Below are 91,009 nucleotides of genomic sequence, written 5' to 3' on the forward strand. Positions count from 1 at the left end.
CGGTGATGGATGGAATTAGTGCCGTACGTGAGATCATGGCTAATAATCCAACGCCAATTCTAATGTTTTCATCGCTGACTCATGATGGTGCCAAAGCGACACTGGATGCGTTAGATGCTGGCGCTTTAGACTTTTTGCCGAAAAAATTTGAAGATATAGCCCGCAATCGAGAAGATGCAGTCACTTTATTGCAGCAACGAGTGTTACAAATTGCGGCGAAACGCAATTTTATGCGTCGTCCGGTGGTCACCAGTAGTGTCACGTCCTCGAACCTTGCCTCGCGCTCGTCATCTGACTCATCAGCGTCAGCTCAGGGACGTGTGGCAACTGCACCTTCAGCATTATCACGCTTTAAAGCAACCGGTAAAAAGTACCAATTAACCGCGATTGGTACGTCAACCGGAGGCCCCGTTGCGCTACAGAAAATCTTAACTAAATTGCCGGCTAATTATCCTCATCCGATCATTTTGATCCAACATATGCCAGCCACCTTCACTGGTGCTTTTGCAAGTCGCCTGAACTCTTTGTGTAAAATTCAGGTGAAAGAAGCCGAAGATGGTGATGTTCTTAAACCGGGTACCGCTTATCTCGCCCCTGGCGGTAAACAGATGATGTTAGATGGTCGCCCAGGAGCGGCCAGATTACGCATTATTGATGGCGGAGAACGGATGAACTACAAACCGTGTGTTGATGTGACATTTGGTTCTGCCTCTAAGATTTTCGGGGATAAAGTCTTATCGATGATCCTCACAGGGATGGGGGCTGATGGTCGTGAGGGTGCTCGTATGTTGCAATCTGCTGGCGCAACAGTTTGGGCGCAAGATGAAGAGAGTTGCGTTGTTTATGGCATGCCGCAAGCGGTTTCCAAAGCGGGAATCTCATCTGAAGATTTGCCCTTGGATCGCATCGCAGAACGTATGCTGATTGAAGTTGGCTTGAGTTAAGGAAACGTTAATGATTGTTTGGAGTGTGGCAAACCAGAAAGGAGGCGTAGGTAAAACTACTACGACCATTACCCTTGCTGGCTTATTAAGCCAACAAGGTAAGCGCGTTTTGCTGGTCGATACCGATCCCCATGCATCATTAACGACTTATTTAGGCTATGATTCTGATGCCGTGCCAACGAGCCTTTTTGATCTATTTCAGTTACGCGAGTTTAATGAACAAAATGTCGAGCCATTAATCTTACGTACCGATATTGAAAATATGGATCTGATCCCTGCTCATATGTCATTAGCTACCTTAGATCGAGTTATGGGTAATCGCAGTGGTATGGGATTAATACTTAAACGTTCATTGCTTGCTCTACGCCATCGTTATGACTACGTATTAATTGACTGCCCTCCGATTCTTGGGGTGATGATGGTGAATGCGTTGGCGGCGAGTGACCGTATTTTAATCCCAGTGCAAACTGAATTCTTGGCAATGAAAGGATTAGAACGCATGGTCCGTACATTAGCGATCATGCAAAAGTCACGCAATCGCGAGTTTAAAGTCACCATTGTGCCTACGATGTACGACAAACGAACTCGTGCGTCATTACAAACTTTGACTCAGCTAAAGAAAGATTACCCTGAACAGGTATGGGCATCTGCCGTTCCCATTGATACTAAATTCCGTGACGCAAGTTTGAAGCGTCTACCCGCTTCTCATTTTGCAGAAGGAAGCCGAGGAGTGTTTGCTTACAAACAGCTGTTACTCTTCTTAGAGAGGTTGGCTATCGATGAGTAACTCCTTACTATCTAGCGAACAAGCACTGGATGATTACTTCGCGGCTCTACTAGAGGAAGAGCTGGATGAGCCGAATTGGCAAGATGGTCCTTTTTCGACCACGCTTATTAGTCATTCAATAGATGATCCTCAACCTCAACCTGCTCGCCAGCGGAGTGCAGAAAGCTATATCGATCAAGAATTAGTCGAATTTGAGTTGCCTAATTTAGATGACGTACAACGCTTGCTGAGTCAATTAGAGAGCAGTAATCCCGTCGCTGAGCTTGATCTTGAAGTGGTTATGGCAGAAAACACCACTCAAATTGCTCAAACGGTTACTGAGACGGTAGTGGAAGAAATTCAAGAATGGGATATTGAAGAGACGCTTGTTGAGTCTGATCCTGTTATCACGATTGAAGAGCCAGAGCTGTTTGTTGAGGAACCCTCTTTACAGCCTTTGGAAGCAGAGCCTGAGGTGATCATCGAGCCGGTTATGGCAGATGACACGTTAGTGACCGAGGACACACAACCTGATCCATTCGGCATTGGACAGTGGCAATGTCCGATCCGTGAACAAAATTTTCAAGTTTTGTATTTTGATGTTAACGGAGTGACTTTCGCCGTACCACTGGATGAGTTAGGTGGTATTCATCGTAAAGCCACGTTGAACCATCTGATTGGACGACCAGCATGGTATTTAGGCTTACAAACTAACCGAGATTCACAGTTGGATGTGGTCGATACGGCGAAATGGGTAATGTCTGATAAATTAGCGGATGATACGTACAAAAAAGACTATCAATATATAGTCATGTTAGATAACAGCCTGTGGGGCTTAGCTTGTACTAAACTATTAGGTACTGAATGGTTAAGTAGCGATAAGGTACGCTGGCGAGAGCAAGTGGGCAAACGACCTTGGCTCGCAGGAATGGTTAAAGAAAAAATGTGTGCTTTGATACACGTTCATGCATTAATCGCTATGCTTAATGCAGGTCTTGATGTCCAAGCGCTCGATAAATAATACATATTTTGTCGGTCACGACTTAAAGAGGAAAAGGTATGTCTGAAGTAGAAGTGAGAAAAGAACACTCAAATGATGAAGTGCTTCAGTGGGTAACATTTCAATTGGAAGAAGAGACTTATGGCGTCAATGTGATGCAAGTCCGCGAAGTGTTACGTTACACCGAGATCGCACCCGTCCCAGGGTCGCCTGACTATGTTTTAGGAATTATTAACCTACGTGGTAATGTTGTCACCGTTATTGATACACGTTCACGTTTTGGTCTGATGCAAGGTGAAATCACCGACAATACACGAATCATTGTCATTGAATCTGAGCGTCAAGTGATTGGTATCTTAGTCGATAGCGTTGCTGAGGTGGTTTACTTACGTTCATCGGAAATTGATACCACGCCAAGTGTCGGTACAGAAGAGAGTTCTAAGTTTATCCAAGGCGTGAGTAATCGTGATGGAAAACTGCTTATTTTGGTTGATCTCAATAAACTGCTATCGCAAGAAGAGTGGGACGATATGGCTCATCTCTAATGAGTGATTTTTTACACTTTACGCCTTCTGTCCTTGCAGGGGGAGCGGCGTTCATTGTTGTACTATTAACGCTTGGGTTGTGGTTTTTGCGCCGTTCATTAACTCGCCAAGGCGATTATTTTCGTCAACAAGTTCGCCAGCTTGATAAAGAGTTGCAAAAAGCCACCAAGCAGTTGTTAGAAGTGCGTTCTGCTGCAATCGGCCTTGGGCAAAAAGTCACAGGGCAACAAGAGATCATCGTTCACTTAAGTGAGCGTCTTAAGCAGTTAGAAAATGTTGATACCGATGCCCGCCTATACAGTCGGGCAAGTAAAATGGTCAAGTTAGGCGCTGACATTGATGAGCTTATCGAAGAGTGTGAGTTACCTAAAGCCGAAGCGGAATTAATGTTATCATTGCAAAAAAAGTTGGCCGGTAAAGAATCTATTCCACCTTTAAGTAGCGATCCGGAAGGGCGCATGCCTGCTTCTAATACGGGTAAAAGACCGACTCGTAAATCTTCTCTTTAAATAAAAGCCAAATGAGAGTGTTTGTAGTGGTACACTTTCTTTTGGCTTTTATTTTCGTAAACCATTATAAGAAGTTTGCTTACTATCGTCTCATAGGCGGGGTTTTGGCCGTTTTTTCATCGATAATGTTCAGGTTAATAACGAGTTTAGCGCTAATTCTATTTTGTCTCTGGGATGCTGTGTTAGTATCAACGGTTTTGAATAACTCATTAATCATTTTTATTGGTTACTGAAAATGATTAATAGCAATCGACGCTTTTTGTTTACTGATGACCGAGCGTTAATATTCTGGTTACATCAATAAGACAAATTCGACGATAATATGATATTTTAAGGCTCATATTGTTATATTCACCCTATTTTTATATTGTAAAAGTCGAGCAATGTCGCAATGACTTTTCACCAATTGGATTATGACCATGCCCAGCCGTTTGTTACGGATAGCAATGCTTTTATTGATGCTGGTACTGGCCGGATGTAGCTCGGTACCTGAAAATGCACATAATGAATCACATCCTAATGACCCTTTAGAGGGGTTTAATCGCGCGATGTGGAAAATTAACTACGATTATCTAGATCCCTACCTAGCTCGTCCTGTTTCACTGGCTTATGTCGATTATGTCCCGTCACCATTAAGACGCGGTTTAGCGAATTTCTTATCCAATTTAGATGAGCCAGCCAGTATGGTTAATAACCTGATCATGGGTAATGGCGAAAAAGCGCTCGATCATTTTAACCGTTTTTGGTTAAACAGTACTTTTGGGCTTTTAGGTTTGATTGATATCGCCTCAGAAGCCGGAATTCGTAAGCATGATGACAAACAATTTGGTGATGCGATAGGTTATTACGGTGTCGGTAACGGACCATACTTAATGGTACCGGGTTATGGACCCTATACTGTGCGGGAAGTGGCGGATACGGTTGATGGTTGGTATGTTCCTCTTGCGTATTTGAATATTTGGGGAAGTATTGGTAAATGGGCGGTTCAAGGAATGGAAACCCGAGCCGCTTTAGTGCCTCAAGAAGCCATGCTACAGCGTTCTCCTGATCCTTACGCATTAACGCGAGAAGTCTATTTACAACGTCGTGACTTTAAAGCTGAACGAGACACAGAACATTACGACACTGATCAAGAAGATTTCCTTGATGATTACCTCGACGGCGGATTCTAGTTTTCTTGATACGATCTGTTATTGAGATCCAATGAGTGCAGGTCACTTGACCCTAAAGTGATCTGCACTTTCTATTTCTGTATTCTCTTTGCCATCATGCTGACATGACTCGTCCACTGAAATAGTCATTAGTCACAATGTATTCGGTATTACGTATAAGCTCATCTTGAATTTCAGCCCAATGCAGATTGTGATGATTGCCTCCCGCCATCGGGATCACGCCACCGACACGAATATTATAGGGCGTTAACTCTCTGGCCCAACTTTGGGTAAAGCCGGCAACCATAGAATTGGTATTTTCCATTCCAGCTTGTTGTTGTGCGGTATTGTGCCAGACGAGATTAACAATCACTCCTTTTGCTTGATGCTGACGCATCCTTTCTGAGCAAGTTTGCCCAAAGGTAAAGAGGGATGAAGCCATATTGGCCAATTGTTGAATAAAACGCTCTGTAGGCTGTTCATCCACCAAAGAAGGAAAACTGACGCTTGGCCAGTGATTGATTAACACGTCCGGGGCTGAGTGGTAGGTGGTTTCAATATAATCAAATAACTGATGAATACTCGTTGGAGAGCGGTCGGGTAACGTGTAGTAATGAACACGATGACTGATCGCGTAGCAATGCTGCCAGGTGGTGACTAAAGCACTATGATTGGTATCACATAATATAACGTTAGCCCCCAAACGAGCAAAATGCATCGCCAGCGTGCTGCCCAGTAGCGAATTAGCTGAAGTAATTAAAATTAATGCACTTTTAATTTTCATTGTGTGCCTTCCTTGGAGGTGCCGTGACCATCGAGTACGTTAAGCATGGTTGACGGTTTGATATGATGGTGTGAATTGCTTCAAATAAACCCAGTTGTTCGAAAAGTAATCGTTTTTTCTTTGCGCTTATTCACATTCGGCGACAAGGCTTAAGCAAAAATATACACAGCTGCTCTAGGGGCGGTTGGCTTTTGGGGGGATAAAAAGAGAAACTTTTTGATCGATGATTCGCTATTTTTAGCGCCGTCGAGATATATCCTATACCTGAGCTCGTAGTTGATCTTGCCTAAGGGCGTGATTAAGCTGAGGATATAAATCCATTATCATCAACGTCTTATTCTCTTGCTGTGCGAGATGACGGCGGTCATGCCCAGAGAGATTTAAATACACGTCTTCTGGGAAATTTTCAGTGTCTTCAGGGAGGTAGGTGAGCACTTCAGGTTGCAAATAGTGCGACAGTTTGGCGCTCGCCATGCCGCCAGAGTGAAACAGTTTTGCTTGCTGAGCCGAAATAGCGTAAGAGCTTTGATCATTGCGTAGTGCTTGACATGCTGGCAGTTCAAAGCGTTGACGTAGCTGATCTTCAGTCGTACGGTGAGTGGTGATCGGCTCGATAGGCGTGGTATCGCGAACATCATTAGAGAAGAGTGCCATGAATAGAGCGAAATCGGCATGACGACCTTGCTGTACCGCTTGGTTGACCCCAGTTCCGAGCTGTAACTCATTAATTATTCCGGCTTTGTCTAATGTATGTACTTGCATGGTTTCTCCTCAATGCACCACTAATAACGGCACATGAAGAAAAAACTTTAATAAAAAAGCCTACCTTATTTTAGGTAGGCTTATCGGCTGTTGAGCGTTATTTGACTCTCACCAGCTGGTCAGCGAGATTATTTCGCTAGGTTTTGTGCAACGAATTCCCAGTTGACTAGAGCCCAGAAGCCATTCATGTAGTCTGGACGGAGGTTACGATAATCAATGTAGTAAGCATGTTCCCACAGATCAACAGTCAATAAAGGCGTAACTCCCTCCTCAGTGATTGGTGTTGCTGCGTTAGAAGTATTGATAATCGCCAATGAACCGTCTGCTTTTTTCACTAGCCAAGTCCACGAAGAACCGAAATTGTTGATCGCAGAATCAGTGAATTTGGCTTTAAACTCAGCAAATGAACCGAAGGCCGCATTGATGGCTTCTGCCACTGCGCCTGTTGGCTCACCACCGCCGTTTGGAGATAGGCAGTGCCAGTAGAAAGTGTGGTTCCATACCTGTGCAGCATTATTAAAAATACCGCCCGTTGACGTTTTGATGATCTCTTCGAGAGATTTGCCTTCAAACTCTGTACCAGGGATCAGACCATTCAATTTTACGACATACGTATTATGGTGTTTACCGTGGTGGTAATCCAAAGTCTCTGCTGAAATGTGCGGTTGTAGCGCATCTTTTGCGTAAGGTAGTGCTGGTAGTTCAAATGCCATTGTTCAATTCTCCGTTGTTGAGAGGAAAGAAACGACTAAGCAGACGAGGTCAAATACAGGTTACGGCCCACGACTGATGTAGACACTTCTTTGATTGCTTCCAGTGTTATTGTAATGGAGTCGATAAAACTGACTTGCTATGCATTTTAGCAAGTTTTTACTTTATTAACACCCCAAGTGAAAGAAAAAGTTCAGTTAAGTCAATATACCGCGATCACTTGATACTTACTCTGCTAAATCCATAAACAGAATGTGCTTTTTATTCTCTCTTAATGATTTAGAATGGAAGGGATTAACTTAGCCATCCATTAAGAGGAAGCAATGGAAACCATCGATAAAATTAAACAGCAACTTGCCGAAAACCCAATTCTTCTTTATATGAAAGGGTCACCTAAACTACCAAGCTGTGGTTTCTCTTCGCAAGCCGCTCAAGCGTTAATGGCGTGCGGTGAAAAATTTGCCTACGTCGACATCTTACAAAATCCAGATATTCGCGCAGAGCTACCGGTTTATGCTCAGTGGCCTACTTTTCCCCAGTTATGGGTTGAAGGTGAATTGATTGGTGGTTGTGACATTATTTTGGAAATGTTCCAAAAAGGTGAACTACAGCCATTAATTAAAGAAGCGGCCGCACGTAACGCGACAGATGAAGCGTAATGCTGTATAAAAAAACAGTTTAGCTTGATTCTTTAGGGTCACATTGGTTAATGTGGCCCTAATTTTTTCTGATTTTAGACTGTTATGAGCCGCTTATTCATTGCTGAAAAACCCAGTTTAGCCCGAGCCATTGCTGATGCGTTGCCCAAGCCCCATAAAAAGCAGCAAGGTTTTATTGAATGTGCCAATGGCGATAAGGTGACTTGGTGTATTGGTCATTTACTGGAGCAAGTGGAACCGGACAGCTATGATCCGCGATACAAAAAGTGGAATTTGGCTGATTTACCCATCCTACCCGAAAAGTGGCAATTGAAGCCGCGGAAAACGGCGAGTCAACAATTGGCCGTAGTGCGTAAGTTACTAAAAAGTAGCCAAGAAATTGTCCATGCTGGCGATCCAGATCGTGAAGGTCAACTGTTGGTTGATGAGGTTATCGATTATTGTCAGGTCTCTAAACAAAAGCAGCAAACCATTCAACGTTTACTGATCAGCGATCTCAATTTGCCTGCGGTGAAACGCGCACTTTCAACAATGCGCAGTAATCGTGAATTTATTCCATTGTCGATTTCAGCCTTAGCACGCTCTCGGGCTGACTGGTTATACGGTATGAATATGTCTCGTGCTTATACCTTGCTTGGACAAAAAGCGGGTTATCAAGGGGTATTATCCGTTGGTCGAGTGCAAACACCTATACTGGGTTTGGTGGTCCGTCGTGATGCCGAGATAGCCCATTTTGTCGCCCATGATTATTTTACCTTACACGCATTGATCCCTTATCAAGTCGAAGGGCATGAGTTTGATATTCGAGCTCGCTGGCAGCCTAGTGACGCCTGCCAGCCTTGGCAAGATGAAGAGGGACGAGTGTTAAACCGCGCTTTGGTTGACAATGTTGCACGTCGTATTCAACATCAGCCTGCGATTGTTGCGGCGTCAGAACAAACGCAAACTAAGCAAGCAGCACCACTGCCTTATTCATTATCGGCCTTACAAATTGATGCTGCCAAGCGCTATGGTTTGAGTGCTCAACAAGTATTAGATATTTGTCAGTCACTGTATGAAAAATACAAGTTAATCACTTATCCACGTTCCGACAGTCGTTATTTACCTAAAGAACATTTAACTCAGGTGGATACGATACTGACGGCGATTGCTCATAATCTTCAGCCATTACAAACTGCGGTCGCCGGTGCATACCGTACATTCCGTTCTAAAGCGTGGAACGACAGTAAAGTTGATGCACATCATGCGATTATTCCTACCCCTAAGCAAAGTGCTGTACATGGACTTTCTGCTGCTGAGCAGAATATTTATCAGTTAATTGCTCGCCAGTACGTACTGCAATTTTATCCTCCCGCAGTATACGCTGAAGCTAAACTCGTATTTACCATTGCGGGAGGAACCTTTATTGCTAAAGGCAGACAATTGGTGTTCGCAGGCTGGAAAAGTGTCATAGGGCAACAAGAGCAACCTGAGGATGGAATTGATACTGTGCCGCCGCTACCAAAGGGGACATCGTTGATCTGTCGCGAAGGAGAGATGAAAACTTGCCAGACCGAACCGCCGCGTTATTTTACTGAGGCAACGTTATTGCAAGCGATGACGGGGATCGCCCGCTTTGTTGAAGATAAAGAGCTTAAGAAAATTCTTCGTGAGACCGATGGGTTAGGCACTGAAGCCACTCGAGCTGGCATCTTAGATACGTTATTCAAGCGTCAGTTACTGACACGAGAAGGAAAACAGATAAAAAGTACTCCGGCTGGCAAAGGACTGGTGGAGGCGCTACCGCTGCAAGCCACTTATCCTGATATGACCGCTCATTGGGAGCATCAACTGCAAGCGATGGCAGAAAGAGGTCAAGCTTATCAACCCTTTATTGAAGATCTTGAGCGACAAATTAGCCAATGGATAGAGCAAGTGAAACAACAACCTGTCCCCGCCTCGTTGCGAGCTTTACCGCCGGTTAAGCGACCTGCATTTAAAACCAAGAAAAGGTCGACGAGCAGTAAAAGAAAAAGCCCGCCTGCACGTTGTTCAACCCCATAAAGGCGTTATCGCGCGGTGATTCACCACTGATTGATGAGGACGTTTAAGGTTTGTTGCGTGAAAGTTAGAATAAATCCACATAAAAATAATGGTCCTGTTGCATAAGCGGTAAATGTTTTCCATAGTAAGTCCCGGTTCTTGGATGAATATCACAAAGAATCAGGATGGAATCATCATACAGAGGCAAAAATGCCCGTCATTACGCTTGCGCTAGGAATACACTATGTTAAAGATACTTAGAGCCCTCAACGTTCGTCAGAAAATCTTGGTGATCGAACTCATTTCTCTGGCCATTATTGTGCTTATCAGCCTCTACGGGGTAAGTAAGTTACGAGAAATGGCCTTTCAAGAACGCCAACAAAGTGTTGAAAATCAAGTCCAATCAGTGGTCAGTTTAGTTGATTATTATGCTCGTTTAGCACCAAGAATTGGTGAAGAAGAAGCCAAGCAACGAGCGATCGAAGCGATCAAGGCACTCCGATATGACAATGGTAACTATTTTTGGGTGATGACGGCTAATGCTCGTCTAGTACTGCATCCTCTGCGCCCAGAAATGACCAATCAAGATATGAGTCAGGTACGTGATGGTGCTGGTCGTTTTCATTGGCAACAAATGGCACAGGTTGTTCAACGTCAAGGCGCTGGGTTTGTCGAATACACTTTTGTGCCACCGAATGGTCCGATTGAGGACAAAATTTCCTATGTTGCACAAGCCAATGGTTGGAATTGGGTCATTGGTACCGGCGTTATCGTTAACGATATCAATCAAACGGTGTATCACAATGCCTTATTTTATGTTGGCTTTGCTTTGGCGGGCGTGGTGATTACTTTACTGTTTTCGAGCATTATCGGTAAAAACATTACCGACCCTCTGGCTCTGTTTGTCACCAAAGTACAGCGGGCAGCGCAAGGGGATATGACGGTGCGTTTTAATCCTAAAGGACGGGATGAGATTGCTAGTTTAGGGCGTTCGATAAATTCAATGATCGAAAGTACCCATCAAGCTTTAATTACCGCCAAGCAGTCAGCGATGAATGCCGCTGAGATGGCGTCATCCATCGCTTCGGCCAGTGAGGAGACCGCAACCAGTACCCAATCGCAGCGCATGCAATTGGAGCAGTTAGCGACCGCCATGAATGAAATGAATGCGACCATTCGCGATGTGGCGCAAAATGCCGAGCAAACCGCCGCTTCGACCGACGATGTCGCCAATCAAGCGTTAAGTTGTAATAGCATGATGGAGAGAACGGAGCAAAATATCGAACAGCTATCTCAAGAGGTCTCGCAAACCGATCAATTGGTTGAAGCGCTGCGGAATGATGTCGCGGGGATCAATGAAATTGTTGATGTGATTCAAGCCATCTCTGAACAAACTAACTTATTGGCCTTAAATGCGGCGATTGAAGCCGCTCGGGCAGGAGAGCAAGGTCGCGGCTTTGCGGTGGTTGCTGATGAAGTGCGTCATTTGGCTGGCCGTACTCAGCAATCGACGCATCAAATTCAGCAAACCATCGAGTCCTTAATTGCCAGAGCGGGCAGTGCGTCACAAGCGATGAAGCAGTGTCATAGTCGTGTGACAGAAAATGTTCAAACCGCAACCGAAACTAAGCAAATGTTAAAACAGATGGTGACAGAGCTGACTCGAGCGAATGACATGGTGACCCAAATTGCCACCGCGGCAGAGCAGCAAGATACCGTAGCTGAAGAGATGAACAGCAATGTCAGTCATATTAATCTGTCGGCTGATCATATTAGCCAATCGGCGCAAGATTTGGCTGAACAAAGCCAGCATCTGGCTGATAGTGCTAACCAATTGGATGAGCAGTTACAGCGTTTTAAAGTATAACAACCGAGTTTATATCGGTTGTTATTGAGCCGGATAAAGACAACAAAGTGGAGAAGAGCTCTCCACTTTGTTATTGCCCTAACGTTGAATATTAAGAGCTAACCCCATTAAATCACTGCTTGACGGACCTTGGCAGAGATCCATTCACTTACGACGACCGTTGCCAAGACGACTAAAATAATCAAGGTGACTTGAGGCCAAGCGAGGACATTTAAACTAGATTGCAATTGCATGCCGATACCACCCGCTCCAACTAAACCTAAGATCGCACTTTCGCGAATATTAATATCCCAACGAAAAACACTGATCCCAAAAAACGTAGGTAATACTTGCGGCACAATCGCATAATTTAAAACCTGCGCTTGACTTGCCCCCGTGGCGGTTATTGCTTCAATTTGAGTCAGTTCGGTCTCTTCAATGGCTTCATACAATAATTTGCCGACAAAACCGATGGATCGCAGTGCAATGGCTAAAATGCCAGCCAGTAGACCAGGGCCAAGAATCGAAACCAGTAGCAGTGCCCAGATCAAAGAGTTAATTGAGCGAGAGGCGACAATGACAAACAAAGCAATTGGTCTCACCAATACTCTAGAGGGTGTGGTATTACTGGCGGCTAAAAAAGCCAGTGGCGTAGCCAGAATGACGCCCAGTAACGTACCTAAGGTTGCCATATTGAGCGTGTCCCACAATGGCGACCATAAGCGCTCCATATAAGACCAACGGGGAGGAAAGGCTCTGTCTATTAAATCAGCAGCGGCTTGAGGAGCATCGTAGACGAACACCCACATGGTATGTTCTGTCATGACATTCCAGCAATAAATAAACAAAGCCAGCAGTAACATCCAACCAACCCAAAGTAACAATTGAGTCTTTGGCGTACGATATTGCCAAGTTAGGCTTGAGTTGAGAGGATTCATTTCACGTATTTCCGTAGATAGCCTGAAGCATATTCACTGAGCATTACAATCGCAATAATCAGTAAGAGAATGGCGCCAGCACTGTCATATTCGTAGCGCGAGAGAGAGGTATTGAGTGTTGCGCCAATGCCACCGGCTCCAACAATGCCGATTACGGCACTCTCACGAAAGTTAATATCGAGTCGGTATAAGCACAATCCAAGTAGACGCGGTAACACCTGTGGCTGAATAGCATAATTAATCCACTGTAACCATGATGCGCCAGTGGCTTTAATCGCTTCAATAGGGACGGGGTCGATGCCCTCAATTTCTTCTGCCAGTAATTTACCGATAAAACCAATCGTGGCGAAAGTTAAGGTCAAAAAGCCAGCAAAAGCACCAAAGCCAAATAAAGCGACGAAAAAGATTGCGACGATAATTTCTTGTAAAGAGCGACTAATAGCAATAAAAGCGCGACAAATCATATAAACCCAAGTTGGACTTAAGTTGCGAGCTGCGCCAAGTCCAACCGGAATCGCTAAAGCAATACCCACCACAGTGGAAGTTAAAGTCATGGTTAAACTTTCGATCATTCCAGCGGAAATATCTCGCCAGCGAGTGGAAAAATCAGGCTGTAAGAATCCACCAATAAAGCGCTGTGCCCGTTCTAATCCTTCGTAAATCCTTAGCCAGTTAATATCTATACTGCCAATCGCGAACCATAAATAGATTAGGCACAAAAGAGTAATCACCCATCGCCAAACGCGACTTTTAATGATCTGTGGCGGTTTGCGCCATTGAGTTGAATAAGGTACTGGGTTCATGCATTCACCAATGAACGATGAGCTTGAGAGGCCAGTTCTGTGTCAAGGGATGATTCTGGCTGGCGCATGCTGGTCCAATCCTCTTCACCGTAAATTCGAGTCAATACACTTTCTGTTAGCTGCTGTGGAGATCCATCGAACACCACCTCACCGGCTTTTAAGCCAATAATTCGGTCGGTAAATTGCTGAGCGAGGACCACATCATGAATATTAATGATCGCTGGTAAGCCACGTTCGTTGCACATTTCAACCAATAAACGCATCACTTGGCGACTGGTTTTAGGATCTAAGCTCGCGGTTGGCTCGTCAATCAACAGCAGTTCTGGATCTTGAGCTAGAGCACGAGCAATACCTACCCGTTGGCGTTGTCCGCCAGATAATGCATCGGCTCTTTTGTCAGCATGTTGAAGTAAGCCCACACGACCCAGTAGACGATAAGCGTTGCTGATGTCTTGTTCGGGGTATTGTCGCCAAAAACTGCGCCAAAACGAGACATAACCTAATCGTCCCGAGAGGACGTTCTCCATCACCGTTAAGCGATCAACGAGGGCATATTCTTGAAAGATCATGCCAATTTTTCGTCTTGCTTGTCGTAACTGAGTTTGAGACAGTTGATTGACCGTTAAGTCATTTAAAATAATTTGCCCGTCACTGGGCTCGACTAAGCGATTAATACAGCGAATTAAGGTTGATTTCCCAGCTCCTGAAGGGCCAATTAAGCCAACAACTTGCCCTTTAGGCACACTGAATGAAACGTTATTGAGGGCCTTATCGCCCGTTGGGTAAGTTTTGGTTAATCCATTGATGGTCAGCATGAATCCACTCCTTGATGATAAAAAGCGCCAGATGATCAGTATCATCTGGCGTTTAAGGCTTAACGACAGGTGTATTTAACCCCCATGGCTTGATCGATTTCACGCACCACAGACCAGTGTTCTTTGAAGGTAATAGGAATAAACTGTGCTTCACCCGACTGAGAGAATTCTTTTTCCATCGCTGTACCTTTCCAATCAAAACTGAAAAAGGCTTGGCGGATTTTTTGTTGTAAATCAGGGTGTAGGTTGTAAACCACGCCATAACCTGTGGTTGGGAAACTTTCCGATTTAAAGATCGTGTTATAGCTGTCTGGGTTAATCACGTTTCTTGCGACCATGCGCTTGGCAACAGAATTGGCAATGGCAGCGGCATCGTAGTCGCGGTTAACCACGCCTAAAATGGAGTTATCGTGAGCACCCGAGAAGGCGGGGGTATAATCTTTGCCTGCGGTTAATTGATAACTCGCCTCAAGTAGCGCTTGTGGCGCTTTAAATCCCGAGTTAGAGGTTTCTGCAGTAAATGCCAAGGTGCGACCACGCAGATCTTCAATCTTTTCAATTCCAGACGTTGGGTAGGTAATGATTTCCATTTCATAACCGTAGCTGCCGTCTTCTCTGGCCATCATCGCAAAAGGACGAAAACCCGCGCACGCGACGGCTAATGGATTTGAACCTGTGTTAAATCCAGCGATGTGTAAACGTCCTGAACGCATGGCTTCAATTTGTGCGGCGTTAGAATTTACGGGAAAAAATTGGACTCGTTTGCCAGTCACTTTAGCCATATGGTCTAAAAATGGTTTCCAGACATCCGCGTAAACCGCGGGATCTTCGACGGGGGTATAGGCAAAAATCAGTGTTGAAGGGTTCACCCAAGCTGACGCATTACTGGGGATATCGGCGACCAGATCACCATCGTTATCTTTATAGCGTGAATCGAGCGATAATTGTGCGTGAGCAAGTGGCGTTGCGATTAACGCCAGTGCGACGCATTGAGCTAACAATTTCATGATAAAACCTCAGGTTGTCGTCCTTAAACAAGTTGGTACACGGTAGAAGGGAAAGGTGACTTTTATGTGAATAAACCGTTAAGGCTTGATGACAATGATTATTTTTAGTGATGCGTAATGGGTAAAAGACTGGCGTTGTACTTACTTTTGATGGGGGATGCTGCGATGCTCACAAAGGTCGTCATTGGCTTTCCCCATCGAGTGATCAGCTATGATAGATTATAAGTTGCTTATCAAAGTAAGTTTAAAAACAGCGGTTTTATGTACCTGAGCTGCTTATCTCTGGGCTAAAAAGAGTAATCATTATGATGGATCGTTTATTTGGTAGTAGTCGATTTTTAGTGTTAGCGGTTATCGTGACCAGTTTTGTTGCTGCGGTGATCTTATATCTCGTTGTGCTGTCGATTATGTTCGGTATTGTCAGTAATTTGTGGGGCGGAATTCCATCTGGCGTTACTCAAGGCAAAATGTTGGCGGTGAGGTTGCTAAAAGTCTTAGATATCTCACTGATTGCGATTACCTTTCAAATCATTGCCGCCAGTTTATATCGTCTTTTTATTCGCCCATCAGCTTTGGAGGCGAGTCCCTTTCTTTCTGCTCTCGCGATTAGAAATTTTCATGATTTAAAAATCACTTTATTGCAAGTGGCGGTGGTGATCATGATCATTCTTTTCCTTGAGCATTTGGTGGAAGTGGGTGCCAGTATTGAAACACTATATTTAGGCGCAGGGATGAGTATGGTGATTGCTGCGGCGATTTGGGCGTGGAAATCGATGAAGTAACAGTAAATGGACAAATTTTACTCGTATCACTGGCAAAACGCGCGATGATGAATTAGTATAATCTAAATAAGTGTTTGCTAATTATTGTGGTGGGGGGATTGTAATGAAACCTAATGTTCATGAATTTTTTGACGCTAACACATTCACATATAGCTATGTTGTGGTCGACCCGAGTTCATCGAAATGTGCAATCATCGACTCTGTGCTGGATTACCAACCAGCATCAGGCAGAACATCTTATGAGTCCGCCGATAAAGTGGTCGCCTTTGTTGAACAACAAGGCTTATCAGTGGAGTGGATTTTAGAAACCCATGTCCATGCCGATCACTTAAGTGCCGCGCCTTACCTCAAGCAACGACTGGGCGGTAAACTGGCGATAGGTCAACAGATTACCGTGGTTCAAGATACCTTTGGAAAGTTGTTTAACGCAGAACAGGATTTTGCCGCAGATGGCAGCCAGTTTGATCATTTATTTACCGAGCAGGAGTCATTCACGGTAGGTAACCTTCAGGCTAAAGCGATTCATACTCCGGGACACACACCAGCGTGTATGACTTACCTGATTGGTGACAGTGCTTTTGTTGGTGATACGCTGTTTATGCCTGATTACGGTACCGCACGTTGTGATTTTCCGGGCGGGGATGCTAAAACGCTCTATCACTCCATTCAAAAACTGTTCACCTTACCCGATGAAACGCGCGTATTTATGTGCCATGACTACAAAGCGCCGGGGCGAGAAGAATTTCTTTTCCAAACCACGATTGGTGAAGAGCGTGTGCATAATATTCATGTTGGTCATGGCGTGGAAGAATCTGCGTTTGTCGCCATGCGTCAAGCTCGGGATGCGACTTTATCGATGCCGACTTTGATCTTGCCCTCGGTTCAGGTCAATATGCGTGCTGGCGTATTACCTCCGGCTGAAGACAATGGTGTTCAGTATCTAAAAATTCCGCTTAATAAAGTTTAACTAACAAGGATAGTTTGATGTTGACATTGATTACATTAACCCCACAACTTACCGTTGCACCGCAAATTGAGCCAAGTGATATCGAACAGATCGCTGGTTTAGGTTTTAAATCGGTGATCAATAATCGGCCCGATGGCGAGGAAAGTGGTCAACCATTGAATCAAGCGATTGAACAACATGCCGATCAGCTTGGTTTAGCTTATGTTTATTTACCTGTGGTGGGGGGCCAAATTAGCGAAGCTCAGATCCATCAATTTGGTGAATTGTTACAGACGCTCCCTCAACCTATCTTAGCTTTTTGTCGCACGGGAACGCGTTCTAGTATGTTGTGGTCACTGGCAAGTCAAGATAGCGCGATGTTCAGTGAGCGTTTGCAGGTTGCTACCAAGCAAGGCTTTAAGCTTGATGGTCTCGGCGAGCGATTTGCTCAGCGTTAAGCACAAGCGCGGAGAGTTGAAATTAAAGTAAATAGGAATCAGCCAATGAAGCTAGCTTGGCGTCAATATCTGCCCATCGTGACTTGGTTGCCGAAATACACTCGTCAGGCTGCCAGCAAAGACGGAGTGGCGGCGATCATTGTCACCTTGATGCTGGTGCCACAAAGTTTAGCTTATGCGATTGTGGCTGGTTTACCTCCAGTTTATGGCCTATATGCCAGTATTTTACCGCTGGTGGCTTACACCCTGTTGGGGACCAGCAAAACGTTGGCTGTTGGCCCCGTTGCGGTGATTTCCTTAATGACGGCAGAAGCGATTGCGCCCTTGTATGACGTTGGGACACACGCTTATATAACTGCCGCGGCGACGCTGGCGTTTTTATCTGGGCTGATGCTCTTAATCATGGCGGTGTTTCGTTTAGGCTTTTTAACGACGTTTTTAAGTCATTCGGTACTATCCGGTTTTATGACCGCCTCTGGCGTTGTGATTATTTGGGGACAATTACCTAAGTTACTGGGCTTATCAGTAGCCGATGGCTCGCTCAATGAAGTGTTGGCTGCTGTGCACTATCCGACCTTATGGCTGGGGCTGGGGAGTTTAGTACTATTGGTGCTTGGCCGACGTTATTTCTCCTCTTTATTACAAAACCTTGGCTGCTCTGCATCGTGGGCGGGCCATATCACCAAATTACTGCCGGTGATGGTCATGGTCGCGAGCATCTTGATCATTGATTACTTTCCACAGCACACTCAAGGGGTGAGTGTAGTTGGCGCTATCCCTACGGGGTTACCAAGTTTGGTTATGCCCGTGTTTGAAATCAACTTAATGGTTCAACTGTTGCCTGCAGCGCTGCTGATCAGCGTGGTCGGGTTTGTTGAGTCAGCGTCGGTTGGCCAAACGTTAGCGGCGAAAAGACGTCAACGAATTGAACCAAACCAAGAGCTCATCGCTTTGGGTGGGGCGAATATTGCCTCTGCGATACAGGGCGGGTTTCCGGTTACGGGGGGACTTTCTCGTTCAGTGGTTAACTATGATGCGGGAGCGGAAACACCATTGGCGGGCATGTTGACCGCGATAGGGATCGGCATCACTGTACTCTATTTCACGCCACTGTTTAGCTATCTCCCTCACGCGGTTTTGGCGGCGATTATTATTGTTGCAGTATCGGCTTTGATTGATATTAAAGCCATTTTTACCACCTGGCACGCCGCAAAAAGCGATGGCGTGGTCATGTTAAGTACTATTGTTGGAGTGCTCTTTATCAATATTGAGTGGGGGATCATCATTGGCGTGCTGCTCTCATTAGTGATTTTTTTATGGCGAACCAGTCAGCCGCACATCGCGGTGGTGGGATTAATCGAAGGTAGTGAACATTTTCGTAATGTGCAGCGTTTTCAAGTTAAGCAAAGCAAAACGGTATTAACTTTACGCATCGATGAAAGCCTATATTTTGCAAACGCCCGTTATTTAGAAGATAAAATTCCAGAGTATTTAGCCAGCTACCCTGAAACCCAGCATTTGGTATTGATGCTTTCTGGGGTCAATCGTATTGATAGTAGTGCCTTGGAGAGCTTACATTTAATCGCAGAGCGTGTTGCTCAATCTGGTATTACCATGCATTTGTCTGAGGTCAAAGGCCCCGTGATGGATGAAATACAACGCTCAACGTTTTTAGAGCATTTCACCGGGCAAATCTTTATCAGCCAATTTCAAGCTTTTAGCCACTTAACTCAAGCAGAGCATCCGGATGAGGATTGGCGAATCTAACGCTACGCCATGGGAAGACTTCTGTGATTAATCTCTCATATCTATCATTTGTGTGATAAACCTGTATAATTCGCCGCCTATCTATACCCTGATGATGTTCACCGATGGCCAGCTCGGCATCGAGCCATGATTAGGGTATCAATACCTATTAATTGGTGTGTGACCGTTATCGGTTGTCACCCAACGTCTCGTTCATATTCATACCTAGGAAGACTTCTTTGATCTCTACTGCCAACATCACCATGCAATTTGGTGCAGAACCCTTATTTGAAAACATTTCTGCTAAATTCGGCAACGGTAACCGCTATGGATTAATCGGTGCGAATGGATGTGGTAAGTCGACATTCATGAAGATCCTCAGTGGTGCGCTTACACCAAGCTCTGGTAATGTTTCGATGACTCCTGGCCTAAAGCTCGGCGTTCTAAGTCAAGATCAATTCGCCTTTGAGCAATTTAGCGTGATTGATACTGTGATCATGGGCGATCGTAAGCTGTGGGAAATTAAACAAGAACGTGAACGAATTTACTCATTACCTGAAATGAGTGAAGCCGATGGCATGGCAGTCGCTGAGCTAGAAAGCGAATTTGCCGAGATGGATGGTTATACTGCGGAAAGTCGAGCGGGAGATATTCTACTGCAAGCAGGTATTGAAGAATCGCTGCATTTTGGTTTGATGCAACAAGTCGCCCCTGGGTGGAAACTGCGTGTTTTATTAGCGCAAGCTCTGTTTGCTAACCCCGATATTTTATTGCTTGATGAGCCGACCAACAACTTGGACATTCACACCATTAACTGGTTAGCAGAAGAGTTGAAGCAGCGTAAATGTACCATGATCATCATCTCTCACGATCGCCACTTCTTAAATGCCGTCTGTACCCACATGGCTGATATTGATTATGGTGAACTGCGGATTTATCCGGGTAATTATGATTATTTCTTAGAAGCATCAAGCTTGATTCGTGAGCAACTGCTAGCGGGGAATGCCAAAAAAACGGCTGAGCTGAATGAGTTACAAGATTTCGTCAACCGCTTTGGTGCCAATGCTTCTAAAGCTAAGCAAGCCAGTTCACGTGCCAAGAAAATGGATAAAATCAAACTTGATGAAGTGAAATCAAGTAGCCGAGTGAGTCCACATATTACCTTTGGTGAAGGGAAAAAACTACATCGCCAAGCGCTTGAGCTACAAGAGTTAGCGCATGCTTTTGATGAGGGGCCATTATTTGAAAAAGGCAACTTGTTGCTAGAAGCGGGAACTCGTTTGGCGGTGATCGGTGAAAATGGTGTCGGTAAAAGTACTTTATTGCGCTGTTTAGTCGGTGAATTGGCTCAAACGCAAGGGGTAGTGAAATGGTCAGAAAATGCCTCAATCGGTTATTGTCCTCAAGACAATACCGCCGATTTTGATAACGACTTAACTGTCTTTGAGTGGATTTCACAATGGCGCACCGCAAAGCATGATGATCTGATTGTACGTGGTATTTTGGGGCGTCTGCTGTTTAGTGCCGATGATGCCAACAAAAAAGCCAAAAGCTGCTCCGGTGGAGAAAAAAACCGCTTAATGTTTGGTAAATTGATGATGTTAGACGTCAACGTTTTAGTCATGGATGAACCCACTAACCACATGGATATGGAAGCGATTGAAGCGCTAAACACCGCATTAAAAGGTTATAAAGGCACTTTGATTTTTGTTAGCCATGACCGAGAGTTTGTATCTTCGCTGGCGACATCGATTATTGAGATCAAAGATAAACGGCTACAGGTGTTTCAAGGCACTTATGACGAGTATCTTGCTCACCAAGAGAAAATCCTCAGCGCCGCTTAGGTTTGTTATACCGATCGCCACGATGGTTAGATAATCGTGGCGGTTCATCTTTATGGTCTTATTAAAGATCGATTGATTGCCACTCAGGCAGTTTTTTAATCGCGATGGTTAATGCATTAAAGCAATCCACATCAATCGCGGTGTGTAGGTTGTCTTGCATTATTGCTAGTGCCTGAGGGATAGGAATCGCGCCGCGATATGGCCTTTCAGCGGTAATCGCATCGAAGATGTCAGCGGTAGTGATGATCCGAGTCATTAGTGAAATCTCTTCGCCTGCTAATTGTCGCGGATAACCGGTCCCATCGAGTTTCTCGTGATGAGCGGCTGAAATGGTTGCCAAAGAGCGGAAAGCTGAGATGTTGATTAATATTTGTTCAGTAAGTGAGGCGTGAGCTTTAACGGCTTCCCATTCTTGATCGTTGAGCTTATCGGGTTTATCCAAAATGGTATTACTGACCCCAAGTTTACCCAAGTCATGCAGCAAAGCCGCGCGTTTTAGCCAACGACGTTCGAGCGGGTCAATACCTAGCTGTTCGGCGATCAAATCAGCATATATCGCTACGCGTTGGCTGTGATCGGCGGTATAGGGACTTTTCGCGTCGACAATTTTGCCAAAGGTACTAACAATATCATCGAAATAATCATCATCGAGATAAATATTCGCTTGAGCCGGAGCCATTGCCATTATACGTTGGCGTATATCTTGCGCTTTGAGCCCATCAACAAACGATTCAGTTTTAGCAATAGAGACCAGAGTATCCACTAACGCTGGGTCAAACCATTGACCACTGCGTGATTGCACTTCTTGTAAAGCGGTTGAGAGATTGTGTTGGTATTGAAATACGTCCACCACTTGAGAGAGTAGGGCGATACGAGAGTAAAGTGGAATTTGTTCTTGCTGCAATTGTTCGGGTCTGCCCTTGCCATCCCAATGTTCATCTAAACTGTGTATACCTAGCGCAACCGGTTCAGAGAAGCGCAGCTCACGAGCAATGTCAGCGCCTCGCGTGCAGCGAGTTTGAATTAATTCTTGTGCGTAATCACCACCATTTTTCAATATATCCAGCGTTGTGCTGATCCTTTCTATCCAACTTTGCCCAGCACCTGCATGTTTGATGACAAAGTTTATCGCGCTGGATAAGCTGGTGCCGATGGTTTTGTAATTACGTTTAAATGTACGATCATCGGTCATGTATAACTCACAAATTCGCGCCGCGTTACTACTACAGCCCGCATCTTTGAGTAATAAGGTAAAAAACAGATCGTGGAGTTGTGTCTCATCTAGGCCAATCGCTTGGCCAATGTGCATGCCAATCCAGCAGCAACGAATACAATGCTCTGGCGGTTGCCCTTCCGTCATATCGAGTGCGGCAGTTAAGGCTAACATCAGTTCAGAGAGCGGCATGAGGGGCTTAGAATAAGGTTGCGGTATGTGGTTTTCTAATATCGAATTTTCATGCATTAAGGACGGCTCTCAATAGCTTGTTACGGATATCCTTAGCTTAGTCGATTGTCGAGCGGATAGGCGAGAAATCAGCGAGTATCGATAAATCGCACCGCATTAATTTATGCCGTGCGATGTTGATGATTACCCTAAGACTAAGCGTATTGCGCTTCGACTTGATTGGCTTTTTGATAAGCGGGGTGTGTGGCCAACTGACGCAAATAACGCGCAATATTTGGATAGTGTTCGATGACACCATCTTTGACCAAAATCTCAGCAATAAATGACATCATGATATCAGCCCCTGTGAGTTGCTCGGCGACCAAATAGGTTTTATCGACTAAAGATTGGTCAAAATAGCGCATTACTTGCGCTGCTTCGTGATCAGCATAGCCTTTTAAAAAGTTGGTTTGACAACCATCTTTTGCGACAAACATCTGTAATAATAACGGTAAAATTGCAGAGCTTTCAGCAAAATGTAGCCATTGTTGATAGTGAACGTAATCAACACTGCCACGTTGCGGAGCAAATTGTCGGCCGTATTTTTCAATTAAATAATCGGTGATCGCCCCCGATTCGGTAACGATCAGTCCATCATCTTCAAGGACAGGTGATTTACCGAGAGGGTGTACGGTTTTTAGTTCGGGCGGTGCGAGAAACGTCGCTTTATCCCGTTGATAAGCGACAATTTGATAGTCGAGTCCCAATTCTTCCAGTAACCAGATAATCCGCTTTGAGCGTGATTGATTAAGATGATGCAGGATGATCATGATTTTTTCCTTTTAGATTGAAAGTGGTTGATTGACTTCAATCACCACTTTGCCAAAGTTTTTACCTTCCAGTAAACCGATAAAGGTTTGTGGTGCATTGTCTAAACCGGAGATGATTTGCTCGCGGTAGTGGATTTTTCCTTGGCTAAGCCATTGACTCATTTCGCGGGCAAATTCGCTATAACGATCGCCGTAATCATCAAAGATGATAAAGCCTTGCATACGAATGCGCTTAGTGAGTAGAGTGCCCATCAGTAGTGGTAAGCGGTCGGGGCCAGTAGGTAGCGCGGTCGCGTTATATTGGGAAACTAAACCACAAACAGGAACGCGAGCTGAAGTATTCAGCAGCGGTAATACCGCATCAAAGACTTTGCCGCCAACATTCTCATAGTAAACATCGATGCCTTGTGGGCAGGCTTGGGCGAGTTGATGAGCAAAATCATCCGCTTTGTGATCAAGACACTCATCAAATCCCACTACTTGTTTGGCATAACGGCATTTTTCTTCTCCGCCTGCAATACCGACTACGCGACAACCTTTGATTTTGCCAATCTGGCCGACGGTTGCGCCAACAGGGCCAGTTGCTGCGGCGACAACCAAGGTTTCCCCTGCTTTAGGCTGACCAATATCCAGTAGTCCCATGTAAGCGGTAAAACCGGGCATCCCCATCACGCCTAATGCATAGGAAGGGGTTATCGGATCTCGCCCCAGTTTCAATATGCCTTCACCATTGGAGATGGCGTAATCTTGCCAACCAGTATAAGCAAGCACCCACTCACCAACAGTAAAGTCTGGGTGATGCGAGGTTTCAACTTGGCATACAGTGCCACCGACCATCACATCATCAATCGCAACAGGTTCAGCATAGGATTTAGCATCGCTCATGCGTCCACGCATATAAGGGTCGAGAGAAAGGTAAATGGTGCGCAGTAATACTTCACCTTGCGCAGGAGTTGGTTTGGCCACGTGTTGTAAACGAAAGTTACTGTCAGTCGGGGCACCATGTGGCCGAGAAGCCAGTACGATTTGGCGGTTGATCGTTTGAGTCATACATCAAATTCCAGATATTAAATTAGACCAGTCGTCTAATTTTCGTGGGTAAAAAACCGCTATCGAAATAGCGGTATTCTATATAGACAAGCCACTGGTTTAACTTACAGGTTTGCCTTGTAATATTTGCTCGGTGGTAATAAGTGCTTGATCAAGTCCTTGATTATCTTGACGAAGTTTACTCAGTAGGCTCGCGCCAATCCACAAATTATACAACAGCTCAGCGGTTAGCTGGCTGTGCTGAACGTAAATTGAACCTTCATTGACCCCTTGCTCAATACATTGAGCAATCGCATGGATAATGGCATTCGCCCCATTCAATAGTGCGATGCGCATCGCATCAGAAAGATCAGCGACTTCAGCACTTAACTTCACCACTAAACAACGCTGCGCATGGCACTGACCTTCACTTTGCTCATGCCAGTATTGCCAATAGCGCATTAATCGCTGGTAAGCGGTGCCGTGTTGGTCGGCAAATAGGTCATGAATTCGCTGTGAGTAATCAGCAAAGTAATCATTGATTAATGCCTCGCCAAATTGCTCTTTCGATTTAAAGTAATGATAAAACGAGCCTTTTGGTACGTCAGCGGTTTTTAACAATTCAGATAGGCCAACATTGGTAAAGCCTTTACTCACCACCAGTTGGTAGCCGACATCTAAAATATGTTGACGAGTATCATTGGTTTTCATGTTCATGACGACACTATAAAAATAACTAGACCAGTCGTCTAGTTATTTTTTCATCATTTTAGCTAAATCGGCAAACGGGTTGTAAGTCGCGCTTTGGTGCTCATCAAGCTTAGCGGTTGACTCAACGCCGTAACGTTCATGTTCGAGATACTTTGAATGCTCATGATCGTGACAATATAAGCATAGCAGCTCCCAATTGCTGCCATCTTCCGGATTATTGGTGTGATCATGATCTTTATGGTGCACGGTTAACTCGCGCAAGTTGGAGTAAACAAATTCCCGAGCGCATTTACCACATACCCATGGGTAAAGTTTGAGCGCTTTTTCTCGGTAACCACTTTCTTTACGTGCGTAATTGGCACTCGAACCGTAAAAATCCGACGACATATTGCTTTCCTATCTTTAAATTTTCTTTGACGATATTAAAGACTAAAAGCCGCCGCAGAGCAAAGCTTGTATGAGGTTTTTGTCGGAGAGAAAGCGCTCAGGGCTAGGTTTTGCCTAATAGAGGGTGACTAACAGTTAAACTGTGATTGTCACCGCCACCAAAGCATGATCGGTACTAAAACTATCATCAGCAAAACTTGGGTTAACCAAATGCTGATCCAAAACCGTATAGCCGCTGACATTGCCTTTAGGGGCTGTTGATAAGGGAGAAAAGTCGGCGGAAAGTAGAATGTAGTCGAGCACCGATCCCGTGGCCCCTGCATAATAAGTCGCTTGGCGCATTTGCCCGGTTGCTTCGCTATAGATATCCCAACTGTCGTAAAACACATAATCACTCAGAGGATCTTGCGTTTCTGGTTTACGATACAAAGCTTGAGACATCAAACCTTGAAACTCTTCATGATGCAAAGGCTTATTAAAATCCCCCATTAGTACAAACGGGCGCTGAGTTTTTTGGCGAGTATGAATAATATATTGATGGGTTAAATTGACTTCAAAGCCACGCTGCACGGTAGATAACCAACGGCCAAGAGTTTCTTGTTGCCATTCTTCCACCAGATTGTTCGGAGCTTGGGCGGCTTCCGTAGCGCGCTGAGATTTAAAGTGCACGACATACACATCGATAGCCCCAAGTTTTGGGACTTCAATCGTCGCGTGCAGAGGAATACGATGAAAACTGAACGCTTGGTTTTGCTCAGGGAGAACAGCTTGTAATGGGCTTACTTGGGTTAAAGGGTAACGAGAAGCCAGCGCGACCACTGGATGGCGATAAATGTAGTCATCTTCAATCATTGGACTATCGACACACACCACGTGCGGGTAACCCAGAGCATTCATTTGTTGGCGTAGCGCTGCAAAACTGAACACTTCTTGAAAACCAATCACATCTGCGTTCAACTGCTGAATTTTAGTCGCAAACCAAGCATTTTTTTTCTGCCACTGTTCATTGGTGTATATATTATCAAATTGATAAAATGCGTTGGGCGGCTCTAAGTAGTTAAACAGGTTAATCGTGGCCAAGGTTATCGTCATAAGTATTCTCGTCAGTCGCGTTTAAATTGATCTTATACCTCCTTTTAAAGGACACACACCAAAAGTATGAAAAAAGTATGATTTTTAGTTTTTTGACGACTTAGTTGCACATTTATTCATCATTTGTTGCTAAGGTTCCTTCACGTTTAATGGAGGACACTACTTTGACCACCGCTCGACAACAACTGGTTTCTACGGATGTAACATCTTATTATCACTGCGTTTCTCGCTGCGTGAGGCGTAGCTTTTTATGCGGAAAAGATACGTTGACCAATCGTTGTTATGAACATCGCAGAGAATGGATAGAACAAAAAATCTATTCGTTAACGAACGTCTATTGCATTGATATTTGTGCATACGCCATTATGAGTAATCATTATCATCTGGTTGTAAATATTAACCAAAATAGAGCATTAAAACTCACATTTCATGAAGTCGTTGAACGTTGGAGCCAAGTGCACAAGCTACCGTTTTTGATTCAACGTTGGCAAAGTAAACAACTCACTAGCCTAGCTGAACAAACGCGCTGCATTGAACTAATTGAAGTTTGGCGGGCAAGGTTATCGAGCTTGAGCTGGTTTATGAAAGAGCTTAATTACGACATTGCTTGTAAAGCGAACAGGGAAGACAATTGCACTGGACACTTTTGGGAGAGCCGTTTCAAAAGCCAAGCACTACTTGATGAAAAAGCATTGGTAGCGGCAATGGCTTATGTTGATTTAAATCCGATTCGAGCGGGGATCGCTGATACCCTAGAAACTGGTGAATTTACTTCGATAAAAGCCAGAATAGATGCACTAAATAAAAATTTAGCGACAGCGCCTTGTTTGCATCCCTTTATTGGTAACCCAACTAATGAGCCGCGAGAGGGGATCCCTTTTCGTCTGATGGATTATTTAGAGTTGGTTGACTGGACCGCTCGCCAATATCGAGACGGCAAAGCGTCGATGAGCGATAAAATGCCAAATATCCTGTCACGGTTAAGTTTTAATTCAAGGGATTGGCTAAAAATCTGCACTAGTCTAGAGAAGTCGCGCGCGACAGCTATCGGTACTCGGCCTCAGGCGGTAATAGCGAAAGTGCTTCTGAAAAAACAAAGAGTACAGCTTTATCTCTTGGAATAAGCAACCTAACAACTGCTAAAGTCTAGTAAAAACGAGCCAGTAATTGTGCTGGTGGTAGCCCCTTCTTTTGAAATCACCCAACTATTTGATGTTTTACTTTTATATCTAAGTAAGGCCGTTTCTGAATCGCACATCAAGGTTAGTTTTTAAATGGAGCACAGCATTATCGAATGTATTTATAAGTGTATGTCCTTTTAAGCGTGTCTTTTAAGCGTGTCCTTTTAAGCGGCCAGGCAGCATTATGGCCAAGAGAAAAATGTAGATGTGTGTCCTTGATAAAGGTGCTCGATAAAGATGTAGTGCAACAGGAATGGAAATACGTGTATAAAACACGTTATTGCTCAATTTAATCAAATACATATGTATCACCTACTTGTATTAGGTGACATTTGATCGTCTTAAAACGAGCAAAGCCCCTGATTACTCAGGGGCTTAGAATGTGGCGGAGAGATAGGGATTTGAACCCTAGGATAGCTATTAACCATCGCCGGTTTTCAAGACCGGTGCTTTCAACCACTCAGCCATCTCTCCGTGTGGCGCGAATAATATAAGGCTTCTTAGTGCTTGTAAAGTCCCTTTGATTTCAAGTGAATAAAATACGAGCAAAAAAGGCATTTTTATTTCCTTAACTGGCTTAAACCAACCAGTTAAGTGATATTCATGCTAGCTGGTTTGAGTTTTATCGCTGTTATTCAGTAACTTTTCCTCCGACTTCGGCATAGAGTGGCCAGTCGCCACTTTTAACTAAGTTGCGAGTAAACTCGGCGCTGTGTGCTAAGTCATAATTGTGTTCAATACAGGGTGAGTATGCGATCACTAAAGATGGACCTTGGTGTTCACCCGCGGCTTTTAAGGTCTTAATGGTGTGATTCATATTAGCCGCGAGTGCAATTCTGGCCACATAAACACCGGGGACGTGGCGGTAAAGCTCAATCAAATCTTTCGCTGGATTTGGATTAGGCTCGCTGCATAATTTCGCCGTTTGGCCTTGCGGGGTTGATTTAGACTTTTGTCCCCCAGTATTGGCGTAGCATTGAGTATCAAGCACTAATATGTTGATGTTTTCGCCACTTCTTAGTACATGATCGAGTCCACCGAATCCAATATCGTAGGCCCAGCCATCACCACCGATTAGCCATACTTGTTTTTCGACTAAGTAATCCAAAAGAAGATGCAGCTCAGCATGTTGAGGTTGTGCTTCAATCTGATTTTGCAAAGCTTGAATTTGCTGGCGACGTTCAGGAATATTCAACGCTTGAATGTTATCCGAACCTCCTTGTTGGGCTAATACATGCTCTGCTCGTGATTGAAGGGCTTTGACAGCCAGTTTCATACCCAGACCAAACTCGGCATTATCTTCAAATAAGCTATTGGCCCATGCCGGCCCTCGTCGATCCGCATTTTGACTATAAGGTGTTGTCGGTAAGTTACCACCAAAGATAGAAGAGCATCCGGTTGCGTTAGCAATGTATAGTCTATCCCCAAACAGTTGAGTTAGGGTTCGAATATAAGCGGTTTCGCCACATCCAGCGCAGGCATTAGGGTATTCAAAGTAAGGCTCAACATGTTGAAGCGTTTTGACATCAATACGTTCTTGTTGATAAATATTTTGTGTTGGTAAGGCTTCAAAGCGTTCAAATTGACCTACCTCCTGATCGTAACAATCGGGTTTGGCGACCATCATCAAGGATTTACGTTCAGGATTTTTCTTATCTTTACCCGGACAAACGTTCGCGCACAGCTGACAGCCAGTACAATCGTTGGGTGATACTTGCAAAGTATAGATAGCATCTGGTTGATGACGAGAGCGGTAAGGCATGGTTTTTAATGGTGATAAATCTTCGCCTTCTGTTGGTTCGACAATTCTCGCTCGAATGGCTGAGTGCGGACAAATCGCGACGCAGTAACCGCATTGAGTGCATAAATCTTCCGACCAGACAGGTAGCTGCTCGGAAATGTCTCTTTTTTCGAGATGCGATGTGTTGGTTAGCCAGCAGCCATCTGCGGGAAAGGCAGACACTGGCAAGCTATTTCCTTGTCTAGCGAGCAGTTGTTCAACTAACGATAAGGGCTCTGCAGAAGCACATGGCTTAGGGGCGATAAAGCTAGAGGCGACATGAGCAGCAAAAGGATTGTAATTAATATTCTCTGGTGTGGCTTCGATACACGCAATACTTCGTGTAATCAGCTCGGCCGATTTTCCTTGCAACTGTTGTTCACATAGGTTGCGCAGTTGGGTAAGCAGGGCTTGGTTATCTTGTTGATTGGTTAACAGTAGGGTGGTGGCGACCTGCATGACCACACTGGTTTTATTGTTAAGCTGATGTTTTGCCACCAGTTGATCGGCATCAAGGGTGATCACGCGAATTTGTTTCGCTTGAATTACGGCTTGTAGTGACGTCGGAAGTTTATACCACAGCTCACTGCCTGTTTTATTGGTATTGATCAGTAAAATGGCACGATGAGCGAGGTGAATACTGATGTCTATATCCCGTAATAATCCTTCTTGGCTCAGTGAAATGAGCTGCGCTTGACGGATTGGATAAGGCGTTCGAATCGGCTGTGATGAAAAACGTAAGTGAGTGGTGGTAATATTCCGTGATTTTTTTGAATCGTACTCAAATTGCGCATTGACGTTCGATTGATAATGTTGACCTAAAACCTTAAGCACATTTTTCCCAGCGGAAACGCTGCCATCTCCCCCATAACCATACATCAGCACTTGTTGTAAATGGTCGTCATTATGAGTGAGTTGGGCGATAGGTAAGTTGAGATGTGTCTTGTCATCGGAAATACCGATCACAAATTCTCTTTTTTGTTGCGCTTGAGGAGCCGAAAGCATATTAAAAATTTGCTCAGCATCTTCAGGATAAAAGGGCTTTCCGGCTAACCCGTATCGACCACGATATAAAGTAATCGAGCGAGGCAGGGTTTGTAATGCATGTAATACATCAAGATATAACGGTTCTCCGCTCGATCCTGGCTCTTTGGTTCTGTCTAGCACTGCGATTTGTTGCACGGTATTTGGCAGGGCTTCTAATAGCGCTTCACTGGGGAAGGGGCGATAAAGATGTATGCTGATCACGCCAATTTTCTGGCCGAGATTGACCTGTTGATCAACATAGCTTTTCAGGGTTTCGGTGACTGAACCAAGTGCCACAATAACCTGAGTCGCTTGTGGGTGACCAGTATAGCTGACTAAATGATATTGTCGTCCAGTATGCGCGGCAAAGTCATCCATGATGCTTTGTACGATAGATGGCGTTTGTTGATGATAGCTATTTTGCGCTTCTCGGCATTGGAAATAGCTATCACTGTCTGCGGTTGCACCACGTAGGCTTGGCCTATCAGGGGTTAAGGCTCGCTGACGAAACGCAAGTAGATCATCACCGGAAAGTAATTGCTTAATGGTTTGCTCATCGAGAGGAATAAGATTGGTCAGAGCATGTGAAGTGATAAATCCATCAAAAAAATGAATAAACGGTAACCGACAACGCAAAGAAGAAAGCGTCGCAATCAACGCCATATCTTGCGCTTGCTGGCCATCCGTTGCACATAACATGGCAACACCGGTCTGTCTCACGCTCATCACATCTGAATGATCACAAAAAATTGATAAAGCATGAGTGGCTAAAGCACGCGCCGCAACATGAATCACACATGGCGTGAGTTCACCAACCAGTTTATATAAGGTTGGTATCATCAATAATAAACCTTGTGATGAGGTAAAGGTTGTTGCTAACGCCCCACTCATTGCGCTGCCATGTACAACAGCAATGGTTCCTGCTTCCGATTGCATTTCAATCAGCTGAGGCACTTCCCCTAAAAGATTAGGCCGTTTTTGTGCTGCCCATGACTCACATTTTTCTGCCATAGTTGTGCTTGGGGTGATCGGGTAAACGGCGATCACTTCACTCAATTGGTAAGCAACTTGAGCTACCGCGGTATTAGCATCAGTAATCCAATTCATCACTCTGGAACCTCTGGTTAATCACAATGGTTGTGACTTAAGGCTAAACAAGTATGATTCCCTCACATAACGTGACGAAAACACGAGAAATAAAATGGTTAAGATGCAGAACATGCTGAAAAAGTACGATGGATATAAAATCATCATACTAATATTGCTGTACGGTTTGATAACCGTCATCGGGGTGATTTACCGTCAAGCTATGATAGAGACCGATATGGCGATGTTGTTCTTATTACTCAACATCTTAAGCGCATCGGTACTTCGGCCTAGCTATGCTTATATAATGACTTTAGCTGGGGTCATTATCTTTCATTACTTTCTGTTACCGGATTATCATTCGTTCCGATTTCAGAATGCACAGCACATCATTACTTATGCGGTGATGGTCTTTAGTGGGATATTCGCGATCAATATAACACAGTCACAACGGAAGGAAATACAGAAAAATAAACGCTTGCAATATAAGCATAAAAAATATTATCAGTTAGCTTGCCATCTTTCAGCGCTGCGCACTAGTGAGCAAATCGCGCAAGCAACGGTACAGTTTTTGAATAAAGAGTCAGCATTACGTGGCGCTGTGTTTTTATCTTCCCCAGACTGGCGACTGGTCGCCCAGCATGACAAATGGACTTTGCCAGATATCGACAGTTGGCAGCCTAATCAGCCGTTATCAGCGGCATCGGTATATTGGCTAAAAGATCGTGAGAGAGAGTTGGGAGCACTAGTGATACAAACCGATCAGCCGCCACAACGTGTTGAGCCTTGGGTTTTGTCTTTATTGAGTTTGTCGTTAGCGCGATCTCAGGCCAATCAAGCGTTAGCTCAAGTGGAGGCCACCAATCAATTAGAATCGATGCGCAGTACCTTATTAGCGTCAGTTTCTCATGATCTTAAAACACCCTTAGGGACGATTATTGGCGCGGCAACGACCTTAGCAGATAACGGTGTTGTTTTATCTTCGGTGATTCGAGATGAGCTATTACAGTCCATTGCCGAGCAAGGGCGGAGGTTGAATCGTAGTTTAACTAAATTGCTCGACATTACCCGTTATACCACAGGTGCTTTGGTCCCTAAGCTTGATTGGGTTGAGCCAGAAGAGCTGATTGGCAGCGTATTAGCGAGTCTGAACTCGCGACTGACATTCCATCACATTCAGTTTACCAGTACGCCGATGTTGGTGGAATTGGACAGTTTGCTGATTGAGCAAGTTATTTTAAATTTACTTGAAAATGCCATTAAGTATACTCCGCGAGGCAGTCAAATTACGATCACGACCGATTATACTAACGGACGGTTTATTTTAACGGTAGCGGATAATGGGCCGGGCGTGCCGGAGCCAGAATTAATACGTATTTTTGAACGATTTTATCGACTCAATGATCAGCAAAAAGATGGTACTGGGTTGGGCTTGGCAATTTGTCAGGTGATTATTTTAGCTCACCGAGGTGAGATCAGCGCGCATAACCTTGCGGGCGGAGGCATCTGTTTTAATGTGAGTATTCCTTGTCGATTGTATGATTTAAAGGAACTGTATGAACAGTGAAATAAAAGTCTTAATTATTGAAGATGAAGCACCTATTCAGCGTTTTTTAAATGTCCTGATCACGGGTTATCAATATCAGGTCAAAACCGCCTCATCGGCAGAGCAGGGGGTTGCGTTGATCGCCAATTGGAATCCCCATCTTATTTTATTAGATTTAGGATTACCGGATAAAGATGGGATTGAGCTGACCAAAGAGCTGCGTAGCTGGACACAGACCCCTATCATTATCATCTCAGCTCGAGAGCGAGAGACGGACAAAGTACTCGCCCTTGATGCTGGTGCTAACGATTACTTGACTAAGCCATTTGGGAGTGAGGAATTGCTGGCAAGAATTCGGGTTGCCTTGCGTCTATTTGAACAACCCGATCAGCAGGAGTTAGTGCAGTATCAATTTGGTCGAGTCGTGATTGATTTAGCTTTACAGCGTGTGACCAAAGATGGACAAGTGGTTAAGTTAACGAAAACCGAATACAACATTCTTAAATTACTGACCAAAAACATGGGTAAAGTTTTGACTCATAAACAAATTTTAAAAGAAGTATGGGGCAGTAACTATATTGAGCATCACCATTATGTACGTATTCACGTCGCTCAATTGCGTCATAAAATCGAAGATATTCCTGCTCAACCGAAACACATTATTACTGAAACAGGGGTGGGTTATCGTTTGGTGGATGAGGTTTGATAGTTAAGCACTGACTCGCATCAGATTGACTCGTATGTATCATGCTTAATTATCTCTCTTTATAAAAATTATATACGCCTACGCTTTATCTATACAACATGGATACATCGAATTACTTATAGTAATCACATGCCCACATTATGGTTCGATGGTGTGGGTTTGGGTTAAGTATTCAGACAGGTTGGGCGTGAATCTATAGTGGGATAGTTTGCGAAACACAACACAGAGTAATAACCAGTACATTTTTGTCGACGGATCAACATAACATACAGGATGTAAGTCATACGCGGTATTGTAAGGGTTGTACTGCGTCAAGTGAAAGTTCAAACCTGTAGAGTTGGGAACTACAGCGTTTGAATGGCAGCAATGGTTCAGACCCAAAGAGCTTATAGCGCACCTGTAGCTCAAAAGTCCTTTCCCCCTTTGCTATCACTTTTTTCGATTCAGGGCTCCTCGGAGCCCCTTTTTTTTATCCAAATTCTGCCCCTATTGCAGCCTTTCTGCAATAGGTTTGATTGACCCTCATAGATTAATTATCGAGAGTGATTGTAATCGCTAAAAGTCGAAGAACGGTGGCGATAAGTGGGTCTATTCTGCGGCTCTACCACATTAAATCATCAGGGACGACAAAATCGGCGTAAGGATCTTCTTCATCATGGGCTTGTTTATCTTCTTCTGGTAGAGGAATAATACTGTTCTCATCACGTTGCCAAATTTTCTCAGCGACGATATTAGGAATGATGGCGTAGCTCTCTTCATAACGAGCAATCGCGAGATGACCTTTACTGAGTTGATCGCGAGTCTGGTTATCAACGTAGAGTTTTTTGACTAAGGTTCCATCGGTAAAGTGATATTGAATATCGCCGTTATTGTGCGGCAATTTATTCATTTCAATTAACTGTTTCACTTGAGCGCGAATTTCTTTGGTCAGCAATTGTTCTTTTTGCTGTTTATTTAACGCCTTATCACGTTCTATTTGCTCTTGTTTATTTGCCTCAACGGCGGCTTTTACTTCTCGCGCTTGTACGCGTGATTTCTTCGAACTTTTTTGGGCTTTTTTAAGTTTTTTTTCATTCACAAGGCCCGCTTTGAGCATTTGCTCTTGTAGAGATAGTCGTGTCATGGTTAGTCCAATACAATCAGGTAGTGTTTCGATACGAATTGAAGGCGGCAGTTCAGTACTACATTATGCACTTTAAGCCGATGAGGCTTTTCTTAACGAGCGCTGGTTATTTGCGATAGCTGAGGCGTTCAATTCGTTACTATTAATCAATAACGGCTAAGTGTACCGACTCGTGTTGAGCAAATAAAGCCACAAATCTATTCAAGCGAGTAGAAGTACAAGGCCACCAATTTTTGCTGCTGCAGAAAGGTATTTTCCCGCTGTATAGGCTTTATTCGTTGGTTCTGTGGTTTGATCAGGATGTCCCATTCCTAGCGCACCATAAGTAAAGGCTTTTGCTGTACCCGATTTGGGTTGTGTCTCAGGTTGTTGCTCTTGATGCTCCGAGTCATTGAACTGTTGCAAAGCCGCAAGCAGCGCTTTGCCTTCTTCGGATAGGGTGACTTTATTCGGTTCTGCTTTGGCTGGAAGATCATGAGCATTATCGGTAGTGATTGGCATGACAGAGGAAGCCGTCCCGTTGGCGGAATAGGTCTGTGGAGCACCAGAGGTAACAGGATTCATTCTATTCTCCTTAATCAACAGCAACGCAGTTTGTCGATCTCCGATTTTATATCGGTTAACTTGTGTCCTTACGACGTTAACCTTTAGTTTATGGTACATAAGCAAGTGCTACTTATGTACCATGGCACGCTGTCGATAGCGTGAAATCGTGTCGATAATATCCATATCGGCCAAGCGCAAAAAAACTTGTGCGTTTTTTGCACACTTGGCGAATGTTGATTAATAAGCAAACAGTATGCCTGTTAAATTAATTGGTCGATATTTTAATCACAACTGAGATCTGTGTTGCGATTTTTGAGTCTTTCAATCGCTTGCCATTGGTGAGCCGGTTGTAGATAACGAATCGGCATGGGTAGGACGAGTAACTGAAAATCGCTTGATTGTTCAGTAAGTTGACTGGTTGGGGTGATGATCGCGATGCTTAAATTAGGGTTACGTTGATGAATCGCCGCCGCAGTACCTAATCCTTGCTGAATATGGAAAGCGCCGGCAATGTGTAGCACTTGTTGTTGTGGGTGAGCGGCAAGATAATCGACAATACTTTCCGCCATGGTCTCATCCCAAGTCATTTGGGCGGCAAATTGTTGTTCATGTTGGGTCGGTGTACCATGATGCATTGAGGCCATAAAATGAGCTTTGTAAGGGGAGTCACTGAGGTTAATCTCTTTTGCGACCCAATGACGTTGTTCTGTAGGTAGCTTATCTAAATATTCAATGCCTTGTTGACCAATACAACGAACCATATTTTTTGGCGCATTGGCGGCAATAATGGGTCTTTGATGATGTTTCGCTAATTCAACAAGTGGACGATAATCACTGGCATAGTTTGGCCAAGCGTTACTTTGCTCGATAAGGTATTGTTCACCAATCTCGCCTTGTAAATATTGATCCAGATAAGGTTGGCTATCTCGAGAAAATTGCTCCATAGAAAGGACGATGGGGTGGTGGTGCTCAATCAAAGACCGTAGTAAATCGGCTTGAAACTTATGGATAGCACTGTGGGTATGCCATTCTCCGACTAAGATCACGTCTGCTTGTTTCACCGCATCGGAAAGATTGGACAATGCTAGCCACTCCCCTTGAGGCGAAGCCAGTTGATAGTCGTAAAAGTCACTGATTTGACGAGAGTTCGAAGCGCTACAGCCGATGAGCCATATCGATAGTGCAAGGGTGATAAAAATACGCATAAAGCCTCCAATAATGAGTCAGCAGTCTACTGGAGGCTAAGTTAATTATCAATGTAGTGATAATTATTATCAATTAAACCTTTTGATAAACTCGAATCATAAAATCAGCCTCACATTCAAACTGGGGCGTTAATGGCAGATCGTGGCGTAGTTGGTCACTCGCACGCCAAGCAAAAGGCGTCATTTGTAGCAGATCAAACGCCTCTGGCCCAGAAAGGGGCATAGTATAGTGCAATTGCTGTTGATGTTTTAACTCAAAACCATCGATGATTTCTGCTGTTTCATCATGCAGTTGCACTTGCGGATAGATCAACGCTTTGAGCTGATAAAGGTGGCGAGCAGCAGGGGTGACGGTTATGACTACGCCATTATCGTCAAGAACGCGCTGCAGCTCTTGTGTTTTACAAGGCGCGTAGATACGCACGATAGCATTTAAGGATTGATCGGCAAACGGTAAGCGATGGCTGGAGGCGACAACAAAGTCCACTTGTGGGTAACGTTTAGCAGCAAAACGAATCGCTGTTTTTGAGATATCTAGGCCATAGGCATTGGCTTGTGGATGTTGTTCAAGTAACGCACTAGCAATATATTGGGTGTAATAACCTTCACCACAGCCAATATCGAGTAATTGGTGGTTGGTATTGACTAAGTAACGAGTGCACAGAGTGCTCACTGCGCTGCGCATTGGGTGATAATGAGCTCCATCGAGAAAGCGTCGTCTTGCCTGCATCATTGCTTTGTTGTCACCAGGATCTTTGGATCGTTTATGCTGCACTGGCATCAAATTGACATAGCCTTCTTTAGCTTGATCAAACTGATGATGATTCGCACAGTGATAGCTGCGTTGATGAAGAGTTAGCGAGTGGTGGCACAAGGGGCATTGATAAGTCATAACGCTCTCGAAGAGAAAATCAAGTCGGCAAGTTTAGCGATATTTATTCGAAATAAAAAGGGCGTTACTATCGCCCTAATCAAGATTAAGCGGTAATCCGTGTACTTAGACAGTGAGTTTCACCCGGTTGTAAGACCTTACCTGCAGTAAGACTCGGTGCATGCCAAGTTGATTCGACACAAAGCATGGTCAGATAACCATCGTCTTGCATATCTCCCATCGATTGAGCTCCTTGTGCCCAAGGATTCCAAAGCACAGCAGAGTTATGCCCTTGATTGTCTACCACTAGAGTACGCTGACGTTGATGATCCTGCACTTGAATGTGAGATTGCGGCTTCGTATAAACCCGGTCAATGCTGTCGCGCAGGGTTAGTGTTTCCTCTCCTTGGCACCACTGATCGTTTTGCAGACTATCAATATAATCACTGCCCATTCCGGTAATGGTTGTCTCCCGTACATCAGCCACATTTAAGTAACTGTGCAGAGCCCCTGAAAAGGCCCATGCCTTTTGGTCGGTATTCGTAATGGTTAAACGCACGGTTAAGCTATCAGAGATTTCGATAGACAGACGAAGTTGGAATTCATGCGGCCATACTGAGCGAGTTTGCTGGTTACTGTCGAGACCAAGGACGACGATCACCCCTTGCTCGTTTTCCCTATGTTCGATGAGTTGCCATTGACTTGAGCGAGCAAAGCCATGAGCTGGAGTCGCTAAGCGGCCAAACCACGGCCAGCAAATGGGTATTCCGCCACGTAGTGCCGTTTTGCCATCAAAAATTGCTTTTTTGCTCATCCAGAGTAGGTCATCTTGACCGGTAGGTCGAAAAGACACGACATGACCACCGTGCAGCGCAATACCGGCTACCGCTTTATCATGAATAACGCGGACGATTTTTACATTATCCTGTTCAACAATCGTGACGCAGTCAGAAAGTACCGTTAGGCTAGGAAGTGGTAGTAAATCCATAAAGATAAGCTCCTGATGTTTGGATATTAAGACATTCAGCACTTAATATCGATGGTAAAGGGCGAACAAGATCTCGTGAATAGAAAAGACGAAAAAGGCGACACTGTGGCCGCCTTTTAGCTAATTTTGTTGCTCAACGAATGACTTCGCTAATCACGACATTACTTAGAAATGTGAGCGATTAGGTCTAGAACTTTGTTTGAGTAACCGATTTCGTTGTCGTACCAAGATACAACTTTAACGAAGTTATCAGTAAGAGCGATACCAGCTTTAGCATCGAATACAGACGTTTGTACTTCACCGATGAAGTCTTGAGATACAACAGCATCTTCAGTGTAGCCTAGTACGCCTTTTAGTTCGCCTTCAGAAGCTTCTTTCATTGCTGAACAGATTTCAGCGTAAGAAGCGCCTTTCTCTAGGTTAACGGTTAGGTCAACAACAGAAACGTTAGCGGTTGGTACGCGGAAAGCCATACCAGTTAGTTTGCCGTTTAGTTCTGGAAGAACAACGCCTACTGCTTTAGCGGCACCAGTTGAAGATGGGATGATGTTTTGAGAAGCACCACGGCCACCGCGCCAGTCTTTTGCAGAAGGACCATCAACGGTTTTTTGAGTCGCTGTAGTCGCGTGAACAGTTGTCATTAGACCAGACACGATACCAAACTTGTCGTTCAGTACTTTAGCGATAGGCGCTAGACAGTTAGTCGTACAAGAAGCGTTAGAAACGATGTCTTGACCAGCGTAGCTGCTATGGTTAACGCCCATTACAAACATTGGGGTTTTGTCTTTTGAAGGACCAGTTAGAACTACTTTCTTCGCACCAGCAGTGATGTGCTTACGTGCAGTCGCGTCGTCTAGGAATAGACCAGTGGCTTCTGCAACAACGTCAACACCGATTGCGTCCCATTTTAGATCTTCTGGGTTGCGTTCAGCAGTAACGCGAACGGTTTTACCGTTAACGATTAGGTTGCCATCTTTTACTTCAACTGTACCGTTGAAACGGCCATGAGTTGAGTCATATTTCAACATGTAAGCCATGTATTCAACGTCGATAAGATCGTTGATACCTACAACTTCGATGTCGTTGCGTTCTTGTGCTGCACGGAATACAAAACGGCCGATACGGCCAAAACCGTTAATACCTACTTTGATAGTCATTATAGTTGCTCCACAACTTAATTTCTGATTAAAGATAACTGGTAGTAAAATTACAGAATCCAGTAAATGTCTGCAACAGATAATCGGACTTAACTTGTTTAAAGTCAAAAAAAAGCATCGTTTTTTTTAACAATCAGTTGCAAGTGGTTAATATTTAGACTTGATGCTGCTTTTTATCCCTACCAATTGACGTAGAATAGTCAGTCTAGCTTCGGGTGTTATAGGTGAAATACCACTCGAATTTCGGAAAGAAAGTATGTGCTACAAAGCGTAAAATAGGCAAGTTTTTCAGATAAAAAAGCACAGCGTTGAGTGAAACCAAGAGGAATAAGAATGGCGATCAATGATTCCAGCAAAAAAAACATCAAGCCTGATGATTACTGGCGTGAAACCCTAAGTGAAGAGGCCTATTATGTCTGTCGTCAGCAGGGAACCGAGGCGCCTTTCAGTGGTCAGTTACTGCATAACAAACAAACGGGAATTTATCACTGCACGTGCTGTGAAGCAGCACTATTTAGTTCTCAGAACAAGTATGATTCAGGTTGCGGCTGGCCTAGCTTTGATGCGCCTTTAACCACAGAATCAATTCGCTATTTAGAGGATCGCAGTCACGGAATGACGCGTACTGAAATTCGTTGTGCGCAATGTGATAGTCATTTAGGGCATGTTTTCCCCGATGGTCCACCGACGACGGGGGAGCGCTTCTGCGTTAATTCTGTGTCGTTAAATTTCACCAAAAAGCCGCAATAATGGGTGAAAATTCGTCATTGATGGTTGAAATATTACAATGTTAGCGTTCATTAAAAACCGGGACGTTATGACGAGAGAACTCACCCCGGCGAATCGTTCGTGCCAACTGATTGGCTTGATTATCTAATTGTCGAAATTGTTCTGCGTTAAAGGGATAAAGCAGCGCCATTTCGGCAGGAGAGGCGACGGGGACATCAAATTGCTTACCTACCATTGCCCATAAGTAGGCCAGTTCTTGATGGCCAAGCGCCTGATGGGTACTAGCCAGTGACTGAAAAATCTCAGTGTTGATCGCTCTTGGTGAGCTGAGCTCTAAAGCTCGAGTCAGCAATTGAATGGTTTTTTCTCGATCGCGCGAAATGTAGAAGGTTGCAAGCGCGTATTGCATCTCGGCCGTGTCTAATTCTGGTGAGCCTTCCATACGAAGAAATTCTCGGCGAGCAATATTATCACCCGTTTGACTCCATAAAAAATACAATGCATGGGGAGTGCGCATCTGTCGAAGATCTTTGGTTAATCTATCGAGTTCTTCCCCTGAATGTACCAAAGCATTGAAGCGATTTTGTGTCAGTAGTGGGTCATTAAGGACTTGAATTTGTGAGGCTAACTCTAAACATTGGCGATAGAGCCGAACGAGTCGATACTCTTCTAACTTATTATCGACGGTCGGGTTCTTGAGTACCTCAAAACGGTGCCAGATTAAATCAGTCCGCGGTAAGCGACATTGACCATCGTTTAAATTGAGTTTTTCACACTGTAGGCCTGGGTTATCGTTACACAGTTTATCGGTATTATTGCGATTCTCTAGGCAACCGCTCAATAACACGGTCATCAAAAGTAGTATGCTAATTTTTATCCCATTCATTATCATCACTTGTGATCCAATACGCTTATTTATTTGGCTGGTGTTGACTCGCTACGCTAGGTCGCTATTGTTGTGGTGCTAGTTATGCTCAGTCATTTCGTCATCAAGGATAAAATAATGGATACCCATCAGTTAGTTGATGCTATCACCCCGGAAGCCTACCAGCGTCTGCTGTTTGCCGTTGAAACCGGTAAGTGGCCAGAAGGTACACCACTTTCTCAATCGCAGCGAGATTCTTGTATGCAAGCTGTGATGTTGTATCAATCTCGGCATAATGTAGAAGCTGACCATATGAGTATAGGCGTTGGTGGTGAAATGGTCTTAAAATCGAAACGAGAATTGAAAAAACGTTTCCAAGATGGGCAAGAAGATATTGTTCGCGTCAATCCAAACCAAGAATAAAAACGGTCTTTATTGTTTGTTCCCTTGCTCGTTGCGGACATAGCATTGACCTCCTGTTCGGAGGCCAATGCCTGCTCATAATGAGGGAGTATAAAATCAGTTTATAAACTCATCTCTCCACGGAGCACCTGTTGCATTTTGTGCTTAATTTCTTGATAAGATAAATTTTGACTGAGTAGATAATGCAGTTTGGCTAGAGCGGCCTCTGGGGTCATATCATAACCGCTGATCACTCCTGCCTCGGCGAGCGCACAGCCTGTCGCATATCCTCCCATGTTCACCTTTCCGGCCAAACATTGGGTTAAGTTGACAACAATCACGCCGCGTTCAGAGGCCTCTTTTAAGTGCGCCAACAACTGTGGATTTTGTGGTGCATTACCGACGCCAAAGGTCAAAAGAATCATTGCATTGACAGGTTGCAGTAACGTATTGCGGATCACTTCGTGTGAAATGCCCGGATACATAGTGATCACACCGATTGGTTGCGGTGTAATGTTATGTACACGAAATGCGCCTTCCGGTTTTGCCCCCACCGTCACTTCTTTACTAATTTGAATATTGATTCCAGCTTCCAGTAGGGGAGGTAAATTGGGGGACGTAAAGGCGCTAAAACCATCGGCATGCGATTTGGTACTTCGGTTGCCACGCATCAACTGATTGTTGAAAAATAGGGTTACTTCATTAATCGGATAATTGGCCGCAAGATGCAGCGAATTGAGTAAGTTGGCTTGCCCATCAGAGCGCAGTTCGGCAAGAGGGATTTGTGAACCAGTAACGATCACTGGTTTGCCTAAGTTCTCTAACATAAATGACAGTGCTGATGCGGTATAAGCCATGGTATCCGTACCATGCAAAATCACAAAGCCATCATAGTTGTCATAATTATCACGAATATCATCGGCAATAAATTGCCAATCTTCAGGGGTCATATCGGAAGAATCAATCAGAGGGTCATATTCATGAATGGTGAACTTTGGCATCTCATCACGATGGAACTCTGGCATGGCAGCCAGCTGCTTTTCCATAAATCCAGCCACGGGGACATAGCCGTGATCCGACTTTTTCATACCAATGGTACCGCCTGTGTAGGCAATATAAATATGCTTTCTAGTCATAGAGGCAACGCTTATTGTAGGGAACAGAGCCAAAATTATAGCGAAAACCACTACAATAAAAAGGGGCGCTTGTTGCAAAGCGCCCCTTATTTTATGGTTTGATGTTTTTGCGCAAGAAAGAGGCGGTTAACTCCTGTTCTCTTTCGCGTTTACAGGTGCTAGTTATTCTATTTGGCAAGGCAAACAAAATGCATAATATCCTTTAGGATCATTAAATTGATTTAATAAATTAGCATCTTGGAATAGTTGCTGAGTGGTTGGTTGTAACGCATTTGGAATGAGACCGGAAAGATTAACCCCTAGCTGAGCATGCGCTTCGCTAAACAGACCTTTGATAAAACGTTGTGCTGGAGTGAGTGGCTCTTGTATCCAATATAAGTTGTAGTGTTCTAATTGGGCGAGATTCGCCGCAATTTGCACCGCATCATCAAAGTCACCCAAGGTATCGACTAAACCTGCTTGTTGAGCGTCTTTTGCTGTCCAGACGTGGCCTTGAGCTATCTTATCGACCTCTTCTAGTGATAAGCCACGTTGTTCACTGACTAAAGAGATAAACCGTTGATAGCCGTTTTCGATGCCCATTTGAATAGCGTCTTTGACTTTTTCATTCAATCCAGTCGTTACCCCTACACCAGAGAATGGTGATGTACCAACACCATCAGTATAAATACCAAGATGGTTAAGCCCTTTTTCAAAGGTGGTAATGACACTAAAAATGCCGATTGAGCCGGTTAAGGTGGTTGGCTGAGCAACAATATGGTCAGCGCTCATCGAAATCCAATAACCACCAGAAGCCGCCAGACTGGACATTGATGCCACGACGGGTTTACCTGCGGCTTTAAGCGCTTCAATTTCGTTACGGATCACTTCTGAGGCAAACGCGCTGCCTCCAGGGCTATCGACACGTAATATCACCGCTTTGACTTGATCATTATTGCGCGCTTGGCGCAGTAAGCTGGCCACGGTATCCCCACCAACATTACCGCGTGATTGTTTACCATCCATGATCGCGCCACTGGCGACGACAACGGCGATCTCTTTTGCTTGAGGTCGAGTTCGTGGTTTCACTGTTGGACGATATTGATCGTAACTGATCGCGTTATAGCTGTCTTCGCCATGACGACCAAAGACTTCGGCCAATTGCGCGCGAACTTGTTGACGGGTTGCTAATTCATCCACTAAACCAATATTGAGCGATAGTTCGGCAAGATTTCCAGACGCCTGTTTCATGAGTGCTAAAAACTCGTCCATCGTCGGATTTAGGGTTTGAGCGTCAATATGGCGATTGGTCGCAACATCATCGATATAAGCGCCCCACAATTGACTCAACCATTGAGAGGCAGATTCACGAGCTTGTTCTGACATATCATCACGAATGAAAGGCTCAACGGCCGATTTGTAAGTACCGACTCGAAATACGTGCGTATTAACATTTAATTTGTCTAACAAACTTTTGTAGTAGAGGTTATAGCTACTGTAACCGCGAAGCAGCACAGCGCCATCGGGAGCAAGATAAATTTTGTCGGCGTAGCTGGCTAAATAGTATTGGCTTTGATTATAAAAATCACCCACGGCATAAACCGGTTTACCAGAAGCTTTAAATTCATTAATGGCTTTCGCAATATAACGCAGCTTAGTGAGATTGGTCTCTGGCATGTCACGTAACGCTAAGACTAAGCCAGTGATGTTATCGTCGTTTTTAGCATGACGCAGTGTTTCAACAATCTCAAATAGGACATTTTCTCGAGGTATTTCTCGTCCGAAGAGAGAGTCTGTTAAAGAATCCATTGGGTTAAGGGAGGTGCTTTGCTCGACAATTGGGCCAGATAGATTGACGACTAAGGCGGATGGTTGTTTAACCACTGGAGCGGATGAATCAGCACTTAGATAGAGAAAATAGATAACGGCAATACTGAGTAGAAAGAAAAGGTTGGTTATGGCGAGACGAATAAACGTAATAACTTTCCAAATCCCTTTAAAAATCAGCCCAATAAATCGAAATAGTGGTTTCATTGTATCTCCGATGCAATGCAGGACGGCGTGTCGATAATTATTCCTATCATCCTACGTGATCTCAGAAAGGCAAACAACTGCAAGATTGATCGGTGTTACAAACTTGTAAACACTTGTTTGATTTTTATTATTGGCAGGATTATTCTGGTCGGACCATAAAGATAACAAAAAGTGATGTCACCATGTACCCACACCTATTACAGCCTTTAGATTTAGGATTTACTCAACTGCGTAATCGCGTATTAATGGGATCAATGCATACTGGACTTGAAGAACATAAAGAAGGGCTAAGTAAGTTGGCTGCTTTTTATGAAGAGCGAGCGAAAGGTGGCGTTGGCTTAATCGTCACCGGCGGTTTTTCGCCAAACTTACGTGGTCGACTGCATCCATTTAGTGCTGAGTTTAGCAAGACTAAGCATGCCAAAGCGCACCAAGTGGTGACTGAAGCGGTGCATCGCCATGGTGGCAAGATTGCGCTGCAGCTACTGCATGCTGGACGCTATGCGATGCATCCGTTCGCACAAAGTGCCTCGGCGATTAAAGCGCCGATTGCGAAATTTACCCCAAGTGAAATGAGTGTTAGACAGATACGTAATACTATTCAAGCCTTTGCTCATAGTGCTGAGTTAGCTCAGTTAGCGGGTTACGATGGGGTTGAAATCATGGGATCTGAAGGCTACCTCATTAACCAGTTTATTTGTAAACGAACGAACGTTCGTTACGATGATTGGGGCGGTAGCTATGAAAATCGCATGCGTTTTCCTCTTGAAGTCGTACGTGCGATACGCGAAGCGGTCGGTAAAGAATTCATCATTATTTTCCGTCTATCGATGCTCGATTTGGTTGAAGAAGGCAGTACCTTTGAAGAGGTCTTACAGCTCGCTAAGGGATTAGAAAAAGCGGGAGTGACCATCATTAATACCGGAATTGGTTGGCATGAAGCGCGGATCCCGACTATTGCTACGCAAGTACCCCGTGCGGCGTTCAGTTGGGTGACGGAAAAAATCAAATCGCATCTTACGGTGCCTGTGGTGACATGTAACCGGATCAATACGCCCGAACAAGCCGAAAAAATTCTGGCTAGTGGCCAAGCCGATATGGTGTCAATGGCGCGTCCTTTCTTGGCTGACCCTGATTTTGTGCGTAAAGCTGAGCAAAATAAAGCGGCACTGATCAATACCTGTATTGGTTGTAACCAAGCCTGTTTAGATAATATTTTTCAGGCCAAGCGAGCCACTTGTATGGTGAACCCTCGCGCTTGTTATGAAACCGAAATTCGCATCCAACCGGCAACTCATAAGAAAAAAGTTGCAGTAGTTGGTGCAGGCCCCGCGGGCCTTGCTTGTGCAACGACATTGGCCGAGCGGGGACATGAGGTCGATCTCTTTGAGCGTAACGATAGGATTGGTGGGCAATTTAGGCTCGCGATGCAAATTCCAGGCAAAGAGGAGTTTCGCGAGACGATTCGTTATTTTGCCAATCGTATTGATGAAACTGGGGTGAAATTGCATTTAGATCGCAATGTAACCTTTGATATGCTCGCTGATTACGATGATATCGTGATGGCTTCGGGCGTTGAGCCTAGAAGCATTCAATTAGAGGGCATTGATCATCCTGAAAAAGTCATTGATTACCAAACCTTGATTCGCGAAAAGACCCCAGTCGGAGAAAAAGTGGCGATTATTGGTGCTGGTGGTATTGGTATTGATGTAGCGACAATGATAACCGAGCCTACGGATCACGATTTAGATGACTGGTTACATGAGTGGGGAATTGATAAAGAGATTGCCCATCCAGGCGGGTTATACCCATACCCCGATGCGGTTAGTGATAAGCAAGTTTGGCTGTTGCAGCGTCGTAAAGGACGTGTAGGTAAAGGGCCAGGTAAAACAACAGGTTGGATCCACAAACGTACGTTAGAAAAACGTGGTGTCAATATGTTAGGTGGTATTGGCTACGAGAAAATAGACGCACAGGGGCTACATATCACGATGGATGGGCAACAAAAACTGTTGGACGCGGACACCGTTATTGTTTGTGCAGGTCAAGAGTCGGTTCGACCTTTTGCCGAACAGTGGGCAAGCTTGGGTGATAAACTGCATGTGATTGGCGGAGCCGATGTTGCTGGAGAGCTTGACGCGGTACGTGCGATTCGCCAAGGCGTTGAATTGGCAGTGAAATTGTAAGCGAACTGTCAATGGCTTAAATATGAAAACGTAAGGGGCTGATGAAGGCCCCTTACTTTATCGATTGAAATCCAGCGACTTAGGCTGGTGGATTATAAAATGACGGTTTTATTACCATAAACAAACACGTGATCATTAATCACTTTGTTGATGGCTTTGCTGAGCACATTTTTCTCCACATCACGTCCCGCTTGGGCCATGTCTTGCGCACTGAAGGTATGATCAACCGGAATCACATCTTGTTTGATGATGGGCCCTTCATCAAGATCGTTGGTGACAAAGTGTGCGGTTGCGCCAATGATTTTAACCCCACGCTCGTAAGCTTGTTGATAAGGTTTTGCACCGATGAAAGCCGGTAAAAAACTATGGTGGATATTGATGATTTTATGATGAAATTTTTCCACAAAACCGGGCGTGAGTACCCGCATATATTTAGCTAACACAACAAAATCGACGTGATAAGGTTCAATCACTTCGAGAATTTTCTGTTCATGTTCTTGACGATTAAGTCCTTCATGAGAGACATAATGATAAGGAATATCAAATTTTTCAGTTAGGCCTTGTAGAGTATCGTAATTGCCGACAACGGCAGCGATGTCTACTTCTAAGCTACCATCGTAAGTCTTCATTAAAATATCGCCAAGACAATGTGCTTCTTTGGTCACCATAATAATAATTCGTTTACGAGCGGAACCCATCAGTTTGCGTTTGGTACCAGACGGTAGAGCTTGATCAAGATCAGCGAGAAATGTGGTGTCATTAAAATACCCTTCTAACTCGGTGCGCATAAAAAAATGACCGCTGGTATTATCGACAAATTCATTGTTATGAATGATGTTAAGTTGATGTTTATAACAAATATTAGTGATTTTTGAGATCAATCCTGGGGCATCACTGCAATGCGTCAGGAGGGTTTTTTTTTCCATTGATAACTTCCGTGAGTATTTTTCTCGGTCTGTAAAATAAATCAAGGCTGCAAGAACGGTGATGCAGACCACACTGTAGCGACTATAATTAATCTATTATCAATAAGGATTCAACAACTATCACGGCTAGACACTAACGGCTTCCTCTTTCAGTCTTTTGCTGAGTACCATTTAAGGTGGTGTGTATGGACAAAGAACTACTTGCACGTAAATTATACGTAGAGCGTGTGCATGCTCTGATGGGTGAAAATCCAATTGATGAAGCGTTATTGGACGCGATGTGGGAAAGTAAAGCTTCCCCTGTGGATGCCGCAAAAGCCCATGATGCCGACAGCCAGTAATGGTTACGACGCTCCTCCTTGGTTAGCCCGTTATCTCAATCGCAAATAAAACGTTTTTCTAGTGACACGATCAGCGCGAAGCGGATTTCGATTCGCGCTGTCGCAACAAACCTGCCATAATCGCTGCATTCCTCATCGTCATTATTGCTGTCATGATCGCTAAAACCTTTTCTCAACATGGGGCTTTGGGCAAAGCCATTCCTGGTTTTCAAGGGCGTCAAGCTCAAGTTGATATGGCGTTAGCTGTTGCTAAAGCGATCGAGAATCAATCACAATTAGTGGTTGAAGCGGGCACGGGAACGGGTAAAACTTTTGCCTATTTGGTTCCAGCATTATTGAGTGGCAAAAAAGTCATCATCAGTACGGGATCAAAAAACTTACAAGAGCAGCTATTTCACCGTGATTTGCCCCTAATGGTCGAGGCTTTGGGGTTTTATGGTCAAGTGGCGCTTCTGAAAGGGCGCGCTAACTATCTTTGCTTGGATAGGCTGAGCCGCCAAATGGTTGAAAGCCATCACGCGCAAAGCGATCCGACTTTATTAACCCAATTGGTTAAAGTACGCAGTTGGTCATCATCGACCAAAAGCGGCGATCTCGGTGAATGTGATGAGTTAGCCGAAGACAGTCTGATTATTCCAACCATCACCTCAACGAATGATAACTGCTTAGGCAAAGAGTGTTTAAGTTATCAAGACTGCTTTGTCTCAAAAGCGCGGCGTAAAGCAATGGAAGCGGATATCGTGGTCGTTAACCACCATCTTTTCTTAGCGGATCTTGCCATCAAAGAGACCGGATTTGGTGAGCTTATCCCTGAAGCTGAGGTGTTTATTTTTGACGAGGCGCACCAGTTACCTGATATTGCAAGCCAATATTTTGGTCAATCGGTTTCAAGCCGACAGATTCAAGATTTAGCCAAAGATATTGAAATTGGTTATCGCACCGAAGCGAAGGATATGCGCCAATTGCAAAAAGTTGGCGATAAACTCCAGCAAACGGCGATGGATTTGCGCGTATTATTGGGGGACTCTGGTTTTCGGGGTAACTGGCGAGAGGCGCTGGCGGTGGCTAGCATTGCTCAGCAAGTGGAGCGATTGCAAGAGAGTTTAACTTTTGCTATCGACGTGTTAAAGCTTGCCCTTGGTCGAAGTCAGTTGCTTGATACCGCTTTTGAGCGCGCGAATACCTTAAAAGCACGTATTGTTCGGGTCTGTGATGTTTCGATTACTGGATACTCCTATTGGTTTGATACCACGCCACGGCATTTTAGTTTACACATTACGCCATTATCGATAGCCGACAAGTTTCAAGAGCAAATTAATCTTAAATCCGGTGCGTGGATTTTTACTTCGGCAACGTTAGCCGTGAATGAAGATTTTGCACACTTCACCCATCGTTTAGGGCTAAAACCCAGTGAGCAATTTTCCTTACCTAGTCCTTTTGATTATCAGCAGCAAGCGAAACTGTGCGTGCCGCGTTACTTGCCAGAACCCAATAGCGCAGGGTTAGCGGATACGTTGGTCGAAATGCTCGCCCCGGTGATTGAACAAAACCAAGGACGCTGCTTTTTTTTGTGTACCTCCCATACTATGATGCGCGAGTTGGGTGAGCGATTTCGTGAGCATTTGAGCCTTCCGGTACTGTTACAAGGGGAAACCAGTAAACAGAAAACCCTCGCACAATTTATGGAACTTGGTAATGCGCTTTTAGTCGCAACAGGAGCTTTTTGGGAGGGGATTGATGTTAGAGGCGATACCCTAAGCTGTGTTATTATTGATAAACTACCGTTTACTTCCCCGGATGATCCGCTGTTAAAAGCGCGTATCGAGGATTGTCGTTTGCGCGGTGGCGATCCTTTTGCTCAGGTCCAATTACCTGATGCTGTCATTACTCTTAAACAGGGAGTAGGACGACTCATTCGAGATCAGAAAGACAAAGGCGTATTGATTATCTGTGATAATCGTTTAGTTACCCGTGATTATGGCGGCGTATTTTTAGCCAGTTTGCCTCCGATACCACGAACACGTGATTTGGCGGTGGTAAAAGACTTTCTGCTATCTCTTTCTGTAACAGACACTAATTAGAGACATTCATGAGTGCAACCATTCTTGCTTTAGATACCGCAACCGAGGCGTGCTCGGTTGCTTTGATGGTCGGAGATAAACTTTACTCACGCAGTGAAGTGGCACCTCGAGATCACACCAAAAAAATTCTGCCGATGGTCGATGAAGTACTTAAAGAAGCGGGCATCACATTGCACGAGTTAGATGCACTGGCGTTTGGTCGTGGCCCAGGGAGTTTCACCGGAGTGCGGATTGGCATCGGAATTGCACAAGGCTTAGCTTTTGGTGCTGATTTGCCGATGATTGGTATTTCGACCTTAGCTGCGATGGCTCAGGCTGCGTATCGAGAGCAGGGAGCCACTCACGTTGCTTGTGCGATTGATGCGCGAATGAGTGAGGTCTATTGGGGGCGTTTTGTCCGCCAAGCTGACGGCAGTTGGTCTGAGCTTGACGCTGAGTGTGTCATTGCTCCGTCCCTATTATTAGAACACATGGCTGCTCGATCTGAGGATGAACATTGCTGGACGATGGCAGGAACCGGTTGGCAAGCTTATGCCGAAACCCTCGCGACTTTGCCATTGCGTACAGCACAAAGCGAGGTGTTGTATCCTCAAGCGCAAGATATGGTGGTATTGGCACAACAGGCATGGAAAAAAGGTCAGCATGTGCCTGTAGAGCAAGCCACACCGTGTTATTTAAGGGATACGGTGGCATGGAAAAAGCTACCAGGAAGAGAATAACCACTATTCTTTATTAGAATAACGTCAATTCGATGACTCAAGGAGAAGACGCGTTGCTTCTCCTGCCCGTGAAGGTAGATAAGGAGCATTATGGTCGCAATTAATGGTTCAATCAATGGCTTGCCGCCAGGACGAATTACCAATACTCAACGGGCGTCAAAAGCGAAGAAAAACCAAGTCTCTCATTCTTCATCTTCGGGGGCTTCAACCAGCAAAGTCGCCGAGGCGGTTGCTCATTCAATACGCCAGATAGATTCTGCTGATCTTCACCGCGCGCAACTGCATTATGATTTACCCGAAGGACGAGCGCGTAAGGCAATGGAAGAATATTTAGATATTATGAATCATGCTAAGAAAGAGGAACTTACACAAATGCTCGGTGTCGATCTGTATATCTAATTAAGGGGCTTTCTATGTTATCCAACCGTTGGTTATTCTTACCTGCTTGTACTTTACTTAGCTTATTGACGGCGTGTTCGTCACTCCCCCCTACGCTAGCGACTGATAACGATGCGCTGATCACCGATTATCATCAGTGGCTGGCTCAACCCAGCGATACCGTTAATGAGGTACGTTTAGGCGGTGTTATCGCTCAGGTAACAAATTTGGTCGATAGAACTCGTATTGAAGTGGTCAATTTACCGATAGATAAGGCTGGTAAGCCTCTATTAACGGATGAGCCTCAAGGTCGTTTTATTGGCTATATTGATGGTTTTGTCGACCCGATTGCTTATGGTCAAGGTCGACTAGTGACTTTTATTGGCACCACAGCTCAACCAGAAACGGGCACCGTAGGTGAGTTTGAGTATACGTTTCCAGTGATGAAGGTACGAGGCTCTCATTTATGGCGAGTGGAAGAGCGCGTCGTTATTGATGACATTACGCCTTATGTCTTCCCATGTCGGAGTTTCTATTGCCGTCACGTTGAGGACTTTCCGCGTAGTGGCCGAGTGATCCAAGAAGTGAAGTGATGCTCCGCAGCGAAACTTTTACTATTGCTCATGGTGAAATTGCTGGGTTAACGGTAGGTGACGTACGGCAATCTGACTACAGTGTGCTTTTTTTACATGGCTGGTTAGACAATGCCGCCAGCTTTATTCGTGTTATTTCATTTCTCCAGCAGCTTGCTCCTGAAGGGCATTTTTGTGCCATTGATTTGCCTGGGCATGGTTTGTCAAGCCATAAACCTGCGGCGAATTATTACTCCTTTCATGATTATATCGATGATGTTTATCAAGTGTTGCACAATCTTTCGCCAAACAGACTGGTGCTAGTAGGGCATTCGCTTGGTGCTTTAATCGCAAGTTGCTATAGTGCCGCCTTTCCTGAACAAGTCGCAGGATTAGTGCAAATTGAAGGTTTTTTACCCTTAGCGGAAGATCCGGTGGATAGTGTCCAACGATTACGTCAAGGGGTGTTGAGTCGGCAACGAGTGAGGCGCAAGCCCACCCGCTATTACTATAGCGTCGAGGAAGCGATTGAGCATCGTGCTCGGGTGAATCAACTGCCTGCTGAATTGATTGAACCAGTGGTGAGACGAGGTCTTCATCACGTGGGCACTCAGTGGCAGTGGCGTCATGATAATAAGTTATTGTGCGATTCATTGTATCGGCAAACTCCGCAACACGCTCAAGCGGTGATGAACAATATTATCTGTCCACATCATGTTATTTTAGGAGATCAAGGATTTGCTTCATTGCAAACGGATCTGACTCATTATATTGGGCAGAATGGTCAATCATCGATCATTGCTGGTGGACATCATTGTCATCTTCAACAACCTTTACAGGTCGCAGAACTAATTCTTGGCTTAGTTAACAAAATTTAAACAAGTGTTTGAGTCTTTCGTGCTCAAGCGCTCTGGCTGTGCTGTAATAGTGATCATTTTTATAACAAAGATAATCTTGATTATGCCAGCCTATTACGAGGAGTATTACTGTGGATAAACCTTGGCTCTCACGTTATCCCACTGACGTACCAGAAACGATTAATCCCGATCAATATTTATCATTGGTCGAAATGTTCGAACAATCTGTCCATAAATACGCTGACCAACCCGCATTCATGAATATGGGGTCGGTAATGACTTTTCGTAAGTTGGAAGAGCGCAGTCGAGCATTTGCCGCTTATTTACAAAATGAGCTAAAGCTTAAAAAGGGCGATAGAGTAGCGCTGATGATGCCAAATCTATTGCAATATCCCGTGGCTTTATTTGGCGTATTACGAGCGGGGATGATCGCGGTTAATGTCAACCCGTTATATACCCCGCGTGAATTAGAGCATCAATTAAATGATGCCGATGCTCGTGCGATCGTGATTGTCTCCAATTTTGCGAATACGCTAGAGCAAATAGTCGCGAACACTCAAGTTAAGCATGTCATCTTGACCAGTCTTGGGCAAATGTTACCTCGCGCCAAAGGGACCTTGGTTGATTTTGTGGTCAAGTATGTCAAAGGTATGGTTCCTAAATATGATTTACCGGGAGCCATATCAATGCGTAAAGCGCTGCATAAGGGCCGTCGTTTACAATACGTTAAGCCTTTTATGTCCGGTGAAGACATTGCGTTTCTACAGTATACCGGTGGGACAACGGGGGTAGCGAAAGGCGCGATTTTGACTCATCGCAACATGGTCGCTAACGTATTGCAAGCCAAGGGCGCATATGGTCCGGTTTTACGTGAAGGACGTGAGTTAGTGGTAACGGCATTGCCGCTTTATCACGTGTTTGCACTCACGGTAAACTGTCTACTGTTTATCGAAATGGGAGGGCGTAATCTACTGATCACCAACCCACGTGATATCCCCGGCTTTATCAAAGAGCTACAAAAATACCCATTCACGGCGATTACTGGTGTCAACACGCTGTTTAATGCGTTGGTCAATAATGAAGATTTTCATGAACTGGATTTTAGTCATCTCCAATTGTCGGTTGGCGGTGGTATGGCCGTACAACGCGCAGTGGCTGAAAAATGGAAAAAGATCACCGGTATCCATTTACTCGAAGGTTATGGTTTAACGGAATGTTCACCTTTGGTCACTGGTAACCCTTATGACTTGTCCGATTACTCTGGCGCGATTGGTTTACCCGTGCCTTCGACTGAAGTTCGTATGGTTGATGATGAAGGGAACGTCGTTGCCAATGATCAAACCGGCGAACTTCAAGTGCGTGGCCCACAGGTGATGCATGGCTATTGGCAGCGACCTGAAGCCACCAAAGAAGTGATTAATGAAGATGGCTGGTTGTCGACAGGGGATATTGTGCGCTTTGATGAAGAGGGCATGATCTACATCGTTGACCGTAAAAAAGACATGATTCTTGTGTCTGGATTTAACGTCTATCCGAATGAAATAGAAGATGTTGTTGCACTGCATGGCAAAGTGCTAGAAGTGGCGGCGATTGGTCAAGCCCATGAAGTGTCTGGTGAAGTCGTTAAAATTTATGTGGTTAAACGCGACCCAAGTTTAACGAAAGAAGAAATTATTACTCACTGTCGTAAGCACTTGACGGGTTATAAAATTCCTAAACTGATTGAGTTCAGAGAAGAGCTGCCTAAGACTAACGTCGGTAAGATTTTACGTCGCGTACTACGCGAAGAAAACGATGCGCAATTGGCAGAAAAGTCGAAATGTGCTTAAGTGCGCAATAGCGTTTTAATGTTACAATGCCGACCATTCTCGTCGGCATTTTTTTATCTTAGCGCCCCCAAATCAACACAGGTAGAGTGAGCCATTTGTGAATTATACAATCATTAATCAACAGCATGAATTACAGCGAGTGTGTGCACTTGCCCGTCAAGCAGACGTTGTCATGCTCGACACTGAATTCGTCCGTACTCGGACTTTCTTTCCGCAATTAGGCTTAATCCAATTATTTGATGGGGAGACGCTGTCGCTGATCGATCCGTTGGCGATGGAGGATATGACGCCATTTATTGAGCTGCTGCAAGATGTTTCCGTTTTAAAAGTGTTGCATGCCTGCGGAGAAGATCTGGAAGTGTTCCACAACAGTTTGGGTTGTGTGCCATTTCCGATGGTGGATACTCAATTGATGGCGGCCTTTATTGGTTATGGCTTATCAACCGGCTTTGCTGCTTTGGCGAATGATTTACTCAATGTTGAGCTAGATAAAAGCGAGTCTCGCACCGATTGGCTTGCTCGGCCTTTGTCTGAAAAACAACTAGAGTATGCCGCCGCGGATGTTTTTTATTTACTGCCGATGTATGAACAGCTACTCGATAAAGTCACGCAAGCTGGCTGGTGGGATGCGGTTTTACAAGAGTCACAACTGCAAGTTGAAAAACGAACTCGAGTTTTTGATGCACAATTCGCTTACCTTGAGATCAAAGGTGCTTGGCAATTAAAGCCTAAAGAGTTAGCCATTTTAAAACCGCTTGCCACTTGGCGTTATCAACAGGCGGTTAAACGTGATTTAGCTTTGAATTTTGTGATCCGTGAACATGATTTACTGACTATTGCCCGTTTAGCGCTGAGTTCGCCAAAGCGAATGGAAGAAGAGGGGATCGATCCACATGTGATTCGTCGTCACAGTGATGCGATAGCAACGATCGTTAAACAAGCTAAACAGACGCCTGTAGAGAATTACCCTGCGGCGATCGTGCCGTTAATGGATTACCCTGGCTATAAGCAGCTATTCAAAAAACTCAAAGATGAAGTCAAAGTGGTATCGCAAACCTCGGGTTTAGCCAGTGAGTTTTTGGCATCAAAAAAACAGTTAAATCAGTTAGTGAGCTGGGTTTGGAACCAGCAACGTGAACCGGATCACCTGCCAGACTTAATGCAAAATTGGCGTTTACCTTTACTCGGTGAGCGACTCAATAAGCTGATCGGATAACATTTATCGGCCACTAAGTGGCAGTCGACAGTAGTCATCCCAACCTTTGCTCTGTTGGGATGACCTGTCTATAAAGCTGCGTCAGTATTGGTGCGCTGGCTTACTTCTCTTCATCCGGGAGTTTTACGTTTAACTCCAAGACAGAAATGTCGTCATCTTTATGTTCAAAAGAGAGCTCAACCATGGATGGATCAATCGCAACGTATTTAGCAATCACTTTCAGAATGTCTTCTTTAAGTTGTGGTAAATAGGTTGGCGCAGGATCGCTTTGGCTGCGGCGCTCGGCAACAATAATTTGTAAGCGCTCTTTAGCCAAACTGGCCGAATTTTTTTTCTGTGGGCGGAAAAACTCAAGTAAAGACATACTAATTTAGCCTCCAAAAAGTCGTTTAAAGATGCCTTTTTTCGGCTCAGTAAGAAAACGAAACTCTACTTGCTGGCCAAGCAGTCTTTCGACGGTATCATCGTAGGCTTGGCCGGCATCTGATTGTTCATCAAAAATCACTGGGACGCCTTTGTTTGAGGCGTTCAATACGGCTTGGCTCTCAGGGATAACCCCCAGCAGCGGAATATGCAAAATTTCTTCAACGTCTTCAACACTGAGCATCTCGCCTTGGTTAACCCGTGTTGGATTATAACGAGTTAACAGTAAATGCTGTTTAACTGGCGGAAGGCCTTGTTCGGCACGTAGCGATTTTGAATCTAAAATACCGAGGATACGGTCTGAGTCACGCACAGAAGAGACTTCAGGGTTGGTGGTGACAATCGCTTCATCCGCATAATAGAGTGCCATTAGCGCCCCTTGCTCAATGCCCGCTGGAGAGTCACAAATAATAAATTCAAACTCCATCTCGTTCAGTTCATTGAGAATACGCTGTACCCCTTCTTTGGTCAGGGCATCTTTATCTCGCGTTTGTGAAGCCGGTAAAATAAATAAGTTTTCATTACGTTTATCTTTGATTAGCGCTTGATTCAGAGTCGCTTCCCCATTGAGGACGTTGACAAAGTCATACACTACCCGTCGTTCACAACCCATAATTAAGTCGAGATTACGTAACCCGATGTCAAAATCAATCACCGCGGTTTTTTTACCTTTCAACGCCAGCCCTGAGGCAATGGCTGCGCTGGAGGTGGTTTTACCCACTCCGCCTTTTCCTGACGTTACAACAATAATGCGTGCCATTTAATTAATTTCCTTTCGAATCTAAATTGTCAATTTTTCAAAATGCAGTGATTCATCGTTTAAGCTTAGCATCACTTTATTTTGCCAAAACTGACTGTCAATTTGATCGCTTAGCCAGTAGTTTCCTGCAATAGACACCAGCTCAGCTTGTAAATCATTACAAATTATTTTTGCTTCTCTTTGGCCACTCGCTCCAGCAATGGCTCGCCCACGTAACGTACCATGAATATGGATTGAACCATCGGCGATGACTTCTGCGCCCGGACTGACATGACTAAGAATCACTAAGTCGCCATCTTTGGCATAAACTTGCTGGCCAGAGCGCACTGGCGTATGAATCACTTTTGTAGGGGCCATCGCTGCCGGAGCGTTCGCTGGCGTATTGCTTGCTGTCATGACGGCAAAGCCAGCTTCGAATGCTTGACGTTGACAACGTTTATCTTTACAGCCAGTAATGCCAACCGGGACAAAACCCGCTTCACGAATGCCCTGTTTCAGAGCATGAAAATCCAGTTCACCGCCGACTTTATTAATATTAAGTACAATTGGTGCATTAGCAAAAAAAGCGGGGGCTTGATCGGCTTTTTGTTTGAGAAAATCGATCGCATTGGCAACATGATGATCTGCAAGGTGCAATACAGACAAAGTGAAGCTGCTGCCTTTTAGGTCAGGTGTATGAGACATGATAACGTTGACCTCAATAAACGTTGGTAACGCTGGTTATATACCCAAATCAGCTCACAACACTCGAAAAAGAGGAACATACTTATTTTGAGGTTACTTGGGTATAGAATAATTAGCGTTGTCGAAGACGATGGCTGTCATGTTATATTCAGCGCTCAGTGACAGCAAGTTATCTTGCGGTCAAATGCGTGATTTACTCGCAATTTTCACTGTGGTTATTCAAAATATATCCAAGTCATTTGGGTGTATACTCTCTCTGGCTGCACATAACGCAGATAACACAATACAAAAGGGTTGGCATGCTTTGTTCTATTTATAAAAGTTCGAAAAAAGAAGGAACTTATCTGTATCTTCCGAAAAGAGATGACTTTTCACAAGTTCCTGACACTTTGCTCGAGACCTTTGGTAAACCTATCTTTGTCATGTTAGTCAACTTGACCAATCGTCAGCTAGCTCGAGTGGATGTGGATAAGGTAAAAACAGCGTTGCAAGTAACGGGATTCTTTTTACAGCTTCCCCCGCCAACAGAAAATTTATTGGATATACATAAACAGCAGAAAGCACAAAGTAGACAAGCTACTGCTGATTAGGATCGCTTGAGGAGGGCATCTTGAGAAAATTACTGTCAGTTATTTTAGGGTTAACGCTATCGGCTCCTTTGCTGGCCAATACGGTGAGTTTTGAGCAATATCTTGAAGGGTTAAAGCAACAGGCGCGTCAAGAAGGCATTTCTGAGCAAATATTGGCAGAAGCGTTTGCTAATGTGGAGTATCGTCCTCGAGCGGTCACCGCAGATCGTAATCAACCGGAAAGACGCTTAACTTTAGATGAATACATCCCTCGTGCGGTACCGGACTGGAAAGTCAAACAAGCTCAAGCATTGTATGAAAAACACTATGATGAGCTACAGCGTATTGGTAAGCAGTATGGTGTTCAGCCGCGTTTTATCGTTGCGCTTTGGGGCGTGGAAAGTAACTTCGGTAGCTTTACTGGCAACTTTCCAGTTATCGATGCTTTATCAACGATGGCTTATGATGGTCGGCGTGAAGAGTTTTTCCGTAAGGAAACCATGGCTGCGTTACAAATTTTGCAACAAGGGCATATTACGGTTGATGAAATGAAAGGCTCATGGGCAGGGGCGATGGGACAATGTCAGTTTATGCCTAGCTCCTTTTTAGCGTTTGCCGCAGACGGTGATGGTGACGGTAAAAAAGATATTTGGGGCACCAAGGCGGATGTTTTCGCGTCAACGGCTAATTATCTAAGTAAATCCGGTTGGGATGATCGTTATACTTGGGGGCGTCAGGTAAAAATTCCGGCTAATTTTGATAAAGCTTTGGAAGGCCGTCAGGCTGAAAAAGGCAAGTTACTACGCGAGTGGAGTGAGCTTGGTATCACTCGTTATGATGGTCAACCGCTACCACAGTTGAAAGAGGACATCAAAGCTTGGCTTATTATGCCAGATGATGAAAGTGGGCGGATTTACTTGGTTTATAACAATTATAATGTGCTGATGAAATGGAACCGCTCGCACTACTTTGCGGTAGCGGTCAGTCATTTAGCCGATAGAATCAAATTTTAACCATGAGTGACCAAAGTGGTTAGTTTCTTCGATAAGGGCTGTTTTGTGACAGCCCTTTTTTATTCTCGTACCTTGGTGATTGATGAAATTGATGAAAGTGGATTATCGCTTTCAGCTGATCAATTGTTCTTCAATTGCGTTGCGTAACTTGACGCGATCATGCCGCCAATCACGATTGGGAGAAGCGAGATCGCGAGTGACACAATTCCATTGATGGTTGAGTTCTGGATGCTCAATGGCACCAATCACTACGTCAATATGGCGAGCGCTACAAGCACGTTCACACCATTCTAGTTTCTGCTGCAAACTCATGCGCCCCGCAGGGCCATATTCTGGGGAAAGGTTCTCAACAAAAATCAATTTGGCGCGGGTATTCTCTGCGATCGCTTGGCCGATTTCAGGTAATAATAGCGGTGGCATAATGCTGGTGAGAAAGCTGCCCGGACCGAGAATAATCGCATCTGCTTGAGAGATAGCATGGACGCCTTCCTTAGTGGCGGGGACTTCTGGATCAAGATCCAGCCTCAGTAGATCTTGGGCCATTTCATCAACACTGGTTTCCCCTGTGACCCATTTCCCCTCTACCGATAGGGCGGTTAAGTCAGCTGGATGCTCTGACATTGGTACAATATTGACATCGACTTTGAGCATGTTACGGATCAAGTTAATCGCTTCTAGCGGGCGTACCGAGAGGTGGTCTAAGGCGGTTAACATTAAATTGCCAAGATTATGCCCGTTCAGTTCACCAGCGCCTTTGAAACGGTACTCAAACATCATCGAACTTATGGATGGCTCTGTGATTAACTGATTAATGCAGTTGCGCGTATCTCCCCAAGCGATACCCCCTTGGCAGTGGCGAATACGCCCAGTAGAACCACCATTATCAGTAGTAGTAACAATGCCTGTCGCATTAGAACCAAAGACTTTTAATGCAGCGAGTATTCTGCCTAATCCGTGGCCGCCGCCAATCGCAACCACTTTTTTATCATCATAGAGTGACATGTTTTATATTTCGAGTTGTTCTTTGATGGCCTACAATTTAGAGTAATGCTCAAGCGGATGGTACTCATTTTGTGGTAATTTATGCATCAAAACGGTTTTTTTTCAGTAGAAGCTGGAAACACACACAATATTTAAGTATTTTATCCGTTCGCTGCAACCGATAAGCGTCGAGCGTACGCTTATTGTTGCCATAACTCCGAGCTTATCTGCACTAAGTTTTCTTAAGCGCAACGTTTTTGAAGATAAGTCATTTAAGCCAGTGGCATTGATCCACAAGGGCAAAGTGGGAAACTTTTTTGCCTCCCGTATTTGGAAAGGTGTTCCGTGGCGCAACCATTCGAAGATAAATATCAGCGTAAATTTTACTATTTACGTCTGTCTGTGACTGATGTCTGCAATTTTAAGTGTACCTACTGTTTACCAGGGGGGTACCGACCCTCGGGAACCAAAAATTCTGCTTTTCTAACTCTGCCTGAGATTCAACGCGTGGTGAAAGCGTTTGCGTGTTGTGGAACTTCTAAAGTGAGAATTACTGGCGGTGAGCCGAGTTTACGCAAAGATTTCACCGACATTATTCAGACGGTCGCTGGGCAGCCTGGGATAGAGAAAGTTGCCACCACCACCAATGGTTACCGGATGGCTGATCATGTCATGGCTTGGAAGCAGGCGGGATTGACCGATATTAATGTGAGTGTCGATAGTTTAGACCCGAGGATGTTTCAGCAGATCACCGGTGAAAATCGTTTTTATCAAGTCATGCAGGGAATCGAGCGAGCTTTTGAGGCTGGTTTTGCGCAAGTGAAAGTTAATGTCGTATTGATGAAGGATCTTAATGCGCACACCATGCCTCAATTTTTGGCGTGGATTAAACATCGACCGATCCAACTGCGTTTTATTGAACTGATGCAGACAGGGGAGATGGATGATTTATTTGCTCGCCATCACCTTTCTGGTGTCGCCCTGCGCAATCAACTGATAGCCGATGGCTGGTTACTAAAAGCACGATCACACCATGATGGGCCGGCTCAAGTTTATTGGCATCCTGATTATCAAGGCGAAGTAGGGTTAATCATGCCTTACGAGAAAGACTTTTGCCACAGTTGTAATCGGTTACGCATCTCTGCGTTAGGTAAGCTACATCTTTGTCTGTTTGGTGAGCAAGGTCTCTCATTACGTGATCTATTACAAGAAGATAGCCAGCAATCAGCATTAATTGAACGTATTCAAACCCAGTTACAACATAAGTCTGTTAGTCATTTTTTACATGACGGTAATACAGGTATAACTCCCCATTTGGCATCCATTGGTGGCTAGACCTTTGGGGACAGATAATGAAAAAAGATAAGGTGATGACATGGGTCATGCAGAAAGTAAATTTCAACCCGCTAACATTGCGGTACTAACGGTATCCGATACACGTACGCAAGAAAACGATACCTCTGGTGGCTATTTAGCTGAGCAATTGCAAGCCGCGGGACATCTATTGGCCGATAAGCAAATTGTGATCGATGATAAATATAAAATTCGTGCCATCGTGTCACAGTGGATTGCTGATGAGGCGATTCAAGCCATCTTGATTACTGGTGGCACCGGCTTTACCGCTCGCGATAGTACTCCTGAAGCATTGAAACCACTTTTTGATAAAGAGGTCGAGGGCTTTGGTGAGCTGTTTAGAATGGTGTCGTATGAAGAGATTGGTACTTCAACGATTCAGTCACGAGCTTTAGCGGGATTTGCCAATCACACGGTGATATTCGCTATGCCGGGTTCGACGGGGGCTTGCCGTACGGGATGGACGAAAATTATCCAGCAGCAATTAGATGCGAGCCATCGTCCATGTAACTTTATGCCTCATCTCGCTGGGTAACAGAAAAACATGACTGAATTTAGCCATATTAATGCCAACGGTGAAGCGAATATGGTCGATGTATCGGCCAAACTCGATAGTGTGCGTGAAGCACGTGCAGAAGCTTATATTCGTATGGCACCAGAAACATTGCAGTTAATTATTTCTGGGCAGCATCACAAAGGCGATGTGTTTGCTACCGCACGGATTGCTGGAATTCAAGCCGCTAAAAAAACGTGGGATTTAATTCCTCTTTGCCACCCGTTGTTGCTTTCTAAAGTTGAAGTTCATTTACAAGCTATCGAAGCTGAAAGCTGTGTACGAATTGAATCTGTGTGTAAGCTAGCAGGGAAAACCGGTGTTGAGATGGAAGCGTTAACGGCAGCATCTGTTGCCGCTTTGACTATTTATGATATGTGTAAAGCGGTACAAAAAGACATGGTCATTGAACAGGTGCGTTTACTAGAAAAAACCGGAGGTAAGTCCGGACATTTTAAGGCTACGCGATGATTAACGTTGTTTTTTTTGCACAGACTCGTGAGTTGGTTGGCTGTGATCGGGTCGAGATGCCAGCCAATTTTGCAACCGTTGAGGCTCTTAGGCAGCATCTTGTGCTGCAAGGCGATAAGTGGTCACTAGCGTTAGATGCGGATAAGTTACTGGTTGCTGTTAATCACACCATTGTGGCAATGACTCATCCTTTGCAGTCGGGTGATGAAGTGGCCTTTTTTCCACCAGTCACTGGCGGGTGAGACCGATGGATAGCAGAGTTTCTGTACAAACGGCTGATTTTTCATTGGCCGATGAGTATGCGGCGTTAGCGCAAGATAGTGCTGCTGGCGCAGTTGTCACATTTGTCGGTAAAGTTCGTGATCTCAACCTCGGTGATGATGTGATCGGCTTACGTCTTGAACATTACCCAGGAATGACTGAAAAAGCGCTCAGTCATCTGTGTGATCAAGCCCAACAGCGCTGGCCCTTACAACAAGTACGTATCATTCATCGGGTTGGTGATTTGGATGTTGGTGCGCAAATTGTGTTTGTTGGCGTTGCGAGTGCCCATCGCGGTGCGAGTTTTGCTGCTTGTGAATTCATTATGGATAGCTTAAAAACTCAAGCCCCGTTTTGGAAGAAAGAACGCACCACACACTCTGAACGCTGGATAGAATCGCGCGAATCCGATCACCAGGCGGCTAAACGTTGGTAAATCAAAACCCCGAGCCAGCTTTTTGTTTGGCTGACTCGGGGCGTTCCCTCTCTAAAACGGCTCGGCCTTAATACCTCGCTTAAAACGTTCGCTTTGTTACAAAAAAATCGTCTTCCTCTCTAGTAAAATCAAGAAATTAGTCAACACTTACTATAGGCACCTTAATTGACTCGGAGTGTCATTAAGGACTTGTTTGTCTATTTAATCATTATGGGATAGCCATCACTAAGCTCAGAGAAGTGCTCATGGCATAGCGATGGTTAAGAACGCCAAGGAGATAGCAATGGATTCACTCAAAGTAAGAGATTACATGACCGTCAAAGCGGTAACCTTTAGTCCTGAGATGTCACTCAGTGCGGCTTTAGAGCGCGTAAGTGGTTCTGAACATCTTGGTGGGCCAGTGATTGATGATCAAAAGAGAGTGATCGGCTTTCTTTCTGAACAAGATTTGCTCGATAAATTAGTTAAAGCCAGTTACCTCTGCCATGACTCTCATACGGTGAGTGACTGCATGCATCAAGAAGTGCTGTCGGTTTCTCCGGAGACGTCAATCATCGAACTGGCTGATATGATGAAAGTCGGTAAGCCGAAAGTCTATCCGGTGATAGAACAAGGAAAGTTAGTGGGTATCATTACCCGTCGTAATGTACTGTTAGCGATCGGTAAAAACCTCGCCACCAGTTTTAAACATCCAGTTTAATCGCTAAACAACTAAAGTGAGAACATTGGCTTATAGGGTGGGATTAAGGTTTTGTAGAGACTCGCTCTCTCTTTTTGAACTTAGCTCAAGAGCCTATAGTTAAATGCGCAAAAAACACTTGACCTTGGAGTTAGCTCCAAGGTGTAAGCTCAACACATCATCAAATTAGGAGATTGATTGATGTCTGTTAAGCATTCAGGGTGCGGTGTCACTCATGGTTCTCATGCCACTCATAGTCAGGCGTCTTGTTGTTCTGCAGCGTCAAGCACTCATCACATGCAACCTGAGGTTGCCAGCTGTGCTCAACCAACTGAAGATAAAAACACGCGCAGTGCCGCGGACAATGTGCATGACTCGGTTGCTAAGTTCCAACGCAGTTGGCAAGTTGTCGGGATGGATTGCCCATCGTGTGCGCGGAAAATAGAAACGGCGTTACAGAAAATTCCAGATATTGTCACTGCCCAGGTTCTGTTTGCGACAGAAAAGTTGGTGGTGCAGTTTAATCAGCAAGCAACGGTTGCGGCGGTTGAACAAGCCGTTAGTCGTGCTGGTTTTCAGATTCAGCACTCGACCTCTAAAGTCGCATCTCCTCACTCTTCCCTCCGAACATGGTTAACACAAGCGGACAATCGACGTCTGGTTTTGATCAGTTCAGCGATGCTAGTCGCCGCTCTAATGACTCAGTGGTCGAGTGAGTTAGCGCAGTGGATGTTTACACTAACCTGTTTATTAGGCTTGGTTCCGATTGCGCGTAAAGCTTGGCAATTGGCAAGGTCAGGTACGCCATTTGCGATTGAAACCTTAATGACTGTCGCCGCACTGGGCGCTTTGTATCTTGGTGAAACGGCCGAAGCGGCGATGGTGTTATTACTGTTTTTGGTTGGCGAGCGCTTAGAAGGCATTGCGGCTGCACGAGCGCGTTCTGGTGTACAGGCGCTGATGGCGCTGGTGCCTGATCAAGCGACGAAAATAGAACACGGCCAGCGAGTGTTAGTTGATGTGCAAGATCTGCGACCCGGTGATCACGTTGAGGTTGCTCCTGGAGGGCGTTTACCTGCTGATGGGCAGTTGATGGATCAAGCGGCGAGCATTGATGAAAGTGCATTAACCGGAGAATCGATTCCGGTTGAAAAGCAAGTCGGTGACACGCTCGCTGCAGGCTCTGTAGTGGTTGACCGTTTGATCCAAGTGCAGATCACTTCATTACCGGGACAAAATGCCATTGACCGTATTTTACACCTCATTGAGCAAGCTGAATCTCGTAAAGCGCCCTTAGAGCGGTTTTTAGATCGATTTAGCCGTTGGTATACCCCGCTGATGATGCTGATTGCTTTATTGGTTGTGCTCATTCCACCATTAATGTTTGCTCAGCCATGGGAAACCTGGACCTATCGTGGACTGGCGTTATTACTCATTGCTTGTCCTTGCGCGTTAGTGATTTCAACCCCAGCGGCGATTACCTCTGGTTTAGCCGCGGCAGCAAGACGCGGTGCTTTAATCAAAGGGGGAGCGGCACTTGAGCAGCTTGGCCGAGTGACCATGATGGCGTTTGATAAAACCGGAACACTAACACAAGGAAAGCCACAGGTAACGGACATGATAAGCTTAACGGATCTGCCGTCATCTCAATGGTTAGCGGCAGTAGCGGCCATTGAGCAAGGGTCTAGTCATCCTTTAGCCACTTCGTTAGTGGATAAAGTGCAAGCCCAAGGCTATACAATCCATCAAGCTTCTGAGCAACAAGCGTTACCGGGCCGCGGTATTACAGGCTTAGTTGCTGGTCAACGCTATTCACTGTTGTCGCCAACTCAGCTCGATGTGGTGGTTAGTGCCGCTGTCACTGAATCGATTGAGCAACTCGAAGCGCAAGGGAAAACGGTCGCGGTTGCTTTGCAAAATAAGCAACCGATAGGCGTTATTGCTTGGCAAGATACATTACGTGATGAGGCGCAAGTCGCGATTGCACAACTGAAAAAAATCGGCATTAACAGCATCATGTTGACCGGGGATAACCCACGCAGTGCCGCAGCTATCGCCGATAAGCTCGGCATGGATTTTCAAGCCAGTTTATTGCCTGAGGATAAAGTGCAAGTGGTCGAGCAATTATCACAGCTTCAACCGGTTGCAATGGTGGGGGATGGTATTAATGATGCTCCTGCGATGAAGCAGGCCAGTATCGGTATTGCGATGGGCAGCGGTACCGATGTCGCGTTAGAGACGGCGGACGCAGCATTAACCCATAATCGACTCATTGAGTTGGCAGGAATGATCGAATTATCTCGCGCTACGCTGAATAATATTCGACAAAATGTGACATTAGCTTTGGGCTTAAAGGCCATTTTATTGGTGACCAGTTTACTCGGTATCACAGGCTTATGGATGGCAGTATTGGCTGATAGTGGTGCGACGGCGTTGGTCACTCTGAATGCTTTGCGTTTACTACGCTTTAAGCCATCAGTAGCGGATTAGAGTGAGCCATAGGGATTAAAACCATTTGAGTTGAATCACGAGCGAATAGTGTTGAGTTGCATTTGAATTGCTCATTTTTGTGATGCAAACCGTTTTTCTTTGAAATGCTGGATTTTATTGCTGACGTAGTTGTGATGCTTGTCACTAAATATTGTTGGTTACTGGGATAGAGTCACTAGGTACCCGAAATTAATGATGAGCTGAACAAGCCGCAATCAAGGAGTAACTTATGTCTCAAGCTGTCTTTCACCTAGGAGTGACCCAAGCCGATCTAAATGGTGCAACGTTGGCGATTATCCCTGGTGATCCTGCCCGTGTGCAAAAAATCGCTGAATTAATGGAAAACCCGGTTTTTCTAGCTAGTCACCGTGAGTACACGCTTTATCGCGCTGAGTTAGATGGTCAATCTGTTGTGGTTTGTTCAACGGGTATTGGTGGTCCATCAACGTCGATTGCGGTAGAAGAGCTCGCTCAATTAGGTGTGCGCTCTTTCTTACGTGTTGGTACCACTGGTGCAATTCAACCACACGTCAACGTCGGCGACATGATTGTTACCACTGGCTCAGTACGTCTTGATGGCGCTAGCTTACACTTTGCACCGATGGAATTCCCTGCGGTACCGGATTTTGCAGTAGCAACCGCGATGAAAGAAGCCGCAGAAGAGAGCGGCGCTACCGTTCACATGGGGGTAACGGCATCAAGCGATACGTTCTACCCGGGTCAAGAGCGTTATGACACATTCACCGGTCGTGTTGTTAGCCGTTTCCAAGGATCAATGAAAGAGTGGCAAGAGATGGGCGTGCTGAACTTTGAGATGGAATCTGCGACGCTATTAACCATGTGTGCTAGCTCTGGTTTAAAAGCAGGCTGTGTAGCGGGTGTTATTATTAACCGTACTCAAAAAGAGATCCCAGATCACGCCACCTTAAAAGAGACCGAAGCTCGTTCAATTAAAGTGGTGGTTGAAGCAGCGCGTAAGATGCTTAAATAATCGCTATCATTGATTGAGTTAGTATTAAAAAGCGCCACAATCGTGGCGCTTTTGCTATTTGAATCTTAATACCTAGTGAGGTTATTTAAGCCAGTGCGAGTTGAGGTAACGGTAAATATAAGCTTTCAGTCACTTCGGACAGCATTTGGTCGTACACTTGAGCGATCGTCAGCGATAATTCAGAAGTCAGTTGATAAAACTGCTTCGCATCGAGCTCTAAATGCGGATTGTCATGGAGCTCACTGAGTTGGTGCATGGCTGCGGAGCAAGTCGGTGAGGCGATTGATAAAGGGCTTATTAGTGCTAGCTGGCTCAGTTTTCGTCGCATGAGCTCACTGTAATGACTGAGACGAAGCCGCCCCTCTTGACTCCCCATCTCTTCAATACATAAACGTAACTGGGTCAGTGAATCCATACTATCGATGACTTGTTGCCAATTCATATGATATTCATCACTCAGATCGTCTCGATGTGATTCAGCTAACCAAGCGAGAACAATTTCGTCAATTAAAAATAGACAATGACGAATCGCTTTACCGTGAGCGACTTGGTTCCTTGCTACGCTATAATCCGGCCATTCATGGCGAATGGCGGTTAATTTAGCTTGGAAAATACGATACAGAGGTTTGTTATCAAAGTGAGCATGGGCAATCAAATGAGATAAAGTCTGATCGATAGCAGATTGAAGATGATTAATTTCTTGCTGACGATCTTGGCCAAACATCAACTCGTGATGGGTTGCTTGACGATGTTGACGACAAAGATAAAGTAACTCGCGTAAATCAACTAAGAGTTGATATTTACGTTGTAGGCTGGATTCTTTCTGTTTAGCAAAGAAAAATAATCCGCCAAGAATCGCGATAGAGATAAGCATGGAAATAAAGACAAACATAATCCACTCCTTGTGTATGTGGCTTGCTCAGAACAGAGATTCCTTTCTCAATGTAGGTTGCTGTACGCGTTAACCGAATTGTCATCACTATTGATGAGCAGATATCACGACGTCACCTAGGTTGAGTATTCCCCTGAGTTGGATATTGCATGCTTAATGCCAAGTTTTTATGTATTAAAAATCAATTGGTTATGTTTTCTTTGCTGGTGTTTGTGCACTAAAAAGGTGCAATTTGCGCTAAAAGTGTGAACACAAGCGAAAAAAAAAGCCCTCTCGAGGAGAGGGCTAATCATCTTTCACGTAGTTAAAATCGACAGACTACATGACGCGCATGCCGGCTTGTGCACCTTCATGAGGCTCAAGAATCCACAACTGGTCACCGCCAGGGCCTGCAGCGAGGATCATGCCTTCTGACATACCAAACTTCATCTTGCGTGGTTTAAGGTTAGCCACCATCACGGTATATTTACCGACCAGCTCTTCAGGTGAGTAAGCGGCTTTTATTCCAGAGAACACTTGGCGTGTTTCACCACCAATATCCAACTGGAATTTTAGTAACTTATCGGCCTTTGGCACCGCTTCACAAGAGAGGATTTTGGCAATCCGTAAATCAACTTTAGCAAAATCGTCAAATTCGATTTCTGCGGCGATGGGATCTTTGCTTAACTCTGTTGCTTGACTAACCGGCTGAGCATTTTCTATCGCGGCTTTTTCCAGTGCTGCTTCTTGTTTTGAGGTTTCAATCATCGCTTCAACATGCTGAGAGTCAATACGATTAAACAGCGCTTTAAATGGGGTCAACTCATGACGAGTCAGTGGTGTTTGAATACCATCCCAAGTCAGTTCTTGATTAAGGAAAGCTTCCGTCCGCTCAGCTAACGCTGGCATTACAGGCTTGAGGTAAGTCATCAATACGCGGAATAGGTTAATGCCCACGGTACAAATATCTTGCAGCGCTTGCTCTTGGCCTTCTTGCTTGGCGATAACCCAAGGCGCTTTTTCATCCACATATTGGTTGGCTTTATCTGCTAATGCGGTGATTTCACGAATCGCACGACCAAATTCACGAGTTTCATAAAGTTCAGCAATACGTTCAGCCGCCGCGGCAAATTCGGCGTACAATTCAGGCTCGGCAAAGGTTGCTGATAACTGATTATCAAAACGTTTACTGATAAAGCCCGCATTCCGTGAAGCGAGGTTAACAATCTTGTTGACCACATCAGCATTGACGCGCTGCGTGAAGTCTTCAAGGTTTAGATCGAGGTCATCAATACGGTTGTTCAGTTTTGCCGCGTAGTAGTAACGTAAGCACTCAGGATCTAAATGTTTTAAGTAAGTACTCGCTTTGACAAACGTCCCTTTTGACTTCGACATTTTCGCGCCATTAACCGTAACATAACCATGCACAAAAACATTGGTTGGTTTACGGAAACCACTGCCTTCAAGCATTGCTGGCCAAAATAGGCTGTGGAAGTAAACAATGTCTTTACCAATAAAGTGGTACAGCTCGGTTTGACTGTCTTTGCGCCAGTATTCGTCAAAGTCTAAATCATTGCGCTTGCTGCAAAGATTTTTGAATGACCCCATGTAACCAATGGGTGCATCGAGCCACACATAAAAGAATTTATTGGTTTCACCGGGGATTTCAAACCCAAAATAGGGCGCATCTCGGGATATATCCCATTGCTGCAAGCCACCTTCAAACCACTCTTGCATTTTATTAGCGGTTTCGGTTTGCAGCGAGCCAGAACGAGTCCACTCTTTGAGCATGCTTTCAAACTGTGGCAAGTCAAAAAAGAAGTGTTCAGAATCTTTCATCACAGGGGTTGCACCTGAGACCGCAGATTTAGGATTGATCAGTTCCGTTGGGCTGTAAGTTTCGCCGCAAGCATCGCAGTTATCACCATATTGATCTTCTGACTTACATTTTGGGCAGGTGCCTTTGACGAAGCGATCCGGTAAGAACATCTGTTTTTCAGGATCGAATAACTGAGAAATGGTGCGACTAGAAATAAAGCCATTTTTTTTCAGTTCAAGATAAATATGCGAAGCCAACTCACGGTTTTCTTCACTGTGGGTGCTGTGATAGTTATCAAAACTAATATCAAACCCAGCGAAATCTTGCTGATGTTCTTCGCTAACCGCGGCAATCATTTCTTCAGGCGTAATACCCATCTGCTGCGCTTTAAGCATGATTGGTGTGCCATGAGCGTCGTCAGCACAGATGAAATTTACAATATTGCCGCGTAGGCGTTGGTAGCGCACCCAAATATCCGCTTGGATATGCTCAAGCATATGACCTAAGTGGATGGAACCGTTAGCGTACGGAAGGGCACAAGTTACCAGCAGTTTCCTTGGAGAAACGTTTCTTGGTTCAGTTGCCATACTTAATTATTCGCTATGTTTGATAGGTATTGAAAATAGCCTTCAATACTACCTGATGAAGCTACTCACGCCAAGGCGTGAGTCATGATAAGGCCTTAACTTTTTTGGGGTTCAGTGTGGGCAGATTGAGTGGTAGCATGAACAAAAAAGGAGGGCTTATGCTCACATTTACGTCCAAACACGATTTTTGTTCTTGGCTTAATCAGTTTTCTCACCCCAATTTAATTAGTGATTGGGCGCATTCACCGGGCGTGGTTCAAGTAACGGCATCTGGGCAATTTGCTATTCATATTCCATTTGCCGCTCACGCTTTGCGCCAAGAGCTGCAAGCTTGGATAACTAATCAGCAGCAAACGAAAGCCGTTGCCGCTTTTGATTATTCAGTCAATGTTACTCCTAAGGCCTTGATCACCAAAGTTCCGCATGGTGTTAAAGGCGTGAAAAATATTATTGCCGTCACGTCGGCGAAAGGCGGGGTGGGTAAATCAACCACAGCCGCTAACTTGGCGCTCGCGATAGCGGGCAGTGGTGCCAAAGTTGGTTTATTGGATGCGGACATTTATGGCCCTTCGGTACCGATGATGTTTGGCACTCAAGATGCCAAGCCAAGTGTGCGTGATAATAAATGGATGCAGCCAGTGAAAGCGCACGGTATCTATACCCATTCGATAGGTTATTTAGTCGATAAAGCGGATGCAGCGATCTGGCGTGGTCCGATGGCATCAAAAGCATTAGCTCAACTTGTTAATGAAACTGAGTGGCCTGAGTTGGACTATTTGGTGGTGGATATGCCTCCGGGTACCGGCGATATTCAATTAACGTTATCTCAGCAAATTCCGGTGACAGGCGCGGTCATTGTCACCACACCACAAGATCTCGCCTTGGCTGATGCACGAAAAGGGGCGGCAATGTTTGCTAAAGTTGACGTGCCCGTGGTGGGATTAATTGAGAATATGAGTTATCACATTTGCCGTCATTGCGGTGAAAAAGAAGCGATTTTTGGTGTTGGTGGTGCGCAAACGTTAGCCACTGAATATGGTTTATCATTGCTGGCGCAAATTCCGTTGCATGTCACACTCAGGGAAGATATTGACGCTGGCAAACCGACAGTGATAGCTCGTCCTGACAGTGAGCATAGCCAACAATATTATGCGCTCGCCGAGCGGATTTGTGCCAGCTTGTATTGGCAGGGCAAAGCGAAGCCGCAAACCATCGATCTGACTTTCGTGAGTGAATAGCAAAATTGAGTTTAGCGACTGAGCGCGTTGAGTTTATTCGGCGTTCAGTCGCCAGTTCAGCCAACACGTTAAGCAACCAATATCACTGCCTTTATTTTTGCCCAGAGAAGTAATCGTTTGCTTTGGGTTAATTTTATTCACTGTCAGAAAATACGGATATTTACCGTTGAGTGAACTGGTATCTAACCGACGAACTCCCTATAATCAGGCGGTTTATCTTATCTCCTCACATACACGTATCGGGTACACTGAACCATGTCTGATAATAATCAATGCGTCATCGTCGGTATTGCTGGCGCTTCTGCTTCTGGGAAAAGCCTTATTGCCAGTACCATTTATAATGAACTGCGCGCGAAAGTAGGCGACCATCAAATCGGTGTGATCACGGAAGATTGCTATTACAAAGACCAAAGCCATCTGAGCATGGACGAACGTGTCAAAACCAATTATGACCATCCTAATGCCCTAGATCACGATCTACTCTGTGATCATCTGCAAGCTTTAGTTCGTGGCGAAGCGGTTGAAGTCCCTGAATACAGTTACAGTGAACATACGCGCACCGCTAAAACCAGCACTATGACGCCGAAAAAAGTGATCATTTTGGAGGGGATTTTACTTCTGACCGATCCTCGTCTGCGTGATTTAATGCATGCAACCATTTTTATGGATACACCGCTCGATATCTGTTTATTACGTCGAGTCAAGCGTGACGTTGAAGAGCGTGGACGTACTATGGAATCGGTATTGAAACAGTATCAAAAAACCGTTCGTCCGATGTTTATGCAGTTTATTGAACCGTCTAAACAGTACGCCGATATTATTGTTCCACGTGGTGGTAAAAACCGCATTGCGATTGATGTCTTGAAAGCCCATATCGCAAAATTGCTTAAATCATAAAATTTACCGATCGTTGACTTTATCTTTTCCGATTAAAGTGGCACCTTAGATGCCACTTTTTTTATTTTCGTCAAGCAAGGAAAAAGCAGATGAAAAAACTGTCCCTATTCATTGCGGCGCTGCTGGTGATGGTTATCGCGGCAGTGGTCGCGTTAGTGGTTTTCGTCAATCCAAATCAATTTAAACCTCTGATCATTGAGCAAACCAGACAACAAACGGGCCTTGAGTTAGTCATTGAAGGCGATATCAGCTGGCAGTTCTTTCCGGCGATTGGTTTCGAACTTGGTAAAACCGAGTTAAGAAATCCTGACGGATTTACTCAAAATAACCTATTTAAGGTCGATCGTGTTGGGATTGATATCGCGGTCATGCCACTTTTTCGTCATCAACTGCATATTGGTAATGTTCGCCTTGAAGGGGCCGAATTTTATCTAGAAACGTTACCAAATGGTCGTTCTAACTTAGATAGCTTGACTCAAGCACAAAACCAAAAACCATCCACACAGGTGGAGGCGGTGCTGACCGACTCACCATCTAGCCAGCCAGAAGAGACAACCGCCGATCAAGCTTGGACTTTGAGTCTTGCTGGCGTGACTGTTAGTCAGGCACGATTAGAAATGCTTGATCAGCAAACGGGCACACACAGTACCTTATATGACGTTGATCTTACGGTGTCAGAATTTGCTGCCGATCGTTGGACCAGCGTGGATTTTTCGGCCAAAGGAAGTGCGAACCAACAACAGTTTAGTGTGCACGGGAAGGCGGAGATAAAACTGTCTGCAGACTTTAAACAGTATGCTCTACGCAATATTACGCTTAATAGTACGTTCGAAGACCCATCGGTACGGATAGACGCTTTACAACTTAAGCTCGCGACCTTTGAATTTGATCAAGACAATGCGCTGACTTTTGCTGTGAAAGGTAACGCAGCCGACATGACATTTGACGTTAGCGGCCAAGCGCAGTTGCAGGTTGATGCGGCGATCAGTACTGTTTCGTTGGATAAGTTACTTCTGAATTCGACATTACAAGGTGCGGCTTTACCACAATCACCGCTGCAGGTAGAAATGGCGTCTCGTATCGTGTTTGATGTGACCAACAGTACGCTGGATGTAGCGTTAGATAGGTTGATGGCCAACGCAATAGCGTTATCTGGACAAGCGAACATTCATTTGGCGGATATACCTAAAATCCGTTTTCAATTGCATAGCCCTGCGATTGATCTCGATGAATTTTTAGGGCTCGATCAAGTGGCGTCAAACTCTGCTGCCCAGCCATCGGTGAATGCACCCACTTCGCCACCGGTAGAGGTTGAACCAGATTTATCGGCTTTACGAGACTTAGATGTGGTTGGAGAGATAACCATTGATCGGTTTAAAGCAGGCAATGCCAAGCTTGAGCGTGTACATACTCGTTTTGTTGTTAACCGAGGTGTGATCGATCTTAATACGCTAACGGCTGAACTTTATCAGGGTAAGATCCAAGCGAGCGCCAAGGTTGATGCACGAAAAACACCCGCAACCTATCAGGTTAAGAAGACCATTACTGGTGTTCAAGTTCAGCCATTATTGATTGATGTGGCCGACAATGACTTACTACAGGGAACGGGTAACATTACGGTAGATGTGCAAGGTCGTAGCCTAACCCCAAGCGGTATTCAGAAAAACTTGCTGGGAACGGTCACGATTAACTTCGCTGATGGTGCTGTCAATGGCATTAATATCGCTCAGTTAATTCGCACCAATCATGCGCGTTTGAGAGGGCAAACGTTAGACGAATCTGAGGCAGTGAAGCAAACTGACTTTAGTGCGCTGACGGCGACGCTGCAACTGAATAAGGGTGAAGTGTCGACCAATAATTTAGCGATGCAATCGCCGTTATTACGAATTCGTGGTGAAGGTAAAGCCAATTACTTAAACGAAACGGTTGATTTTGTGGTTCGCACATCCATTGTTGGGACGCTGAAAGGGCAAGGCGGTAAAGATATCGACGAGTTGCGAGACGTCACTATCCCGATTCATATTTCTGGCCAATGGACTGAACCAAGATACCGATTGGTGTTTGATGATCTGCTTAAGCAAAGAGCGCAAAAGGAGATTGACCGCGGTATTGAGAAGCTCGGTGATAAAGTGAAAGGTGAAGAAGCGAAACAAGCGGTGGATGCCTTGAGAGGGTTATTGCGACGCTAAGCGTGGTAACCTTGAGTTAAAGGCTCATTGATGTCTAAAAAAGCTGGATAACTCCAGCTTTTTTATTGGGTGATCCACGACTACCAATCGACGCCTTTTAGGGCTTTGACGCCTGAATCAAAAGCATGTTTGATGTTTTTGACTTCAGAGACGGTATCTGCGAGTTCGATAAGTGTTCGATGAGCGCCACGTCCCGTGATGATCACGGATTGCATAGGGGGGCGTTGTTGTAACGCTTCAACCACTTCATCAAGATCAAGATAGCCATAGCTCACCATATAAGTCAGCTCGTCAAACAGTAAGACATCTAAGGATTCATCGTTAAGCATGCGTCGACACTCTTGCCATACTTGTTGAGCGGCTTCGGTATCGGTTTGTTTATTTTGCGTATCCCAGGTAAAGCCTGTCGCCATGACTTGGAACTCGACACCAAGTTTTTCAAGTAAATTACGTTCCCCATTTTCCCATGTGCCTTTGATAAATTGTGCAACAGCACACTGTTTACCGTGGCCGACGGCGCGTGCAATGGTGCCAAAGCCTGATGTGCTTTTGCCTTTACCATTGCCAGTGATCACCAGCAATAAGCCTTTTTCTTGCTGAGCATTGGCAATCCGTGCATCAACCTGTTCTTTTACTTTTTGTTGGCGTTGTTGATGACGCTGTTGCTTGATGTTTTCACTAGACATTATGTTGAGCTCTTTTTAGAAAAATAATGAACCACATCATAGCGTAAGTCTTTCATCGCTTTCTACTGAAAGCATTCATCCTGTTCGTTACCGTGATAGTGGCTAATACAAAGAATTTTGAAATCGCTGGATGCTTTTGTAATTAACAAATTCATCGTTTTCATAAATAGTTGAGGAATTACAGAGTGTAAGAAGATTTTTTAAAATCAGTGGCAGAACGGGCTGAGGAGCACTATGGTAAAAAAGTAACAACAATAACGATTCAATGAACTCCTTTGCTTGCCAATCAAAGACTGAGGCTTTTGCCTCAGTCTTTCTCTTTGTGCTTAAACAGCATCGCTATACTAACGGTTTAATATTACTTAAGTTTAGAAAGCATAGCTGGCTTGCACACCGACTAACCATACGTGTCCGGTCACTTCTCCAGCAAACGCGCCGCCAATCGCTGCGGCTTGGTCGTCGGATCCATCGCGAGGCTCATACAGCGAAGCTTTTTTAGCAAAAATATAGGTAAAGCCAGCATCAAGGGTCAGTTGTTTCGTGGCTCGATAGCCCGCACCAATACTTAACCAAGTACGATCGGTTTCTGGAATGGTCGCTGTACGATATTTTGTACTTACTGCGGATAAGTCATAGGCAATGCCTGCACGTAGGGTCAAATCTTGATCCCAAGCGTAGCTGGTCCCTAATGCAAAACGGTAGTTATCTTTCCAGTTTTCTAACTTAATTAAGTCATTAGGAGTGCCATCATGAAAGTTAGCCACCAATTGATCAAAGCTACTCCAATCCGTCCAATTAATACTACTGTGCAATGCCCATTGTTCGGTTAATTGGTGAAAGCTAGCTAGCTCTGCCGTCGCTGGTAAAGTCACAGCGAGTTGCCCCGGTTTGTGTTTTCCGTATGGGATCCCTTCAGCATGACCATCAAAGTCCATCACGACTTGTGATTTATAGGTAAAAGCCACTCGATGATTTGGGTTGATTTGCCAAGCGGTACCAGCCTGCCAGCCCCAACTGGTATCGTCCCCTTCCATATACTTTAAAATAGTCCCTTGAGGTGCCTTTATTGGGTTTGTTCCATCCATTCCAACGATATTTTTTTCCGGCACACTGGCCCCAAAATGACCTTCACCGATCACATAGCGTACACCAGCCCCGACACTGACTGCGTCGGTCAGTTGATAGCCGAGGTTAACGTTCGCTTCGGCGGTGATGATTTTCGCCTGATCGCCAAAATGGCTAGCAGCAAAGTTAGGTAGCTCGGTTTCCATTCCATAATTGGTGCCGATAGCTAAACCTAAAAAGGTCCGGTCATTCAATTGATGAGAGAAATAAGCATTTGGGACGATAGCGTCATGGGCGAAATCTTTTGCCGTCGCGCTGGTTTGGCCCAAATTGGTATGAGTCACTGTGCCATTAACATCAATATTGGGGTTAACGTAAATCGCACCAGCAGAAAATTGCGTGCCAGGCAGGTAGGTTAACATCGCAGGGTTACGCCATTGTGAGCCAGCATTGTCAGCCATGGCTGCTTCACCCGCGTACGCTCGACCAAGGCCCGTCGCTGAGTATTCTGCTAGTTGAAATCCCGCTGCTTGAGCGTAGGTTGGTAGTCCCATTAAGCCGAACGCAACGGCTATCGATAACGTTTTTTGATTATTGTTCATGGTTATGTTCGCTGAAATGGTTAGTCAATAGTGGCGAAAAGTGTAAAGATAGCGAGTCGCCTTAACAAATAAAAACAATAAATCATCAATATTTAGAGTTTTATATCGATTTTCTATTATTAACTTACCTATTAATCTGGTTAGTGTTCTGGTGGGGTGAAAGTTCAGCGAACAGATGTAGGATGTAACTGCCCTTTTTAAGCACAGCTGTAAGCTTAAAAGAGCACATGTGAGGTGAATAAATAAAAAAAGGGCTGATGATTCAGCCCATTAAGATACGTGTTTGAATTAAGTTAAACTTAGAAGCTACGGCTATATTGTAAGCCGACTAAGATTGCATCTGCTTTGGTAGTCGCAGAAATTGTCGAAATAGTTTGGCCCGTTGTCGGATTGTTAATTGTTTCATCAACCTTTACATCTTTACCCATTAAGTAAGTAAAGCCAAAGTCAAAATTAGACTTGTCATCAATTTGATAGGTGAAGCCCGCTGATAACCATTGACGATCGGAATCCGGTACTGAAATTGAGGTGATTTTATCTTGCGCGCTGGTATCGTACATATAGCCGGCACGCAGTGTCCAATCGCGGTTTAGGAAGTAAGTACCGCCAATAGAGTAGTGCCAACCGTCTTTCCATTGATAATCTTTTTCATCGATATTTTGGTTCTTAAATTCCAAAGTATCAAAAGCACTCCAACCAATGTATTGCACACTATAGTGGACAGCAAAGGGGGTATTGTCTATGCGGTGGTAACCAGAAAACTCGGCCATATCTGGTAACGGTAACTTGATTTCTTTATCGCCATCTTTAGCTGTTATGGTTGGGCTATAACGATAAGAAAGACCAAAGCGGTTATTCTCATCCAATTCATAAACGGTACCGATATTAAAACCAACCCCGAAGCCATCTGCTTTATCTATGTCAACGATACTACGGCCATTTAGAGCATTTAACATACCTGTAGTTTGATCCACCACAGGGCCAGTGTAGATATCGTTACGAAATGAGCGCTTTAATGTTCCTTGACCGTAAATCAGATCAAGCCCTGCGCCAATACTCCATTGTGAGTCAATGCGATAGGAGCCGGAAACGCCAAAGTTGACGCTAAGAATTTCTGTTTCCCCTCCGAACTCACCACCAGCGTAGTTAGAGCCAAAATCGGTACGAGTGCCAAAGTTAGAATAGGCGTTTACCCCCCAAGCGAATTGCTCGTTGACTGGGACGATCAAATGAATATTAGGCGCAATGGAAGTACCACCAGCATCATCGTAATTAGCATCTCTGGATTGTGCAAATGGTGTACCTGGGAGCGATTGATAGGTTCCATTTTTAACACGTATATCAGTTATAATGGCTTCAAAACCGAGTGATAGCTCCATTTTGTCAAAGAGAGCCATCGCGGCAGGGTTACGTGACATTACGGCGGCGTTATCGGCAATTACGGCATCACCGGCAAACGCACGGCCAAGGCCTGTTGCTGATTGAGCGTTAAGCTGAAAGCCGGCGGCCATAGCTTGTTGAGTAGCGAGAGAGATGGTCACAGCAAGCAGTGACTTTTTAAACAGACGCGTCTTGTTCATGGTGCTTTTTCCTTGTTATATCGCCTCTAATGGGCGTTGTGTTGAGCAAAAGCTCAGTGGCTGGCTGATACTAGTCGCAAGTATAGGAGATAGAAATCCGACCATTGTCTAAGGCGCGATTAAATCTTTAAAATTGCTAGCAATTTGGCATTAAATTGTAAATAAAAAGTTAAAAGTAGAGTTTTGGCTCTATTAAAATGGCGCTTATTTGGCTGTTACTGCCTTGTGTTACACAAGGTGATAACTCGAAAAAAATTGATCTAGGACAATTTTTCGCCGGTATTGGTGGGCTAAACCAGCATAAACTTGATCTAATGCAAACTACGCTTTGTTTAAGTCGCTATATTACCTCTTGTCATCTCGTTAGCTCTAGTAGCTAACATGTTGAGCAAGATGACACTTCCTTTTGAAGGCTGACTTTACTTTCTCCTAATCAGGAAACTGATTATTTCAATTGGCTTAGGTTAATTGCTTTGTATAACATTCCAACCACACAGCTTTGTGTGGTTTTTTTTTGCTTGCTTTCGCTGCCGCAATCACGTTTATTTAAACAGTTGTTTGATTGATGTAACAATTTGATTACAATGCTTCTCAGGTCAGACCTCTTATTCTAAGGAGAAATAATGGGCAAGCAGGAAGTCAGAACACGCTCAGGAGAGCGTGTTGCTATTGTTGCAGGTATTCGTACCCCTTTTGCACGTCAAAGTACGGAGTTTGCGCAAGTACCCGCGATAGATTTAGGCAAGATGGTGGTTAATGAACTGCTCACTCGAACCGACATTGATCCACAACTCATCGAACAGTTGGTTTTTGGCCAAGTGGTTCAGATGCCAGAAGCACCCAATATTGCTCGGGAAATTGTGCTAGGCACGGGGATGAATATTCATACGGACGCTTACAGTGTGACGCGTGCTTGCGCAACCAGTTTTCAATCTGCGGTTAACGTCGCTGAAAGCATTATGGCTGGTACTATCGATATTGGCATCGCTGGTGGCGCGGATTCCTCTTCCGTTTTACCGATTGGCGTTTCTAAAAAACTGGCAGCAAGCTTATTAGCGCTCAGTAAAACGAAAACACTCAGCCAAAAATTCAACGTATTAAAGTCATTATCGGTTAAAGATTTAATGCCAGTTCCGCCTGCCGTTGCCGAATATTCGACAGGGTTATCGATGGGACAGACCGCCGAGCAAATGGCGAAGTCGCATGGTATCTCACGCGCGGATCAAGATGCTTTAGCGCATCGTTCTCACACCTTGGCTGCCCAAGCATGGAATGAAGGCAAGATAGCCGGTGAGGTGATGACCGCTTTCCCTGAGCCTTATAAAAAGTGGCTCGATAAAGACAATAATGTGCGTTTTGATTCTACTTTAGAAGGTTACGCTAAGCTTCGCCCCGCTTTTGATCGCCAATATGGCAGTGTGACCGCGGCTAACAGTACGCCGCTCACTGATGGTGCGGCGGCCATTCTGTTAATGCGTGAAGGGCGAGCCAAAGAGCTGGGCTTGGATATTCTTGGCTACATTCGCTCTTATGCATTTTCGGCGATTGGCGTTGAAAAAGATATGTTGATGGGGCCTTCCTTCGCGACGCCATTAGCGCTAGAGCGAGCTGGGATCGAACTGAAAGATTTAACATTAATCGATATGCACGAAGCGTTTGCGGCGCAGACCTTAGCCAATGTGAAAATGTTCGCTAGCGATAGTTTTGCTCAGCAATACTTGGGCCGCAGTAAAGCGATTGGTGAAATTGATATGGATAAATTCAATGTGCTTGGTGGTTCGATTGCTTATGGTCACCCTTTTGCGGCGACGGGAGCGCGAATGATCACGCAAACCTTGCGTGAATTACAACGTCGTGGTGGTGGGCTAGCATTGAATACTGCTTGTGCCGCTGGTGGCTTAGGTGCGGCAATGATTTTGGAGGTTGAATAATGAGCGAGGCAAAAGCATTTCACTTAACGATTGATGAGCAGCACATTGCTTGGCTCGCGATTGATGTTCCCGGTGAAAAAATGAACACTCTTCAGGCCGCATTTGCCGATGAGATGTTGGCGGTATTTAAGCAGCTTAATGAACAGAAAAAACAGCTTAAAGGCTTAGTCATCCATTCGTTAAAGCCAGATAACTTTATTGCCGGTGCGGATGTTCGAATGCTGGATGCCTGCACTTCTGCTCAAGAAGCACAGGCCTTAGCCACGCGAGGACAGCAGATGTTCCAACAGCTAGAAGACTTACCATTCCCTGTTGTGGCTGCGATTCATGGCCCTTGCTTAGGCGGAGGATTAGAGCTGGCACTGGCGTGTGATTATCGTGTGTGTACGGATGATGATAAAACACGTTTAGGTTTACCTGAGGTGATGTTGGGTTTACTGCCCGGATCGGGGGGAACGCAGCGTTTACCTCGTTTGATAGGTCTACTTCCTTCGTTAGATTTAATTTTGACCGGTAAACAACTGCGCGCTAAAAAGGCTTATAAACTAGGCGTCGTTGATGCTTGCGTGCCTCAGAGTGTCTTATTAGAAGTGGCGTTACGTTTTGTCGGTGACAATAGTAAGAAACGTCGCCAAGCTAAACCATCTTTAAAAGAAAAACTGCTTGCTAATACGGGCCTTGGCCGCAAAATTATTTTTGACCAAGCGAGCAAAAAAACCGAACAGAAAACGCGCGGCAATTATCCAGCGGCTAAGGCCATTTTAGAAGTCATTGAGCATGGACTGAATAAAGGGTTGAAAGCAGGTTTGGAGCAAGAAGCGAAACGCTTTGGTGAGTTGGTGATGACCAATGAATCTAAAGCATTACGTTCGATATTTTTTGCTACCACGGAAATGAAAAAAGAGCACGGTAGTGATGCTGAGCCTAAGTCAGTCAAACACGTTAGCGTGTTAGGTGGCGGCTTAATGGGGGCGGGGATCAGCCATGTTAGCGTGGCTAAAGCAAAACTGCCGGTCAGAATTAAAGATGTTTCTAACGACGGCATTCTTAATGCTTTGAGCTATAACTACGGTCTATTTGAGAAGCAGCGTAAACGCAAAATCATCAGTAAAGCGCAACTGCAAAATAGCATGATGCAATTGGCTGGTGGTACCGATTTTAGAGGTTTTCAGCAAACGGACGTGGTTATCGAAGCGGTCTTTGAAGATTTGGCGCTTAAACAGCAGATGGTGGCCGATGTCGAGCAACACGCTCAGCCTAGTACTATTTTTGCAACCAATACTTCTTCTTTACCGATTGGGCAGATTGCCGAAAAAGCCACTCGGCCAGAAAATATCGTCGGCCTACATTATTTTAGTCCGGTTGAAAAGATGCCATTAGTCGAAGTGATCCCACATAGCACGACGTCATCTGAAACGATAGCGACCGTGGTGGCGTTAGCGAAAAAACAGGGCAAAACCCCGATCGTAGTCAAAGATCGCGCTGGTTTTTATGTTAACCGTATTCTAGCTCCTTATATGAATGAAGCGGCTAATGTACTGATGGCTGGAGAAACGATAGAAAAAATCGATAAAGCGTTACTGAACTTTGGTTTCCCCGTTGGGCCAATTACGTTATTGGATGAAGTAGGGATCGATGTTGGCTCAAAAATTATGCCTATTTTGGTTAATGAGCTTGGGCCGCGTTTTAAGGGACCGGACGTATTTGAGGTTTTATTAAACGATAATCGTAAAGGACGAAAAACAGGCAAAGGCTTCTACAGTTACAAAAAAGGCAGCAAGAAAAAAGAGGTCGATAAGTCAGTTTACAAATTGTTGAATCTAACTCCAGAATCAAAGTGGGATGAGCAAGAGATTGCCATGCGTTGTGTGTTACCGATGCTCAATGAAGCGGTTCGTTGTTTGGATGAGGGGATTATCCACTCGCCACGTGACGGCGATATCGGGGCGATTTTTGGGATTGGTTTCCCTCCTTTCCTTGGTGGCCCTTTCCGCTATATGGATCAAATTGGTTTGGATAAACTGATTGAGCAAATGAAGCAACACGCTCAAAAATACGGTGACCATTTCGCACCGTGCGATGCGTTAATTACTCGAGCGAGTGTAGGTAAGCGTTTCTACTCATAAGCGATGCTCGATTAACAACTGAAAAAAGAGGAGAGTGGTCAATCGCCACTCTCCTCTTTATTTCTAACCATCGATCAGTGGATGTGATAAGCAATAACAAAATCAATAAATAGACGGACTTTTTCTGGTAAATGATCTTTATGATTGTACAGCATATAAATGTCTCGCGGGTTAGCACTCCAGTCGGGTAAGACGCGCACCAAACTACCATCTGCAAGAAATTCTTTTAACATCACATCAGGCATTAAAGTAATACCTAATCCATCCGAACAAGCGCTGCGCACCACGTTGAGGGTACTGGCTTGAAACCTTCCCACATCGTTATTGATGCACGTTTCCCCTTTATCATTACACAGTTGCCATTTGAGTAATGGATCGCCTTTCAATAGGGAATATTGGCTGAGTTGTTCAGCGTGAGTGGGTGTGGGATGTTTGGCTAGATAGAGAGGGCTGGCGACTAAAATGTCTTTAACTTCACTGATTTTTCTGGCGATCAAACTGGAATCACGTTGTGGCCCGACTCGGAAAATAACGTCCCATTCGGTAGGGTCGAGTTGAACGGCATGATTACTGGTCGTTAATTCAAGATTAATATCTGGATACTGATGCATAAAGGCGTTAAACATCGGCATCATCATCCGCTTGGTTAAATTCTCTGGTGCGGAAAGTCGAATTGTGCCTGATGCTCCACGACATTCATCAGTGATCGCTTCCGCCATGCTGGCTAAACGTTGTAGTAACGGTGAACAATCTCTGAAAAAACGTTCCCCAGCTTCAGTTAAAGTCAGCTTTCGAGCGTGCCGATTGAGCAATCTTAAATTTAAGGAATCCTCCAAAGCTTGAATGCGTCGGGTAATTGTCGCAACCGGGATCATGGTTTTACGCGAGGTCGCGGTATAGCTGCCGTGTTCAACAACCAGTCGAAAAAGGTTTAAGTCATCTAATTTCATTGTTCCTGACACATTATTTTACCGTTTTAGTTAATTTATACGGATATCAGCAAGTAAGGCTTGAGTCATATCAACTTGTAGAACGATTTGTCGACTCGCTCTATTTTTTTGTTCATCTAATGATAGATTGATTAGCGTTATGGTAACTAATTTTGTAAATTATCGTATTTATGCATGGTATCTGGCTGGTTATTTTTACCAGTAAAATCTCGTAAATCATACATATAGTATGTGATGCAGATAAAAAGTGGAATATTTGTATAAATGTCGTTTCAAGACTATTTTTAATGAGCAAGTACACGATGTTATTCGTAGGGTTTGGTAGAAGATGAATCAGGTAACGTCGGTGAGTCATGGCTAATCAATCAGGTAGCTTAAATGGGTGCTAGGTAGCCTGAGCATTGATGGAGATTGATGAGCTAATCATACGAATCGTGAGCACATAGTGGAGTAGGTGCTATGTATAAAGATTACATTAAAGCTAGGAATCTATCGGACGGTAATGCTGGCCAAGAGAAAATGATCATGCTGGTTGATGATGACCCTATTTTCAGGCGAGTGACCAGTGGTTATCTGGCCGCTAAAGGGTATAAAGTCGTTGAAGCTAAAGATGGCTTAGATGGATTGAAAAAGCTACGTTCAAACGAGCCAGATTTATTACTGTGCGACCTTTCTATGCCTGTATTAAACGGTATTGAGTTTGTTGAAGAGGTAAGTTTGGAGTATCCATCGTTGCCAATGATTGTCGTGTCAGCCACGGGAGAAATGTCGGATGTGGCCAAAGTGCTTCGCTATGGCATCAAAGATTTTTTACCCAAACCGATTGGTAATCATGAAAATCTCAGTTGCGCGATTGAAAATACATTAGAAGATGCGATGCATCATCTTAATGATCAACGTGACTTTTCGAGCCAGTGGTTTCGAGTCGACGGTGGCGGCGAGCTTCCTGAAGAGCAAGAGTTGCATTGGCATCTTGAGCATTTACGAGAAAACCCCAATACGGCCAGAGAGTTACTACAAGCACTGTTGCCCGATAATGACACTTCACAAGGTGCTTGGAAGTGCAGCTACCGATTATTACAGTCGACAGAAGCCATGCCATTAGTGTTTGATTACGCTTGGTTAATCAATGGACAGTTTGCTTTTTACATCGTTGATTCGTCGAGTGATCAGCAACTAGGGGTCGCGAGTACATTATTGATCCGCGCTTTATTTAATGACTATTTGCGTAACTTGCGTAGTTTCAGCGCTGATTTAAAAGATCTGGCCGAAATCTTTGAACGAGGTATCGAGTGCTCTGAAGGTGGCGTGCCTGTTTGTGCCTTATTTGGTATTGCTGATTTGACCGATAAGACTTTGTCCATTTTACCTGCGGGATTAGCATGCCATTGGTCTAATGGTTATCTCTCTCAGTCAATTGCTCCCGGTGTGAAATTAGGGGATAATTGCTTAAAGAACTTCATTACCAAAGACTTACCTATCCAAAGTGCTTGTCAAGTATCGATCAGTTGTCTTGGTTCCAGTAGTTTTACATTAGATATTTATCAAGGTAATAAGAGTTAACAGCCTCTACCGATGGTATATTCACTCAATGTTCAGCGAGGCCCATCATCAATATTCGTCATGTTTTACTCAATGTTGTTGGTGGCCTTAGCGTAGCACTTGGCCTTCTGGGTGTGGTATTACCCCTGCTGCCAACCACGCCATTTTTATTGCTCGCTAGCGCTTGTTTTGTGCGTAGTAGCCCTAGGTTTCACTTATGGTTACATCGGCATGCTACACTAGGGCCAATGTTACTTAATTGGCAACAGAATCGCGCCATCTCGAAACGAGTAAAATGGCGAGGTGCTTTATGCATGATGGCGAGCTTTGCTTTGTCTATTGCTATTGTTCCTCTAATGTGGTTAAAAATAATGCTTTTGGGATTATTAGTGATACTGCTTAGTTGGTTTCTTCGCTTACCTACGTATGAGTTGGTTGCTAACCAACAAGAAAATCACTAGCATTACTGGGAAGTGTGCCCGCTCTTCGAGTGGGCTTTTGCTTTTTAATCGACGTGCAGTTTGATGTGCACGTATAAATTCTCATTCTAGATCATGGTGATATTTATCATGGTCAATCAATCGAAGTTAATGTAGCTATGACAACCGAAACTCTTACTCTTATCAAATCTAGCATTAAAACCATTGCTGACTATCCAAAGCCAGGGATTCTCTTTCGCGATGTCACCAGTTTGTTGGAAGACGCTGTCGCTTATCAAGCCACCATTCGTTTGTTGGTTGAAAAATATCAAGCCATGGGGTTCAACAAAGTGGTGGGTACGGAAGCGCGTGGATTTTTGTTTGGAGCGCCATTGGCTTTAGAGCTTGGGGTAGGGTTTGTTCCTGTTCGTAAACCTGGAAAGCTGCCGCGTAAAACGCTCGCCCAATCGTACGATTTAGAATATGGCACGGATACGTTAGAAATTCACGTCGATGCCATCAAACCAGGCGATAAAGTGTTAGTTGTCGACGATTTACTGGCTACTGGTGGCACGATTGAGGCGACAACACAGCTTATTCGTCAATTAGGTGGTGTTGTTCAACACGCTGCATTTGTGATTAACCTGCCGGAAATCGGTGGTGATAAACGTCTTGAAGCTTTAGGGTTAGATGTGTACAGCATTTGTGAGTTTGACGGTCACTAAATATCCATAACGGAAGGTTTCATGAGTTATCTTGCTTTAGCACGAAAATGGCGTCCTAACACATTTAAAGCGGTGGTAGGGCAAGCTCACGTATTAACCGCTTTAGAAAATGCACTAACGCAGAATCGTTTGCATCATGCGTATTTATTTAGTGGTACTCGTGGCGTGGGAAAAACCACGATTGGGCGTTTATTTGCCAAGGGCTTAAACTGTGAAACAGGCATTACCGCTACCCCTTGCGGTCAATGTGCGACCTGCAAAGAGATCGATCAGGGGCGTTTTGTTGATTTATTAGAAATTGACGCCGCATCGCGCACCAAAGTTGAAGATACTCGTGAGCTGCTTGATAACGTCCAATACAAGCCGGCGCGCGGACGCTTTAAAGTCTACTTGATCGATGAAGTTCATATGCTTTCTCGGCATAGCTTTAATGCTTTGCTGAAGACATTAGAAGAGCCACCAGAGTACGTCAAATTTTTGCTGGCGACGACGGATCCACAGAAATTACCGGTTACGATTTTATCACGCTGTCTACAATTTCATCTTAAGCCGATCAGTGTTGAGAATATTCGGCAACAGCTTGAACATGTATTGCAAGCCGAAAATGTAAACAGCGATAGTAAGTCACTCGCCATGATCGCGCATGCCGCGGATGGCAGTATGCGCGATGCGTTAAGTTTAACCGATCAGGCTATTGCGCTCGGTAACGGTGTTATCGAACACAGCGTGGTTTCGCATATGCTCGGTACACTGGATACCGATCAAGCATTGCATTTATTACAAGCGATCAGTAGCCAGCAACCGCAGAGCATGATGGCGTGTATTGAACAATTAGCCAGTAATGGGGTTGAATGGGATGGATTGCTCCAGCAATTAGCAACCCAGTTGCATCGTATTGCTATGTGCCAAGCCTTACCCAGTAGCGTTGATAAAGCTCAGCCTGATGCCGATGCTATTGAACATTTAGCTAAAATACTAGCCCCACAAGACGTGCAACTCTATTATCAAATTGTATTAAAAGGGCGGGCGGATCTTCCGTTGGCTCCAACGGCGCGAATTGGTATTGAAATGGTTGCACTACGTATGATGGCGTTTCGACCAACGTCGGTTACGGTGAGTCATAGCTTAGTAATGCCAACCGCCGAACCGGTTTCTGATAACACAGCTCAGCGTTCGGTTGCTCAAATGCAGGGTCCAGTGACTGCACCGGCAACATCACCTCAACCTCAGGTAGTGAATGTTCAACCCGCGATGAAAGAGCCAGAGCCGCCAGTTGTTCAGCCAGAGACGCGAGCACAAGAACAAGCGGTTGTTGTTCCACCTGTCGCCGGGTTACGTCATCAGTTGCGCTCTCAGCGGCAAGGGCTGACTCCGAAAAGTACGCCAGTAAAAAAGCCTGATGCGGTATCTGCAAAGCCGACTTCGATTTTAGATCGTGTAGCACAGCGAGCTCAATCGACTTCAACGCCGATACCGCCGAATGAGTCTTTGATATCTCATCAAGAGCCAACCGAGCAAGAGTCCGTTTATCAATGGCGGCCATCAACCAGTACGGTAGAGAGTGCCAGTCAATCCACTCACAATGAATTGACGCCCACACAAATCAAGCGAGCGTTAGAGCACGAAAAAACACCAGAGATGATCGAGAAATTGATCATTGAAGCCGCGGAGCAGGACTCATGGGCCAAGCTGATCTCTCAGTTAGAGACTGCTAAATTAGTGGAACAACTTGCCTTGAATTCAACATTTCATAAGCAGGGAACCCATATTGAGCTGACGCTTCGTCCTTCTCATGCTCATTTGAATACCGATAAGGCTCAGAGTGAACTTTTACAAGCCCTCAATGACCAATTACAAGAAGAGTGTCATTTAAGTATTCATATTGGTGAATCCGGTGAAACACCGCTTGAGCTGAGAGAACGTCTTTATCAAGCAAAGCTCACTCAGGCGCTAGAAAGTTTGAAACAAGATACCAATGTACAATTTATTGAGCGACGTTTTCATGCTCAGCTTGATCATGACAGCGTGAGGCCAGTTTAACCAGTGGGGTTGAGATTTTCTATTTTCACCCCCACTTATCGTAGAACAATTGAATAAAACCAGAGAGATAATCTATGTTTGGTAAAGGCGGTATGGGCAACTTAATGAAACAAGCCCAGCAAATGCAAGATCGTATGCAAAAGCTACAAGAAGAAATCGCTAGTATGGAAGTGGTCGGTGAATCTGGCGCTGGATTAGTAAAAGTGACCATTACTGGCAGTCATAACGTACGTCGCGTTGAGATTGATCAAAGTTTAATGGAAGATGACAAAGAGATGCTGGAAGATTTGATTGCAGCTGCGTTCAATGATGCCGCTCGTCGTGTGGAAGAAACACAAAAAGATAAAATGGCCGCTGTCACTGGGGGTATGCAATTACCACCAGGTATGAAAATGCCATTCTAATCAATAAGTAGGTTAGTAATGCGAACCAGTCATATGCTGGAGCATTTGATGGAGGCCTTACGTTGTTTACCTGGGGTTGGCCCCAAGTCAGCGCAACGTATGGCCTTTCATTTGTTACAGCGAGATAGAAAAGGTGGCTTGCAGTTAGCGGAAGCGCTGAATCAAGCCATGGTCGAAGTGGGACATTGTGCTGAGTGTCGAACGTTCACTGAACAAGAAGTGTGCGATATTTGTCGTAATCCGAAACGACAAGAAAATGGCCAACTTTGCGTCGTTGAAAGTCCTGCGGATATTGCAGCATTAGAAGCCACGGGACAATTCTCAGGGCGTTATTTTGTACTGATGGGACATTTATCGCCGTTAGATGGTATTGGTCCTAGTGATATCGGTCTTGATACGCTGGATTTTCGACTGCAAAAAGGTGGTATTTCTGAAGTCATTCTCGCTACCAACCCTACGGTAGAAGGGGAAGCGACGGCACATTATATTGCAGAGTTATGTCATGAGCATCAGGTCAGTGCCAGTCGCATTGCACACGGTGTTCCTGTTGGTGGAGAATTAGAATTGGTCGATGGAACAACATTATCCCACTCGCTACTGGGAAGACAAAAGTTTAATACGACCTTTTAGTTCCCACTGCCTACCTTTGAGAACCTCGAAACAGACCGATTAGCTTTGTTTTGAGGTTTTTATCTTTTCACTCTTTTCTTTGTTGTTATTCAGGTTAGTTGCTCTAGCTCGATTAGATTTTGTAAAGCTTGTTGATTGCTGTCACCGCAAACGACAGGGCAAGGTTTGAAGTGGTGGCAGACGGTTGGCCTTTCTGGTTTACCAAAGAGTTTGCATAGATTGTCCTCATTAAGCTGAATACAACGCACTCCTGCAGGCTTACCGCTGGGCATACCTGGGATAGCTGAAGAAATACTGGGTGCAATACAACATGCGCCACAACCGAGACGACAGTCCATTTTATACCTTTCGATGATTACCCGTTTAATGCGGGCGCTGATCCTAGCAGATCTTTTCTTTCTCAGCAGCGAAATTATTACCTTGTGACCTTGCAGTTTATAAACGGGAAAGGTATAACACCCGGCTGAAATCGTAACTAGGCAGTAAACCCTCATGAATATCCCATTTTGGCAACGTAAATCTTTAGAACAAATGACCGAAGCGGAGTGGGAATCGCTATGCGATGGTTGTGGTAAATGTTGTTTGCATAAACTCATGGATGAAGACAGTGATGAAGTCTATTACACCAATGTTGCTTGCAGTTGGCTCAATAGCGATACCTGTTCATGCAAAGACTATCCTAACCGTTTTCAATCTGGCGAAGAGTGTTTAAAACTTACGCGAGACAAGATAGCGGAATTTCATTGGCTACCTGATACCTGTGCTTATCGGTTACTCGCGGATCAGCAGCCGTTACCTGAATGGCATCCTTTGATCACGGGGTCGAAAGCAGCGATGCATGCGGCAGGGCAAAGTGTCCGTAATCAGGTTGTTTATGAAATCGATGTTATTGATTGGGAAGATCACATTATAAACCATCCTAACAGAAACTAGCGGTATTAAGATTTTTCAATCTCTTATCTTATTAATCGCTGCTTTGCCCTGAGGAATCCCCTAATGATTTTGATAAAAATCATCAAGTTAAGGTAGATACACATCTTGTCGTATGATCAAATGGTTTCGCAAAAAATCAATAACCAGACAACAAGATGTGCGAACTCGATATTTT

84 protein-coding genes, 1 tRNA gene, 1 pseudogene and 1 riboswitch (1 of these 87 running past the window's edge) are annotated in these 91,009 nt (G+C 44.7%); of the genes and pseudogenes, 50 read left to right on the plus strand and 36 right to left on the minus strand.

Going from position 1 to position 91,009, the window contains the following annotated elements:
• The 6 genes from FKN93_RS01685 to FKN93_RS01710 all read left to right on the plus strand — a co-directional run.
• Positions 1-944, plus strand: partial view of a chemotaxis response regulator protein-glutamate methylesterase gene (locus tag FKN93_RS01685; protein WP_004394820.1) — the 3' portion only. The gene continues 175 nt to the left of window position 1, outside the view; the window shows 944 of its 1,119 coding nt (coding positions 176-1,119); its start codon lies off the left edge, out of view; it ends in the stop codon at positions 942-944.
• A gap of 10 nt (positions 945-954) precedes the next feature.
• Positions 955-1,731, plus strand: coding sequence for a ParA family protein (locus tag FKN93_RS01690; RefSeq protein ID WP_004394821.1), 777 nt, complete (start codon positions 955-957; stop codon positions 1,729-1,731).
• Entirely contained in the window at positions 1,724-2,731 is a 1,008-nt protein-coding gene (locus FKN93_RS01695) for a chemotaxis protein CheW (RefSeq protein ID WP_004394822.1), read from the plus strand. The genes FKN93_RS01690 and FKN93_RS01695 overlap by 8 nt, the downstream gene beginning before the upstream one ends.
• 38 nt (positions 2,732-2,769) lie before the next feature.
• Positions 2,770-3,255 (plus strand): chemotaxis protein CheW, encoded by a 486-nt coding sequence (locus FKN93_RS01700; protein ID WP_004394823.1) that lies wholly within the window; start codon positions 2,770-2,772, stop codon positions 3,253-3,255.
• Positions 3,255-3,764, plus strand: coding sequence for a DUF2802 domain-containing protein (locus tag FKN93_RS01705; RefSeq protein WP_040904167.1), 510 nt, complete (start codon positions 3,255-3,257; stop codon positions 3,762-3,764). Before FKN93_RS01700 ends, FKN93_RS01705 begins: the two co-directional genes overlap by 1 nt.
• A 419-nt stretch (positions 3,765-4,183) precedes the next feature.
• Positions 4,184-4,936: an MlaA family lipoprotein gene (locus FKN93_RS01710; RefSeq protein WP_154170509.1), complete on the plus strand. Its 753-nt coding sequence runs from the start codon at positions 4,184-4,186 to the stop codon at positions 4,934-4,936.
• Between the two features lie 94 nt (positions 4,937-5,030).
• Here the strand turns inward: FKN93_RS01710 and FKN93_RS01715 are convergent, their stop codons facing one another.
• From FKN93_RS01715 to sodB, 3 genes are all read right to left on the minus strand, one after another.
• Positions 5,031-5,699: an SDR family oxidoreductase gene (locus tag FKN93_RS01715; RefSeq protein ID WP_158144826.1), complete on the minus strand. Its 669-nt coding sequence runs from the start codon at positions 5,697-5,699 to the stop codon at positions 5,031-5,033.
• Between the two features lie 258 nt (positions 5,700-5,957).
• A complete protein-coding gene (locus FKN93_RS01720) occupies positions 5,958-6,461 on the minus strand; it encodes a VC2046/SO_2500 family protein (RefSeq protein ID WP_154170514.1) in 504 nt (167 codons plus the stop codon).
• A 128-nt stretch (positions 6,462-6,589) separates the two neighbouring features.
• Positions 6,590-7,174, minus strand: a complete 585-nt coding sequence (gene sodB / locus FKN93_RS01725; RefSeq protein ID WP_158138747.1) for a superoxide dismutase [Fe] — start codon at positions 7,172-7,174, stop codon at positions 6,590-6,592.
• A gap of 321 nt (positions 7,175-7,495) precedes the next feature.
• Here sodB and FKN93_RS01730 point away from each other — a divergent pair, with 321 nt between their 5' ends.
• From FKN93_RS01730 to FKN93_RS01740, 3 genes are all read left to right on the plus strand, one after another.
• Positions 7,496-7,831, plus strand: a complete 336-nt coding sequence (locus FKN93_RS01730) for a Grx4 family monothiol glutaredoxin (RefSeq protein WP_072669841.1) — start codon at positions 7,496-7,498, stop codon at positions 7,829-7,831.
• 84 nt (positions 7,832-7,915) lie between these two features.
• Positions 7,916-9,874, plus strand: coding sequence for a DNA topoisomerase III (locus FKN93_RS01735; RefSeq protein ID WP_170904319.1), 1,959 nt, complete (start codon positions 7,916-7,918; stop codon positions 9,872-9,874).
• A 223-nt stretch (positions 9,875-10,097) separates the two neighbouring features.
• Positions 10,098-11,720, plus strand: a complete 1,623-nt coding sequence (locus FKN93_RS01740; protein WP_170904320.1) for a methyl-accepting chemotaxis protein — start codon at positions 10,098-10,100, stop codon at positions 11,718-11,720.
• 107 nt (positions 11,721-11,827) lie between these two features.
• Here the strand turns inward: FKN93_RS01740 and phnE (FKN93_RS01745) are convergent, their stop codons facing one another.
• Genes phnE (FKN93_RS01745) through phnD form a run of 4 tightly spaced genes read right to left on the minus strand, consistent with a single transcriptional unit; the run spans position 11,828 to position 15,262 of the window.
• A complete protein-coding gene (gene phnE / locus FKN93_RS01745; protein WP_170904321.1) occupies positions 11,828-12,637 on the minus strand; it encodes a phosphonate ABC transporter, permease protein PhnE in 810 nt (269 codons plus the stop codon).
• Positions 12,634-13,440, minus strand: coding sequence for a phosphonate ABC transporter, permease protein PhnE (phnE, locus tag FKN93_RS01750; protein WP_170904322.1), 807 nt, complete (start codon positions 13,438-13,440; stop codon positions 12,634-12,636). The genes phnE (FKN93_RS01745) and phnE (FKN93_RS01750) overlap by 4 nt, the downstream gene beginning before the upstream one ends.
• Positions 13,437-14,255, minus strand: coding sequence for a phosphonate ABC transporter ATP-binding protein (gene phnC, locus FKN93_RS01755; protein ID WP_170904323.1), 819 nt, complete (start codon positions 14,253-14,255; stop codon positions 13,437-13,439). Before phnC ends, phnE (FKN93_RS01750) begins: the two co-directional genes overlap by 4 nt.
• Positions 14,256-14,314: 59 nt before the next feature.
• Positions 14,315-15,262, minus strand: coding sequence for a phosphate/phosphite/phosphonate ABC transporter substrate-binding protein (gene phnD, locus FKN93_RS01760; protein WP_170904324.1), 948 nt, complete (start codon positions 15,260-15,262; stop codon positions 14,315-14,317).
• A gap of 305 nt (positions 15,263-15,567) precedes the next feature.
• On the opposite strand from phnD, the gene FKN93_RS01765 reads away from it, so the two are divergent.
• The 5 genes from FKN93_RS01765 to FKN93_RS01785 all read left to right on the plus strand — a co-directional run bounded on the left by FKN93_RS01765 (position 15,568) and on the right by FKN93_RS01785 (position 21,038).
• Positions 15,568-16,044 (plus strand): YqhA family protein, encoded by a 477-nt coding sequence (locus FKN93_RS01765; protein WP_040904169.1) that lies wholly within the window; start codon positions 15,568-15,570, stop codon positions 16,042-16,044.
• Positions 16,045-16,147: 103 nt separating this feature from the next.
• The gene (locus FKN93_RS01770; protein ID WP_170904325.1) at positions 16,148-17,011 is read left to right on the plus strand and encodes an MBL fold metallo-hydrolase; all 864 of its coding nucleotides are present in this window, start codon (positions 16,148-16,150) and stop codon (positions 17,009-17,011) included.
• Positions 17,012-17,028: 17 nt separating this feature from the next.
• Complete coding sequence (locus FKN93_RS01775) at positions 17,029-17,448, plus strand: TIGR01244 family sulfur transferase (protein ID WP_170904326.1); 420 nt, start codon at positions 17,029-17,031, stop codon at positions 17,446-17,448.
• A gap of 45 nt (positions 17,449-17,493) precedes the next feature.
• A complete protein-coding gene (gene sulP / locus FKN93_RS01780; RefSeq protein ID WP_170904327.1) occupies positions 17,494-19,215 on the plus strand; it encodes a sulfate permease in 1,722 nt (573 codons plus the stop codon).
• A gap of 218 nt (positions 19,216-19,433) precedes the next feature.
• Entirely contained in the window at positions 19,434-21,038 is a 1,605-nt protein-coding gene (locus tag FKN93_RS01785) for an ABC-F family ATPase (RefSeq protein WP_170904328.1), read from the plus strand.
• A 61-nt stretch (positions 21,039-21,099) separates the two neighbouring features.
• Here the strand turns inward: FKN93_RS01785 and FKN93_RS01790 are convergent, their stop codons facing one another.
• The 6 genes from FKN93_RS01790 to FKN93_RS01815 form a co-directional block, all read right to left on the minus strand.
• Positions 21,100-22,500 carry an HD-GYP domain-containing protein gene (locus FKN93_RS01790; protein WP_272870226.1) on the minus strand — a complete coding sequence of 467 codons (1,401 nt, stop codon included), beginning with the start codon at positions 22,498-22,500 and terminating at the stop codon, positions 21,100-21,102.
• A 137-nt stretch (positions 22,501-22,637) separates the two neighbouring features.
• The gene (locus FKN93_RS01795; protein ID WP_170904329.1) at positions 22,638-23,252 is read right to left on the minus strand and encodes a glutathione S-transferase; all 615 of its coding nucleotides are present in this window, start codon (positions 23,250-23,252) and stop codon (positions 22,638-22,640) included.
• Positions 23,253-23,264: 12 nt separating this feature from the next.
• Complete coding sequence (locus FKN93_RS01800) at positions 23,265-24,302, minus strand: NADP-dependent oxidoreductase (RefSeq protein ID WP_170904330.1); 1,038 nt, start codon at positions 24,300-24,302, stop codon at positions 23,265-23,267.
• A gap of 99 nt (positions 24,303-24,401) precedes the next feature.
• Positions 24,402-24,998 carry a TetR/AcrR family transcriptional regulator gene (locus tag FKN93_RS01805; RefSeq protein WP_154170538.1) on the minus strand — a complete coding sequence of 199 codons (597 nt, stop codon included), beginning with the start codon at positions 24,996-24,998 and terminating at the stop codon, positions 24,402-24,404.
• A 36-nt stretch (positions 24,999-25,034) separates the two neighbouring features.
• Entirely contained in the window at positions 25,035-25,379 is a 345-nt protein-coding gene (locus tag FKN93_RS01810) for a YajD family HNH nuclease (RefSeq protein ID WP_004394845.1), read from the minus strand.
• A 135-nt stretch (positions 25,380-25,514) separates the two neighbouring features.
• Positions 25,515-26,471, minus strand: coding sequence for an endonuclease/exonuclease/phosphatase family protein (locus FKN93_RS01815; RefSeq protein ID WP_170904331.1), 957 nt, complete (start codon positions 26,469-26,471; stop codon positions 25,515-25,517).
• A gap of 149 nt (positions 26,472-26,620) precedes the next feature.
• Here FKN93_RS01815 and FKN93_RS01820 point away from each other — a divergent pair, with 149 nt between their 5' ends.
• The gene (locus FKN93_RS01820; protein WP_004394847.1) at positions 26,621-27,595 is read left to right on the plus strand and encodes a transposase; all 975 of its coding nucleotides are present in this window, start codon (positions 26,621-26,623) and stop codon (positions 27,593-27,595) included.
• 440 nt (positions 27,596-28,035) lie between these two features.
• On the opposite strand, the gene FKN93_RS01825 is transcribed toward FKN93_RS01820, so the two are convergent.
• Positions 28,036-28,126: transfer RNA gene (locus FKN93_RS01825), tRNA-Ser, on the minus strand.
• Between the two features lie 157 nt (positions 28,127-28,283).
• Positions 28,284-31,565: a pyruvate:ferredoxin (flavodoxin) oxidoreductase gene (gene nifJ, locus FKN93_RS01830; RefSeq protein ID WP_004394848.1), complete on the minus strand. Its 3,282-nt coding sequence runs from the start codon at positions 31,563-31,565 to the stop codon at positions 28,284-28,286.
• Between the two features lie 112 nt (positions 31,566-31,677).
• Here nifJ and FKN93_RS01835 point away from each other — a divergent pair, with 112 nt between their 5' ends.
• Both FKN93_RS01835 and FKN93_RS01840 read left to right on the plus strand, forming a co-directional pair.
• Positions 31,678-33,111, plus strand: coding sequence for an ATP-binding protein (locus FKN93_RS01835; protein ID WP_170904356.1), 1,434 nt, complete (start codon positions 31,678-31,680; stop codon positions 33,109-33,111).
• The gene (locus tag FKN93_RS01840; protein ID WP_154170546.1) at positions 33,101-33,796 is read left to right on the plus strand and encodes a response regulator; all 696 of its coding nucleotides are present in this window, start codon (positions 33,101-33,103) and stop codon (positions 33,794-33,796) included. Before FKN93_RS01835 ends, FKN93_RS01840 begins: the two co-directional genes overlap by 11 nt.
• A gap of 601 nt (positions 33,797-34,397) precedes the next feature.
• Here FKN93_RS01840 and FKN93_RS01845 read toward each other — a convergent pair.
• The 6 genes from FKN93_RS01845 to gap all read right to left on the minus strand — a co-directional run bounded on the left by FKN93_RS01845 (position 34,398) and on the right by gap (position 39,686).
• Entirely contained in the window at positions 34,398-34,919 is a 522-nt protein-coding gene (locus FKN93_RS01845) for a DUF2058 domain-containing protein (protein WP_158138733.1), read from the minus strand.
• A gap of 201 nt (positions 34,920-35,120) precedes the next feature.
• Positions 35,121-35,483, minus strand: coding sequence for a hypothetical protein (locus tag FKN93_RS01850; protein WP_154170550.1), 363 nt, complete (start codon positions 35,481-35,483; stop codon positions 35,121-35,123).
• 263 nt (positions 35,484-35,746) lie between these two features.
• The gene (locus tag FKN93_RS01855; protein ID WP_170904332.1) at positions 35,747-36,670 is read right to left on the minus strand and encodes a ChaN family lipoprotein; all 924 of its coding nucleotides are present in this window, start codon (positions 36,668-36,670) and stop codon (positions 35,747-35,749) included.
• Positions 36,671-36,743: 73 nt separating this feature from the next.
• Positions 36,744-37,562, minus strand: a complete 819-nt coding sequence (gene rlmA / locus FKN93_RS01860; RefSeq protein WP_154170554.1) for a 23S rRNA (guanine(745)-N(1))-methyltransferase — start codon at positions 37,560-37,562, stop codon at positions 36,744-36,746.
• Positions 37,563-37,647: 85 nt separating this feature from the next.
• Positions 37,648-38,529 carry a D-hexose-6-phosphate mutarotase gene (locus tag FKN93_RS01865; RefSeq protein WP_004394855.1) on the minus strand — a complete coding sequence of 294 codons (882 nt, stop codon included), beginning with the start codon at positions 38,527-38,529 and terminating at the stop codon, positions 37,648-37,650.
• A 161-nt stretch (positions 38,530-38,690) separates the two neighbouring features.
• Positions 38,691-39,686, minus strand: coding sequence for a type I glyceraldehyde-3-phosphate dehydrogenase (gap, locus tag FKN93_RS01870; RefSeq protein ID WP_154170558.1), 996 nt, complete (start codon positions 39,684-39,686; stop codon positions 38,691-38,693).
• A 333-nt stretch (positions 39,687-40,019) separates the two neighbouring features.
• On the opposite strand from gap, the gene msrB reads away from it, so the two are divergent.
• On the plus strand, positions 40,020-40,436 hold the full coding sequence (gene msrB, locus FKN93_RS01875; protein ID WP_154170560.1) for a peptide-methionine (R)-S-oxide reductase MsrB: 417 nt from the start codon (positions 40,020-40,022) through the stop codon (positions 40,434-40,436).
• 40 nt (positions 40,437-40,476) lie between these two features.
• Here the strand turns inward: msrB and FKN93_RS01880 are convergent, their stop codons facing one another.
• A complete protein-coding gene (locus FKN93_RS01880) occupies positions 40,477-41,301 on the minus strand; it encodes a DUF2989 domain-containing protein (protein ID WP_170904333.1) in 825 nt (274 codons plus the stop codon).
• Positions 41,302-41,418: 117 nt separating this feature from the next.
• Between FKN93_RS01880 and FKN93_RS01885 the strand changes: the two genes are divergently transcribed.
• Complete coding sequence (locus FKN93_RS01885) at positions 41,419-41,703, plus strand: YeaC family protein (protein WP_004394858.1); 285 nt, start codon at positions 41,419-41,421, stop codon at positions 41,701-41,703.
• 101 nt (positions 41,704-41,804) lie between these two features.
• On the opposite strand, the gene ansA is transcribed toward FKN93_RS01885, so the two are convergent.
• Together ansA and sppA are read right to left on the minus strand one after the other, a co-directional pair.
• Entirely contained in the window at positions 41,805-42,818 is a 1,014-nt protein-coding gene (gene ansA / locus FKN93_RS01890) for an asparaginase (protein WP_154170562.1), read from the minus strand.
• Between the two features lie 162 nt (positions 42,819-42,980).
• Positions 42,981-44,831 carry a signal peptide peptidase SppA gene (gene sppA, locus FKN93_RS01895; RefSeq protein ID WP_170904334.1) on the minus strand — a complete coding sequence of 617 codons (1,851 nt, stop codon included), beginning with the start codon at positions 44,829-44,831 and terminating at the stop codon, positions 42,981-42,983.
• 182 nt (positions 44,832-45,013) lie between these two features.
• On the opposite strand from sppA, the gene FKN93_RS01900 reads away from it, so the two are divergent.
• A complete protein-coding gene (locus FKN93_RS01900; RefSeq protein ID WP_170904335.1) occupies positions 45,014-47,017 on the plus strand; it encodes an NADPH-dependent 2,4-dienoyl-CoA reductase in 2,004 nt (667 codons plus the stop codon).
• A gap of 92 nt (positions 47,018-47,109) precedes the next feature.
• On the opposite strand, the gene purU is transcribed toward FKN93_RS01900, so the two are convergent.
• Entirely contained in the window at positions 47,110-47,943 is an 834-nt protein-coding gene (gene purU, locus FKN93_RS01905; protein ID WP_115152654.1) for a formyltetrahydrofolate deformylase, read from the minus strand.
• 185 nt (positions 47,944-48,128) lie between these two features.
• Between purU and FKN93_RS01910 the strand changes: the two are divergent.
• The 8 genes and pseudogenes from FKN93_RS01910 to rnd all read left to right on the plus strand — a co-directional run bounded on the left by FKN93_RS01910 (position 48,129) and on the right by rnd (position 55,936).
• Positions 48,129-48,333 (plus strand): annotated as a pseudogene (locus FKN93_RS01910) (hypothetical protein).
• A 103-nt stretch (positions 48,334-48,436) separates the two neighbouring features.
• A complete protein-coding gene (locus FKN93_RS01915) occupies positions 48,437-50,365 on the plus strand; it encodes an ATP-dependent DNA helicase (protein ID WP_170904336.1) in 1,929 nt (642 codons plus the stop codon).
• Positions 50,366-50,373: 8 nt separating this feature from the next.
• Positions 50,374-51,084 (plus strand): tRNA (adenosine(37)-N6)-threonylcarbamoyltransferase complex dimerization subunit type 1 TsaB, encoded by a 711-nt coding sequence (gene tsaB, locus FKN93_RS01920; RefSeq protein WP_170904337.1) that lies wholly within the window; start codon positions 50,374-50,376, stop codon positions 51,082-51,084.
• A 90-nt stretch (positions 51,085-51,174) separates the two neighbouring features.
• Positions 51,175-51,483, plus strand: a complete 309-nt coding sequence (locus FKN93_RS01925) for a chromosome partitioning protein ParA (RefSeq protein WP_170904338.1) — start codon at positions 51,175-51,177, stop codon at positions 51,481-51,483.
• 14 nt (positions 51,484-51,497) lie between these two features.
• Positions 51,498-52,055 carry a Slp family lipoprotein gene (locus FKN93_RS01930; protein ID WP_158144845.1) on the plus strand — a complete coding sequence of 186 codons (558 nt, stop codon included), beginning with the start codon at positions 51,498-51,500 and terminating at the stop codon, positions 52,053-52,055.
• Complete coding sequence (locus FKN93_RS01935) at positions 52,055-52,912, plus strand: alpha/beta hydrolase (RefSeq protein WP_170904339.1); 858 nt, start codon at positions 52,055-52,057, stop codon at positions 52,910-52,912. Before FKN93_RS01930 ends, FKN93_RS01935 begins: the two co-directional genes overlap by 1 nt.
• Positions 52,913-53,022: 110 nt before the next feature.
• Positions 53,023-54,720, plus strand: coding sequence for a long-chain-fatty-acid--CoA ligase FadD (fadD, locus tag FKN93_RS01940; protein ID WP_154170578.1), 1,698 nt, complete (start codon positions 53,023-53,025; stop codon positions 54,718-54,720).
• A gap of 97 nt (positions 54,721-54,817) precedes the next feature.
• On the plus strand, positions 54,818-55,936 hold the full coding sequence (gene rnd, locus FKN93_RS01945; protein ID WP_154170580.1) for a ribonuclease D: 1,119 nt from the start codon (positions 54,818-54,820) through the stop codon (positions 55,934-55,936).
• Between the two features lie 100 nt (positions 55,937-56,036).
• Here the strand turns inward: rnd and minE are convergent, their stop codons facing one another.
• Genes minE through minC form a run of 3 tightly spaced genes read right to left on the minus strand, consistent with a single transcriptional unit; the run spans position 56,037 to position 57,803 of the window.
• Positions 56,037-56,300 carry a cell division topological specificity factor MinE gene (gene minE, locus FKN93_RS01950; RefSeq protein WP_004394871.1) on the minus strand — a complete coding sequence of 88 codons (264 nt, stop codon included), beginning with the start codon at positions 56,298-56,300 and terminating at the stop codon, positions 56,037-56,039.
• A gap of 6 nt (positions 56,301-56,306) precedes the next feature.
• A complete protein-coding gene (gene minD / locus FKN93_RS01955; protein ID WP_004394872.1) occupies positions 56,307-57,119 on the minus strand; it encodes a septum site-determining protein MinD in 813 nt (270 codons plus the stop codon).
• Positions 57,120-57,140: 21 nt separating this feature from the next.
• Positions 57,141-57,803, minus strand: coding sequence for a septum site-determining protein MinC (gene minC / locus FKN93_RS01960; protein WP_154170582.1), 663 nt, complete (start codon positions 57,801-57,803; stop codon positions 57,141-57,143).
• 299 nt (positions 57,804-58,102) lie between these two features.
• Between minC and FKN93_RS01965 the strand changes: the two genes are divergently transcribed.
• Together FKN93_RS01965 and FKN93_RS01970 are read left to right on the plus strand one after the other, a co-directional pair.
• On the plus strand, positions 58,103-58,393 hold the full coding sequence (locus FKN93_RS01965; protein WP_040904181.1) for a YcgL domain-containing protein: 291 nt from the start codon (positions 58,103-58,105) through the stop codon (positions 58,391-58,393).
• A 20-nt stretch (positions 58,394-58,413) separates the two neighbouring features.
• Positions 58,414-59,385: a lytic murein transglycosylase gene (locus tag FKN93_RS01970; protein WP_040904182.1), complete on the plus strand. Its 972-nt coding sequence runs from the start codon at positions 58,414-58,416 to the stop codon at positions 59,383-59,385.
• 111 nt (positions 59,386-59,496) lie between these two features.
• Here FKN93_RS01970 and FKN93_RS01975 read toward each other — a convergent pair whose 3' ends face one another.
• Entirely contained in the window at positions 59,497-60,387 is an 891-nt protein-coding gene (locus tag FKN93_RS01975; RefSeq protein WP_004394875.1) for a YvcK family protein, read from the minus strand.
• A 182-nt stretch (positions 60,388-60,569) separates the two neighbouring features.
• A riboswitch (molybdenum cofactor riboswitch) is annotated at positions 60,570-60,723 on the plus strand.
• Here FKN93_RS01975 and moaA point away from each other — a divergent pair.
• From moaA to udp, 8 genes are all read left to right on the plus strand, one after another.
• Positions 60,712-61,701 carry a GTP 3',8-cyclase MoaA gene (gene moaA, locus FKN93_RS01980; RefSeq protein ID WP_004394876.1) on the plus strand — a complete coding sequence of 330 codons (990 nt, stop codon included), beginning with the start codon at positions 60,712-60,714 and terminating at the stop codon, positions 61,699-61,701. Its footprint overlaps the riboswitch before it by 12 nt.
• Positions 61,702-61,741: 40 nt before the next feature.
• On the plus strand, positions 61,742-62,254 hold the full coding sequence (gene moaB / locus FKN93_RS01985; protein WP_004394877.1) for a molybdenum cofactor biosynthesis protein B: 513 nt from the start codon (positions 61,742-61,744) through the stop codon (positions 62,252-62,254).
• A 9-nt stretch (positions 62,255-62,263) separates the two neighbouring features.
• The gene (moaC, locus tag FKN93_RS01990) at positions 62,264-62,743 is read left to right on the plus strand and encodes a cyclic pyranopterin monophosphate synthase MoaC (RefSeq protein ID WP_072669801.1); all 480 of its coding nucleotides are present in this window, start codon (positions 62,264-62,266) and stop codon (positions 62,741-62,743) included.
• Positions 62,740-62,985, plus strand: a complete 246-nt coding sequence (moaD, locus tag FKN93_RS01995) for a molybdopterin synthase sulfur carrier subunit (RefSeq protein ID WP_004394879.1) — start codon at positions 62,740-62,742, stop codon at positions 62,983-62,985. Before moaC ends, moaD begins: the two co-directional genes overlap by 4 nt.
• Positions 62,986-62,990: 5 nt before the next feature.
• Positions 62,991-63,440, plus strand: a complete 450-nt coding sequence (gene moaE / locus FKN93_RS02000) for a molybdopterin synthase catalytic subunit MoaE (protein ID WP_170904340.1) — start codon at positions 62,991-62,993, stop codon at positions 63,438-63,440.
• Positions 63,441-63,723: 283 nt separating this feature from the next.
• The gene (locus FKN93_RS02005; RefSeq protein WP_170904341.1) at positions 63,724-64,140 is read left to right on the plus strand and encodes a CBS domain-containing protein; all 417 of its coding nucleotides are present in this window, start codon (positions 63,724-63,726) and stop codon (positions 64,138-64,140) included.
• Between the two features lie 180 nt (positions 64,141-64,320).
• Positions 64,321-66,609, plus strand: coding sequence for a zinc/cadmium/mercury/lead-transporting ATPase (locus tag FKN93_RS02010; protein ID WP_170904342.1), 2,289 nt, complete (start codon positions 64,321-64,323; stop codon positions 66,607-66,609).
• 229 nt (positions 66,610-66,838) lie between these two features.
• Complete coding sequence (gene udp / locus FKN93_RS02015; RefSeq protein ID WP_004394883.1) at positions 66,839-67,600, plus strand: uridine phosphorylase; 762 nt, start codon at positions 66,839-66,841, stop codon at positions 67,598-67,600.
• An 85-nt stretch (positions 67,601-67,685) separates the two neighbouring features.
• Here udp and FKN93_RS02020 read toward each other — a convergent pair whose 3' ends face one another.
• Positions 67,686-68,492, minus strand: a complete 807-nt coding sequence (locus tag FKN93_RS02020) for a hypothetical protein (protein WP_170904343.1) — start codon at positions 68,490-68,492, stop codon at positions 67,686-67,688.
• Positions 68,493-68,810: 318 nt separating this feature from the next.
• Positions 68,811-70,877, minus strand: a complete 2,067-nt coding sequence (metG, locus tag FKN93_RS02025; protein WP_170904344.1) for a methionine--tRNA ligase — start codon at positions 70,875-70,877, stop codon at positions 68,811-68,813.
• A gap of 158 nt (positions 70,878-71,035) precedes the next feature.
• Between metG and apbC the strand changes: the two genes are divergently transcribed.
• The 3 genes from apbC (at position 71,036) to FKN93_RS02040 (ending at position 75,201) form a co-directional block, all read left to right on the plus strand.
• Positions 71,036-72,115: an iron-sulfur cluster carrier protein ApbC gene (apbC, locus tag FKN93_RS02030; RefSeq protein ID WP_170904345.1), complete on the plus strand. Its 1,080-nt coding sequence runs from the start codon at positions 71,036-71,038 to the stop codon at positions 72,113-72,115.
• Positions 72,116-72,370: 255 nt separating this feature from the next.
• Positions 72,371-73,012 carry a uridine kinase gene (udk, locus tag FKN93_RS02035; protein ID WP_004394887.1) on the plus strand — a complete coding sequence of 214 codons (642 nt, stop codon included), beginning with the start codon at positions 72,371-72,373 and terminating at the stop codon, positions 73,010-73,012.
• A gap of 89 nt (positions 73,013-73,101) precedes the next feature.
• A complete protein-coding gene (locus FKN93_RS02040; RefSeq protein ID WP_170904346.1) occupies positions 73,102-75,201 on the plus strand; it encodes an AsmA family protein in 2,100 nt (699 codons plus the stop codon).
• A gap of 80 nt (positions 75,202-75,281) precedes the next feature.
• On the opposite strand, the gene cobO is transcribed toward FKN93_RS02040, so the two are convergent.
• From cobO to FKN93_RS02055, 3 genes are all read right to left on the minus strand, one after another.
• Positions 75,282-75,887 (minus strand): cob(I)yrinic acid a,c-diamide adenosyltransferase, encoded by a 606-nt coding sequence (gene cobO, locus FKN93_RS02045; protein ID WP_004394889.1) that lies wholly within the window; start codon positions 75,885-75,887, stop codon positions 75,282-75,284.
• Between the two features lie 368 nt (positions 75,888-76,255).
• Positions 76,256-77,554: an outer membrane protein transport protein gene (locus FKN93_RS02050; protein WP_154170607.1), complete on the minus strand. Its 1,299-nt coding sequence runs from the start codon at positions 77,552-77,554 to the stop codon at positions 76,256-76,258.
• Positions 77,555-77,853: 299 nt separating this feature from the next.
• Positions 77,854-79,134: an outer membrane protein transport protein gene (locus FKN93_RS02055; protein WP_170904347.1), complete on the minus strand. Its 1,281-nt coding sequence runs from the start codon at positions 79,132-79,134 to the stop codon at positions 77,854-77,856.
• 623 nt (positions 79,135-79,757) lie between these two features.
• On the opposite strand from FKN93_RS02055, the gene fadI reads away from it, so the two are divergent.
• Both fadI and fadJ read left to right on the plus strand, forming a co-directional pair.
• Positions 79,758-81,065: an acetyl-CoA C-acyltransferase FadI gene (fadI, locus tag FKN93_RS02060; RefSeq protein WP_161426565.1), complete on the plus strand. Its 1,308-nt coding sequence runs from the start codon at positions 79,758-79,760 to the stop codon at positions 81,063-81,065.
• Entirely contained in the window at positions 81,065-83,191 is a 2,127-nt protein-coding gene (fadJ, locus tag FKN93_RS02065) for a fatty acid oxidation complex subunit alpha FadJ (RefSeq protein ID WP_170904348.1), read from the plus strand. Before fadI ends, fadJ begins: the two co-directional genes overlap by 1 nt.
• 74 nt (positions 83,192-83,265) lie before the next feature.
• Here the strand turns inward: fadJ and FKN93_RS02070 are convergent, their stop codons facing one another.
• Positions 83,266-84,141 (minus strand): LysR family transcriptional regulator, encoded by an 876-nt coding sequence (locus tag FKN93_RS02070; RefSeq protein WP_004394894.1) that lies wholly within the window; start codon positions 84,139-84,141, stop codon positions 83,266-83,268.
• A 459-nt stretch (positions 84,142-84,600) separates the two neighbouring features.
• Between FKN93_RS02070 and FKN93_RS02075 the strand changes: the two genes are divergently transcribed.
• The 6 genes from FKN93_RS02075 to recR all read left to right on the plus strand — a co-directional run bounded on the left by FKN93_RS02075 (position 84,601) and on the right by recR (position 89,901).
• Positions 84,601-85,704, plus strand: coding sequence for a response regulator (locus FKN93_RS02075; RefSeq protein ID WP_154170611.1), 1,104 nt, complete (start codon positions 84,601-84,603; stop codon positions 85,702-85,704).
• 44 nt (positions 85,705-85,748) lie between these two features.
• Positions 85,749-86,144: a YbaN family protein gene (locus tag FKN93_RS02080; RefSeq protein ID WP_170904357.1), complete on the plus strand. Its 396-nt coding sequence runs from the start codon at positions 85,749-85,751 to the stop codon at positions 86,142-86,144.
• Positions 86,145-86,281: 137 nt separating this feature from the next.
• Positions 86,282-86,827, plus strand: a complete 546-nt coding sequence (apt, locus tag FKN93_RS02085) for an adenine phosphoribosyltransferase (protein WP_170904349.1) — start codon at positions 86,282-86,284, stop codon at positions 86,825-86,827.
• A 21-nt stretch (positions 86,828-86,848) separates the two neighbouring features.
• On the plus strand, positions 86,849-88,867 hold the full coding sequence (gene dnaX, locus FKN93_RS02090; protein ID WP_170904350.1) for a DNA polymerase III subunit gamma/tau: 2,019 nt from the start codon (positions 86,849-86,851) through the stop codon (positions 88,865-88,867).
• Positions 88,868-88,941: 74 nt separating this feature from the next.
• On the plus strand, positions 88,942-89,271 hold the full coding sequence (locus FKN93_RS02095) for a YbaB/EbfC family nucleoid-associated protein (RefSeq protein WP_170904351.1): 330 nt from the start codon (positions 88,942-88,944) through the stop codon (positions 89,269-89,271).
• An 18-nt stretch (positions 89,272-89,289) separates the two neighbouring features.
• A complete protein-coding gene (recR, locus tag FKN93_RS02100) occupies positions 89,290-89,901 on the plus strand; it encodes a recombination mediator RecR (protein ID WP_004394900.1) in 612 nt (203 codons plus the stop codon).
• Between the two features lie 89 nt (positions 89,902-89,990).
• Here recR and FKN93_RS02105 read toward each other — a convergent pair whose 3' ends face one another.
• A complete protein-coding gene (locus FKN93_RS02105; protein WP_154167469.1) occupies positions 89,991-90,239 on the minus strand; it encodes a YkgJ family cysteine cluster protein in 249 nt (82 codons plus the stop codon).
• 154 nt (positions 90,240-90,393) lie between these two features.
• Here FKN93_RS02105 and FKN93_RS02110 point away from each other — a divergent pair, with 154 nt between their 5' ends.
• A complete protein-coding gene (locus tag FKN93_RS02110) occupies positions 90,394-90,834 on the plus strand; it encodes a YcgN family cysteine cluster protein (protein ID WP_170904352.1) in 441 nt (146 codons plus the stop codon).
• Positions 90,835-91,009: the final 175 nt, after the last annotated feature.

It is taken from the genome of Vibrio sp. A8-1, from assembly GCF_013048685.1.
Lineage (GTDB): Bacteria > Pseudomonadota > Gammaproteobacteria > Enterobacterales > Vibrionaceae > Vibrio > Vibrio metschnikovii.

What these genes read in the sequence shown, in the direction of transcription:
- FKN93_RS01690 (WP_004394821.1), top strand. Translation starts at nt 955, where the DNA reads ATGATTGTTTGGAGTGTGGCAAACCAGAAAGGAGGCGTAGGTAAAACT.
- FKN93_RS01695 (WP_004394822.1), top strand. Translation starts at nt 1,724, where the DNA reads ATGAGTAACTCCTTACTATCTAGCGAACAAGCACTGGATGATTACTTC.
- FKN93_RS01700 (WP_004394823.1), top strand. Translation starts at nt 2,770, where the DNA reads ATGTCTGAAGTAGAAGTGAGAAAAGAACACTCAAATGATGAAGTGCTT.
- FKN93_RS01705 (WP_040904167.1), top strand. Translation starts at nt 3,255, where the DNA reads ATGAGTGATTTTTTACACTTTACGCCTTCTGTCCTTGCAGGGGGAGCG.
- FKN93_RS01710 (WP_154170509.1), top strand. Translation starts at nt 4,184, where the DNA reads ATGCCCAGCCGTTTGTTACGGATAGCAATGCTTTTATTGATGCTGGTA.
- FKN93_RS01715 (WP_158144826.1), bottom strand. Translation starts at nt 5,699, where the DNA reads ATGAAAATTAAAAGTGCATTAATTTTAATTACTTCAGCTAATTCGCTA.
- FKN93_RS01720 (WP_154170514.1), bottom strand. Translation starts at nt 6,461, where the DNA reads ATGCAAGTACATACATTAGACAAAGCCGGAATAATTAATGAGTTACAG.
- sodB (WP_158138747.1), bottom strand. Translation starts at nt 7,174, where the DNA reads ATGGCATTTGAACTACCAGCACTACCTTACGCAAAAGATGCGCTACAA.
- FKN93_RS01730 (WP_072669841.1), top strand. Translation starts at nt 7,496, where the DNA reads ATGGAAACCATCGATAAAATTAAACAGCAACTTGCCGAAAACCCAATT.
- FKN93_RS01735 (WP_170904319.1), top strand. Translation starts at nt 7,916, where the DNA reads ATGAGCCGCTTATTCATTGCTGAAAAACCCAGTTTAGCCCGAGCCATT.
- FKN93_RS01740 (WP_170904320.1), top strand. Translation starts at nt 10,098, where the DNA reads ATGTTAAAGATACTTAGAGCCCTCAACGTTCGTCAGAAAATCTTGGTG.
- phnE (WP_170904321.1), bottom strand. Translation starts at nt 12,637, where the DNA reads ATGAATCCTCTCAACTCAAGCCTAACTTGGCAATATCGTACGCCAAAG.
- phnE (WP_170904322.1), bottom strand. Translation starts at nt 13,440, where the DNA reads ATGAACCCAGTACCTTATTCAACTCAATGGCGCAAACCGCCACAGATC.
- phnC (WP_170904323.1), bottom strand. Translation starts at nt 14,255, where the DNA reads ATGCTGACCATCAATGGATTAACCAAAACTTACCCAACGGGCGATAAG.
- phnD (WP_170904324.1), bottom strand. Translation starts at nt 15,262, where the DNA reads ATGAAATTGTTAGCTCAATGCGTCGCACTGGCGTTAATCGCAACGCCA.
- FKN93_RS01765 (WP_040904169.1), top strand. Translation starts at nt 15,568, where the DNA reads ATGATGGATCGTTTATTTGGTAGTAGTCGATTTTTAGTGTTAGCGGTT.
- FKN93_RS01770 (WP_170904325.1), top strand. Translation starts at nt 16,148, where the DNA reads ATGAAACCTAATGTTCATGAATTTTTTGACGCTAACACATTCACATAT.
- FKN93_RS01775 (WP_170904326.1), top strand. Translation starts at nt 17,029, where the DNA reads ATGTTGACATTGATTACATTAACCCCACAACTTACCGTTGCACCGCAA.
- sulP (WP_170904327.1), top strand. Translation starts at nt 17,494, where the DNA reads ATGAAGCTAGCTTGGCGTCAATATCTGCCCATCGTGACTTGGTTGCCG.
- FKN93_RS01790 (WP_272870226.1), bottom strand. Translation starts at nt 22,500, where the DNA reads ATGCATGAAAATTCGATATTAGAAAACCACATACCGCAACCTTATTCT.
- FKN93_RS01795 (WP_170904329.1), bottom strand. Translation starts at nt 23,252, where the DNA reads ATGATCATCCTGCATCATCTTAATCAATCACGCTCAAAGCGGATTATC.
- FKN93_RS01800 (WP_170904330.1), bottom strand. Translation starts at nt 24,302, where the DNA reads ATGACTCAAACGATCAACCGCCAAATCGTACTGGCTTCTCGGCCACAT.
- FKN93_RS01805 (WP_154170538.1), bottom strand. Translation starts at nt 24,998, where the DNA reads ATGAACATGAAAACCAATGATACTCGTCAACATATTTTAGATGTCGGC.
- FKN93_RS01810 (WP_004394845.1), bottom strand. Translation starts at nt 25,379, where the DNA reads ATGTCGTCGGATTTTTACGGTTCGAGTGCCAATTACGCACGTAAAGAA.
- FKN93_RS01815 (WP_170904331.1), bottom strand. Translation starts at nt 26,471, where the DNA reads ATGACGATAACCTTGGCCACGATTAACCTGTTTAACTACTTAGAGCCG.
- FKN93_RS01820 (WP_004394847.1), top strand. Translation starts at nt 26,621, where the DNA reads ATGGAGGACACTACTTTGACCACCGCTCGACAACAACTGGTTTCTACG.
- nifJ (WP_004394848.1), bottom strand. Translation starts at nt 31,565, where the DNA reads ATGAATTGGATTACTGATGCTAATACCGCGGTAGCTCAAGTTGCTTAC.
- FKN93_RS01835 (WP_170904356.1), top strand. Translation starts at nt 31,678, where the DNA reads ATGCTGAAAAAGTACGATGGATATAAAATCATCATACTAATATTGCTG.
- FKN93_RS01840 (WP_154170546.1), top strand. Translation starts at nt 33,101, where the DNA reads ATGAACAGTGAAATAAAAGTCTTAATTATTGAAGATGAAGCACCTATT.
- FKN93_RS01845 (WP_158138733.1), bottom strand. Translation starts at nt 34,919, where the DNA reads ATGACACGACTATCTCTACAAGAGCAAATGCTCAAAGCGGGCCTTGTG.
- FKN93_RS01850 (WP_154170550.1), bottom strand. Translation starts at nt 35,483, where the DNA reads ATGAATCCTGTTACCTCTGGTGCTCCACAGACCTATTCCGCCAACGGG.
- FKN93_RS01855 (WP_170904332.1), bottom strand. Translation starts at nt 36,670, where the DNA reads ATGCGTATTTTTATCACCCTTGCACTATCGATATGGCTCATCGGCTGT.
- rlmA (WP_154170554.1), bottom strand. Translation starts at nt 37,562, where the DNA reads ATGACTTATCAATGCCCCTTGTGCCACCACTCGCTAACTCTTCATCAA.
- FKN93_RS01865 (WP_004394855.1), bottom strand. Translation starts at nt 38,529, where the DNA reads ATGGATTTACTACCACTTCCTAGCCTAACGGTACTTTCTGACTGCGTC.
- gap (WP_154170558.1), bottom strand. Translation starts at nt 39,686, where the DNA reads ATGACTATCAAAGTAGGTATTAACGGTTTTGGCCGTATCGGCCGTTTT.
- msrB (WP_154170560.1), top strand. Translation starts at nt 40,020, where the DNA reads ATGGCGATCAATGATTCCAGCAAAAAAAACATCAAGCCTGATGATTAC.
- FKN93_RS01880 (WP_170904333.1), bottom strand. Translation starts at nt 41,301, where the DNA reads ATGAATGGGATAAAAATTAGCATACTACTTTTGATGACCGTGTTATTG.
- FKN93_RS01885 (WP_004394858.1), top strand. Translation starts at nt 41,419, where the DNA reads ATGGATACCCATCAGTTAGTTGATGCTATCACCCCGGAAGCCTACCAG.
- ansA (WP_154170562.1), bottom strand. Translation starts at nt 42,818, where the DNA reads ATGACTAGAAAGCATATTTATATTGCCTACACAGGCGGTACCATTGGT.
- sppA (WP_170904334.1), bottom strand. Translation starts at nt 44,831, where the DNA reads ATGAAACCACTATTTCGATTTATTGGGCTGATTTTTAAAGGGATTTGG.
- FKN93_RS01900 (WP_170904335.1), top strand. Translation starts at nt 45,014, where the DNA reads ATGTACCCACACCTATTACAGCCTTTAGATTTAGGATTTACTCAACTG.
- purU (WP_115152654.1), bottom strand. Translation starts at nt 47,943, where the DNA reads ATGGAAAAAAAAACCCTCCTGACGCATTGCAGTGATGCCCCAGGATTG.
- FKN93_RS01915 (WP_170904336.1), top strand. Translation starts at nt 48,437, where the DNA reads ATGATCGCTAAAACCTTTTCTCAACATGGGGCTTTGGGCAAAGCCATT.
- tsaB (WP_170904337.1), top strand. Translation starts at nt 50,374, where the DNA reads ATGAGTGCAACCATTCTTGCTTTAGATACCGCAACCGAGGCGTGCTCG.
- FKN93_RS01925 (WP_170904338.1), top strand. Translation starts at nt 51,175, where the DNA reads ATGGTCGCAATTAATGGTTCAATCAATGGCTTGCCGCCAGGACGAATT.
- FKN93_RS01930 (WP_158144845.1), top strand. Translation starts at nt 51,498, where the DNA reads ATGTTATCCAACCGTTGGTTATTCTTACCTGCTTGTACTTTACTTAGC.
- FKN93_RS01935 (WP_170904339.1), top strand. Translation starts at nt 52,055, where the DNA reads ATGCTCCGCAGCGAAACTTTTACTATTGCTCATGGTGAAATTGCTGGG.
- minE (WP_004394871.1), bottom strand. Translation starts at nt 56,300, where the DNA reads ATGTCTTTACTTGAGTTTTTCCGCCCACAGAAAAAAAATTCGGCCAGT.
- minD (WP_004394872.1), bottom strand. Translation starts at nt 57,119, where the DNA reads ATGGCACGCATTATTGTTGTAACGTCAGGAAAAGGCGGAGTGGGTAAA.
- minC (WP_154170582.1), bottom strand. Translation starts at nt 57,803, where the DNA reads ATGTCTCATACACCTGACCTAAAAGGCAGCAGCTTCACTTTGTCTGTA.
- FKN93_RS01965 (WP_040904181.1), top strand. Translation starts at nt 58,103, where the DNA reads ATGCTTTGTTCTATTTATAAAAGTTCGAAAAAAGAAGGAACTTATCTG.
- FKN93_RS01975 (WP_004394875.1), bottom strand. Translation starts at nt 60,387, where the DNA reads ATGTCACTCTATGATGATAAAAAAGTGGTTGCGATTGGCGGCGGCCAC.
- moaB (WP_004394877.1), top strand. Translation starts at nt 61,742, where the DNA reads ATGGGTCATGCAGAAAGTAAATTTCAACCCGCTAACATTGCGGTACTA.
- moaC (WP_072669801.1), top strand. Translation starts at nt 62,264, where the DNA reads ATGACTGAATTTAGCCATATTAATGCCAACGGTGAAGCGAATATGGTC.
- moaD (WP_004394879.1), top strand. Translation starts at nt 62,740, where the DNA reads ATGATTAACGTTGTTTTTTTTGCACAGACTCGTGAGTTGGTTGGCTGT.
- moaE (WP_170904340.1), top strand. Translation starts at nt 62,991, where the DNA reads ATGGATAGCAGAGTTTCTGTACAAACGGCTGATTTTTCATTGGCCGAT.
- FKN93_RS02005 (WP_170904341.1), top strand. Translation starts at nt 63,724, where the DNA reads ATGGATTCACTCAAAGTAAGAGATTACATGACCGTCAAAGCGGTAACC.
- FKN93_RS02010 (WP_170904342.1), top strand. Translation starts at nt 64,321, where the DNA reads ATGTCTGTTAAGCATTCAGGGTGCGGTGTCACTCATGGTTCTCATGCC.
- udp (WP_004394883.1), top strand. Translation starts at nt 66,839, where the DNA reads ATGTCTCAAGCTGTCTTTCACCTAGGAGTGACCCAAGCCGATCTAAAT.
- FKN93_RS02020 (WP_170904343.1), bottom strand. Translation starts at nt 68,492, where the DNA reads ATGTTTGTCTTTATTTCCATGCTTATCTCTATCGCGATTCTTGGCGGA.
- metG (WP_170904344.1), bottom strand. Translation starts at nt 70,877, where the DNA reads ATGGCAACTGAACCAAGAAACGTTTCTCCAAGGAAACTGCTGGTAACT.
- apbC (WP_170904345.1), top strand. Translation starts at nt 71,036, where the DNA reads ATGCTCACATTTACGTCCAAACACGATTTTTGTTCTTGGCTTAATCAG.
- udk (WP_004394887.1), top strand. Translation starts at nt 72,371, where the DNA reads ATGTCTGATAATAATCAATGCGTCATCGTCGGTATTGCTGGCGCTTCT.
- FKN93_RS02040 (WP_170904346.1), top strand. Translation starts at nt 73,102, where the DNA reads ATGAAAAAACTGTCCCTATTCATTGCGGCGCTGCTGGTGATGGTTATC.
- cobO (WP_004394889.1), bottom strand. Translation starts at nt 75,887, where the DNA reads ATGTCTAGTGAAAACATCAAGCAACAGCGTCATCAACAACGCCAACAA.
- FKN93_RS02050 (WP_154170607.1), bottom strand. Translation starts at nt 77,554, where the DNA reads ATGAACAATAATCAAAAAACGTTATCGATAGCCGTTGCGTTCGGCTTA.
- FKN93_RS02055 (WP_170904347.1), bottom strand. Translation starts at nt 79,134, where the DNA reads ATGAACAAGACGCGTCTGTTTAAAAAGTCACTGCTTGCTGTGACCATC.
- fadI (WP_161426565.1), top strand. Translation starts at nt 79,758, where the DNA reads ATGGGCAAGCAGGAAGTCAGAACACGCTCAGGAGAGCGTGTTGCTATT.
- fadJ (WP_170904348.1), top strand. Translation starts at nt 81,065, where the DNA reads ATGAGCGAGGCAAAAGCATTTCACTTAACGATTGATGAGCAGCACATT.
- FKN93_RS02070 (WP_004394894.1), bottom strand. Translation starts at nt 84,141, where the DNA reads ATGAAATTAGATGACTTAAACCTTTTTCGACTGGTTGTTGAACACGGC.
- FKN93_RS02075 (WP_154170611.1), top strand. Translation starts at nt 84,601, where the DNA reads ATGTATAAAGATTACATTAAAGCTAGGAATCTATCGGACGGTAATGCT.
- apt (WP_170904349.1), top strand. Translation starts at nt 86,282, where the DNA reads ATGACAACCGAAACTCTTACTCTTATCAAATCTAGCATTAAAACCATT.
- dnaX (WP_170904350.1), top strand. Translation starts at nt 86,849, where the DNA reads ATGAGTTATCTTGCTTTAGCACGAAAATGGCGTCCTAACACATTTAAA.
- FKN93_RS02095 (WP_170904351.1), top strand. Translation starts at nt 88,942, where the DNA reads ATGTTTGGTAAAGGCGGTATGGGCAACTTAATGAAACAAGCCCAGCAA.
- recR (WP_004394900.1), top strand. Translation starts at nt 89,290, where the DNA reads ATGCGAACCAGTCATATGCTGGAGCATTTGATGGAGGCCTTACGTTGT.
- FKN93_RS02105 (WP_154167469.1), bottom strand. Translation starts at nt 90,239, where the DNA reads ATGGACTGTCGTCTCGGTTGTGGCGCATGTTGTATTGCACCCAGTATT.
- FKN93_RS02110 (WP_170904352.1), top strand. Translation starts at nt 90,394, where the DNA reads ATGAATATCCCATTTTGGCAACGTAAATCTTTAGAACAAATGACCGAA.